The organism is Burkholderia stagnalis (assembly GCF_039848545.1).
Lineage (GTDB): Bacteria > Pseudomonadota > Gammaproteobacteria > Burkholderiales > Burkholderiaceae > Burkholderia > Burkholderia stagnalis.
In genome coordinates this window covers 1,803,870-1,917,840 of the sequence record NZ_CP156685.1, presented here as the reverse complement: position 1 = coordinate 1,917,840, position 113,971 = coordinate 1,803,870, and the positions used below count along the sequence as shown (strand labels likewise).

Below are 113,971 nucleotides of genomic sequence, written 5' to 3'. Positions count from 1 at the left end.
TCAGCTTCAAGATCGACGACGACGACTACTGGGTCGCGCTCGACCGCGACCAGCTCGACACCGTCACGGGCCTGCAATGGGCCGGCTGGGGCCTGTTCGCGCTCGCGCTGTCGCTGTTCGGCTCCGCGTTCATCACGAGCCTCGTGAATCGGCCGTTCACGCGGCTCGCGCTCGCCGCGCGCCAGGTCGGTTCGGGCCAGGCGCCCGAGCCGCTGCCCGAGCGCGGCATGGGCGTGGCCGCGGACACCAACCGCAGCTTCAACCAGATGGTGCGCGACCTCGAGCAGCTCGAGGCCGACCGTGCACTGATGCTCGCGGGCATCTCGCACGACCTGCGCACGCCGCTCGCGCGGCTGCGCCTCGAAACCGAGATGAGCCCGTCCGACCAGGCGACCAAGGATGCGATGGTCGACGACATCGAGCAGATGGACCGCATCATCGCCGCGTTCATCGACTACGCGCGCCCGACCCAGCGCAAGCCCGAGCCGGTCGACCTGTCGACGATCGTGCAGGAAGTCGCCGCGCGCATCGCGGGCGAGGACGGCGTGCAGATCCAGACGCGGCTCGCGCCCACCGCCGTCATCGAGGCCGACGAAACCGACATGCGCCGGGTGATCGGCAACCTCGTCGAGAACGCCCGCAAGTACGGGCAGAGCCGGCAGGACGGCGTCGCGCGCATCGTGCTCGAGACACGCGTGTCGCACACGCGCGTCGAGCTGTCGGTCAGCGACGAAGGCCCCGGTATCCCGGAAGACCAGCTGCCGCTCGTGATGCGGCCGTTCTACCGCGTCGATACCGCCCGCACCAAGGCGGACGGCACGGGCCTCGGGATGGCGATCGTGCAGCGCCTCGTCGGCCGCTATCGCGGCGCGTTGCGCCTGCGCAACCGCAGCCCGGAACCCGGGCTCGAAGTCACGCTCGAATTCCCCGGCGGCAAGGCGCGTGCGACGGCATGACGCGCCCGCATGCGTCGCATGCGCCCCACACTATCGAGGCGGTAGAAAAAATCTATGGCACTCGTTAGTCAAAATCTATTGAAGCACTTAATCAATAGTGTTATAGTCCGACCCATGCTGTCACATCACCGTTGCAGCACCGAGGTAGCTTGACTCAAGTCTTCTTCCCAACTCATACAGGAGTAACCGCATGAAAACCGTTGGCGATAAACTCGAAGCTTTCACCGTCGTGGCCGCGAAGCCGGGCTTCAACAACCACGAGGAAAACGGTCAGTCGGCATTCGAGACCGTCACCGAGGCGTCGTTCCCGGGCAAGTGGAAGATCATCTACTTCTACCCGAAGGACTTCACGTTCGTCTGCCCGACGGAAATCGTCGAGTTCGCGAAGCTGACGAAGCAGTTCGAAGAGCGCGATGCCGTCCTGCTGGGCGGCAGCTCGGACAACGAATTCGTCAAGCTCGCATGGCGCCGTGAGCACAAGGACCTCGACAAGCTGAACCACTACTCGTTCGGCGACGTCAAGGGCGAGCTGATCGACCAGCTCGGCGTGCGCGACAAGGAAGCCGGCGTGGCCCTGCGCGCAACGTTCATCGTCGATCCGGACAACACGATCCAGCACGTTTCGGTGAACAACCTGAACGTCGGCCGCAGCCCGGCAGAAGTCCTGCGTATTCTGGACGGCCTGCAAACGGACGAACTGTGCCCGTGCAACCGTGCAGTCGGCGGCGCAACGCTGTAAGCGCATCGATGCACGAAGCCCGCAGCGCACTTGCTGCCTGCGGGCTTTTTTAACGGCCAACCCATAGGAGATATCAATGGAATTCATCGACTCGATTAAGGCACGTATCCCCGACTACGCGAAGGACATTCGCCTGAACCTCGACGGCACGATCTCGCGCTCGTCGCTCGAAGGCAACGACGCGGTCGGCGTCGCGCTCGCGGCGGCAGTGGCAGCGAAGAGCACGGTGCTCGTGAAGACGATCCGCGAGGCCGGTGTGCTGTCGCCCGAAGAGACGAACGCCGCGCTGACGGCGGCCGCGCTGATGGGGATGAACAATACCTGGTATCCGTATGTCGAGATGGCCGACGACGCCGACCTGAAGACGCAGCGCGCCGAGCTGCGGATGGGGGCATACGCGTCGCACGGCGGCGTCGACAAGCGCCGCTTCGAGATGTACGCGCTCGCCGCGTCGATCGTCGGCAAGTGCCACTTCTGCGTGAAGTCGCACTATGCGCTGCTGAAGAACGAGCAAGGCATGACCGTCACGCAGCTGCGCGACGTCGGCCGCATCGCGTCGGTGATCAACGCCGCCGCGCAGGTGATCGCCGCCGAAGGCGAATAAGCGGCTGCCGGCCCTCGATCCGGCCACCCGCCCAAGAAAAATGCCACGCAACCGCGTGGCATTTTTTCGTTTCGGCGGGGCGCGCCACTTGCCGCGAACGCGTCCCGCGACGGCGCGGCGTCAGCCGGCCTGCTTCACCAGCAGCGCGGCAGCCTGCGCCTCGATGCCTTCGCCGCGGCCGAGGTAGCCGAGCTTCTCGTTGGTCTTCGCCTTCACGTTCACGCGGTCGAGCGGCAGGCCGAGATCCTCGGCGATGTGCGCGCGCATGCCTTCGATGTGCGGCGCGAGCTTCGGCGCCTGTGCGATCACGGTGCTGTCGACGTTCTGGATCACGAAGCCCGCGGCCTTCACGCGCGCCGCGCATTCGCGCAGCAGCACGCGGCTGTCCGCGCCCTTGAAGGCGGCGTCGGTGTCGGAGAAATGGCGGCCGATGTCGCCGAGCGCCGCCGCGCCGAACAGCGCGTCGGTGACCGCGTGCAGCAGCACGTCCGCGTCCGAGTGGCCGAGCAGGCCGCGCTCGTACGGAATCGTCACGCCGCCGATGATGAGGGGCCGCCCGGGGACGAGCTGGTGCACGTCGTAGCCTTGTCCGATTCTGAAGTCCATGCGTGTTCCGATTGAGATTGAGTGGGGGTCAGTTGGATTGGGGGCCGCGCGCGAGGATCGCCTCCGCGAGCGCGAAATCTTCCGGGTACGTGACCTTGAAGTTGCGCAGGCTGCCCTGCACGACGCGCGGCGTGTGGCCGGCCCATTCGATCGCGCTCGCCTCGTCGGTCAGGTCGTGCCCTTCCCGCTGCGCGCTCAGGATCGCGTCGCGCAGCATGCCGATGCGGAACATCTGCGGCGTCTGCGCCTGCCACAGCGCGTCGCGCGACTCCGTGCGGGCGATCGCGTCGCCGCCGGCCGGCACGCGCTTCAGCGTATCCGCGACCGGCAGCGCGACGATGCCGCCCACCGGGTCGTCCTTCAGCGCCGCGACCAGCGTGCGGATCAGCTCCGGCGTGATGCCCGGGCGCGCGGCGTCGTGCACGAGCACCCAGTCCTGGTCGGTCGCGCCGAATTCGGTCAGCGCCAGCAGGCCATTGAGCACCGACGCCTGGCGCGACGCGCCGCCGCAGCGGCGCACCGCGAAGCGCAGGCCGGCGAAGCGGCGGGCGTCGAAATGGGTGTCGTCCGGCGCGAGGACGACGAGCGTCTGCGCGAATTCGCTGCACGCGTCGAACGCGGCGAGCGTGTAATGCAGGAGCGCGCGCCCGGCGAGCGTGCGGTATTGCTTCGGCACGGCCGAGCCGGAACGGCTGCCCGTGCCGGCGCAGGGAATCAGGGCGAAGAGTCGGGGAGTCACGAAATGAAACGCCGGAAAGGTGAAATCGAGAAGCGGATTTTATAATAGGTCTTTCGATCCGACCGGCGCACCGCGATGCGCCTGCGCACGCCACTCCTGCCGTCCCTATGCCAGACAACGCTTCCAACCCGCCCGCCTCGCCCGTCGCGCGCGTCAAGCCCGGCCAGCGCTTCGCCTTCGACGGCGCGCACGGCTGCGCCGATGCGCTCGCCATCGCCCGCTACCTTGCCGACAACCGCCACGACGTGCCGCTGCTCGCGGTGATCTGCGCGAACGCAGTCGACGCGCAGCGCCTCGCGCAGGAAATCGGCTATTTCTCCCCCGACGCGCGCGTGCGCCTGCTGCCGGACTGGGAAACGCTGCCGTACGACACGTTCTCGCCGCACCAGGACCTCGTGTCAGAGCGTCTCGCGACGCTGCACGACCTCGGCGAGGGCCGCTGCGACATCCTGCTCGTGCCCGCGACCACCGCGCTGTACCGGATGCCGCCCGCGTCCTTCATGGCCGCCTACACGTTCGCGTTCGCGCAGGGCGAGCGGCTCGACGAGGCGAAGCTGAAGGCGCAGCTGACGCTCGCCGGCTACGAGCACGTGAGCCAGGTCGTGCGGCCCGGCGAATACTGCGTGCGCGGCTCGCTGATCGACCTGTTCCCGATGGGCTCGCCGCTGCCGTACCGGATCGACCTGTTCGACGACCAGGTCGACTCGATCCGCGCGTTCGACCCGGACACGCAGCGCAGCCTGTACCCGGTGCGCGACGTGCGCCTGCTGCCGGGCCGCGAATTCCCGTTCGACGAGGCCGCGCGCACCGCGTTCCGCAGCCGCTGGCGCGAGACCTTCGAGGGCGACCCGAGCCGCGCGCCGATCTACAAGGACATCGGCAACGGCGTGCCGTCGGCCGGCATCGAGTATTACCTGCCGCTGTTCTTCGACGAGACGGCCACGCTGTTCCACTACCTGCCGCAGGATGCGCACCTCGTGTTCGCGGGCGACCTCGACACGTCGATCCGCCGCTTCACCGCCGACACGAAGCAGCGCCACGCGTTCCTGTCGCACGACCGCGAACGGCCGATCCTCGAGCCGCAGCGGCTGTTCCTGTCCGACGAGGATTTCTTCGCGTTCGCGAAGCCGTTCGCGCGCGTCGTGCTGCCCGCGCAGCCGGCGGGCGGCTGGGCGACCGGCCTGCCCGAACTCACCGTCGACCGCCACGCCGACGATCCGCTCGCCGCGCTGCGCACGTTCGTCGAGACGTCGGGCAAGCGCGTGCTGCTGACCGTCGAATCGGCGGGCCGCCGCGAGACGATCCTGCAACTGCTCGCCGAGCATCACCTGCGGCCCGCGTCGAACGATCACTTCGCCGGCTGGCTCGCGAGCGACGAGCGCTTCGCGCTCGGCGTCGCGCCGCTGTCCAGCGGCTTCGCGGTGCCCGGCGAAGGCTACGCGATCGTCACCGAGACCGAACTGTACGGCGCGCTCGGCCGCCGCGCGGGGCGCCGCCGCCAGGAACAGGCGAGCAACGTCGACGCGATGGTGCGCGACCTGTCGGAGCTGAAGGTCGGCGATCCGGTGGTGCACGCGCAGCACGGCATCGGCCGCTACATGGGCCTCGTGTCGATGGACCTCGGCGAAGGCGAGACGGAATTCCTGCATCTCGAATACGCGGGCGAGAGCAAGCTCTACGTGCCGGTCGCGCAGCTGCACGTGATCTCGCGCTACAGCGGCGCCGATCCGGACAGCGCGCCGCTGCATGCGCTCGGCTCGGGCCAGTGGGAGCGCGCGAAGCGCAAGGCCGCGCAGCAGATCCGCGACACGGCCGCCGAGCTGCTGAACCTGTACGCGCGGCGCGCGGCCCGCGAGGGCCACGCGTTCGCGCTCGAGCCGCGCGACTACGTGAAGTTCGCGGAAAGCTTCGGCTTCGAGGAAACGCCCGACCAGGCCGCCGCGATCGCGGCCGTGATCGGCGACATGACGAGCGGCAAGCCGATGGACCGCCTCGTGTGCGGCGACGTCGGTTTCGGCAAGACCGAGGTCGCGCTGCGCGCGGCCTTCATCGCGGTGATGGGCGGCAAGCAGGTCGCGCTGCTGTCGCCGACCACGCTGCTCGCCGAGCAGCACACGCAGACCTTCGCGGACCGCTTCGCCGACTGGCCGGTGCGGATCGTCGAGCTGTCGCGCTTCAAGACGGCCAAGGAAGTGAACACGGCGATCGCGCAGATCAACGAAGGCAGCGTCGACATCGTGATCGGCACGCACAAGCTGCTGTCGTCGGACGTGCAGTTCAAGCGGCTCGGCCTCGTGATCATCGACGAGGAGCACCGCTTCGGCGTGCGCCAGAAGGAAGCGCTGAAGGCGCTGCGCGCGGAGGTCGACGTGCTGACGCTGACCGCGACGCCGATCCCCCGCACGCTCGGGATGGCGCTCGAGGGCCTGCGCGACTTCTCGGTGATCGCGACCGCGCCGCAGAAGCGGCTCGCGATCAAGACCTTCGTGCGCCGCGAGGAGGAAAGCGTGATTCGCGAGGCGATGCTGCGCGAGCTGAAGCGCGGCGGCCAGGTGTACTTCCTGCACAACGAGGTCGAGACGATCGAGAACCGCAAGGCGATGCTCGAGGAACTGGTGCCCGAGGCGCGCATCGCAATCGCGCACGGCCAGATGCACGAGCGCGAGCTCGAGCGCGTGATGCGCGATTTCGTCGCGCAGCGCGCGAACGTGCTGCTGTGCACGACGATCATCGAGACCGGCATCGACGTGCCGAGCGCGAACACGATCATCATGCATCGCTCCGACAAGTTCGGCCTTGCGCAGCTCCACCAGCTGCGCGGCCGCGTCGGCCGTTCGCACCACCAGGCTTACGCGTACCTGCTCGTGCACGATCCGCAGGCGCTGACCAAGCAGGCGCAGCGCCGGCTCGAAGCGATCCAGCAGATGGAGGAACTCGGCTCGGGCTTCTATCTCGCGATGCACGACCTCGAGATCCGCGGCACCGGCGAGGTGCTCGGCGACAAGCAGTCGGGCGAGATCCACGAGATCGGCTTCCAGCTCTATACGGACATGCTGAACGACGCGGTGAAGGCGCTGAAGAACGGCAAGGAGCCCGACCTCACCGCCCCGCTCGCCGCGACGACCGAAATCAACCTGCATGCGCCCGCGATCCTGCCGGCCGACTACTGCGCGGACGTGCAGGAGCGGCTGTCGCTGTACAAGCGGCTCGCGAACTGCGAACACGGCGATGCGATCGACGGTATCCAGGAGGAACTGATCGACCGCTTCGGCAAGATGCCGCCGCAGGCGCACGCGCTGGTCGAGACGCACCGCCTGCGCCTCGCCGCGAAACCGCTCGGCATCGTGAAGATCGATGCGAGCGAGGTTGCCATCGGGCTGCAGTTCGAGCCGAACCCGCCGATCGATCCGATGCGGATCATCGAGATGGTGCAGAAGCATCGCCACATCAAGCTCGCCGGGCAGGACCGCCTGCGCATAGAGACGCGCTCGCCGGATCTCGCGATCCGCGTGTCGACGATCAAGGAGACGCTGCGCGCGCTCGGCCACTCGCCGCGGCAAGGCGCGGCCGCGGCGTCGCGTTGACGGAACCGGCGCTGCTGCGCAGGGCACGGCGCGATGCTGCACCGCATCGCGCCCCGCGAAGGCGGGCCGGGGCGTTTTTGAGTATGATTTTCCCATTCATCAGACGGAGTTGAGCCATGTCCACTCTCGACGCGACGGCGCTCGCCGCCGCCGACCAAGGCGACGCAGCGCTGGTCAGCCTGCCCTGGATCCAGCAGCTGGTGTCGATGGACACGACGAGCCGCGTGCCGAACCTCGGCCTGATCGAAACCGTGCGTGACGCGCTCGCCGCGCAAGGCATCGCGTCCGTGATCACGCACGACCCGCGCGACGGCTGGGCGAACCTGTTCGCCACCGTGCCCGCGCACGACGGCTCGACCGATGGCGGCATCGTGCTGTCCGGGCACACCGACGTCGTGCCCGTCGACGGCCAGCAGTGGGACAGCGATCCGTTCCGGCCGGAGATTCGCGACGGCCGCCTGTACGGCCGCGGCACCTGCGACATGAAGGGCTTCATCGGCGCGGCGCTCGCGCTGTTGCCCGAGATGCAGGCCGCGAAGCTCGCGAAGCCGATCCATTTCGCGCTGTCCTACGACGAGGAAATCGGCTGCGCAGGCGCGCCGCTGATGATCGCCGACCTCGTCGCGCGCGGCGTGAAGCCGTCCGGCTGCATCGTCGGCGAACCCACCAGCATGCGGCCGATCATCGCGCACAAGGGCATCAACGCGTACCGCTGCTGCGTGCGCGGCCATGCGGCGCACTCGTCGCTGACGCCGAAGGGGCTGAACGCGATCGAATACGCGGCGCGCCTGATCTGCCACATCCGCGACATCGCCGACCGGTTCCGCGCGGAAGGCCCGTTCGACGCGCTCTACGACGTGCCGTTCACGACCGCGCAGACGAGCACGATCCAGGGCGGCAACGCGATCAACACGGTGCCGGCCGAGTGCCGTTTCGATTTCGAGTTCCGCAACCTGCCGACGCTCGACCCGGAGCAGATCTTCGCGCGCATCGAGGCGTATGCGCAGGACACGCTGCTGCCGCAGATGCGCCGCGAGCATCCGAACGCCGCGATCGAGTTCTCGAAGATCGCCGCGGCGCCCGGCCTCGACGCCACCGAGCAGGCAGCCATTACGCAGCTCGTGCGGGCGCTGACGGCCGACCAGGACAAGCGCAAGGTCGCGTACGGCACCGAGGCCGGCCTGTTCGAACGGGCGGGCATTCCGAGCGTCGTGTGCGGGCCCGGCAACATCGAGCAGGCGCACAAGCCGAACGAATACGTCGAACTCGCGCAACTGGCCGCCTGCGAGCAGTTCCTGCGCAAGTTCATCCGCAGCATGTCGGTCGACGCGCACTGACGGTTGCCCGCCACGCCGGCCCGCGCGTGCGGGCCGGGACACTCCCCACACGCCAGGCCATGTCGACTACCCAACCGGGCACCGCCCACACGATCGACGGCGAGCCGATTCCGACGCTCGACGAAATCGCCGCGCAGCACTTCGCGCTGTCGCCGTGGGTCGCGCGCACGCCGGTGTTCGAGCGCGGCGACCTGCCGTCGCTCGAAGGCACGCACGTGAACTTCAAGTTCGAGCTGCTGCAGGCGAGCGGCAGCTTCAAGGCGCGCGGCGCGTTCACGCACCTGCTCGCGCTCGACGAAGCGCGCAAGAGCGCCGGCGTCACCTGCGTGTCGGCCGGCAATCACGCGGCGGCGGTTGCGTATGCGGCGATGCGGCTCGGCAGCAGCGCGAAGGTCGTGATGTTCCACACTGCGAGCCCGTCGCGCATCGCGCAGTGCAAGCAGTACCGCGCGGAAGTCGTGCTGGCCGCGAGCGCGTCGCAGGCGTTCGACCTCGTGCGCCGCATCGAGGCCGAGGAAGGCCGCTTCTTCATCCATCCGTTCAACGGCTATCACACGATCCTCGGCACCGCGACGCTCGGCTACGAATGGGCGACGCAGACGCCCGACCTCGACGCGGTGATCGTGCCGATCGGCGGCGGCGGGCTCGCGGCCGGCGTGTCGACCGCGCTGCGGCTCGCGAACCCGCGCGTGCACGTGTACGGCGTCGAGCCGGAAGGCTCGGACGCGATGAGCCGCAGCTTCGCGGCCAACCACACGGTCAAGATGGCCGCGATGCACACGATCGCCGATTCGCTGATGGCGCCGCACACCGAGGAATACAGCTACCAGCTGTGCCGGCGCCACATCGACAGCATCGTCACCGTGTCCGACGACGCGCTGCGCACCGCGATGCTGTTCCTGTTCTCGCACCTGAAGATCGCCGTCGAGCCGGCGTGCGCGGCGGCGATGGCCGCCCTGCTCGGCCCGCTGCGCGAAACGCTGCAGGGCAAGCGGGTCGGCGTGCTGCTGTCGGGCACCAACACCGATCCGGTCACGCTCGGCATGCACCTCGCGCACGCGAAGCTGCTGCGCTGAGCGGCACGGGCGTCGGCGCGGCGGTTATCCCCAGATCGTGTTGAAGAGCCTGTGGACAAGCTTCTGAAAGGCTTCCTAAGCTGTTGATGCACCGGTGATTTCGGCCGGCGCTGCAAAACGCGTCGCGGGCCGGCGCGTCGCGGCGCGATCGAGGCGGCGCACGGTTATGCACAGATTGTGTTGACAGCCTTGTTGATAACCGGCCGGAGAACCGCGCAAGTCATTGAGCGCGCAACGTTTTATGAGGTTGCCGCACCATGCATCCAACGCGTGCACCCAACGGAGGAACCGCCATGCGCGCCCTGTCGACCAGTCTCGTGTTCGCCATCGCCCTGCTCTCCGGCTGCGCGGCCACGCAGTTGCCGGCCGCGGCGGACCCGACGTCTTGCGCGCAGGCCGGCGGCAGCCGTCAATTGCAGGCCGACCTGCTGTTCGGTCGCGACATCGCAGGGCGCGGCCCCGTCACCGATGCCGAACGCGCGGCCTTCCTCGCCGACGTCGTCACGCCCCGCTTCCCCGACGGCTTCACGTTCTGGGATACCCACGGCCAATGGCGCGACCGCACGAGCGGCCGCGTCACGCGGGAAGACAGCTTCGTCATCCGTATCATTGCCGGCGACACACGCGATACGCTCGAGCGCCTGACGGCCATCCGTCGCGCGTATGCGGAACGGTTCAGGCAGGAGTCGGTCGGCGTGACGCTCGCGCCGGTCTGCGCGTCGTTCTGACGGCGTGCGGCGCAGCCACGCGCGCGAGCAAAAAAAAACGGGCGCCCGCAGGCGCCCGTCGATTGGCCGAACCGCAGCCGCGTTACGGCTTGTTGCTCTCGAACATGTCCATGATCTGCTGCTTCTCCTGCGAGCTCACCGGCGGCGGCGTCAGGCCCGCCGCGCCGGCCGAGCCGAGCGCGTCGTTCGCGCTGATCGCATTGGCCGCCGGGTTGATGTCGACGCTCGCGACGAAGCCGGCGCCCGGCGTGCGATCCGCGTAGTACAGCTCGCCGTCAAGCGTCGTCAGCCCGTCGGGCATCGGCATCGGCTGCTCGGGCACGCCGTTCAGCGCGGTGCGCATGTAGTTCACCCAGATCGGCAGCGCGAGCTGCGCGCCGAACTCGCGGCTGCCGAGGCTCTTCGGCTGGTCGAAGCCCATCCACGCGACCGCGACGAGCGACTGCTGGTAGCCGGCGAACCAGCCGTCCTTCGCATCGTTCGTCGTACCCGTCTTGCCCTGCAGGTCGCCGCGGCCGAGCACGTTGGAACCCGCACCCGTGCCGGCCGTCGCGACCGTGTGCAGCAGGCTGTTCATCACGTACGCGTTGCGGCCTTCGATCGTGCGCGGCGCGGTATTGCCCGCGATCACCGGCTGCGCCTTCTGCAGCGCCTGGCCGCGTGCGTCGTCGACCTCGGCGATCAGGTACGGATCGACCTTGTAGCCGCCGTTCGCGAACACCGCATAGCCGGTCGCGAGCTGCAGCGGCGTGACGAGCCCTGCGCCGAGCGCCATCGGCAGGTACGGCGGCGTCTTCGCCGGATCGAAGCCGAAGCGCTGCGTCACGTACTCCTGCGCATACTGCGTGCCGATCGATGCCAGGATGCGGATCGACACGAGGTTCTTCGAACGCTGCAGGCCGGTGCGCATCGACATCGGGCCGTCGGGCTGGTCGTCGTCCTTCGGTTCCCACGCGGTGCCGCCCGGCACGCTCGGCGGGAAGTACAGCGGCGCGTCGTTGATGATCGTCGCCGGCCCGAGGCCCTTGTCGAGCGAGGCCGAATAGATGAACGGCTTGAACGACGAGCCCGGCTGGCGCCACGCCTGCGTCACGTGGTTGAACTTGCTCTTGTTGAAGTCGAAGCCGCCGACGAGCGAGCGGATCGCGCCGTCCTGCGGCGCGATCGCGACGAGCGCGCCTTCGACCTGCGGCAGCTGCACGACCTGCCAGCCGGTCTTCGCGTCCTTCAGCACGCGCACGATCGAACCGGGCTTGATCTTCAGCGTGTTGTTCGCGCGCGGCCCCAGCGCGGCCGCGACGAAGCGCAGCCCGCCGGCGCCGATGGTCGTCTTCGCGCCGCCGACGAACTGCACCTCGACCGCGTTCGGCGCGGCCGACAGCACCACCGCCGACTGCAGGTCGCCGTTGTCCGGGTGATCGGCGAGCGCGTCGTCGATCGCCTCGTCGCGATCGTCGCCGGCCGCCGGCAGCGTGATAAAGCCTTCCGGCCCGCGATAGCCGTGACGGCGCTCGTAGTCGAGAATGCCGCGCCGCACCGCCTGGTACGCCGCTTCCTGGTCGGCCGCGTTGATCGTCGTCGTGACCGTCAGGCCGCGCGTATATGTCTCGTCCTTGTACTGCGCGTACATCATCTGCCGCACCATCTCGGCGACGTACTCGCCGTGCACCGCGTACTGGTTGCCCGGCGTGCGCACGTGGATCTCTTCCTTCAGCGCCTGCTCGTATTGCGGCTGCGTGATGTAGCCGACCTCGTACATCCGCTTCAGGATGTATTCCTGGCGCACCTTCGCGCGCTTCGGATTGACGACCGGGTTGTACGCGGACGGCGCTTTCGGCAGCCCGGCCAGCATTGCGGCCTCCGCGACCGTGATGTCCTTCAGGTCCTTGCCGAAGTACACGCGCGCCGCCGCGGCAAAGCCGTACGAGCGCTGGCCGAGGTAGATCTGGTTCATGTACAGCTCGAGGATCTGGTCCTTCGTCAGCGCCTTCTCGATCTTGTACGCGAGCAGCATTTCGTAGATCTTGCGCGTGTAGGTCTTCTCGCTCGACAGGAAGAAGTTGCGCGCGACCTGCATGGTGATCGTGCTCGCGCCCTGGCGCGCGCCGCCGTGCATCAGGTCGGCGACGCCCGCGCGCAGGATGCCGAGGAAGTCCACGCCGCCGTGCTCGTAGAAGCGGTAGTCCTCGATCGCGAGCACCGCCTTCTTCATCACGTCGGGAATGTCCTGGAAGCGCACGAGGCTGCGGCGCTCCTCGCCGAACTCGCCGATCAGCACGTGATCGGCCGTCATCACGCGCAGCGGCACTTTCGGCTGGTAGTTGGTCAGCGCGTCGAGCGACGGCAGCTGCGGGGCCATCACGACGAGCGCGTAGCCGACGATCAGCGCGCCGACGATGGCCAGCGTGATGAACAGGCCGACGAACCACAGCGCGACGCGCGAGCCGAACGAACGGCGGCGACGGCCCCCGCTGTCGCCATCGCCATTGCGTGGCGCGCGGTGCGCATCGCGGTCGTCGTCATCGGTGTAATAGGCTCCGGCAGGCGAACGGCGCAGCGTGTAGTGGGGTTCGTTCCTGGCCGAAGAAGAAGGCGGTCGTTTGATAATTGGCATGTCGGAATGGCGGGCGCGCATGGCGCCCTCGGACGCATGCGGTATGCAAGCGGATGAATCGAGAGAGAGTGCATCGTGACAATCGTCACGTCGACAGACCCCGCCGCGCGGCGATCCGTTCCCGCGACGTGACAGCGCATTTTAATGAAATCAATCGATTAGCTTCGCGATTTTTTGTAAAAATTCCCGCATAACCCCGTTTTCAGCGCGTTTTTGCCTGGCCGCGCGGCCTATCATGGACACGGAACGCATTGTAGATGCCGGCCGAGCTTTCAATTCGGAAAGCTTGGCCGGCATGTCGCGCGGTGTGGCGCCCGCCTGGTCGCGCGGCTTGAACTCGCGCGTTTAAGCCGTATTTAAGTGTGCCGGTGGTCTAATGTCTGCCGGCACGGGCGGGCCGCAACCGGCACCGTCGCGGGCCACGCCGCAGCGATGCGGCGCCTTTCACACTCGGAGGATTTCATGTCGCTTTTCGACTCTGTTTCGCGCACGATCAAGGGCCTGTTGAACGATGCGGCCGACTCGGTGCAGGACCCGTCGCGCGACGCACGCCAGATCGTGCGGGAGCTCGACGACAGCATCGGCCGCGCCGAGAATTCGCTGATCGAGATCGAGGCGCAGGTCGCGACCCAGCGCAGCAAGCGCGATGCAGCCGACGACAAGGCGAAGAAGTACGAAGACGGCGCGAAGCGCGCGCTGCAGGCGGGCGACGAGTCGCTCGCGCGCGAGGCGCTCGGCGCGCAGGCGAACGCCGAGGCGGAGCGCGACGCGCTCGCGAAGGAACTCGCGACGCTCGAGCCGTCGGTCGACAAGCTCAAGGGGCAGATCGCCGACATGCGCCAGCGCCGCAACGACCTGAACGCGCGCTCGAACATCCTGCAGGCGAAACAGGAAATCGCGCAGGCGAAGGACGTCGCTGCCACCGCGCTCGGCGGCATCGGCGGCAAGAACCTGTCGGAGGATTTCCAGAAGCTCGAGGACAAGGTCGCGCTGGAGAACGCGCGTTCCGACGCACGCCTCAATTCGGCCGACACGTCGAGCGGCAAGGCGCTCGACGACAAGCTCGCCGCGCTGAACAAGGGCCCGTCGGTCGAGGATCGCCTCGCCGCCCTGAAGAAGCAGCTCGACACGCCCGCGCAGTAACCGGCTGCGCGCCGCCCGCCGGATTCCGGCGCGGCGCGCATCGATCGCAAGGAGACGGGCGCCCGCGCCCGGTTCGATCATGAAGAAACCCCTCGCCGCTTTCGGCTTCGCGCTGCTGATGCTGTCGTCCGCCGCGTTTGCGGTGCCGTCGCTGCAGCAGGTCGAGCAGTCGATCGCGCAGCGCGACTGGCAGCGCGCCGATACGCAGCTGTCGCAAGTCATCGACGCGCATCCGAACAACGCGCACGCGCGCTATCTCTATGCGCAGGTGCTCGACCGCGAAGGCCGCGCGTCGGACGCGCTCGCGCAGCTGCAGCGCGCGAAGACGCTCGATCCGCAGCTGCGCTTCGCCGACCCTGCGCGCTTCGCGCAGACGGAAGCGCGCATCCGCGCCGACGCAGGGCGCGTCGCCGCCACGCCGCCGCGCGCCGATGCCGGCACGCTGCAGTCGTCGCTCGCGCCCGCCGTGCCGCCCGCCGAAAAACACGGGCCGTCCACCGGCATGTGGATCGGCCTCGGCCTGATCGTCGCGGTGATCGCGCTGGTGCTGCGCTGGACGCTGCGGCGCGCGCGCTCGACCGACGATCGCCGCGCCGACGACGAGCGCCGCGCGCAGTTGAAGCGCGCGACCGACGTGCTCAACGACATCCGGCCGCTGAAGCTCGACGCGCGGCTGTCGACGGCGCCCGGCGCGGCCGCGCTGACGAGCGAGCTGGAGGGCATCGAGACCGACGCGCGCGAGCTCGTCGAAGCGCTGTCGAACGGCAGGAATCCGGTGCCGCCGTACCGCGTCGACGAACTCGAGCAGCGCCACGCGAGCGTGAAGGCGCGCGTCGAGGGCCGGCCCGATCCGGCCGCGCAGGCTGCCCCGCCGCCGGCCGCCGGCAGCGGTTCGGTGTTCGCGCAGGAAGCGGACCGCGTGACCGGCGCGCAGGGCCAGCCGTATCCCTCACAATATCCGCCGCAGCCGCAGTATCCGCAGCAACAGCAACCGCCCGTCGTGATCCAGCAAGGCGGCGGCTTCGGCGGCGGGATGGGCGGGCTGCTGACCGGCGTGCTGCTCGGCCAGGCGATGTCGGGCGGCCGTGACCGCGTGGTCGAACGCGACGTGATCGTCGACGACGAGCGCCGCCGGCACGATGCCGACCCCGGCTTCGACCTCGGCCGCGGCGACAGTACGAACTGGGACAACGGCAACGGTGGCGGCAGCGACGGCGGCGTCGATCTCGGCAGCAACGACGACGGCTGGACCGACACCTGATCGCCGCGCGTCGGGAGCAGCCGCATCGCGCGCCCGCTCCCCCGGCGGGTGCGCTGCGCGCCTTGCGGCGCGCGCCTGCCGCGCCGATTTGTCAATCATTCAAAGATGGGCTATCGGCATTGGGGCACGTTCGCTATCATGCGGCCATCGGCGTGCCACCGACCCTGAATTCGACACGATGCGTCGCGGCGCGCCTCCATTTGCCCTAAAAAGGAGAAACCCGCTCATGAGCATCATCAAGGAATTCAAGGAGTTCGCCGTCAAGGGCAACGTGATGGATCTCGCCGTCGGCGTGATCATCGGCGGCGCATTCTCGAAGATCGTCGACTCGATCGTGAAGGACCTGATCATGCCGGTCATCGGTGTCCTGACGGGCGGCCTGGATTTCTCGAACAAGTTCGTACTGCTCGGCACGATCCCGCCGTCGTTCAAGGGTAATCCCGATTCGTTCAAGGATCTGCAGGCCGCCGGCGTCGCGGCGTTCGGCTACGGTTCGTTCATCACAGTGCTGATCAACTTCATCATCCTCGCATTCATCATTTTCCTGATGGTGAAATTCATCAACAAGCTGCGCAAGCCGGCGGAAGTCGCGCCGGCCGCAACGCCGGAAGACATCGTGCTGCTGCGCGAAATCCGCGATTCACTCAAGCAGCGCTGAGCGTTCGCGCACGACCGTCAGCCAGGCCCGCCGCGTGCGGGCCTTTTTATTGCCCGCGCCGCGCGGCACGCGATGCGCGGGCCTCGCATTTTTTTGTGACGAGCGGATGCACGCGCCGGGAAAGCGGGTCTATCATGGAGACTGAACCGACAGTGCAGGCGCCAGGCGCCGACTGTGTCGATCGTGGCGAGCGGGTCGACGGGAGACATCGATCGTCGCACCGCACGAGCGCAGCATGTTCGTGTGCTATAAAGGATCGGCATGCGGCGTACATAGCCGGGAGTGGGTCGCATGAAAGTGCCGCATTTCTTGCAATTGTTTTTGAGGCGAGTGTTTATGTCCTTCCCGAAAAAACGTCGACGCGCGCAGCAGGATGGCCAGGAGTCGTTCCTCGCGGTATTGCGCCATTCGAAACCGTTCGCCCAGCTCGACACCAAGATCGCACGCGCCCGCGCGCAGGACGAACCTGTGCTGTACGCGCATGTGCTGCCCGGCCTGGACGTGCTTCTGTGCAGCGTGCGCGGTGCGCAGCCGCCGTATCCGGCGATCGCCGAATTGCGAAAGCGCTGCATCGAGTCGATCGCCAACGCGCTCGAACAGCCGCTCGACGGCCTCGAGAACGGTGGTTACTGGTACGAATCGAATGGCTTCGGCTTCCTCGTCTTCGCGAGCCGCGCCCGCGCGCGCATCCTGCCCGAATTTGGTGCAGGCACGAAAGCGAGCCTGCGCAGCGGGCTCGGGCGACAGAACGCCGGGGACACGACGCCCCGTTCGCTCGGCTGATTCCACGCCATGTTCCGATGGGCCGCCTCCGGGCGGCCCATCTGCCATGCGCGCCATTCGCGCATTACGCGGAGATCACGCCTGCCCGCGCCCGTTCCCCGGCCTGACGATATCGATGAACGCGGCGAAATCCGCATCGGCGAGCCCCATTGCCGCGCCGAGCCGCAGCACCTGCTGCACGGTGGCCGACACCGGCATCACCGCACCCGTATCGCGCGCCGCATCGGCGATCGTGTCGACATCCTTCTGAAACGTGCTGAGCGCGCCGATCGGCGGATGCCCGCCCGACGTCATGCGCGGCACGAACGTCTGCAGCAGCACCGAATCGGCCCAGCCGCCGGCGAGCGCCTGCGCGAGACGCGCGGCGTCGATGCCGCTCGCCTGCGCGAGGCCGACCGCCTCGGCGATCGCCGTGACGGTCGCGGTGACGATCGCCTGGTTGCACAGCTTCGCGGTCTGGCCCGCGCCGGCGTCGCCCATGTGCGTGATGCGCGCCGCGTACGTATCGATCAGCGGCCGCGCCGCGTCGAGATCCGCCGCGCGGCCGCCGGCCATGACGGCCAGCGTGCCGGCCTGCGCGCCGGGCACGCCGCCCGACACCGGCGCGTCGACCCAGCCGATGCCCAGCTCCGCCGCGCGCCGCGCGTAGTCGCGCGTCACGCCGGGTGGAATGCTCGAGTGATCGACGATGCGCCGCAACTTGCGCGCGGTGGTATCGCCGGACAACAGGCCGTCTGGACCGAACACGACGTCGCCGACCGCGCGCGCGTCGAGCACGCACATCAGCACCGTCTCGACCTGCTCCGCCAGCGCGCGCGGCGTATCGGCCACGCGCGCGCCGTCGGCCACGAGCGCGTCCGACTTCGCACGCGTGCGGTTCCATACGCCGACCTGGTGGCCCGCCGCCAGCAAATGCCGAATCATCGGCGCGCCCATCAATCCCGGTCCGCAAAATCCGACTTCCACGATGCGCCTCGTCTCCAATATGGGTTGAACTTGCCGCCCATCATACCTATCACTCAAGAAGCCGGACGCATTCCGTACCCGTTTGCGCTTGTGCCTAGCGCCTGCGCGCTGCGCCCGTGGCAGAACCCGGCACGACAGGGAGCGCATCATGAGCGACCACGTCTACAAGCTGATCGAACTGACCGGTTCGTCGCGGGAATCGAGCGACGACGCGATCCGCAATGCGATCGCGAAAGCCGCCGCGACGCTGCACAACCTCCACTGGTTCCAGGTGACCGAGACGCGCGGACACATCGAAGGCAACCAGGTCGTCCACTGGCAAGTGACGCTGAAAGTCGGCCTGCGCATCGACGACTGACGCGCCAGCCGCGCGCTTCACGCGCACCGTTCCGGCCGCGGCCACCGCCGCGCCGGCGGATGCGTGCGGGTATCCATCCCTTGACGCTGGTTTTCGTTCATATTAAAAATCATATACCCCATCCCCCACTCGATCAGCCCGGACATATAAACGGAGAAATCATGAGTCAGCAACGCGAGGCGATCGACACGTACCTCTTGCGCGTCTTGCACACCCTGTTGATGGAGCGCAGCGTCACGCGCGCGGCCGTCAAACTGAACCAGTCGCAGCCGGCGATCAGCGCCGCGCTGCGGCGCCTGCGCGACATCACCGGCGATCCGCTGCTGGTGCGCGGCAAGTCCGGCATGGTGCCGACCGAATACGGGCTGCGCCTGCTCGAGCCCGTGCAGAACGCGCTTCGCGAAATCGAGCGCATCAAGTTCCAGCAGCACAGCTTCGACCCGGCCACGTCGATCCGCTGCTACCGGATCGGCTGCCCCGACTACCTGAACGTGCTGTTCGTGCCGACCGTCGTCGAACGCTTCCGCCAGGCCGCGCCGAATGCGACGCTCGAATTCCATTCGCTCGGCCCCGCGTTCGACTACGAGCTCGCGCTCGAGGACGGCAAGCTCGACATCGTGGTCGGCAACTGGCCGGAGCCGCCCGAGCAGCTGCACCTGTCGAACCTGTTCGTCGACGAGATCGTCTGCCTGATGAGCAACACGCATCCGTTCGCGAAACGCGGCGGCCTCACGCTCGACCAGTACCTGAACGCGCCGCACCTCGCGCCGACGCCGTACTCGGTCGGCCAGCGCGGCGCGATCGACGTGCACCTTGCGCGCGAGCGGCTGAAGCGCCACGTCGTCGTCACGCTGCCGTACTTCAACCTCGCGCCGTACGTGCTCGTGAAATCCGACCTGATCTTCACGACGACGCGCCTGTTCGCCGACCACTACGCGAAGTTCCTGCCGCTGTCGGTCGTGCCCGCGCCGCTCGACTTCCCGCCGATGCAGTACTACCAGCTGTGGCACGAGCGCTGCCATTACTCCGACGAAGTGCGCTGGCTGCGCAGCCTCGTCGCCGAGGCCACCCGTACGCTGATCGAGGCGTAACGGCGCGCGATGGCGCGCAAAGGCATGCAATAGGCCGGCCGCCGCCGTGCATCGTCACGGCGGGCGGCCGGTGCGCCGCGTCAGCGCGACGCTTCGACGAGCGCCTGCGCGAGCGCGTTGTGACGCGCGATGACGGGCGGCAGGTCGAGCGTCGCCAACTGCCCTTCCCGCACCACGACCTTCCCGTTCACCACCGTGTACGCCGCCTGCGACGGCGCGCAGAACACCAGCGCCGCGACCGGATCGTGCAGCGCGCCCGCGAACAGCGGCTGGCGCAGGTCGAACGCGGCGAAGTCGGCGGCCATGCCGGGCTTCAACGCGCCGATGTCGTCGCGGTTCAGCACCTTCGCGCCGCCGAGCGTCGCGATCTCGAGCGCCTCGCGCGCAGTCATCGCGTCGGGCCCGAAGCCGACGCGCTGCAGCAGCAGCGCCTGCCGCACTTCCGCGACCATCTGCGCGCCGTCGTTCGACGCCGAGCCGTCGACGCCGAGCCCGACCGGCACGCCGGCGAGCCGCATCTTCTTCACCGGCGCGATGCCCGACGCGAGCCGCATGTTCGAGCACGGGCAATGCGCGACGCCCGTGCCGGTGCGCGCGAACAGGCCGATGCCGGCGTCGTCGAGCTGCACGCAATGCGCATGCCAGACGTCGTGCCCGACCCAGCCGAGATCTTCCGCGTATTCGGCCGGCGTCATCCCGAACTTCTCGCGGCTGTACGCGATGTCGTTGACGTTTTCCGCGAGGTGGGTGTGCAGCGACACGCGGTATTCGCGCGCGAGCCGCGCAGCGTCGCGCATCAGCTCGCGGCTCACCGAAAACGGCGAGCACGGCGCGACGACGACCCGCAGCATCGCGTAGCGTCCTTCGTCGTGATAGGTCTCGATCAGCCGTTGCGCATCGCGCAGGATGTCGGGCTCGCGCTCGACGACCGAATCGGGCGGCAGCCCGCCGTCGCGCTGGCCGACGCTCATCGCGCCGCGGCTCGCGTGAAAGCGCATGCCGATCCGCTGCGCGGCGCCGATGCTGTCGTCGAGCCGGCTGCCGTTCGGATAGATGTACAGATGATCGCTCGACGTCGTGCAGCCCGACTGCAGCAGCTCGGCCATCGCGGTGAGCGTCGACACCTCGATCATCTCGGGCGTCAGGTGCGCCCAGATCCGGTACAGGTTCGTGAGCCAGCCGAACAGCTCGGCGTTCTGCGCGGCCGGCACCGCGCGCGTGAGGCTCTGGTACATGTGATGGTGCGTGTTCACGAGCCCCGGGATCACGAGGTGCCCGCGCAGGTCGAGCACTTCGTCGGCGGTATCGGGCAGCTCGGCGCTCGGGCCGACCGCGACGATCCGGTTGTCTTCGATGTAGAGCCCCGCGTCGCGCAGCTCGCGGCGCGCGTCGTCCATGGTCACGAGCACGTCGGCGTGCTTGACCAGCAAGGTCTTCGGGCGGGATGGGGATACGTGCGGCGCGCGTGCCTGCGCGCCGGAGTGCTGCTCGGGATTCATGCGTTCTCCGCGTCGGTCAGCCCTTTCGGGCGGTCGCAAAGCCGTTCGAACGCAGATTCGCGGCACGCCCCGGTGCCTGCGTCCGTTCGAACGCCCTGGCCCGGTTACCCGGCGTGCTCGCCGTCTTCGGGGTGCGCGCCGGCCTCGGGCCGACGCGCACGGCGGGAGGATCGCCGATGCGCGCGCGACGCACAATGCGCCACGCCGAATACTGCGCTTCACGGTTTCGATATGGTACGCGCGAGGGCCGTTCAACAGCCCGCCGAGCGCGGCACGGCGGGGTTTTTGCCCGCCGTCGACAGCGGCTCATGCGCGGCGCATTATCTTTGATATCGCGCCCGTATTTGCATCGGGAACGTTCTTACAATGCCTGCACGGCGCTCGCTTCAATCTCGCCGACGGGTATGTAGCCACGTGACGTGGAGCCTCGATCCGCCGCACAGTCCATGGATCGAGCCGCCGCCGAACCTCGCATTCACACAAGGAAAACTGCGAATGGGAAAGCTCACTACCCACGTCCTCGATACGGCGCACGGCCGCCCCGGCGCCGCGCTCAAGGTGGACCTCTACGCGCTGGACGGCGAATCGCGCCGCGCGATCAAGACCGTGCTGACCAATAGCGACGGCCGCTGCGACGAACCCCTGCTGGAAGGCGCCGCGCTCAGCGCCGGCGAATACGAACTCGTGTTCCATGCCGGCGACTACTTCGCGTCGCTCGGCGTGAAGGTGCCCGAACCCCGCTTCGTCGATCGCGTCGTGCTGCGCTTCGGCATCGCCGACGCCGGCTCGCACTACCACGTGCCGCTGCTCGTGTCGCCGTGGTCGTACAGCACGTATCGCGGCAGCTGACACACGTATCGGCTGCCCGCATCAAAGACAACGATCTGAGTCTGGAGGAGTTTCATGGAAGGCTTCATCACCGACTGGCTGAACCTCGCGCTGCGATGGCTGCACGTCATCGTCGCCATTGCGTGGATCGGCGAGTCGTTCTATTTCGTCGCGCTCGACAACAGCCTGAAACCGCCGACCGACCCGAACCAGCGCAAGCGCGGCGTGTTCGGCGAGCTGTGGCACGTCCACGGCGGCGGCTTCTACAACATGCAGAAGTACACGGTCGCCCCGCCGGAAATGCCGGATGACCTGCACTGGTCGAAGTGGCCGTCGTACACCACCTGGCTGTCGGGCTTCTCGCTGTTCTTCGTGCTGTACCTGCTCGCGCCGAACACGTACCTGATCGACAAGAACGTGCTCGACATGGGCCCGGTGGTCGCCGTCGCGTCCGCGCTCGGCTTCCTCGCGGCCGGCTGGATCGTCTACGACTCGCTGTGCCGCATCCTCGGCACCAACGACCGCCTGCTCGGCATCTGCGTCGGCATCTACGTCGTCGTCGCCGCGTACCTCGCGTGCCACATCTTCGCAGGCCGTGCCGCCTACCTGATCGTCGGCGCGATGCTCGCGACGATCATGTCGGCGAACGTGTTCTTCGTGATCATTCCCGGCCAGCGCAAGATGGTCGACAAGATGCTCAAGGGCGAGGAGCCGAACCCGATCTACGGCAAGCGCGGCAAGCAGCGCTCGGTGCACAACACGTACTTCACGCTGCCCGTCGTGTTCGCGATGCTGTCGAACCACTACGCGATGACGTACACGAACAAGTTCAACTGGGTCGTGCTCGTGCTGATCATGCTGGCCGGCGCGCTGATCCGCCAGTTCTTCGTGATGCGCCACCGCGGCAAGCAGCTGTGGTACCTGCCGATCGGCGGCGTCGCGCTGCTGGCCGGCGCGCTGGTGTGGACGACGCCGAAGCCGGTCGCACCGGAAGCGCAGGCCGCGAACGCGCCGAAGGTCGTGATCAACGACATCATGCCGATCCTGCAGCAGCGCTGCGTCCAGTGCCACTCGGCCAAGCCGACGCTGATGGGCAGCGCGCCCGCCGGCGTGATGTTCGATACGTCGGACGAAGTGTCGAAGAACGCGCAGCGGATCTACGAACAGGCCGTGCGACTGAAGGCGATGCCGATCGGCAACGTCACGCACATGACGGACGACGAGCGCATCAAGCTCGCCGCGTGGTTCGAGGGCGGCGCGACGAAGTAAGCTGCCGCGTGCCGGTGCGCCGGCGCCCCCCTCTCCCTTTGCGGGCCCGGAAGCGGGCCCGTTTTTTGTTCCAGCGAGGATTACCGGGGTATGCGGCCCGGCTCGCTAGCCGCGCGCTGCATCGCGTTGCAGCGCGACCAGTGCGTCGAGCGCCCGGGCGCCTTCGTCGAACGGCACGAAGATGTGGTCGTGGTACGCAGCCGCCATCACGTTGCAACTGATGCCGGCCGCGCCGAGCGCCCGGGCGAACGCGGCCGTGAGCCCGACCGCCTGCAGGTCGGAGTGCACGGTCAGCGTGATCCATGCGGCGCGGAACAGCACCGGCCAGCCGTGGCGGGCCGCCGTTTCCTCGCTGACGACGACCGTCAGTCCCTCCGCTTCATGGAAGGTCGCAATCGTTTCGGATAACGATACGTGGGAATCGTGCGGCAGCGACACGAATGCGTACGCGCCCGGGTGCAGCTCGGGCTGCATCGTGCGCAACAGGATCGCGAGGTCGGTTTCGGGTTGGCTCATCGTGAGATCGGCGTCCGGGCGAGACGCGATGTGGTGACGATGCGCGCACGATACCACGCGCGATAGTCGCGATCGCGGGCGGTCACGCGGGCATCGACGCGATCTCGCCCGCGAGCCAGCCGCGCAGCGCGACGATGCGCGGATCGTCGCGCGTGCGTTCCGGGTACACGACGTGGTACGCGACAGTCGGCGCGACCTCGACGCGCACGTCGAACAGGCGCACGATGCGCCCTTCCGCAAGGTCGCGCGCGATCAGCTCCGGCTCCGCAAGCCCGATCGCCGTGCCGTCCATCACGGCCTGCACGACATGGCTCGCGTCCGGAAACGCGACGCAACGACCGTCGTCGAAGCCGTCGACGCCGGCCGCCGCCATCCACGCCGACCAGCCGGGCCACGCCACGCCGTCGACCTCGCACGCCACGTGGCAGAGCGTATGGCGCAGCAGGTCGTGCGGCGCACGCAAAGCCGGCCCGGCCGCCAGCAGCGCCGGGCTGCAGACCGCGACGACCGACGTGCCGAACAGGCGCTCCGCGCACGCATCGCGATAGCGCCCGGCGCCGAAGCGGATCGCGACGTCCACGTCGTCGGCGTCGAAATCGCGCAGCCGGTCGGTGATGTCGAACGTCAGGTCGAGCGCAGGATGCGCGGCCCGCCAGCGCGGCAGGCGCGGCAACAGCCAGTGCGTCGCGAAGCGCGCGCCGACCGACACGCGCAGTTCGGTCTGTTCGCGCGCCATGCGCCGCGCCCGCGCGGTCGCGCGCCGCAGCCCCGCGAGCGCATCGGCGGCGGCTTCGGCCAGCACGGCGCCGGCGGGCGTCAGCCGGATGCTGCGGCTCGTGCGGACGAACAGCGCGACGCCAAGCTGTTCCTCGATTTCCTTGACCTGGTGACTGACGGCGGCGGGCGTCAGCCCGACCTCGTCCGCCGCCCGCGTGAAATTCAGGTGCCGCGCCGCCGCATCGAACGTCCTCAGCGCGCGCGTACCGGGCCACATGCGTTCCATCGATCTTCAAGAGAAATTTGATGACCGTTCGAAAACTACTCGTTTTTCAGCACGCCATCAATCGGCAAACAATACATCTTCTTGAAGATCACGCGGGCCGCGCACTGCCCGCGACCGAACCCGGAGATCCATCGATGACCGTCACCTCGTTTCCATCCGTCGCCCAGCTCAACGGCATGGCCGCCACGCAGGACGCGCTCGCCCCGCTCGCGTTCGCGGGCCACGCGCACTTCACCGCGATGCAGGTGCGCGACGGCCGCATACGCGGCCTCGACCTGCATCTCGCGCGGCTGCGCGACGCATCACACGCATTGTTCGGGCAGGCACTGCCGGACGAGCGGATGCGCGCGTTCCTGCGCGCCGCGCTCGCGCATGCACCGTCGGCGCTTTCGCTGACCGCGACCGTGCACGCAACGACCGGCGAATTCGCCGCCGCGCGCGACGACGAGGCACTTGACGTGCTGGTCCGCACCGCGCCGCCGTCGTCGGGCCCCGCCGGCCCGCTCGATCTCGCGCTGTTCGACTACGAGCGCGTGCTGCCGGGCATCAAGCACGTCGGCGAAGTCGCCAAGACGCACTTCCTGCGCCGCGCGGTCGCACAAGGTTTCGACGACGCGGCATTCGTCGATCGTCGCGGGCACATCAGCGAAGGCTCGATCTGGAACCTCGCATTCCGGGACGGCGACGCAGTTGTTTGGCCCGCGGCCGACCGGCTCGACGGCGTCACGATGCAGATCGTGCGCCGGCAGCTGGCACGGCTCGGCGTGCCGCAACACGATCGCGCGCTGACGCCTGCCGATGTTCCCGCGATGACGGGCGCCGTCGTCATGAACTCGTGGACGCCGGGCATCGCGGTGCGCCGGTTCGGCGCGGCAACGCTGCCCGACGCGGCGTCGTTCGTCGCGCTGCTGCATCGTGCGTATGACGCGGAGCCGCTCGTCGCGCCTTGACGCTTCGCGCCGTCGACCGTCGACACCCTCATGCGGTCCCGCGATCACCTCGATCCCGAACCGCAAACCGCCTGAGCGCATCGCGCACGCATAAAAAAACCCGCGCAAAATGCGCGGGTTTCGTCAGGCTGATGCCGTGACGTCGGCAGAAAGCTCAGGCCGCCGGCGCGAGCAGCGCCTCCTCGGTCAGCCACAGCGATTGCGGCAGATCCTGTTCGTTGAGGTTCAGCCCGTCCCCGCCACGATCGACGACGATGAAATCGCTGACGTCGCCGAGCGCAATCAGCGGGTGATGCCACACGCCCTTCGCATAGTTGACGCCCTGCCAGCCGCTCGTCACGAACGCGCGGATCTTCGCCGGATCGAGCTCGCCCGCGGGCGCGACCACGACGAGATACGGCTTGTCGTTCAGCGGCACGAATGCCTGGCTGCCGAGCGGATGCCGCTCGAGCATCTTCACCTCGAACGGCAGCGTGCGCGGCTGGCCGCGGAACAGGTTGACGAGCGTGCGGCCGCCTTGCTCTTCGACGTCGACCTTGGCGAGATCGTGAAAGCGGATCGTCGTGCCGAGGTTGATCGGAATCTGCTTCGCGCCGTCCGTCTCGATCACGTCGCCGAACGGCGCGAATGCTTCCCGGGTCAGCGGTTCGATGATGAGCGTGTTCATTTGTCGAGCGTCCCGATGAGACGCAGGCGCGACACGCCGCCGTCCGGAATGATGTTCAGGCGCACGTGCGTGACGGGGCCGAGCGAGGCGAGCTCGCGCTCGAAGTAGTGCTGCTTGTCCATCTGCAGCTTCTGCTCGCCGAGCAGCGCCGGCCAGAACATCGACTGCGTGATCAGCGAGCTGTCGGTGCCGCCCGTCACGTACGCGGCCTGGATCGAGCAGCGGTCCGGATAGTTGCCCTTGAAGAACGCGGTGTCGACTTCGATCTTGCGGATCACGCCCGGCTGCGCCAGCGCGATGATCGCCCAGTCGTTGCCCGGCTCGCGGCGGCGGCGGGTTTCCCAGCCGTCGCCCATGTTCACGCCGCGCCCCGGCAGCAGCAGGTTAGACGCAACGCCGAAGTGCTGGTTGTTCGCGGCGACCACGTAGCCGCCGTTTTCCATCGCGGCGAGATCGAACAGCTCGCTCGCGCTCGCGCCCGCCCAGTCGAGCTGCGGCTGGCCGTACACGCGCAGGCGCGCGATGCCGCCGTCCGGGTAGATGTTCACGCGCAGGTGCGTGAACGCGCGCGCATCGCTCGCCTCGACGTAGTGGTGGCTGTTGCCCTGCAGCGTCGTCGACGGCACGATCTCGACCCACTCGGTCGCATGCGTCGGCGCGCCGTCGGCCACGAACGCGGCCTCGACCGACGCGGCCGGCGGGAAGTTGCCGGTGAAGTGGCTCGTATCGATGTCGAAGCCCTTGATCACGCCCGGGCGCGCGAGCTTGACGATGCACCAGTCGTAGCCGGTCGTGCGCTTGCGGCGCGTTTCCCAGCCGTCCATCCACTTGCCGTGGTCGTCGTACTTGCCGGGGATGAAGACGGCCGGCTCGGGGTTCAGCATGCGCTCCTTCGGCGCGAAGAAATCGTCGCTGGCCTCGAGCGCCTGCGCACCGAGACGCGGGTCGGCGAGGTTCACGTAGCGCCGCGTGAAATCAGGTGCGTTGGGGTCGAGAAGCGGGATGGCCATGGTGTGTTCCTTGTCTGTGTTGCTTGCTGTATTGCGTGGTCGCCGCCGCGACGCGGCAGGCGACGCAGCGGGTTCAGGCGTCGATCAGGTCGTCGAGCCGGAAACGCGCGATCCGGTAGATCTGGTCGAGGCTCGCGCGCAGCTCCTCGGTGCGCGTGTGGTTCACGCGCGACTCGAAGTTCGCGATGATGCCGTGCCGGTCGTAGCCGCGCACCGCTAGGATGAACGGGAACCCGAACTTCTCGCGATAGGTGCGGTTCAGCGTCTGCAGCCTGTCGAACTCTTCCTGCGTGCACTGCGCGAGGCCCGCGCCGCTCTGCTCGCGCGTCGATTCCTCCGTCAGTTCGCCACGCACCGCGGCCTTGCCCGCGAGCTCCGGGTGCGCGTTGATCAGCGCGAGCTGGCGCACTTCGCCGGCCGTCTCCACGGCGCCCGACATCGTCTGGTGCAGCGCGTCGATGCTCGCGTACGGCCGTGCGCCCGCGGCCGCCTCGGCAACCCACGGCGAGTGTTCGAAGATCCCGGACAGCGCCGCGACGAATGCGCCCGGCGCCATCGTGTTCAGTTGCTCCAACGTGTAACGCATCGCCTTCATGCTTTCCCTTGGTTCCGAAGATTGGGCTGATACGGATGATGTTCGCGCCAGTGACGCGCGATATCGACACGCCGCGTCACCCATACGCGATCGTGCTGCTCGATGTGGTCGAGGAACTTCTGCAGCGCGCGGAACCGGCCCGGCCGGCCGAGCAGCCGGCAGTGCATGCCGATCGACAGCATCTTCGGCGCTTCGTCGCCCTCCTCGTACAGCACGTCGAACGCGTCGCGCAGGTAGTGGAAGAAGTGATCCGCGGTGTTGAAGCCCTGCGGCGTCGCGAAGCGCATGTCGTTGGTGTCGAGCGTATACGGCACGATCAGCTGCGGCGTCGTGCCGCCGCCCGACACTTCGACGTCCATCCAGAACGGCAGGTCGTCGCCGTAGTTGTCGGAGTCGTACAGGAAGCCGCCGTATTCAGCGACGAGCCGGTGCGTGTTCGGGCTGTCGCGCCCGGTGTACCAGCCGAGCGGCCGCTCGCCCGTCACGCGCTCGATCGCTTCCATGCCGAGCCGCATGTGCTCGGCCTCGAGCTCCGGCGTCATGGCCTGGTAGTGGATCCAGCGCCAGCCGTGGCACGCGATTTCATGGCCCAGCTCGACGAACGCGCGCGCGAGCTCCGGATGCCGCTCGATCGCCATGCCGACGCCGAACACGGTGAGCGGCAGCCCGCGCTTCTCGAACTCGCGCAGGATGCGCCACACGCCGGCCCGCGACCCGTATTCGTAGATCGACTCCATGCTCATGTGGCGATCCGGATACGCGGCCGCGCCGACGATTTCCGACAGGAACTGCTCGGAACCGGGGTCGCCGTGCAGCACGCAGTTCTCGCCGCCCTCTTCGTAGTTCAGCACGAACTGCACGGCGACGCGCGCCCGCCCGGGCCAGTTCGCCTGCACCGGATGGCGGCCGTAGCCGATCAGATCGCGTGGATAGTTGGAATCGAGTGACATGGTTCGATGTGCGACGAATACCTGCTGAATTATTGGGTATCGATCGGCCCCGCCGAGGGGCCGCCGCGCTCGCACCGGCCTTGCGGCGCCCCCGCCGGAGCCGATGCGATTGACGGCCCAGTGTAGCGAAAACGCCCATACGCGCCCATACAGCGGCGCAGATAGTGCGTGTCAGACGGTGTGTATGTGCGGGTGCGGCAAGCCGGCCGCGGCGGCCTGCGGCGCGTCTGCGCCCGGCCGGCCGTGCGCCGGGCCCGGTGCGGCCGCGTCGGGGCTGAAACGCGCGAATTCGCCGTCGTAGCGCTTCGGCAGCGGCCGCGCATAGTCGCCGCGCTTCGCGGTCGCGAGCCGCAGCGCGACGAGCGCCTCCGCCCATTTGAGCGCCGCGGTCACGCCCTCGACCACCGGCGCGCCGATCTCCCGCTCGATCTCGTGCGCGAATTCGGCCATCCCTGCACAGCCGAGCACGATCGCGTCGGCGCCGTCCTCGTCGAGCGCGCGCCGGCATTCGTCGACGATGATCCGGCGCGCGGCCGAGCCCGGGCGGTCGAGCTCGAGCACCGCGACGTCGGTCGCGCGCACGTTGCGGCAGAATCGCTTCATCCCGTAGCGCTCGGCGAGGTGCCACGCCATCCCGCAGGTGCGCGCGAGCGTCGTGACGACCGAGAAGCCGGGCGCGAGCACGCTCGCCGCATGCATCGCCGCCTCGGCGATGCCGATCACGGGCCCGCGCGCGAGCTCGCGCGCCGCATACAGCCCCGGATCGCCGAAGCACGCGATCACGTACGCATCGAAGCCGTCGCGCTCGCCCTGCGCGATCTCGGCGAGCAGCCCGGGCGTCGCGAGCGCCTCGTCGTAATGGCCCTCGATCGACGGCGGGCCCATCGGCGGGCTGACCGCCACCACCGTGGTGCCGCCGGCCGCGACCTCGCGCGCGCAGCGGCCCATCGCGTCGGTCATCCGCTGCGTCGTGTTCGGATTGATCAGCTTGATCTTCATCGCGCGCGCCTCAGGCCTTCGGTTGCGCGAGCAGCCGGTAGAACACGAAGCCGAGCGCCGCGCCGATGAACCACGAGAAGTTCGCGACGCCCTGCCAGCCCGGCATCATCACGCAGACGATCGCGATCACCGCGGCCGGCAGCAGCGCGGCGAGCGCGCGGCGGTTCACGCCGCCCGTGTACCAGTACGCGCCGCGCTCGGACATCGTGTACAGGTCGTCGCGCACGAGCCTGCCGCGCTTGACGAGATAGAAGTCGGCGATCAGCACGCCGTAAAGCGGGCCGATGAACGCGCCGAGCACGTCGAGCGTGTAATGGATCACGGCCGGGTTGTTGAACAGGTTCCACGGCGTGATGAAGATCGACGCGACCGCCGCGAGCATCCCGCCCGCGCGCCAGCTGATGAGCCGCGGCGCGACGTTCGAGAAGTCGAACGCGGGCGACACGAAGTTCGCGACGATGTTGATGCCGATCGTCGCGATCGTGAAGGTCAGCGCACCGAGGATCACCGCGGTCGGATGGTCGATGCGGCCGACCGTCTCGACCGGGTCGGTGATCAGCTCGCCGAACACCGGCAGCGTCGCGGCGGTCGTGATCACCGTGACGAGCGAGAACGCGAGGAAGTTGACCGGCAGGCCCCAGAAGTTGCCGCGCTTCACGTCGCCGAAGCTGCGGCAATAACGCGAGAAGTCGCCGAAGTTCAGCATCGGCCCCGAGAAGTACGACACGACGAGCGAAATGGCCGTGATCATCACCGGGATCACTTCGGCGCCGTGATACTTGACGCCGCCGAGGTTGATGCCGATGTTGCGCCAGCCCGCGCGCCACACCATGTAGCCCGCGAGGATGAACATCACGACATAGACGGCCGGGCCCGCGAAGTCGATGAATTTCTTGATCGTCTCCATCCCGTTCCAGAATACGAACGCCTGCAGCACCCACAGCAGCATGAAGCCCACCCAGCCGACGGCCGACAGGCCGAGCAAGCCGTAGCGGTGCACGTCCGCGTACGGCAGCCATTGCGGGAAGAACTTCAGCACGACGATCACCAGCGCGCTCGACGCGAGATAGGTCTGGATGCCGTACCACGCGATCGCGATCAGCCCGCGGATCACGGCCGGCACGTTCGCGCCGAGCACGCCGAAGGTCGCGCGGCACGCGACCGGATACGGCACGCCGATCTGCTGGCTCGGCCGCGCGATCAGGTTGCACAGCGCGTTGACGAGGCCGATGCCGACGATCAGCGCGATCAGCACCTGCCAGCTCGTCAGCCCGAGCGCGAACAGGCTGCCCGCGAACACGTAGCCGCCGACGCTGTGCACGTCCGACATCCAGAACGCGAAGATGTTGTACGCGCCCCAGGTCTGATTCTTCAGGGGTGCCAAATCTTCGTTGTACAGACGCTCGCTGAACCCGCCCGGCAACGGCGGATCACTGCCCTCGCCGCCGCTTTCCGCCGGATATGCGCTGTCGTGCGCGACACTGAACTGAGCCATGACTTCTCCTTGACCGCGGCCGGGCGGCCGCTCCATCGTCATCGAAATCGCCCCGGGGTCGTCGTCCGGGGTCGGACCTGCGGCCGCGGCGTGGGCCGCGGCCGGCATTGCTTCAGCTCAGGTGGCGCGCAAGCAGGGTTCCGTCGCCGCTTACGCGGCGCCGCCGAACACTTCGCGCAAATCGACCGCCCCGGTTGCGGGCCGGTCCAGCATTCTCAATTCGACGTGCTGCAGGTGGTGCGCCATCAGCTCGGCCGCGCGCTTCGCGTCCCCCGCTTCCAGCGCGACCAGGATCTCGCCGTGGTCGTCGAACGAACACGGGCTGCGCCCGTGCGACTCGTACAGCGCCGACATCAGCGTCGAGCGCGCGACGAGGCCGTCCAGACACGCACAGAGCGTCGCGTTGCCCATCAGCGCGGCAAGCGCCGTATGGAACTCGCCCGACAGGCGGATCCACGCGGGGAAATCGCGCCGCTCGAACGCCTTGCGCTCCTTGTCGATCAGCGCCGCGACGCCCTTCAGGCGTTTCGCGCCCGGCCCCGTCGCCAGCCGCTCGACGACGGCCAGCTCGATGATCCTGCGCATCTCGAACACCTCGTGCACGTCCTGCAGCGTGGGGCTCGCGACGAACGCGCCGCGGTTCGGCTCGAGATCGACCAGCCGGTCGGTCGCGAGCAGCGCGAGCGCCTGCCGGATCGTCCCGCGCTTGACGCCGAATACTTCGCACAACTGCGCCTCGGTCAGCTTCGCGCCGGGCGCGAGCCGATGCTCGAGGATCGCCGTCCGGATCCTCTCGGCGATCGCTTCGGGTCCGGGCGCGCCGGACGGGGCGGATTCGGGTTCGTTCATGATCTGCATCGCGTGATGGTCCTCATCGTAGGACGGACATAAAGATTGTCAACAATTCATTTCGAAGATTCCGCACAATCGGTGCGCATCGCGGCGACCTGATCTGGTGCATCATGCGCGAAATCCATGCACGGCAAGCCTCTTCCGCCCACCAGAGGCCGATCTCTAGGCATACCCTTCTGGTTATTTTGTTGACAAAAATGGTGCGAACCGAGGCAACGATCTTGTTGAGGCCGACGAAAATTTTCGACCGTTAGTTGCGCATTTACTTAAAGAAAAAGGCGGAAACCCGCCTTTTCGATCGTGTGCACCGCCTTCAACCGAGATGCGGATAGTCCGACAGCGTGAGCCGGAAGCCGTGCGCATTCGCGACGAGCTGCGCGTGCGCGCCGAACGGCAGCGTCACCAGGTCCGGCACATGGCCGAACTGCAGCCCCGTGACGACCGGAATGCCGATCACCGCGCGCACCTGGTCGATCATCGCCTGCATGTCGTAGCCGTTGTCGTATTCGAACGACCGCGCGCCGGTCAGCTGGCCGATCACGAGCGCCTGCTGGCGCGCGAGCAGCCCGGACAGGTGCAGCTGGTAGATCATCCGCTCGATCCGGAACGGCTGCTCGTTGACGTCCTCGATGAACAGGATGCCGCCTTCGATGTCCGGCATGTAGGGTGTGCCGACCAGCGACGTAAGAATCGCGAGGTTGCCGCCCCACAGCGTGCCGGACACGTCGACGCTCTGCACCTGCGGCGCTTCCGCGACGATCGTCGTGGACGGCTGCGCGATCGTCCGCCAGAAGTGGCTCATCGTGAATTCGCTGGGCGTCTCCGCGCCGAAGTCGGCCGACAGCATCGGGCCGCCGAAGGTCTTGATGCGCGCCTTCGCATAGAGCGCGAGCTGGATCGCGGTGAAGTCGCTGTGGCCCACCAGCGCGATCGGCTGGTCGCGCAGCCGGCGCTCGAGCCCGCGATAGTCGAGCCCGTGCAGGATGCGCGCGGCGCCGTAGCCGCCGCGCACCGCGAGCCCGATGTCGGGCAGCGGCCGCGCGGGATCCGCGAGCCGGTTCAGGTCCCCTGCCCGCTCGCCGTCAGTGCCGCCGAAACGCTGGTAGCGGCGCTGCGTCGCCTCGATGTTGTCGATGCGGTGCCGCGCGCCGCTCAGCCGCTCGAGCGCCCGATTGATCGCATCGGGGTCGTGCGGATAGCCGGAAGGCGCCAGCAGGCGGATGGAATAGGACGCGGCGGACGGGAGGGACATGGGCGGAACGTGTCGGTGATCAAACCAGCTTAGAGGGTCCGAACCGCCCGCGGTTCACCGGCGGGCCGAACGGCTTCGGGTGCGCCGCATCCCGCGTGTCACGTGCCGGACGCCGGGTCGCGGGCGAGACGGGCCTCGCGCAGCGCGCGGCGGCGCTCGGCGAAGAACGACTTCAGCGCGGCGCCGCACTCGTCGGCCAGCACGCCGCCGAGTACCTCGGTGTGATGATTGAGCTGAGGATTCGCGAACGCGTCGATCACGCTGCCGCACGCGCCCGTCTTCGGATCGGTGGCGCCGAATACGACGCGTGCGATCCGCGCATGCATGATCGCGCCGGCGCACATCAGGCACGGCTCGAGCGTCACGTACAGCTCGCAGCCGGGCATCCGGTAATTCTGCAGTTGCTGGGCCGCCATGCGCAGCGCGGCCATTTCGGCATGGGCGGACGGGTCGTGCCCGCCGATCGGGTGATTGAAGCCGCGCGCGATCACCTCGTCGCCGCGCACCAGCACCGCGCCCACCGGCACTTCGCCGGCAGCGCGCGCCTCTTCGGCGGCAGCCTGCGCGAGACGCATGAAATGCGCGTCGCGCGCCGACACCGGCGCGGCGGCTGGTACGGGATTATCGGTCGTGGATTCGGCAGGCGCGCCCGGCAGCACGTCGGACGTCACATCGGCCCCGCTTCGGCGGGCCCGTCGTCGAGCCCGCGCTCGCACAGGCGTTCGGCGATGCGGCGGCAATATTCGCGGGGCACGGTCATCGGGCCGCCGCGCAGCGATTCGAGCGCCATGTCGAGCGCCAGCATCTTCGCCTGCAGCCGGCAGCGCGTGGCGCGGTCGCTGACCGCGCGCAGCTCGTCCTGCAGGTTGCGCAGCGCGCGCAGTTGCTCGACGGCCGGGGGCACGAAGCCCGCATTCTTCAGGATACGGTTGGCCACCCGCACCTCCTCGGGCACGAGCAGGTCGTCGTCCAGCGTTTGCGGCGCGCCGGTACCCGGCAATTCGTCGAACTCGCCCCGCGCGGCGGCGGCGGCAATACGTTGTTCGACCAGGGCGTCAAGCAATCTCATCGGGTCAATCGAAACAATGCGGCAGCCGAATTCTAGCAGGGTGACGCGCATATGACAGGCACTTCGAACGAATGCTCGACATTCCCGTGAAGGCAGAATGACGGCGCAATCGATTGCGCACTGTTCGCCCCCCGTTTTATGACGGCGCGGGACACGCGGCAACGCTTGATCGCGCCACATCGGGACGCGTTGCCGGGCCGGGCTCCCGACAAGCGGCGTGGCGACCGGTGCCTCTCCGGTCGCCACGCCGTGCACGGGCCGCCGGTCAGTTGCCTCCGCCGTAGAACCGGTTGAGCCGCTCGAACTCACCCGACTTCTGCGCGCGCCAGAGTTCCTGCCTGACCTGCGCACGCGTGAGCCCGGCCGGCCCGCCCGACTGCGTTCCGGCAGCGGGCATGCCGCCCACGGCCGTCGCGCCGATCGCGGCGTCGGACGGCGTCATCGACGACGCCGGTGCACTTCCCTCCTGTGCGAGCGCGGTCCCCACCGCACCCAGCATGCAGACAGCGCCGAGCGCCGCCTTGTACGTGGTCTTCATCGTGGCACCTCACATGAAGCAGCACTGCGATACATTCGACGCGGGCGGCACGGTTGCCCCACCGCCCGTTCGCCTCGACGCGTGTTCCGTGCGCTGCGTACGGGCACGTTGCCTGCGCCGCCAGCCCGACCACGCGGGCGCGGGCCCGACACACCGGCCGTCGGCCGGCTCGCACGCCGGAGGCCGCATCGATCAGCCGTGGCATTTCCCCTATGAATTCCCCCGGGCCTGCGCATCGTCATGCGCGACATCGCACTGCGGCCGTATCGCACGTTGGCTCTCGTTTCGTTCGTGCATCGCGCCGCATCGCGAATCCGATACGCCCGCCGCACGCACGACCGGCGGACGGCGGGAATGCGGCCATGATAGAGATCGCCCGCCCGTTTGACGCCCCCTTGAAAGGGGGTAACTGCGCGATTTGTCATGTTGTCCGCCTAAGCTCAACAGATCGCGCGAAACGCGCGAACGGCCCGCGTCGCGATGCAGTCGCGCGCGAATCCGTCGCACGCCCGGGGGACGTCGTCATGTCTGACAAGCACGTCGCGCTCGCAGGTCACATTCGGCGGCTGTGTTCGCTGGGCGTCGATCCGCGCCTCGTCATTCCTCATGTGATTGAAGCGGCACGGCAGATCGTCGGCGCCGACTGGGGCATGTTCCTCTTTGCAGACGAGCACCACGCGCTGAGCGACGTGTACAGCCAGAACGACACGGTCTACTCGGTGCTGCCCGCGTACTTCTCGAACGCCCGCGACACGGCGCAGCAGGACGTGCTCGGCGTCACGTTCTCCGACGCGATGCGGCGCGGGCGCGGCTTCGGCAACAGCGCGCACTACGACGATGCGCTGCTCGCGAGCGCGATGTATGCGGACCTGTGGCAGCCGGTGTCGATGCGCCACTGCCTCGAGCTGACCGCGACCGACGGCGCGCGCGGCTGGGGCAGCCTGCAGTTGTCCCGCGCGCCGGGCAGTCGTCCGTTCTCCGAAAAGAATCACCGGGATCTCGAGCCGTTCGCGCGGCATCTCGCGCATGCGTTGTCGCGCCCCGTGCGGCCGCCGCTGCACGAGGCGGAAAGCAGCCTGTCCGCGATCGTGGTCGTCGACGACGCCGGCCGGTTCCTGTTGCACAACACCGACAGCGTCCGGATGCTGGCGCTCGCGGCCGACCAGCCGCTCGCGTTCGCCCGGCAAGACCGGCTGCAGGACTGGCTCGCACCGCTGCTGTCGAACGTCGACCGGATCTGGCGCGGCCACCCCGCGCCGCCCGCCATGCTCGAACGCCGCACCGCCGCGGGCCGCTTCCGCTTCAAGGCCTATCGCTTCGCCAATGCCGACGCGATGCAGCGCGAGTTCGCGATCGTGATCTACATCGAGCACTTTCCGCCGCTCGAACTCGAGATCGAGCGGCTCGGCTTCCGGCTCGGCCTCACCGAACGCCAGCGCGAGCTGTGCACGCAGCTCGTGCTCGGCCGCTCGCACAGCGAAATCGCCCGCGGTCTCGCGCTGCGCGACAGCACGGTCGTCGATCACGTCCGCAAGATCTATCGCAAGCTCGACGTCCACAATCACGACGAGCTGCGCAATCTTTTTCGAGCCGGCACGCAGGGGTAGCGTAATGCGGCGTGCCGCGCCGTTTCCGCGTTCGCGCGAAGTCGCGAAATTAGGTATGTATTCCTGATGAGGCTTTCGACGACGACGCACGCTCGTCACGCCGCCGCCGGCATCGACCGGTCGCGAGGAAACGGCCGGAAGGTCAGCGCAATCAGGAACGCGCCGACACCGATGGCGAAGGAGCCGACATACAGCCACCCATAGCTGCCGAGCGCGTCGAAGATCAGGCCGCCCGCAACCGGCCCCGCCGCCATGCCGAGGCTGCCGGCCATCGCGCTGCCGCCGATCACCGTGCCCATCATCCGCAGCGGAAAGTTCTCGCGCGCGATGACCGAATACAGCGGCATCACGCCCGCATAGACGAAACCGAACAGCGTCGCGACCGCATAGAAGCCGCCGAGGCCGCGCACGAAGCAATACGCGAACGCGCCGAGCGCCTGGATCAGCAGGCCCGCGACCAGCATGCGCTTTGCGCCGATGCGATCGCCGAGCACGCCGAACACGACGCGGCCGCCCATGCCGGCCAGCCCTTCGACGCTGTAGATCGAGACCGCCGCGAGCAGCGGTATGCCGCAGCTCACCGCATAGCTGACCGTGTGGAAGATCGGCCCCGAATGCGTCGCACAACAGAAGAAGTTGGTCAGCACGAGGATCGCGAACTGCGGCGAGCGCAGCGCCTGCCCGACCGACATCGTGGCCTGCGGCGCGCTCGCCTGCAATGCGGCGCCCTGCCCGCCGTCGAGTGCCGGCGCGCGGCGGATCAGGAACGCCGCCGGGATCATCGACATCGCCGCGAGCGCGGCGATGATCAGCATCGACGTTCGCCAGTCGTGCGTCGACACGAGCCACGCGGCGAGCGGCGACATGGTCATCGGCGCGATGCCCATGCCGGCCGATACGAGCGACACGGCAAGGCTGCGGTGCGTGTCGAACCAGCCCGTCACGCACGCCATCACCGGCGCGAAAATGGCCGCCGCCCCGCTGCCGGCGAGCACGCCGAAGATCAGCTGGAACGCGGCCAGAGACGTCGCGCGGCTGGCGAGCGCGAGACTCGCGGCCAGCAGCACCGCGCCCGACACGACGACGCGGCGCGGCCCCACGCGGTCCGACAGGCTGCCCCACGCGATGCTCGCGAATGCCAGCGCGAGGAAGCCGATCGTCATCGCACCCGAGATGCCGGTCACCGACCATCCGGTGTCGCGCGCGATCGGGCGCAGGAACACGGGCAGCGAGAACATCGCGCCGATCGCGATGCAGCCCAGCAGGCCGCCCGCGGCGACGATCACCCAACGGTAACGGGAATCTGGCATGGATGCCTCCTTGTCTCCGTAATCGGACCCGGTCCTCAAAGATGTTCGGACGCGCCGGCTTGCGTCGATACCACTACGACGGGCGGCACGGTCGTCAATCGACAGGCGTCGTGGCTTTATTTTCCGCCGCCGACGGAAGATGTCGCAGGAACGTTTCCAGACAGAATCCTCAATCGGGATTCGCTAGAATGCCCGGTTCGACGAATCGCGCACCCAGAGGATCTCGCGTTGAAACTCCCGTACGAATGGCAGGTCGGCTTGCGCTATACCCGCGCCGGCAAGCGCTCGACCGGCAACGGCTTCATCTCGTTCATCGCGGCCGTGTCGATGGCCGGCATCGCGCTCGGCGTGGCCGCGCTGATCATCGTGCTGTCCGTGATGAATGGCTTTCGCAGCGAAGTGCGCGACCGCATGCTGTCGGTGCTCGCGCACGTCGAGATCTTCTCGCCGACCGGCACCATGCCCGACTGGGCGCGCACCGCCGAGGAAGCGCTGCGCAACCCGTCGGTCAAGGCTGCGGCGCCCTACGTCGAGGCCCAGGCGCTGCTCACGAACAGCGGCAAGGTCACCGGCGTCGCGCTGCGCGGCATCGATCCGCGGCTCGAGCCGCGCGTCTCCGACATCGCGAAGGACATGAAGAGCGGGCGCCTCGACGCGCTCGTGCCGGGCGAGCTCGGGATCGTGCTCGGCTCCGCGCTCGCCGCGAACCTTCAGGTGCAGGTGGGCGACCGGCTGACGTTCTTCGCCCCCGGCGGCTCGGCGCAGATGCGCAACCTGCTGCCGCAGTTCAAGCAGTTCAAGGTGGTCGGCACCTTCGAATCCGGGCATTACCAGTACGACAGCGCACTCGCGTTCATCCACATCGGCGACGCGCAGACGCTGTTCCATTTCGCCGCGCCGACCGGCGTACGGCTGCGGGTCGACGACATGGAGCGCGCGCCCGAGATCGCGCTGCAGCTGTCGCGCTCGCTGTCCGGCGATCTCTATATCCGCGACTGGACCCAGCAGAACAAGACGTGGTTCATTGCCGAGCAGCTGCAAAAGCGGATGCTGTTCGTGATCCTGCTGCTGATCATCGCGGTGGCGGCGTTCAATCTCGTGTCGTCGCTGGTGATGACGGTGACCAACAAGCAGGCCGACATCGCGATCCTGCGCACGCTCGGCGCACAGCCTGGCTCGATCACGAAGATCTTCATGATCCAGGGCATGACGATCGGCCTCGTCGGCACGTTGTCGGGCGTCGCGCTCGGCTGTGCGGTCGCGTGGAGCATCCCGTGGCTGCTGCCCGCGATCGAGCACACGCTCGGCATCCAGTTCCTGACGCCGTCGGTCTACTTCCTCAGCGAGCTGCCGTCGAAGCTCATGCTGGCCGACGTGATCGAAGTCGGCGTGGTGGCGTTCCTGATGTCGTCGCTCGCGACGCTTTATCCGAGCTGGCGCGGCGCGCGGGTGCGGCCGGCGGAGGCGTTGCGCTACGAGTGAGGGGCGCGGGGGCGCGCCTGCTCGATTGTCAATCACCCATTGGGGCCTTGGGCGGACGGCGGCTGCGCTCGGTCAAGCGGCGCGTATAAGCCCTTGACAATACCCAGCCATCGTGTCATCCGAAAGGAAACCGTGGTCGCGCAGATGGTCATCGACATTGGAGACCCGTACATTGAAGGCCGCGCGACGATACCGTTGCACAGCATCGGCTCGCGCCTTCGCCCATGTTGTGTCAGTGCGCCAACCCGTTCAGGATAACGGCCGCCCGGATTATTTCGAAAATTGCAAAGACTGGGCATCTCGAGACGACTTGTGTAAGTGCCATACCGTCAGTAGCGCGAACCCGGCAAAGTCGGTGTAACAGTTGCGGTAGGATGAACACCTTTCGAGCCACGGCCGTCGATCTCGCCCAGGATTCACACCCCGTCATCTCACACCGATGCCCCTCGACTACCCGACCCTCGATTCGCTGCGCACGCGCCATCCCGCCTGGCGCCTGTTACGCTCGGATCACGCGCCACTTATTGTCAGCTTCCTGCACCGCGTGTTCGTCGCACCGAACATGCGCGTGGTAGCGGCGCCGCTTCTTGCCGAAGCACTCGACGACGAACTTTACGCGTTACGCGAACAACTCGGCGACGGGGCCTTCCCGAAGCCTGCGCTCGAGTATCTGAACGATTGGGCCGGCCCTGAAAAGGGATGGTTGCGCAAGTTCTATCGCCAAGATTCTGATGAACCGCAGTTCGACCTGACACCCGCCGCGGAGAAAGCGATCGCCTGGCTCGGCACACTGACGGAACGCAGCTTTGTCGGCACGGAGTCGCGGCTCCTGACACTTTTCGAGCTGCTGCGGCAGATGGGCGAAGGTAGCGAGGCAAACCCGGAAAAGCGTCTCGCCGAGCTCCACGCGCGGCGCAGCCAGATCGACGCAGAAATCGCGCGCGTCGAGGCCGGTGACGTTCGGCTGCTCGACGATGCCGCGCTCAAGGACCGCTTTCAGCAATTCATGCAGATGGCGCGCGACCTGCTCGCGGATTTCCGTGAAGTCGAGCAAAACTTTCGGCTGCTGGACCGGCACGTACGCGAGCGGATCGCGCTTTGGGAAGGATCGAAGGGCGCACTCATCGAGGAAATCATGGGCGAGCGCGACGCGATCGCCGATTCGGACCAGGGCAGCAGCTTCAGGGCTTTTTGGGACTTCCTGATGTCGAGCCGCCGTCAAGAGGAACTCTCGGAACGGCTCGAGCGCGTCCTGGCGCTGCCGGCGATCTCCGAAATGAGGCCCGACGCGCGCATGCGGCGTGTTCATTACGACTGGCTGGAAGCGGGCGAGCATACGCAACGCACGATCGCTCAGCTTTCGCAGCAGCTTCGACGGTTCCTCGACGATCAAGCGTGGCTAGAAAACCGCCGTATCATGGACATCCTGCACGGCATCGAAACAAAGGCGCTTGCGCTGCGCGAAGCGCCCCCGCCAAGCGCCGTCATGGAGATCGAGACCGCGTCCGCTGACACCGAGCTGCCGATGGAACGCCCGCTTTACGTGCCGGCGCTGCGCCCTGTCATCGCCAACGTCGCCATCGAGACCGGCGAGGCGGACCTCGATGCCTCGCCGCTCTACACGCAGATCGTCGTCGATCGCGCGCGCCTCGCAGGCCACATCCGCCGATGCCTCCAGGATCGACCGCAAGTGACGCTTGTCGAACTGGCGGCCTCGCAGCCGCTCACGCATGGGCTCGCCGAGCTCGTCGCCTATTTGCAGTTGAGCGCCGAAGCCGGATCATTTCGCGCGACCGTCGATGAGACCATCACCGACACGATCGCGTGGCAGACGAACGACGCCGACGGAACCACGAGTGCCAAACGCGCGACGATGCCACGCGTGATTTTCACAAGGCAAAGATGACGCAAGAACAGCAAGCCTCGTCGCTTGGTCGAGGTAATTTGTCGACGGTTGCCATCGCGCTGCTCAAGGGCGTGATCTATCGCGATGAAAACGAGCGCCTCTGGGCCGCATTGCTCGAATTGCAGACGCATGTACGCGACTACGTCTCCGTGCTCGGCCTCGAGCTCGTCGTGGACGAGGCGGAAGGCTACGCCTTTGCGAAGAGCCGCGCCGAGCATGACACTGAACTCGATGCGGACCAGGCTAAGCTACCTCGGCTCGTCGCCCGGCGGCCACTCTCGTTCCCCGTGAGCCTGCTGCTCGCGCTGCTGCGAAAGAAGCTGGCGGAATGGGATGCTGGCGGCGGCGACACGCGGCTCGTCCTTTCGCGACAGGAAATCGTCGAGCTCGTACGCGTATTCCTTCCCGCGAGCACTAACGAGGCGCGCTTGGTCGATCAGATCGATACACACGTGAACAAGATCGTCGAGCTCGGCTTCCTACGCCGGATGAAGACCACGAGCGGGCCGCCCACATTCGAGGTGCGGCGTATTCTCAAGGCGTTCGTCGATGCACAATGGCTGCTCGATTTCGACGCGCGGCTGGCGAGCTATCGGATGCACCTTCAAGATCCGACGGTTTCGAACCGACAGGAGAATCGCGATGAATGAGCCGCGCACGCTCGGCCTCGATTTTGCCGCCGACGATACCCTGACCGGCTTTCGCCTCGAGCGGCTCGAGGTCTTCAACTGGGGGACCTTCGACGAACGGGTCTGGGTGCTGCGGGTCGATGGCCGCAACGGCCTGCTGACGGGAGACATCGGTTCCGGCAAGTCGACGCTCGTCGACGCCATCACGACCCTCCTCGTGCCTGCGCAGCGCATCGCCTACAACAAGGCGGCAGGCGCGGACAGCAAGGAACGGACGCTACGTTCGTATGTGCTCGGCTACTACAAGTCGGAGCGCAACGAGGTCACGGGGACGGCCAGGCCTGTGAGCTTGCGCGGCCATAACAGCTATTCAGTGATTTTGGGGGTGTTTCGTAACGCCGGGTACGATGCCACTGTCACACTCGCGCAAGTGTTCTGGATGAAGGACGCGCAGGCTCAACCCGCACGCTTCTTCGTCAATGCCGAACGCGATCTCTCGATCGCAGCCGACTTTTCGCGCTTCGGCACAGACATCGCGCAGCTACGCAAAAAGCTGCGTGGGCTGGGTGCCGAAATCGAAGATACGTTTCCAAAATACAGCGCCTGGTTCCGGCGACGCTTCGGGATCGAAAACGAGCAAGCGCTCGAACTCTTTCATCAAACGGTATCGATGAAATCGGTGGGCAATCTTACCGACTTCGTACGCAGCCACATGCTCGAGCCGTTCGACATCGCACCGCGCGTAGACGCGCTGATCACGCACTTCGACGATCTCAATCGTGCTCACGAGGCTGTACTGAAAGCCAAGCGCCAGGTGGAACTGCTGACACCGCTCGTCGATGACTGCAATCGCCACAGCGAACAAGGACACGTTCTCGAAGGCTGGCGAGCGTGCCGTGAAGCACTGAAGCCCTACTTCGCCGGGCTCAAGCTCAGCCTCATCGAGCGCCGCGTCCAATTGCTCGATGAAGATCATGCGCGTACGACCTCGCGAAAGGCGCGGCACGAAGAAGCGCGCGATCAGGCGCGCCAGCGCGTGGACGACTTGCGCCGCGCCGTGGCCGAACAAGGCGGCGATCGCATCGCACAGCTCGAGGTGGAAATCCGCGAGCACGAGCGAGAAAGCGCGCGTCGCCGCGAACGCACGCAACGCTATGTCGCCATCGTTACACTGCTCGGTGAAACCGAGGCCACGGATGAGGCCGCATTCGTTTCCCAGCGCCAACGTCTGGCCGCCCGGCGCAGTTCGCTCGTCGACGACGAAGCGCAACAGCAAAACGAGATTACCGAATGGAGCATGGCTTTTCGCGAAGGGAAAGCGCGGCGCGATCTGCTGGAGGACGAAATTGCGAGTCTGAAGGCTCGACGCAACAACATCCCGAAGGATCAAGTCGCGATGCGCTTGAACCTTTGCTCGGCGCTCGATCTGGAGGAGGACGCCCTGCCGTTTGCGGGCGAACTCATTCAGGTGCGCGAGACTGCGCGCGATTGGGAAGGCGCCGCCGAGCGCGTCCTGCGCAACTTCGGCCTGTCGCTGCTCGTGCCCGACGAGCACTATGCGAACGTCGCGGCGTGGGTGGATCGCACTCATCTCCGCGGGCGGCTCGTCTACTTTCGCGTGCGTTCTGAACGCGCCGCGCGAGCAGCCGAGACCATCGAGCTACACCGCCACTCTTTCGCACACAAGCTCGCGATCAAATCCGATTCGCTGTTCTATGGCTGGCTCGAGCGCGAAATCGGCCGCCGTTTCGACTATGCTTGCTGCGATACGCAGGAACAGTTCCGGCGCGAGACGCGCGCGATCACGCGCGCGGGCCAAGCGAAAGCGCCTGGAGAGCGTCACGAAAAAGACGACCGCCACGCGCTTGACGATCGCAGCCGCTACGTGCTCGGTTGGAGCAACACGGCCAAAATTGCCGCCCTCGAAGCACAACGGCGAGCGCTCGAAGTTCGACTGGGTGAGATCGGGCAAAGGCTCGGAGAAGCCCAAAACGAGCACGCCAAGGTGCGACAGCAACTTGAAGCACTCGCGCGTGCCGGCGAGTTCGTCGATTTTCGCGAAATCGATTGGTCCAACTGCGCAGCCGCGATCGCTCGTCTTGCGGACGAAAAGGCACGACTCGAATCGGCAAGCGACGCTCTCGCGGAGCTAACCGCTCAATTGGACTCGGCGCACGCGACGTTGAAAGAGCGCGAAGCAGCGATCTCGGAAACCGACTCGGAACTAGGCGGCATCCTGGCCAAGCGGGAGGCAGCGCAAGCGTTGCGCGACGAGACGCACGCGCTCGTTGCGGAAGTTCATGCCGAACTTGCCGAACGGATCGAGGCCCTGCGAGCGGAGATCCTCGGCGAACATCAGCTTTCCGTCGAGTCGTGCGACAACCGCGAGCGGGACGTGCGCGAGGCGTTGACAACCCGTATCGACAACGAAACGAAGTCGCTCGGCCGCCTTGCCGAGCGAGTCGTCAAGGCCATGGCCGCCTTCAAGGATGCCTACAAACTCGAAACTGCCGACTTCGATGCAAGCCTCGACGCGAGCTCGGAATACCGTGACATGCTCGCGCGGCTGCAAGCGGACGACTTGCCGCGCTTCGAAGCGCGTTTCAAGGAGTTGCTCAATGTCAATACGATCAACGAGATTGCCAACTTCCACGCCCAGCTCGCGCGCGAACGGGAGACGATCAAGGAGCGCATCGAACGCATCAACGAATCGTTGCGACAAATCGACTATAACCCGGGCCGATACATCGTCCTTGAAAGTCAGCCCAGCCCCGACGCGGAGATCCGCGAATTCCAGAGCGACTTGCGCGTCTGTACCGAGGGCGAACTCACGGGGTCGGACGATAGCCAATACTCGGAAGCCAAGTTCCTGCAAGTCAAACGCATCATCGATCGCTTCCGCGGCCGCGAAGGGTTGACCGAGCAGGATCGGCGCTGGCGCGCCAAAGTGACCGACGTGCGCAGCTGGTTTCTGTTCGCCGCCAGCGAGCGTTGGCGCGAGGACGACAGTGAATACGAGCACTACTCCGACTCCGGCGGTAAATCCGGTGGCCAAAAGGAGAAGCTCGCCTATACGATCCTTGCCGCGAGCCTCGCTTATCAGTTCGGCCTCGAATGGGGTGCCGCGCGTTCTCGATCGTTCCGCTTCGTCGTCATCGACGAAGCGTTTGGCCGAGGCTCCGACGAGTCGGCGCAGTACGGTCTCACATTGTTTCAAAAACTGAACCTGCAACTGCTGATCGTCACGCCGCTGCAGAAGATTCACATCATCGAGCCGTTCGTTTCGAGCGTCGGATTCGTTCAGAACGACGGGGGACGCGCCTCGAAGCTGCGCAATCTGTCGATCGAGGAGTACCACGCGCGCAAGGCGGAGTTCGGGCAATGAATTGGACAACGACCGCCGAGCTGTGCGTCCGCCTCCAGCGCCAATGGGAGCGCGGCGAATGGCTGCGAAGCCTCGTAGATGACACCGATGGGCTGTTCCCGCTACGTCTGTCGATAAAGGGCCCGAGTTCGTCCGAATTGGCCGAGCGCTTCGACGCAGTGCGCGCATGGATCGCGGAAATTGCCGCGACACCGCGCGTACGCATCGAATGGAGAGAAATCAATCATCGAATTCTCGGCCTGCAGCGTTTACCGCAAGCAGTCTGGATCGACAGCCTGGACGATGCGCTCGCTGTCGCCGGCAAGCGCCGCGACGCCGCGCGGTTCGAGCGGCTGCTCGAAATCACGCGCTCGCGCCAGCCGAAGCTCACCACGTGGCTTGCGCAGCGCCCGTTGCAAGCGCTCGAATTCGCCGACGATTGGGAACGAATGCTGGCAGTCGTCGATTGGCTGCAAGCCCATCCGCAGCCGGGCGTATATCTGCGGCAGGCCGAAATCGCCAGTGTCGACACGAAATTCATCGAAGCGCGGCGCGGCGTCCTCGCCCAATGGCTCGATCTCGTGCTGCCGTCCGAGGCAATCGACAGCAGCCGGACAGGCGCCGTCCAGTTCGCTGCTCGCTACGGGTTCCGAGAGAAGCCGCCTCGGATTCGATTTCGCGTGCTCGATGAGAGGCTCGCCGTTCTGCCCGGTTTGGGTCGGCCGGACATCGCACTCGATGCCGACAGCTTCGCGCGCCTCACATTGCCGTGCCGCCACGTGTTCATTACCGAAAACGAGATAAATTTCTTGGCATTTCCCGACGTTCCGCAGTCGATCGTGCTCTTCGGCGCGGGCTACGGTTGGGACGCTCTGGAGCCGGCGCGATGGCTGACAGACTGTGCGCTCCACTACTGGGGCGACATCGACACGCACGGCTTTGCCATTCTCGATCAATTGCGTTGCCGATTCCGGCACGTCGGCTCTTTCTTGATGGACCGCGCAACACTGATGGCGCATGAAGCATTCTGGGGAGACGAAGGCGATCAAGTCATACGCGATCTGCCGCGACTCACAGCACAAGAGCGCGAACTCTTTGACGACTTGCGTGACAACCGGATTCGCCATGGATTGCGGCTCGAACAGGAGCGCATCGGGTTCGGATGGGTCAGAGCTGCGTTGGAGGAGCGGACTTTCGTTTAGCCCGCCGCGTCTCGCATCACCCACCACTGCGAATGCAATGACCGCTCCGCCCCTACTCTTCGAGCTGCTTGAGTTGCTTTACCGCATCCGGGGCGTACTCGACGGAAAACGCGGCCATCAATCAGGCTTTGGTTTCGCGCATCTTGCGCTTCCCGGCTAACCGTTGGAGGGCCCGGTATCCCGTCAGCGCAAACGATGGACCGGCCCTCAAAGCATCGTACACGGGCGCAACCGTATTTCTGAGCCAAGACTCAACGGCCCGATGGCGGGCTGCCAGCGTCCGCAGACCGTCACGGATGACTTCGCTATCAGTAGCGCACTCTCCGCTCGCAACCTTTGAGCGAACCAGCTCGGCCAGTTCCGTGGGCAATGTGACGCTGAATTGCCGTGTCGAACGCACGATAGGCGTCCATGGTTGCGTAGGGTTAATCCTCCATCACGTACGCGAGGGGAGACCCCCGGCGGACTGTATCGCCGCCAGTTGAACAAGCACCGACGGCGATGGCTGTGCTATGTGATGTGCCGGTCGCGGTAACCGCGCGACAGCCCAGATCGGCGGGCGAGCGCGACCTGCTCACCGACCCGGCCCATTGACTTGGAAAAGGAAACCTTCCCAAATCTCACTCCCACTCGATCGTCGCCGGCGGCTTCCCAGAGATGTCGTACACGGCCCGGTTGATGCCGCGCACTTCGTTGATGATCCGGTTCGACACACGGCCGAGCAGCGCATACGGCAGGTGCGCCCAGTGCGCGGTCATGAAGTCGGTCGTCTGCACCGCGCGCAGCGCGGTCACGTAGTCGTAGGTGCGGCCGTCGCCCATCACGCCGACCGACTTCACCGGCAGGAACACCGCGAACGCCTGGCTCGTGAGGTCGTACCAGCTCTTGCCGACGTCGGCCTCGCCGCACAAGCCCGCTGCCGCATCCTGCGCGGTCGCGATGGTGTTGCGCAGTTCCTCGATGAAAATCGCATCGGCGCGGCGCAGCAGGTCTGCATACTCGCGCTTCACTTCGCCGAGAATCCGCACGCCGAGGCCCGGGCCCGGGAACGGATGGCGGTATACCATCTCCGGCGGCAGGCCGAGCGCGACGCCCAGTTCGCGCACTTCGTCCTTGAACAGGTCGCGCAGCGGCTCGAGCAGCTTCAGGCCAAGCGTTTCCGGCAGGCCGCCGACGTTGTGGTGGCTCTTGATCGTCGTCGCCTTCTTCGTCTTCGTGCCGCCCGATTCGACCACGTCCGGATAGATCGTGCCCTGCGCGAGCCACTTCGCGTTCGTGAGCTTCTTCGCCTCGGCCTGGAACACCTCGACGAACTCGCGGCCGATGATCTTGCGCTTCTGCTCCGGATCCGTCACGCCGGCCAGGTGGCCGAGGAACTGCTCCGACGCATCGACGTGCACGACCTTCGCGTGCAGGCGGCCCTCGAACATGTCGAGCACCATCTTGCCTTCGTTCAGGCGCAGCAGGCCGTGGTCGACGAACACGCAGGTCAGCTGATCGCCGATCGCGCGGTGGATCAGCGCGGCCGCGACGCTCGAATCGACGCCGCCCGACAGGCCGAGGATCACTTCCTCATCGCCCACCTGCTCGCGAATGCGCGCCACGGCTTCCTCGATGTGGTTGCGCATGATCCAGTCCGGCTTCGCGCCGGCGATGTCGTGCACGAAGCGCTCGAGCAGTTGGCGGCCCTTCACGGTGTGCGTGACTTCCGGGTGGAACTGCACCGCGTAGTAGCCGCGCGCCTCGTCGGCCATGCCGGCGATCGGGCAGCTCGGCGTCGACGCCATCAGCTTGAAGCCCGGCGGCAGCTCGGTGACCTTGTCGCCGTGGCTCATCCAGACCTTCAGCATGCCGTGGCCTTCGGCCGTCTTGAAATCCTCGATGCCGTCGAGCAGGCGCGTGTGACCGTGCGCGCGCATTTCCGCGTAACCGAACTCGCGTTGGTCGCTCCACTCGACCTTGCCGCCGAGCTGCACGGCCATCGTCTGCATGCCGTAGCAGATGCCGAGCACCGGCACGCCGAGATCCCACACCGCCTGCGGCGCGCGCAGCTGGTGGTCTTCGTAGGTGCTGGCATGGCTGCCCGACAGGATCACGGCCTTCGGCGCGAACTCGCGGACGAATTCGTCGGACACGTCGTTCGGGTGGATTTCGCAGTAGACGTGCGCTTCGCGCACGCGCCGCGCGATCAGTTGGGTGACTTGCGAACCGAAGTCGAGAATCAGGATTTTGTCGTGCATGGCTGCGGACGGGAAGAAGAACAAACGGATAAGAAAAGCAGCGCATCGCGCGCTGCGTCAAAAGCATGGACAGCGGCGTCGGGCGGGGATGGCGCGCGACGCATGGCGGTCAATCCTGCATCGGCGGACGTTCGTCCAGCGCGACGTCGCTCGACGCGTTGCCGGATGCGGCCGGCGCGGAAGCCGCGGGCGTCGCCGCCGGCACCGCGACCTGGCCGATGACCGGCTCGGCGCGCCGCGGCGCAACCGCCACCGGCTCGGCCGGCCGCTTCGCCGCGCGGGCGTCGGGCGCTGGCGCGGCCTGCGCCACCTGCGCCTTTTCGCGCCGCCGCACCGCCGCGGCAAGCCGGACGCCGCCGAGGCCGAGCACGAACAGCACCGCGCCCGCCACCGCCGACAGCAACTGGCCGGCCGCCGCGAGCGCCGGGCCGTGCGAGCCGATCGCCCACACCAGCGTCAGCACGCCGATCAGCCAGTTCACGTGGCCGACCGCGCGCGCGACGGGCGCCGTCAGGTCGCCATTGACCGCCGCATGCGCGGCGAGCCACGCAAGGCCCAGCAGCGCGATGCCGAACGCCTGGCCGAGCATCGCCGGCTCGACGTTCGCCAGTTGCAGCGCGCTGAACAGCGCGCGCCACGGGGTCAGCACGAACAGCACGCCGAACCCGAGCATCAACAGCGCATCGACGACGAGCACGGCTCGCAGCAGCGGTTTCATCGGCGCTCAGTCCACGTGGTAGTTCGGCGCTTCCTTCGTGATCTGCACGTCGTGCACGTGCGACTCGCGCATGCCCGCTGCGGTGATCTGGACGAATTCCGCCTTGTCGTGCAGCTCGTCGATCGTCCGGCAGCCGCAGTAGCCCATGCTCGCGCGCACGCCGCCGACCAGCTGGAACAGGATCGCGTTGACCGAACCCTTGTACGCGACGCGGCCTTCGATGCCTTCCGGCACGAGCTTGTCGATGTTCGCGGAGTTGTCCTGGAAGTAGCGGTCTGCCGCGCCGTCCTTCATCGCGCCGACCGAACCCATGCCGCGGTACGACTTGTACTGGCGGCCCTGGTACAGGAACACGTCGCCCGGCGCCTCTTCGGTGCCCGCGAACATGCTACCCATCATCACCGCGTTCGCGCCGGCCGCGAGGGCCTTCGACACGTCGCCCGAGAAGCGCACGCCGCCGTCGGCGATGCACGGCACGCCCGTGCCCTTCAGCGCTTCGGCGACGTTCGCGATCGCGCTGATCTGCGGCACGCCAACGCCCGCGACGATCCGCGTCGTGCAGATCGAGCCGGGGCCGATGCCGACCTTCACCGCGTCCGCGCCGTATTCGACCAGCGCCTTCGCGGCCGCGGCCGTCGCGATGTTGCCGCCGATCACCTCGACGTGCGGGAAGTTCTGCTTGACCCAGCGCACGCGCTCCAGCACGCCCTTGCTGTGGCCGTGCGCGGTATCGACGACGATCACGTCGACGCCCGCCTGCACCAGCAGCTCGACGCGCTCTTCGTTGTCCGGGCCGACGCCGACCGCCGCGCCCGCGCGCAGCTTGCCGTGCTCGTCCTTGCAAGCGTCGGGGTGCTCGGTCTGCTTGGTGATGTCCTTGACGGTCATCAGGCCGCGCAGCTCGAATGCGTCGTTGACCACCAGCACGCGCTCGAGGCGGTGGCTGTGCATCAGCGCCTTCGCTTCGGCGAGCGGGGTGCCTTCCTTGACCGTCACGAGGCGATCGCGCGGCGTCATGATCGATTTGACGGGTTCGTCGAGGCGGGTTTCGAAACGCAGGTCGCGGTTCGTGACGATGCCGACGAGCTGCGGGCCTTCGACGACCGGGAAGCCCGAGATGCCGTGCTGGCGCGACAGCGCGATCACGTCGCGCACCTTCATTTGCGGCGGCACCGTGATCGGGTCGCGCACGACGCCCGATTCGAAACGCTTGACCTTCGCGACTTCGCGGGCCTGTTCGGCCGGCGTGAGGTTCTTGTGGACGATGCCGACGCCACCCTGCTGCGCCATCGCGATCGCGAGGCGACCTTCGGTGACCGTATCCATCGCGGCGGACACGAGCGGCATGTTCAGGGAGATGTTGCGGGTCAGCTTGGTCTTGAGGCTGGTGTCGCGCGGCAGAACGTCGGAGAAGGCCGGGACGAGGAGCACATCATCGAAAGTGAGTGCTTTTTGGATCAGACGCATGGCAAATCCTATGGGCGCAAAAGCGAATTATACGCGATGTGCCGTTGAATTTCACAACACGAACAAAGGCTTAGGCGGTTTTCTGGTGGTTGGAGGGCCGAATCGTTCGGATCGCCGTTCGGGTCGTTTTCGATCCGGTTTCGTTTTGGGTGGCGGCATGTCCGTTCGCGCCGGCGCCGGTTCCGGCCGATTTTGGCCGATTGCGGGCGATTGCGGCCGGGCCCGCGGCGTCACGCGAGCCCGGCCGCACGCGCAACCAGCCACGCACCCGCCCCGAGCGCACCGCCCCCGACGAGCCGCGCGGCCCGCGCGCCGTCCGGCGCGAGGCGCTCGGCGGCGATGGCGGCCGTCGCGACGGCCATCACGCGCGGGTCCATCACGCCCGCCGCGAGCGCGGCCGCCATCAGGTTCGCGCAGCACCCGCCGCAGTGGAGGCCGAGCCGCAGGCCGTGCCGCCATGCGGCCCACGCGTCCGGCGACGCCGGGCGCACGTGCGCGGGCGCGCCCCGGCAGCACGCAAGGCGACGCGCCTTCCAGCGCGTGAACTGCACCGCGCCCGCGCCCAGCACCGCGGCGCCCGCCGCGAACGGCACGGCCTGCGCGAACGCGGGCAGCCGGATCGCGGCCGCCGCCAGCGCGGTGCCGGCCGCGAACACGGCCACGCCAGCCAGCGCCCACACGGCAAAATACCCGGCGCCCGCAAGCGCAGTCAGCCACGCGGCGCGCGCGGTGCCGGCCACCGCTGCGATCGCCTGCCGGTAGCGCCACAGCATCGGCGCCAGCGCAGGCAGCATCATCGCCGCCGTCATCGCGCCCCACATGCCGAGAAACGCCGCGGCGGCCCTCGTCCAGGCAAGGCCGCACGGTCGCGCCCACGCCATCGACATCGTCCAGCCGCCGGGCATCGGCACGCCGCCCATCGCGGCCATCGACACGCACTGCGCGACCGTCACCACACCCACGCCCGCGAACAGCACGGCCAGCACGCCGAAGCAGGCCGTGCGTCGCCGGCAAGCGGGCCCGGCCACCGTCGACAGCCACATCGCACCCTCCCGCCATTCACCCGACCCCGGCTCAACGCCGTTCGTATTCGTCGTGCCGACGCCACCAGACGCCCTGTTCGTTGCGCCCCTTCGGCGCGCGGTCGAGCCACTGGTACATGCCCCACAGGCCGTCGAGGCCGCGCGCATAGGTCGAATAGGTGTGATAGACCACGCCATCCTCGAGCACGAACGCGCTCATGCCGGGCCGGTCAAGCGAATACGTGGCGGCGTCGGTGCCGCAGGTCGCCGCGAAGCGGGCCACGGGCTCGGGCGGCGGCGTCAGGTCCATCGCATGGCCGGCTCGCCGGTAGTTGTATTCGAGCTCGCCCGTGCGCTGCTGCGCGGCGGTGAACGACACGTTGAAGTCGAAGTTGAAGTCGCTGTCGACCGACGACGCCCACGGAAACGTCCAGCCCATGCGCTGCCGGTAGGCCAGCAGCTTCGCGAGCGGCGCGCGCGACACCGCGGTCAGCGTGACGTCGTGGTTCGCCAGATGGACCGCGAAGCCGTCGAAGCCATCGGCGAGCGCCGAGCACGACGGGCACCCGGCCGTGTAGTCGGGCCCGAACATGAAGTGATAGACCAGCAATTGCGAGCGACCGCCGAACAGGTCCGCGAGCGTCGCCGGGCCGCCTTCGGTGTCGAACCGGTAGGTCTTGTCGACCCGCACCCACGGCAGCGCCTGGCGTTGCCGCGCCAGTTCGTCGCCCTGTCGCGTCAGCGCCTTTTCCGCGTCGAGCAGCGTGCGCCGCGCCGCCAGCCATTCGTCGCGGGTTCCGGTGAGATGCGTCGTCATCGTTCGTCCCTCCTGTCGGTGTCCTGCATTGCAAGCCCCGCGGCCGGCACGGCGTGCCGCGCGGGGTTCGTGGTGCTAGATTAGTGCCGGGCTACGAACGACGGGAGTGACAAGTGTGGCGGGATTCGGATGGATGCGCTGATTACCGCCGCGGCCCGCGCACTCGCCGCCGGTGATCCGCTCGGCGCGCTGAACCGGGTCGCATTGCGCGACGATGCGCCCGCGCTCGCGCTACGCGGCATCGCGATGGCGCAGCTCGGTGACTTCGCACGCGCGAAGGCGCTCGTGCGCAGCGCCGCGCGCGCGTTCGGCCCGAAGGAGGCCGTGGCGCGTGCGCGCTGCGTCGTCGCGGAAGCCGAGATCGCGTTCGCGTCGCGCGATCTCCACTGGCCGGCCAAGGCGCTCGACGCAGCCCGCGCGACGCTCGACGCGCATGGCGATCGCGTCAATGCCGCGCACGCGCGCTATCTCGATGTGCGCCGCCTGCTGCTGCTCGGGCGTCTCGACGACGCCGAGCGCGTGCTGGCCGGCATCGACCCCGCGCCGCTGCCTGCGGCCTCGCGCGCCGCGCACGCGCTCGTCGCCGCGGGCATCGCGATGCGGCGCATCCGCGCCCAGGCGGCACGCGCGGCGCTTGCCCGCGCGCGGCAAGCCGCGCACGACGCCGGCATCGCCGCGCTGACGGCCGAGGTCGACGGCGCCCGCCGCATCCTCGACGCACCGGCCGCACGGCTGATCGCGCGCGGCGACGCGCGGCCCTTGCTGCTCGACGAAGTGGAGGCGCTGCTGGCGTCGAACGCCGTCGTCGTGGACGCATGCCGCCATGCCGTGCGCGACGCGGGCATGACGATCCCGCTCGCGCGGCGGCCGGTGCTGTTCGTGCTCGCCCGCGCGCTCGGCGAGGCATGGCCGGCGGACGTGCCGAGGGATGCGCTCGTCGCCGCCGCGTTTCGCGCGAAACACGCGGACGAATCGCATCGCGCGCGCCTGCGCGTGGAGATCGGCCGGCTTCGCGCGCTGCTCCGTCCGCTCGCGAACGTCACCGCGACGCCGCGCGGATTCGCGCTCGCGCCGCACGGTGCACGCGAGGTGGTCGTCCTCGCGCGCCCGGTCGACGAGCAGCATGCGACGGTGCTCGCCCTCCTCGCCGATGGCGAATCGTGGTCGAGTTCCGCGCTGGCGCTCGCGCTCGACGCCAGCCAGCGCACGGTGCAGCGCGCACTCGACGCGCTCGCGCAGGCCGGCAAGGTGCAGGCGCTCGGCCGCGGGCGGGCGCGCCGCTGGACGACGCCGCCCGTCCCCGCATTCGCGACGACCTTGTTACTCCCTGCCCCGCTGCCCGGCGACTAGGATGTCGTTACCCAACGACGAGGATGCCGACATGAAACACACCCCCGCAGACATCATCCGCGAATACGGCCCGTTCCCGGGCGTCGACGGCGTGCACGGCGTCACGTTCGACGGCCGCAACGTGTGGTTCGCGTCCGGCGACCGGCTGAACGCGCTCGACCCCGACAGCGGCCGGACGGTGCGCTCGCTCGACGTTGCCGCGCATGCGGGCACGGCGTTCGACGGCCGGCACCTGTTCCAGATCGTCGAGAACCGCATCGAGAAGATCGATCCGCAGACCGGCCAAGTGCTCGCGACGATCCCCGCGCCGGGCAACGGCGGCGACTCGGGGCTCGCGTGGGCCGAAGGGGCGCTGTGGGTCGGCGAGTATCGCGCACGCAAGATTCATCAGATCGATCCGCAGACGGGCGCGCTGCTGCGCACCATCGAATCGAACCGTTTCGTGACGGGCGTGACCTGGGTCGACGGCGAGCTGTGGCACGGCACCTGGGAGAACGATGCGAGCGAGCTGCGGCGCATCGACCCGCAGTCGGGACAGGTGCTCGAACGCGTCGAGATGCCGCCGGGCGTCGGCGTATCGGGGCTCGAATCCGACGGCGGCGACCGGTTCTTCTGCGGCGGCGGCAGCAGCGGCAAGGTGCGGGCCGTGCGCCGCCCCGCTCGCGGAGTGCAGGAATGAACAAGACGATACCCGGCCAGCCCCGCTAAGATGCGCGCTCATCAGCAATTCAGCCGGAGAAGTCGATGCAGCGCGGTGTGGTGTATGGGGTATTGGCGGGGGCCCTGTGGGGCATGGTGTTCCTGGTCCCGAGACTGTTGACCGACTTCTCGCCGCTGCTGCTGAGCGCCGGGCGCTACGCGATGTACGGCCTCGTGTCGGTCGCGGCCGCGCTGCCGGCCGCGCGCTCGCTGCTCGCGCGCCTCACCCGCGAGGATTTCGTCGCGCTCGTGAAGCTCGCGCTGATCGGCAACGTCGCGTACTACATGCTGCTGTCCGGCGCGGTGCACCTGATCGGCATCGCGCCGAGCTCGCTGATCGTCGGCGTGCTGCCCGTGACGGTCACGCTCGCCGGCCTCGGCGACCACGGCGCGGTGCCGCTCAAGCGGCTCGCCGGCCCGCTCGCGCTGGTCGTCGCGGGCATCGCCTGCATCAACGTCGATCTGTTCACGTCCGAGGCCGCGCAGGCGACGACGCTCGCGCAGAAGCTCGCGGGCATCGCGTGCGCGGCGGGCGCACTCGCAAGCTGGACCTGGTACGCGGTGGCGAACGCACGCTACCTGCAGCGCCACCACCATTTCGACGGCAACGATTGGTCGGTGCTGTGGGGCGTCGTGACCGGGCTGATCGGCGGGCTGTGCTGGCTCGCGATCCTCGCGCTGCCGGCCGGCACGGTGCAGCAGGCGCTGCCGGCGTCGCGCTGGCAGCTGTTCTGGCTGCTGAACCTCGGCCTCGCGATCGGCGCGTCGTGGCTCGGCAACGGCTTGTGGAACGCCGCGTCGAAACGGCTGCCGCTCACGCTGTCGGGCCAGCTGATCGTGTTCGAGACCGTCTTCGCGCTGCTGTACGCGTTCGTCTACGACCATCGCCTGCCGCGCGTGCTCGAGATCGCGGCGCTCGTGCTGCTGCTCGCGGGCGTCTACGGCTCGGTGCGCCAGCACAGCAACACGCACTCCGACGACGATCCGCTGAACGCGAACCTCACCGCGCACTGAGCGCGGCGGGTTTCATCGGATGAATGGCGAGCGAATCGCGGGCTTCAGCGCGACGCGATTCGCGGCAGCGGGCTACAGGTGACGTGTCAGCGCGAATCCTTGTGCTGCCACTTGCGGCCCTCGACGGAGCCCGCGCGGCGGGTTTTCTCGACGCGGCGCTGGCGCGCGACCTTCGGGTCGACGATCAGCGGCCGGTAGATCTCGACCCGATCGTGGTCGGCAAGCGGCGCGTCGAGCGGCGCGAGCTTGCCGAATACGCCGGTCTTCGCGTGGTCAAGATCGATCTCCGGATGCAGCGCGAGCACGCCGCTCGCGTCGATCGCATCGCGGACGGTCGCGCCGTCCGGCAGCGTCACCGGGATCAGCGACTGGCGCTCCGGCAGCGCGTAGCAGACTTCGATCGACAGCATCGCGTCACCCCTTCCCGTAGCGCTGGTCGGCGCGCTTGACGAACGAGTCGACGAACGTGTTCGCGATATGGTTGAACACCGGCCCGATGATCTTCTCGAGCAGGATGTTCGAGAACTCGTAATGCAGCGAAAACTCGATCTTGCATGCGTCGGCGCGCAGCGGCGTGAAGCGCCACGAGCCGGTGAACTTCTTGAACGGGCCGTCCGCGAACTCCATGTCGATCCGCGTCGGGCGCTGCTGCGAGTTGCGGGTCGCGAAATGCTGCCGGATGCCCTTGAAGTTGATGTCGATGCGCGCCTCCATCCCGTTCTCGTCCTGGCGGCGAATCTCGATACCGCCGCACCAGGGCAGGAAATTGGGGTAGTCGGCCACGTCGGTGACGAGGTCGAACATCTGTTCCGCCGAGTGACGGATCAATACGGTTTTCTGGACATCTGCCATAAATCGCGCGGCATCGCAAAGGTGAGAACGCAAGCCGGGCGATTCCCGCCCCGCTTTGCTAAAATCGTGATTTTAAACGAGTTGGCCCGATCCTTTCATGAGCATCATCGACAACAGGAAAGCGCACTTCGATTACCACATCGAGGAACGCTACGAGGCGGGGCTCGTGCTCGAGGGCTGGGAGGTCAAGGCGTTGCGCGCCGGCCGCGGCCAGATCAAGGAAGGCTACGTGGTCGTGAAGAACGCCGAGATCTTCCTGATCGGCACCCACATCAGCCCGCTGCCCGAAGCCTCGACGCACATCAAGCCCGACCCGGTGCGCACCCGCAAGCTGCTGCTGCATGCCGAGGAGATCAAGAAACTGATCGGCAAGGTCGAGCAGCGCGGCTACACGCTCGTGCCGCTGAACTTCCACTACAAGGGCGGCCGCGTAAAATGCGACATCGGCCTCGCGAAAGGCAAGAAGCTGCACGACAAGCGCGAAACCGAGAAGAAGCGCGACTGGGAGCGCGAGAAGGCGCGCATCATGCGCGCCGGCACCTGACGCGCACCGCCACGACCACACATGCAACGGCCCGCTCGAAGCGGGCCGTTGTCGTTTCATTCGGCGGATAGCGAAAACCGGAGGCGAATACGAATGCCTGCGCCTGATCAGGCGGCAATTCGCCGCACCCTCGCGGCCCCGGGCGCCGCCGCCGCGATCCCGCCGATCAAGCCTTGCCGGCCGGCGCACCGGAGGCCGCCGGCGTCGCGCGCTTGACGATCGACAGCGCCGACGCGATCGCGGTGCCGAGATCCGACAGGTTCGACGGCACGATCAGCGTGTTGCCCTGCTTCGCGAGATTCGAGAACGCGCCGACGTACTGCTCGGCGACCTTCAGGTTCACCGCGTCCATCCCGCCCTGCGACTGGATCGCGTTGGCGATCTTCTGAATCGCCTGCGCATTCGCCTCCGCCACCGCGAGAATCGCGGCCGCCTCGCCCTGCGCCTGGTTGATCGCCGCCTGCCGCTCGCCTTCGGATTTCTGGATCGCCGCCTCGCGCGCGCCGGATGCGAGGTTGATCTGCTCCTGCTTGCGGCCTTCCGATGCGGCGATCAGCGCGCGCTTTTCCCGCTCCGCGGTGATCTGCGCCTGCATCGCGTGCAGGATTTCCTTCGGCGGCGTGAGATCCTTGATCTCGTAGCGCAGCACCTTCACGCCCCAGTTCGCCGCGGCCTGGTCCAGCGCCGACACGATATTGTGGTTGATGAAATCGCGCTCCTCGAACGTCTTGTCGAGCTCGAGCTTGCCGACCACCGAACGCAATGTCGTCTGCGCGAGCTGCGTGATCGCGAGCACGAAGTTGCTCGACCCGTACGACGCCTTCATCGGATCGGTCACCTGGAAATACAGCACGCCGTCGACCTGCAGCTGCGTGTTGTCGCGCGTGATGCAGACCTGGCTCGGCACGTCGAGCGGAATTTCCTTCAGCACGTGCCGGTACGCGATGCGGTCGACGAACGGCAGCACGATGTTCAGGCCCGGCGACAGCGTCGCGTGATAGCGCCCGAAGCGTTCGAGCACCCACGCGTGCTGCTGCGGCACGATCTTCACCGTCTTGGAGACGATCACGACGGCAATGACGAGCAGGACGACCCAGATGATCAGCGAGTCCATGAAGCGTTCCCTCCTTGTTGTCAGCGGACGATCAGACCGCGGGTTTCGCTACGACCACGAGACAGTTGCCGCGCACGGCGCTCACCTGGTAGAGGCGCGCGTCGTCGCGTTCGCCGTCGGCCAGCTCGACATCCCATTCGGCGCCGCGATACTGCACGCGCGCGCGGCGATCGCGCCAGGCGTCGACCGTGACCGTCGCGCCGATATCGAGATTGATGTCCGGATTGGCCGATGCGTCGCGCTTCTGCCTGCGCCCGAGCCCCGAGCGGCGCAGCACGATCATCGCGGCGATCGCCACCCCGGCGGCGGCCGCGAACTGCAGGTGCGGCGGGAAGCCGGCCACCTGCAGCAGGCCGCCGGCGAGGAAGCCGAGCGCGATCATCAACAGATTGAACGTGCCGGTCAGCAGCTCGCCGACAACCAGCACGCCCACCCCGATCCACCAGAACAGTTGCCCTGACATTGTGTGGTCTCCTACAAGCAAAAACACCCCGGTGCTTACCGGGGTGTTTATAGCATGAACCTTGCGGTTTGCCTTCAGCGGGCGGGCGCATGCGCCGCCCGCCGGAGAACCGTTGCCGACCTTACTTGCGGTTGGCGAGCGCCTGCCACGTATCGATGATCGTGTCCGGGTTCAGCGAGATCGACACGATGCCTTCGTCGGTCAGCCATTGCGCGAAGTCCGGGTGATCGGACGGGCCCTGGCCGCAGATGCCGACGTACTTGCCCATCTTGCGGCAGGTGTCGATCGCACGCTTCAGCAGGAACTTGACCGCCGGGTCGCGCTCGTCGAAGTCGACTGCGAGCAGTTCCATGCCCGAATCGCGATCGAGGCCGAGCGTGAGCTGCGTGAGGTCGTTCGAGCCGATCGAGAAACCGTCGAAGTGTTGCAGGAACTCTTCGGCGAGGATCGCGTTGGTCGGCACTTCGCACATCATGATGAGGCGCAGGCCGTTTTCGCCGCGCTTCAGGCCGTACTTCGCGAGCAGGTTCACGACGCGCTCCGCCTGCTTCACGGTCCGCACGAACGGCACCATGATCTCGACGTTGCTCAGGCCCATCTCGTCACGCACGCGCTTGAGCGCGAGGCACTCCATCTCGAACGCCTGCGCGAAGTCGTCGGCGATGTAGCGCGACGCGCCGCGGAAGCCCAGCATCGGGTTTTCCTCGTCCGGCTCGTAGCGCGAACCGCCGATCAGCTTCTTGTACTCGTTCGACTTGAAGTCGGACATGCGCACGATCACGGGCTTCGGGTAGAACGCCGCGGCGATCGTCGCGATGCCTTCCGTCAGCTTGTCGACGTAGAACGCACGCGGCGACGCATGACCGCGCGCGACGCTCTCGACCGCCTTCTTCAGATCCTGGTCGATGTTCGGGTACTCGAGGATCGCCTTCGGGTGCACGCCGATGTTGTTGTTGATGATGAACTCGAGACGCGCGAGGCCGACACCGGCGTTCGGCAGCTGCGAGAAGTCGAACGCGAGCTGCGGGTTGCCGACGTTCATCATGATCTTCACCGGGATTTCCGGCAGTTCGCCGCGCTGCACTTCGGTGACTTCCGTCTCGAGCAGCCCGTCGTAGATCTTGCCTTCGTCGCCTTCCGCGCACGACACGGTGACGAGCGCGCCGTCCTTCAGCACGTCGGTCGCGTCGCCGCAGCCGACCACCGCCGGCACGCCGAGCTCACGCGCGATGATCGCCGCGTGGCAGGTCCGGCCGCCGCGGTTCGTGACGATCGCGGCCGCGCGCTTCATCACCGGCTCCCAGTTCGGGTCGGTCATGTCGGCCACCAGCACGTCGCCCGGCTGCACGCGTTCCATTTCCGACGGATCCTGGATCACGCGCACGGGGCCCGCGCCGATCTTCTGGCCGATCGCGCGGCCCGTCGCCAGCACCTGCGACTGGCCCTTCAGCTTGAAGCGCTGCTCGGCCTTGCCGCTCGCCTGGCTCTTCACCGTTTCCGGGCGCGCCTGCAGGATGAAGATCTTGCCGTCGCGGCCGTCCTTGCCCCACTCGATGTCCATCGGGCGCTGGTAGTGCTTCTCGATGATCACCGCGTACTTCGCCAGCTCGATCACGTCAGCGTCGGTGATCGAATAGCGGTTGCGCTGCTCGTGCGGCACGTCGACCGTCTTCACGCGGCCCGGCTCGCCCGGCTGCGTGAACTCCATCTTGATCAGCTTCGAGCCGATCGAGCGGCGGATGATCGGGTACTTGTCCTCCGCGAGCGTGGTCTTGAACACATAGAACTCGTCCGGGTTCACCGCGCCCTGCACGACGGTTTCGCCCAGGCCATAGCTCGACGTGATGAACACGGCGTCCTTGAAGCCCGATTCGGTGTCGATCGTGAACATCACGCCGGCCGCGCCAACGTCCGAGCGCACCATGCGCTGCACGCCGGCCGACAGAGCAACCTCGGCATGCGTGAAGCCCTTGTGGACGCGGTACGAGATCGCGCGGTCGTTGTAGAGCGACGCGAACACGTGCTTCATGCGGTCGAGCACGTCCTCGATGCCGACGACGTTCAGGTACGACTCCTGCTGGCCCGCGAACGATGCGTCGGGCAGGTCTTCCGCGGTCGCGGACGAACGCACGGCGAACGACAGCTCTTCCGGCGAGCTGGCCTTCAGGATCTCGAACTGGGCACGGATTTCCTCTTCCAGGCGCGGCTGCATCGGCGCGTCGACGATCCACTTGCGGATCTCGGCGCCGGCTTCGGCGAGCGCCTTCACGTCGTCGATGTCGAGCGACTCGAGACGTTTCGCGATGCGGTCGGTGAGGTCGTTGTGCGTGAGGAAATCGCGAAAGGCGAGCGCGGTCGTGGCAAAACCGGTGGGAACGCGCACGCCTGCCTCGGCAAGCTGGCTGATCATCTCGCCGAGCGACGCATTCTTGCCGCCGACGATCTCCACATCGGTCATCCGCAACTGCTCGAACGGAATTACATACGCCTGGTCCTTTGCGACGTTTGCTGCGTTAGTCATACAAGCCCCTAAGTGTGAAAAAAATACTCGATCGCGCAAGTGGGCTTGAACGCGGGCGCTTGCAAAAAGGCGCGGCGCGTCTTGTGCAACCTGTTAGATAAACAATCGCGGATGCGGAAATCTTTCGACCCGAATTACAAAAATCCCGGCAGAAGGGCGAAATTTGAAGACAGATCGCCGAACTTGCCGGGAATTTTTGGTCGGTCGCGGCAGGCTCGCCGCGCGTGTCGCGCGCCGCCCCCGCAATTGCTTATCCAACAGGTTGCCGCTATTCTACCGTGCCGGCTGCCGGATGTGGCGCGACCTTGTCATTGCGTCTGGAATGCGGCCTCCAGCCCGCGCAACCGCCCTTCACGTTCGACGTCCAGATTCATGCTGCCTACCGTTTTCATCGTCTCCGACGGCACCGGGATCACTGCCGAGACCTTCGCGCATTCGATCCTCTCCCAGTTCGACCAGAAATTTCGCCTCGTGCGCGTGCCGTTCGTCGACTCGCTCGACAAGGCCTATGCGACCGTCGAGAAAATCAACGAAGCCGCCGTGCACGACGGCCGCCGCTCGATCGTGTTCACGACGCTCGTCGACAGCGAGTCGAACGAGATCGTCAAGCGCTCGAACGCGCTCGTGCTCGACATGTTCCAGCGCTTCGTCGAGCCGCTCGAGCAGGAACTGCAGCTGAAGTCGAGCCACGCGATGGGCCGCGGCCACCAGAACGCGGACACCGAGGAATACAAGACGCGGATCGAGGCGATCAACTTCTCGCTCGCGCACGACGACGGCCAGTCGAACCGCAACCTGTCGGAAGCCGACGTGATTCTCGTCGGCGTGTCGCGCAGCGGCAAGACGCCGACCAGCCTGTACCTCGCGATGCAGTACGGCGTGAAGGCAGCGAACTATCCGCTGATTCCGGAAGATTTCGAGCGCGGCAAGCTGCCGTCGGCGCTGTCCACGCACCGCGAAAAGCTGTTCGGGCTGTCGATCGATCCGCAGCGCCTGTCGGAGATCCGCAACGAGCGCCGCCCGGGCAGCAAGTACGCAGCGCCCGAGAACTGCCGCTACGAGATCAACGAAGCCGAGGCGATGATGCGCCGCGAAGGCATCAAGTGGCTGTCGTCGACGCACAAGTCGATCGAGGAGATCGCCACGACGATCCTGCAGGAAATCCGCCTCGACCGGCAGTCGTACTGATCGCGCGCGGCCCCGCGGGGCTGCCGCCGGAATGAGCAAAGGCCGCGTTCGACGCGGCCTTTTTCATGTCGGGAAAACGGGGGAGCGATGCCGGCGCGTCACGCGCCCCGCTGCTGCCGGCACTGCTCGAACAGGCAGACGGCCGCCGCCGCCGCGACGTTGAGCGACTCCATCCCGCCCGGCTGCGGAATCGTCACGCGATGGGTGGCCGCGTCGCGCCAGAATGCCGACACGCCGGCGCCCTCGTTGCCGAACACCCAGACGACCGGCCGTGCGAGGTCGCAGTCGTAGATCGCCTGCGCGCCATGCGAATCGGTCAGCGCGACCGGCACGCCGATCCGCTCGGCGAGCGCGCCCGCTTCGACGTCCTCATGGATCGACAGCAGGAAATGCGCGCCCATGCCCGAGCGCAGCACCTTCGACGACCATGCATACGCGGTGCCCGGCGCGCAGAACACGTGTTTCACGCCTGCCGCCGCCGCGCTGCGCAGGATCGAGCCGACGTTGCCGGCGTCCTGCACGCCGTCGAGCACGACGGAGGTCTCGGTCACGCGCGCGGGCAGCGCATGGGACGGCCGGTCGACGAGCAGCAGGAAGCCGACGCCGTTGACCACGTTCGACAGTTGTCCGAACAGCGCATCGGGCAGCGTGACGAGCCGGTGCGCGTCGATGCGCGCGACGATCGCCTGCGCTTCCGCGTGGCCCAACGCGCCTTCGGTCGCGACGCACAGTTCGGGCGTCGCACCCGTATCGAGATACGCGCTCGCGAGATGGAAACCTTCGAGCAGCGCCTGGCCGCTGCGGCGCTGATGCGGCGTCGACCCGGCAAGCGCCTTCAGGCGCTTGTACAGCGGGTTGTCGCGGGAGGTGATGACTTTCATTGACTCAGGTGAAGCGTCGCGCGCACCGGCGCGAACGAGCGTCGATGCGCTTCGCACGGGCCGTGCTCGCGCAATGCGGCAAGGTGTTTCGCGGTGCCGTAGCCCGCATGCACGTTGAAGCCGTAGACGGGGAAGCGTTCGTGCAGGTCGACCAGCATCCGGTCGCGCGTGACCTTCGCGAGAATCGACGCGGCCGAGATGCTCGGCACCAGCGCGTCGCCGCTGACGATCGCCTCGGCGCGCACCGACAGCGTCGGGCAGCGGTTGCCGTCGATCTGCGCGAGCGTCGGCACGACCGCGAGCCCTTCGACCGCGCGCTTCATCGCGAGCATCGTCGCGTGCAGGATGTTCAGCGTGTCGATTTCCTCGACGCTCGCCGACGCGATGCAATAGGCGTGCGAACGCGCGACGATCAGCTCGTACAGCGCGTCGCGCTTCTTCGCGGAGAGCGCCTTCGAATCGTCGAGCCCATCGATCGGCTGCGCGGGATCGAGGATCACCGCAGCGGCCACGACCGGGCCCGCAAGCGGGCCGCGCCCGGCCTCGTCGACGCCGCAGACGATCTCATCGGGCCGGCTGAAGTCGAAGCCGCCCTGCGCGTCGGCCGGCGCGCGGCGACGCGGTGTGCGTGCTGCCGTCATGCGCGCCCCTTGCGCTGTTCGAGCACGCGGACCACCGCCTCGGCGGCTTTCGCGGCCGTGTTCTGCCGCAGCGAATGATGCATTTCGGTGAAGATCTCGGTGAGCGTGCGGCGGTTCGCGTCGTCGCGCAACTGCGTAAGCGTCGCATCGGCGAGCGCCTCGGGCGTCGCGAAATGCTGCAGCAGCTCCGGCACGACGAAGCGCCCGGCCAGGATGTTCGGCAGGCCGACGTATGGCAGGTAGCCCTGGCGGCGCATGATCTGGCCGGTCAGCCAGGGCACCTTGTACGAGATCACCATCGGCTTCTTCAGCAGCGCGGCTTCCAGCGTCACGGTGCCGCTCTTCACGAGGATCGCATCGGCCGCGGTCATCGCGACCTGCGAGCGGCCTTCGGTGATCGTCAGCGCCAGTTGCGGATGCGCGTCGACCAGCGGCTGCAGCAGCTCGCGCAATGCCGGCGTCGCCGCCGGCATCACGAAGCGCACGCCCGGCTCGCGCTGCTGCATCAGCGCCATCGCCGCGAAGAAGGTCGGGCCGATCAGCGCGATTTCCGAGCGCCGGCTGCCGGGCAGCACGGCGATCACCGGGCCGTCGGCCGGCAGCCCGAGCGCAATGCGCGCGCCGTGCGTATCGGGTTCGATCGGGATCTCGTCGGCGAGCGGATGGCCGACGTAGGTCGACGCGATGCCCGCCTTGTCGAGAATCGCCGGCTCGAACGGGAACAGGCACAGCATGTGGTCGACCGACTTGACGATCTTCTTGATCCGGCCGCCGCGCCAGGCCCAGATCGACGGGCACACGAAGTGGATCGACGGGATGCCCGCATCGCGGGCGGCCTGCTCGACGTTGAAGTTGAAGTCCGGCGCATCGACGCCGATGAACGCGTCGGGCCGCTCGGCGAGCAGCTGGCGCTTCAGTTCGCCGCGAATGCGCAGGATGTCCGGAATCTGGCCCAGCGCCTCGACGTAGCCGCGCACCGTCAGCTTGTCCATCTGCCAGTGCGAGTCGAAGCCCTGCGCGATCATCCGCTGGCCGCCGATCCCGTAATACCGGGCCGACGCCGGCAGCCGCTCGCGCAGCCCGCCGAGGAGCGACGCCGCGAGCAGGTCGCCCGACGGCTCGCCCGCCACCATCGCGAGCCGGAGCTGATTGGTCGGGAGCGGCATCGCTTAGCGGATGATGCCGCGCTGGGACGCGTCGATGAACGTGACGAGCGCCTTGACCGGCGCGTCGCCGTCGCCGCCGGCTTCCGCCAGCTCGCGCAACTGCACCTTCGCCTCCTCGAGCGACAGGCCGTTCTTGTACAGCAGCCGGTACGCGCTGCGCAGCGCCGAGATCGCATCGGCCGAGAAGCCGCGGCGGCGCAGCCCTTCGACGTTGATGCCGTGCGGCTCCGCCTTGTTGCCGGCCGCGATCACGAACGGCGGCACGTCCTGCACGAGCGCCGACGCGCCGCCGAGCATCGAGTGCGCGCCGATGCGCACGAACTGGTGCACGCCGGACATGCCGCCGACGATCGCCCAGTCGCCGATCTCGACGTGCCCGGCCATCTGCGCGTTGCTCGACAGGATCACGTGGTTGCCGACGCGGCAATCGTGACCGATGTGCACGTACGCCATGATCCAGTTGTCGTCGCCGAGCGTCGTCACGCCGGCGTCCTGCACCGTGCCGGTGTGGATCGTCGTGAATTCGCGGATCGTGTTGCGGTTGCCGATCACGAGCCGGGTCGGCTCGTCCTTGTACTTCATGTCCTGCGGGCGGCCACCGACCGACGCGTAATGGCCGATGCGGTTGTCCTCGCCGATCGTCGTGTGACCTTCGATCACGCTGTGCGAACCGACCGTGGTGCGCGCGCCGATCGTGACGTGCGGACCGACGATCGCGTACGGGCCGATCTCGACCGATTCGTCGATTTGCGCACCCGGCTCGACGATTGCGGTGGGATGAATCCTGGTCATGCGCCGTTGCCTCTCAATGTGATGTGTCGCGTTGCGTTGCGTGCGGCGACGCTCAGGGCGCCGCGTCGGTCGTCTTGACCGTGCACATCAGCTCGGCTTCCGCCGCGACCTTGCCGTCCACTTCCGCCACCGCCTTGAACTTCCAGATGCCGCGGATATAGCGTTCGAACGTCACGTTCAGGATCAGCTGGTCGCCCGGCTCGACGACGCGCTTGAAGCGTGCGCCATCGATGCCGACGAAGTAGTACAGCGTGTTCTCCGGATCCTTCGGCTGTTCTTCGGCGAAGGTCAGGAGCGCGGCAGCCTGCGCGAGCGCCTCGAGAATCAGCACACCCGGCATCACCGGCCGCTTCGGGAAATGCCCCTGGAAGAACGGCTCGTTGATCGACACGTTCTTCAGCGCCTTGATGCCTTTGTGCGGTTCGAGTTCGAGCACGCGGTCGACGAGCAGAATCGGGTAGCGATGCGGCAGCAGCGTGAGGATCTTGTGGATGTCGAGATTGATTTTTTCAGTGCTCATGATGGTTCGTCTCACGCAGAGGCTGCGCGGTGGTGAAGCAGATGCTGATGCGGGCCGTCGCCCGGCCCTGTCGGTTGAACCGGGCGACCTGCGCTGTCCGTGCCCGGTTCATGATGTCGCATGATATGGGTTACGCGTCCGCGCCGCCGCTCTGGGCGGCCAGTGCGGTCTCGAGCGCCTTGATGCGGTCTCGCAGCTTGTCGAGATTGCGCACGAGCGCAGCGCTCTTGTTCCAGTCGCCGTGCTCGACGGCCGGGAACGCGCTCGTGTAGATGCCGGCCTTCGGCAGCGACTTCGACACGCCGGACTTCGCGGTGACGATCACGTAGTCGCCGAGCGTCACGTGCCCGGCGACGCCGACCGCGCCGCCGATCATGCAGTGGCGGCCGATCGTCGTGCTGCCCGCGATCCCGGCGCAGCCGGCGATCACCGTGTACGCGCCGATCCGGCAGTTGTGACCGATCTGGACCTGGTTGTCGATCTTCACGCACTCTTCGATGACGGTGTCCGCCATCGCGCCGCGGTCGATCGTCGTGTTCGCGCCGATTTCGACGTCCGGCCCGATCGACACGCCGCCGACCTGCGGAATCTTGACCCAACTGCCCGTGCGCGCGTCGCCTTCGCCGACGAAATCCGGCGCGAAGCCGAAGCCGTCGGAGCCGATCACCGCGCCCGCGTGGACGATCGCGCGCGGGCCGATCCGGCAGCCGTGGTAGACCGACACGTTCGGATACAGGTGCGACGCGGCGCCGATCCGCGTGCCGCGGCCGACGAACACGTTCGCGTCGAGCTGCACGCCGTCCTCGATCACCGCGCCCGCCTCGATCACCACATGCGGGCCGATCACCGCGGTCGCGGCAACCTGCGCGGCCGGATCGATCGTCGCGCTCGAATGCACACCCGCCGCACGCGGCGGTGCGGCCAGATCGATGAACATCTGCGCGACGCGCGCGAAGTACGCGTACGGATTCGGCGTCACGATGAACGTGCGGCCGGTAGCGGCCGCGCCCAGCTTCTCCAGATCCTTCGGCGCAATCAGCACCGCGCCTGCGCGGGTCGTCTCGACCTGCGACAGGTACTTCGGATTCGCGAGGAACGCGAGTTGCTGGGGGCCGGCCTGATCGAGCGGCGCGAGGCCCGCGACCTGACACTGGCGGTCGCCGACGATCTCGCCGCCGAACCGCTTTACGAGTTCCTCAAGCGTCAATGCCATTCGTCGTCCGCTCCGTTCAATTCGCCGAACCGGACAGCGCCTTGAGCACCTTGTCGGTGATGTCGATGCGCGGGCTGACGTATACGGCTTCCTGCACGATCAGATCGTAGTTCTGCTGCTCGGCAATCTGCTTGATGACCTTGTTCGCGCGCTCGAGCACCGCCGCGAGCTCCTCGTTGCGACGCTGGTTGAGATCCTCGCGGAACTCGCGCTGCTTGCGCTGGAAATCGGTGTCGAGCTGGGCGAGATCGCGCTGCTTCTGCGCGCGATCGCCCGCCGACAGCGATGCGCCGCTCTTGTCGAGCGAATCGGACATCGACTTCAGGCGTGCCGCCAGGTCCTGCAGATCCTTGTCGCGTTTCGCGAACTCGGCTTCGAGCTTCGTCTGCGCCGCCTTGGCGGGCGCGGACTCGCGCAGGATCCGATCCGAATTGACCGCCGCGATGCGGGCGACGTCCTGTGCATGCGCCGTCGCCGCGCCCAAGGCCAGCGCAACGGTCAGCGCACACATCACTCGTTTCGAAAACTTACCGGTTAGCAAAATTACCCTCTCGTTGCTGTTGTCATGTGCGTTCGATCAGAACGCCGTCCCGATCTGGAACTGGAATTTCTGGTACTTGTCGCCTTCGTTCTTCTGGATCGGGAAGCCGAGGCTCAGCTTGAGCGGCCCGATCGGCGAGATCCACGCGAGACCGACGCCGTAGCCGTAGCGCAGGCCGTTCGCGCCCGTGCTGGTGCCACCCGGCGCGTTGCCCCAGACGTTGCCGCCGTCGACGAACGTGAACACGCGCAGCGTGCGGTCGTAGCCGGTGCCCGGCAGCGGGAACGTCAGCTCGATGTTGCCGACGACCATCTTCGAGCCGCCGATCGGGTCGTTCGTCTTCGAGTCGCGCGGGCCCAGCGAGCTCGGCTCGTAGCCACGCACGGAGCCGATACCGCCCGCGTAGTAGTTCTTGAAGATCGGGTACGGGTTGCCGATGCCGTTACCGTAGCCGCCCTGGATGTTCATGCCCAGGATGAAGCCGCGCGAGAACGAATAGTAGTACTGCGCCTGCAGGTCGGCCTTGTAGTACTGGATCTTGCCGACCGGCACGCCGTACTCGATGTTCGCCTGCGTGAAGTAGCCGCGGCTCGGGATCAGCGCGCTGTCACGCGCGTCGCGCGACCACGCGACCGTCAGCGGCACCGTGTTCGACACGCGGCCGAATTCGTTGACATAGGCCTGGTAGCTCTGCGGCGTGTTCGAATCGACGTCGAGGCGGTTCTGCTCGAAGCCCGCGCCGAAGTAGATGGTATCGACTTCCGAGAACGGGATGCCGAACTTCATGTTGCCGCCCGCGCTGACGATCTTGAAGCTCGAGTTCGTCGAATAGTAGAGCGGCTGGTACGTGCGGTAGTAGACGTCGGTGATCCGCTTGATGCCGTCGACCGTGAAGTACGGGTCGACCTGCGTGACCGTCAGCGTACGGTAGCTCTTCGCGGTGTTGACGTTCACCGCGAGACTCGTGCCCGAGCCGAACACGTTGTCCTGCGACACGCCGGCCGACAGCACGACCTTGTCGGTCGACGAGAAGCCCGCGCCCAGCGTGATCGCGCCGGTCGGCTTTTCCGCGACCTTCACGTTCACGTCGACCTGGTCGTTCGTGCCTTCGACCGGCACCGTCGCCACGTCGACGTCGGTGAAGTAGCCGAGGCGGTTCACGCGGTCCTTCGACAGCGCGAGGCGGCCCGAATCGAACCACGAGCTTTCGAGCTGGCGCATTTCGCGGCGCACGACCTCATCGCGCGTACGCGTGTTGCCGACGATGTTGATGCGGCGCACATACACGCGGCGGCTCGGATCGACGACCAGCGTCAGGTTCACCTTGTGGTTCGCCTGGTCGATGTCCGGCTGTGCATTGACGGTCGCGAACGCATAGCCGTACTGGCCGAGCTTGTCGACGATCGCCTTCGTCGTCTGCTGCAGCTTCTCGGCCGAGAAACGGTCGCCCGCCTTGATCTTGATGAGCTTGTTCAGCTCGGCCTCGCGGTCGAGCAGGTTGCCCGCGAGCTTGATGCCGGACACGGTGTACGGTTCGCCTTCATGCAGCGTGACCGTCATGTACATGTCTTTCTTGTCCGGCGAGATCGACACCTGGGTCGACTCGATGTTGAACTCGAGATAGCCGCGGTTCAGGTAGTACGAGCGCACCGCCTCGAGGTCGCCCGTGAGCTTCTCCTTCGAGTAGAGGTCGTTCTTCGTGTACCAGGAGAACCAGTTCGGCGTCGACAGCTGCATCTCGTCGCGCAGCGTGCTCGTCTTGAACGCCTTGTTGCCGATGAAGTTGATCTGGCGGATCTTCGCGCTCGGCCCTTCGGCGACCGCGAACAGGATCGACACGCGGTTCGCGTCGACCGGCGTGACCGTGGTCTTCACCTCGGCCGCGTAGAAGCCGCGCGTCAGGTACTGGCGCTTCAGTTCCTGCTCGGCCTTGTCGACGAGCGCCTTGTCGTAGTAGCGGCCGTCCGCGAGGCCGACTGCGCGCAGCGCCTTCGTCAGGTTGTCCTTGTCGAATTCCTTCGTGCCGGTGAAGTCGATCGACGCGATGGCCGGACGCTCCTGAACCTGCACGATCACGACGCTGCCCTGGGTGGCGATGCGCACGTCGTTGAAAAAGCCCGTCGCGTACAGCGCGCGGATTGCTTCGGATGCCTTGTCGTCGGTAAAGGTGTCGCCTTGCTTGATCGGCAGGTAGGCAAACACGGAACCCGGTTCGACGCGCTGCAAGCCCTCGATCTTGATGTCTTGCACCACGAACGGCGCGGCTGCATGCGCCGCGAGTCCGTGCGCGGCGAGCGCCGCCGCTGCAACTGTCTTAGGTACAAAGCGATGAGGTTTGAACAACATGCATCCCCAATATTTAGCTGCATCAAATCAGGCGGCTGCCCGGCGGGCGCCACCTGACGCTTCAAAAATGGATTAACCGAGCCAGATCGTTGAACAGCGCGATCGCCGACAATGCGACGATGCAGATCAACCCGGCTCTTTGCAGAATCAGTTGCCAGCGCTCCGAAACGGCTTTCCCGGTCGCGGCTTCAACCAGATAATATAACAGATGACCCCCGTCCAAAACGGGAATCGGCAACAAGTTCAGTACGCCAAGGCTAATGCTGACAAGGGCGAGGAACGACAGGAACGCCGACGGGCCGAGCCGGGCGCTCTTGCCCGCATAGTCGGCGATCGTCACGGGGCCGGACAGGTTCTTCAGCGACGCATCGCCGGTGATCATCCGCCCGAACATCCGCAGCGAGTACACCGCGATGTCCCACGTCCGGTGCGCGCCGAGCTTCAGGCTGTCGATCGGGCCATAACGCACGTCGACGCCCGGCGTATGCATCGACAGCGCCGCGCCGATGCGGCCGACCTGCTGCCCGGTCTCCTCGTCGCGCTGCGCCTGCGGCACGATCGTGACCGTCTGCGCGGCGCCGCCGCGCTCGATCTTCAGCGCGAGCGGCTTGCCTGCATGGTGCTTGACCGCGTCGATGAAGCGCGACGCGCCGCCGACCCGCTCGCCGTCGATCGCCAGCAGCTTGTCGCCGGGCTTCAGGCCCGCCTGCTGCGCCGCGCTGCCGGGCTGGACCGATGCGACCGACAGCGTGCCGCCGCCCGTCTCGAAACCCAGCCGCGCCATGAAATCGTCGTCGATCGCGCCTTCGTCGATCTGCCGCAGGTCGACGCGGAAATCGTAGGTCGAGCCGCCGTCGCGCGCGCCGAGCACGACCTCCCGGTGATCGAACGCCGCCGCGAGGAGCTTCCAGCGCAGATCCGACCAGGACCGCACGGCCTGCGCGTCGCCGCCCTGCGCGTCGCGGATCGACACGATCGTTTCGTTGCCGTCGAAGCCGGCCCGGGCCGCGACGGTGCCGGCCGCCGGCGGCGCGATGATCGCTGCGGGCTCGGTCACGCCGGTCGCAAAAACCGCGGCGAACAGCACGATTGCCAACAGGAAGTTGGCAATCGGCCCGGCCGCGACGATCGCGATGCGCTTGCCGACCGACTGTCGATTGAACGCCTGCCCGAGCTCCTCCGGCTTCACGCCGGGGCCCGGCTCGCGCTCGTCGAGCATCTTCACGTAGCCGCCGAGCGGCAGCGCGGCCAGCGTCCACTCGGTCCCGGTCTTCTTGCTGACCCAGCGCGCGATCGGCTGGCCGAAGCCGATCGAGAACCGCAGCACCTTCACGCCGCACCAGCGCGCGACGCGGTAATGACCGTACTCATGCACGACGACCAGCACGCCGATCGCCACCGCAAACGCGATCAGTTCGACCAGCACGTTCATGAGCACCTCATTCAGGCAGTGCGCTCCACGCTCGGCGCAGGCGCTTTCGAAATGAACGCGGCGGCGAGGCGGCGCGCCTCGGCATCCGCCGCGATGACGTCATCGAGCCCGTCGGGCGTGCGGTTCGGCAGTGCGTTGAGCACCGCGTCGACCGTGGCCGCGATCGCCATGAAGCCGATCCGGCGCTCGAGAAACGCTTCGACCGCGACTTCGTTGGCCGCGTTCAACGCGGCGCTCGCGATGCCGCCTTCGGCCAGCGCCTTGACCGCCAGCGCGAGGCACGGAAAGCGCGCGTAATCGGGCTTCTCGAACGACAGCTGCGCGATCTGCACGAGGTCGAGCTGCTCGACGCCCGCATCGACGCGATCCGGATACGCGAGCGCGTGCGCGATCGGCGTGCGCATGTCGGGATTGCCGAGCTGCGCGAGCACCGAGCCGTCACGGTACGACACGAGCGAATGGATCACGCTCTGCGGATGGATCAGCACGTCGATCCGGTCGCCCGGCAGCCCGAAGATCCAGTGCGCCTCGATCACCTCGAGGCCCTTGTTCATCATGGTCGCGGAATCGACCGAGATCTTGCGCCCCATCACCCAGTTCGGATGCTTGCACGCCTCGTCCGGCGTCACGTCGACGAGCGTCGCCGGCTCGCGGGTGCGGAACGGGCCGCCCGACGCGGTCAGGATGATCTTCGCGATCCCGCCGTGCTCGGCCGCGTCGCGCGGCATGCACTGGAAGATCGCGTTGTGCTCGCTGTCGACCGGCAGCAGGATCGCGCCGTGGTCGCGCACCGCGTCCATGAAGATCGCGCCCGACATCACGAGCGATTCCTTGTTCGCGAGCAGGATGCGCTTGCCGGCGCGCGCGGCCGCGAGGCTCGGCGCGAGGCCGGCCGCGCCGACGATCGCCGCGACGACGGTGTCGCAGCGGTCGCTCTTCGACACGTCGACGAGCGCCTGCGGCCCGTAGGCCACCTCGGTCTTGCTGCCGGCCGCGCGCAACTGCGCCTCGACCTGCGCGGCCGTTTGCGCGTCGCCGACCACCGCGATCTCGGGCGCGAAGCGCAGGCACTGGGCGACCAGCTTGTCGCCATTGCGGTGCGCGGTCAGCGCGTAGACCGAAAAGCGGTCGGGATGGCGCGCGACCACGTCGAGCGTACTGTCTCCGATCGAGCCCGTCGAACCGAGCAATGTCAGGCGTTTTTGCATAACAGAAGTGTAGGTATTAACCGTGAAACAGCAGCATCGCGAGCGGCAGCACGGGCAGGAGCGCGTCGACGCGGTCGAGCACGCCGCCGTGCCCCGGCAGCAGTCCGCTCGAATCCTTCACGCCGGCCTGGCGCTTCAGCAGCGATTCGAACAGGTCGCCGATCACGCTGTACGCGACGAGCAGCGTCAACGCCGCCCAGGCGCCCGGTCCGCCGAACTGCGCGGCAAAGGCAGAAAAAAGGGTCGGCTCGAACAGGTGCGCGGCCATCGCGACGCTCGCGACGACCATCACGGCAAGCCAGCCGCCCGCGGCCCCTTCCCAGGTCTTCCCGGGGCTGATCGAGAGCGCCAGTTTACGCTTGCCGAAGGCCTTGCCCGCAAAGTATGCGCCGATATCGGCCAGCCAGACCACGAGCAGCAGCGACAGCACGAACGGCACGCCCTGCGCGCGCGCGGCCACCAGCGCGTGCCAGCAGGCGGCGAAGATCACCAGGCCGGCCGCCAGCAGGAACGGCCGCCACACGCCGCCGGCGAGCACGGGCTTGCGCCACAGCACGAACGGGCCGACCAGCAGCCAGAACACGCCGGCCGCGGCAAAAAGGGGGCGGGATGAGGTTTCGCCGATGCCGAGCCGCGTGGTCGCGAGCAGCGCCAGTGCCGCGACGATCGCATAGACGACCGGGCCGGCGCCGCCGAGCTTCAGCAGGCGCGCCCATTCCCAGGCGGCAAATACCAGCACGACGCCGATCAGCGCGCCGAACGCGCCCAACGGCGCGAACAGCGTGACCGGCAGCAGCACCGCCAGCAACACCACCGCCGTGATCACACGGGTTTTCAGCATGAAAGGGAATCGGCGTTCTGGGACTGCGGTTCGAGTTGCGCGCTCGTGCGCCCGAAGCGGCGCTCGCGATCGGTGTACGACGCCAGCGCGGCGGCCAGCGCCGCGCCGTCGAAGTCCGGCCAGAAGGTATCGGTGAAATAGAATTCGGTGTAGGCGAGCTGCCACAGCAGGAAGTTGCTGATCCGCTGTTCGCCGCCGGTGCGGATGAAGAGATCGGGTTCCGGCGCGTAGGCCATCGCCAGATGGGGCGCGAAGCTGTCCTCGCTGACCTCCACCTCGCGGCCCTCGCGCGCAGCCTGCTCGACGAGCTTGCGGGTCGCCTGCAGGATGTCCCACCGGCCGCCGTAGTTCGCGGCGATGGTGAGCGTGAGGCGCGTGTTGCGCGCCGTCTTGGTTTCCGCGCGGCGGATCAACGCCTGGATGCGCGGTTCGAAACGGTCGAGATCGCCGACGACGCGCAGGCGGATCCCGTTGGCATGCAGCTTGCCGACCTCGCGCTCGAGCGCGGTGATGAACAGCCGCATCAGGAACGACACTTCGTCGTTCGGCCGCCGCCAGTTCTCCGAGCTGAACGCGAACAGCGTCAGGTATTCGACGCCGGCGCGCGCGCAGCCTTCGACCACCGCGCGCACCGCGTCGACGCCGCGGGTGTGCCCCGCCACGCGAGGCAAGCGGCGTTCGGTCGCCCAACGGCCATTGCCGTCCATGATGATCGCGATATGACGCGGCACGACGCCGACGTCAGGCACGCGAACGGTAGAGCTGGTATAGGTCATGGCCGTTGAGACAGGAATGCGGAAACAGAAGGCGGCACGCGAGAACGACGGTCGTCAGACCGTCATGATCTCCGCTTCCTTGCTCTGCACGAGCTTGTCGACTTCAGCCACGTGCTTGTCGGTCAGCTTCTGCACGTCGTCGCCTGCACGGCGCTCGTCGTCTTCCGAGATTTCCTTGTCCTTCACGAGCTTCTTCAACTGCTCGTTCGCGTCGCGGCGCAGGTTGCGGATCGCGACCTTGGCCGTTTCGCCTTCGCTCTTGACGACCTTCGTCAGCTCGCGGCGGCGCTCTTCCGTCAGCGCCGGCATCGGCACGCGGATCAGGTCGCCGGCGGTTGCCGGGTTCAGGCCGAGGTCGGCTTCGCGGATCGCCTTCTCGACCTTCGCGACCATGTTCTTTTCCCACGGCTGCACGCCGATCGTGCGCGCGTCGACGAGCGTCAGGTTGGCCACCTGCGAGATCGGCACCATCGAGCCGTAGTAGTCGACCTGCACGTGATCGAGCAGGCCCGTGTGCGCACGGCCCGTGCGGATCTTCGCCAGATCGTTCTTGAACGCTTCGATCGAGCGCTGCATCTTCTGCTCTACGCCCTTCTTGACATCAGCGACACTCATTTCAACCTCCGAACCTTCAAACCTTCAATGAACGCGGGCGCTGCACCTGCGCAGCGGCGCCGCGCCGACACCCGCAATCGGTCGCCCGCATCCGCGGGAGTTTACACGTGGACGAGCGTCCCCTCGTCCTCACCCAGCACGATGCGCTTGAGCGCACCCGGCTTGTTGATCGAAAACACGCGAATCGGCAGCTTCTGGTCGCGGCACAGCGCGAACGCGGTCGCGTCCATCACCTGCAGGTTGCGGCTGATCGCCTCGTCGAACGTGATCGTCGTGTAGCGCGTGGCGGACGGATCCTTCTTCGGGTCGGCCGAATACACGCCGTCGACCTTCGTCGCCTTCAGCACCACCTCCGCGCCCACTTCGGAGCCGCGCAGCGCGGCGGCCGTATCCGTCGTGAAGAACGGGTTGCCGGTGCCGGCCGCGAAGATCACCACGCGGCCTTCCTCGAGCTGGCGGATCGCGCGGGGGCGGATGTACGGCTCGACGACCTGATCCATCCGCAGCGCGGACTGCACGCGCGCCTCGATGCCGGCGTGGCGCATCGCATCCTGCAGCGCCAGCGCGTTCATCATCGTCGCCAGCATCCCCATGTAGTCGGCCGTCGCGCGGTCCATGCCCGCCGCGCCACCCGCGACACCGCGGAAAATATTGCCGCCGCCGATCACCACCGCGAGCTGCGTGCCGAGACGCACGACTTCGGCGATATCGGCCACCATCCGTTCGATCGTCGCGCGATTGATGCCGAAGGCATCGTCGCCCATCAGCGCTTCGCCGGAGAGTTTGAGGAGGACGCGTTTATAGGCATTGGGCATAGGGGCTTCCGAGCGACGAGAGGATGACAACCACGAACTGTAGGGGCGAAATACTGATTCGGGCAAGCGCCGCCGGCCTGGCCGGGGTTCCGGCCGGCCGGCGGCGGCGCCGGCCGCGGCGGGAGCGGACGCCCGCCGCGGATGCTGCTGGACTGCTTACTGCTGCTTTGCTGCTGCGACTTGCGCGGCCACTTCGGCGGCGAAGTCGTCCTGACGCTTCTCGATGCCTTCGCCGACGACGAACAGCGCGAACTTCTGCACTGCAGCATTCGCCGCCTTCAGCATCTGCTCGATCGTCTGCTTGTCGTTCTTCACGAACGTCTGGTTCAGCAGCGACACTTCCTTCAGGTACTTCTGGACGCTGCCGTCGACCATCTTCGCGACGATCTCGGCCGGCTTGCCCGATTCCGCAGCCTTCTGCTCGGCCACGCGGCGTTCCGTTTCGATCAGTTCCGCCGGCACGTCAGCCGACGACAGCGCGACCGGCTTCATTGCCGCGATGTGCATCGCGACGTCCTTGCCGACCTGCTCTTCCGCACCCGTGTACTCGACGATCACGCCGATGCGCGCGCCGTGCAGGTACGTTGCGATCTTGTTCGCGGTTTCGAAGCGGACGAAACGGCGGATCGAAACGTTCTCGCCGATCTTGCCGATCAGTGCCAGACGCACTGCGTCGACCGTCGAGCCGTCGAGCGGCAGCGCCGACAGCGCGGCCACGTCGGCCGGGTTCTGCGTCGCGACGAGTTCGGCGACGGTCTTCGAGAATGCGAGGAAGTCGTCGTTCTTCGCGACGAAGTCGGTTTCGCAGTTCAGTTCGACGAGCGCGCCAGCGTTGCCGCCGACGAACGATGCGACGACGCCTTCGGCCGTCACGCGCGATGCCGCCTTGCTCGCCTTGTTGCCGAGCTTGACGCGCAGCAGCTCTTCAGCCTTGGCCAGGTCGCCGTCGGCTTCCGTCAGCGCCTTCTTGCACTCCATCATCGGTGCGTCGGTCTTTGCGCGCAGTTCTGCCACCATGCTTGCGGTAATTGCCGCCATCATTCGCTCCTTGAGTCTGTATTCACAACGCCGCCCGCTTGGACGCGAACGGCCGAGATTCGTTTCCGGACCCGCGCCAACGCGGCGCGATCAGGTCCGGCGCACAAGCTTAAAAAAAGGGGGCCTGTTGAGAGCCCCCTTCTTGCGCCGGCTCGGGGCCAGTTACGCGTTTTCCTCGACGTACTCGTCGTCGCCGCCACGCACTGCCTGGACCACTTCGTTGACCGCGTTCGCACGGCCTTCCAGGATCGCGTCGGCCACGCCTTCCGCGTACAGCGCGACGGCCTTGCTCGAGTCGTCGTTACCCGGGATCACGTAGTCCACACCTTCCGGCGAGTGGTTCGTATCGACCACTGCGATGACCGGCACGCCCAGCTTGTTCGCTTCCGTGACGGCGATCTTGTGGTAGCCGACGTCGACGACGAAAATTGCGTCCGGAATGCCGCCCATGTCCTTCACGCCGCCGATCGACTTCTGCAGCTTCGCGATTTCGCGTTCGAACAGCAGCGCTTCCTTCTTGCTCATCTTCTCGAGCTCACCCGCCTCGACCGCCGCTTCCATGTCCTTCAGGCGCTTGATCGAAACCTTCAGCGTCTTGAAGTTGGTCATCATGCCGCCGAGCCAGCGTGCGTTGACGTACGGCATGCCCGCGCGCTGCGCTTCCTGGGCGATCGTGTCGCGCGACTGGCGCTTCGTGCCGACGAACAGGATGGTGCCGCGGTTCGCTGCCAGCTGACGCACGTACTTCTGTGCGTCCGTGAACATCGGCAGCGTCTTTTCGAGGTTGATGATGTGAATCTTGTTGCGGTGACCGAAAATGAACGGTGCCATCTTCGGGTTCCAGAAACGGGTCTGGTGACCGAAGTGGACACCCGCTTCCAGCATTTGGCGCATCGTAACTGCCATGTAAATTCTCCACGAGGGTTGGGTCTTAAGCCGGCCGCCGTACCGCCGCGCGAACGTGCCCCGAAAGGCTGCCGCTCCGCGCGGCCGGCACCCTGGTTGCGCCGGCTTGCGATTTGGCACGCGCGAAATGCCCGTGCCGCCAGCCGTCACCGCAAACACCGCCCCAGCTTGGGGCATGAATGGTATTTGAGTGCCGACTTAGCCAAAGAGTATAGCATGCGAAAGTGTCCGCCCTCAAGTCGCGCGGCACTTTGCCGGCGGGCCGGCGGCCCGTGCGGCAATCCGCAAAAACCCGCATCCGCGCAGGCGCCAGGGGCTGCGACGCCCGGCATAAGGTGCGATAATTCGTCAATTCACCGCTTTCCAGGCACACCTCGATGGCTATTACGCTCAAAAACGAACACGATATCGCGCAGATGCGCGTCGCCTGCCGTCTGGCGAGCGAAGTGCTCGACTACCTCACCCCGTACGTGGCCGCAGGCATCACGACGGCCGAACTCGATCGCCTCTGCCACGACTACATGGTCAACGTGCAGGGCACGGTTCCCGCGACGCTGAACTACCAGCCGCCCGGCTACCCGCCCTATCCGGCGTCGTGCTGCATTTCCGTCAACGACGTGATCTGCCACGGCATCCCGGGCGACAAGGTGCTCAAGAACGGCGACGCGCTCAATATCGACGTCACCGTGATCAAGGAAGGCTACTTCGGCGACACGAGCCGGATGTTCATCGTCGGCGAAGGGTCGATCCTCGCGAAGCGCCTCGTGCAGACCACCTACGAATGCATGTGGCTCGGCATCGACCAGGTCAAGCCGGGCGCGCATCTCGGCGACATCGGCTACGCGATCCAGAAGCACGCGGAAGCGCAGGGCTACAGCGTCGTGCGCGAATACTGCGGCCACGGCATCGGCACCGTGTTCCACGAGGATCCGCAGGTCGTCCACTACGGCCGCCCGGGCACCGGCGTCGAACTGAAGCCGGGCATGATCTTCACGATCGAGCCGATGATCAACGCCGGCAAGCGCGACATCCGCACGATGCCCGACCAGTGGACCGTCAAGACCCGCGACCGCAGCCTGTCCGCGCAGTGGGAACACACCGTGCTCGTCACCGATACCGGCTACGACGTGTTGACCGTGTCCGCGGGCTCCCCGGCCCGCCCGGTGTTCGCCCATCCGGCGCCGGCGGCCTGAGCGCCGTCGCGCCTGCCCGCCCCGCCCGCACCTGAGCCGCCGCCAATGAGCGCCCACGCCGCCCCCTCGACCGAAGCGCTCTCGCGGCGCGCCGAATTCAAGGCCGCCAAGGCCGACCTGCTCGCGCGCTTTCGCAGCGCGACCAACGTCGCGTCGCTGATGCACGCGCTGTCGAGGGCCACCGACGACGCGCTGCGGCTCATCTGGGACGACTGCAGGCTGCCCGCGACCCTCGCGCTGGTCGCCGTCGGCGGCTACGGGCGCGGCGAGCTCGCACCGTATTCCGACGTCGACATCCTCGTGCTGCTGCCCGACGGGCACGACGAAGCGCTCGATGCGCGCATCGAGCGCTTCATCGGCATGGCCTGGGATCTCGGCCTCGAGATCGGCAGCAGCGTGCGCACGGTCGAGCAATGCATCGAGGAGGCGTCGCAGGATGTCACAGTGCAGACGTCGCTGCTGGAAGCGCGCCGCATCGTCGGCAGCACGGCGCTGTTCGAGCGCTTCACGGTGCGCTACCACGAGGCGCTCGACGCCCGCGCATTCTTCACCGCGAAGGTGCTCGAGATGCGCCAGCGCCACGCGAAAAGCCAGGACACGCCGTACAGCCTCGAGCCGAACGTGAAGGAAAGCCCGGGCGGGCTGCGCGACCTGCAGACGATCCTGTGGATCGCCCGCGCGGCCGGCTTCGGCAGCAGCTGGCGCGAGCTCGACACGCGCGGCCTGATCACCGACCGCGAGGCGCGCGAGCTGCGCCGCAACGAGGGTTTCCTCAAGACGCTGCGCGCGCGGCTGCACGTGATCGCCGGGCGCCGCCAGGACATGCTCGTGTTCGACCTGCAGACCCAGGCGGCGGAAAGCTTCGGCTACCGGCCGACGCCGGCCAAGCGCGCGAGCGAGCAGCTGATGCGGCGCTATTACTGGGCCGCGAAAGCCGTTACGCAGCTCGCGACGATCCTGATCCAGAACATCGAGGCGCAGCTGTTCCCCGCGACGAGCGGCATCACCCGCGTGCTGTCGCCCGACCGCTTCGTCGAGAAACAGGGGATGCTCGAGATCGTCGACGACAACGTGTTCGAGCGGCATCCGGACGCGATCCTCGAGGCGTTCCTGCTCTACGAGACGACGCGCGGCGTGAAGGGCCTGTCGGCGCGCACGCTGCGGGCGCTGTACAACTCGCGCGAGGTCATGAACAACGTGTGGCGCCGCGATCCGCAGAACCGCCGCACGTTCATGCAGATCCTGCAGCAGCCCGAAGGCATCACGCACGCGTTCCGGCTGATGAACCAGACGAGCGTGCTGGGCCGCTACCTGCTGAACTTCCGCCGCATCGTCGGCCAGATGCAGCATGACCTGTACCACGTGTACACGGTCGACCAGCACATCCTGATGGTGCTGCGCAACATCCGCCGCTTCGCGGTGGCCGAGCATGCGCACGAATATCCGTTCTGCAGCCAGCTGATCGGCAACTTCGAGCGGCCGTGGGTGCTGTACGTTGCCGCGCTGTTCCACGACATCGCGAAAGGCCGCGGCGGCGACCACTCGACGCTCGGCATGGCCGACGCGCGGCGCTTCTGCCGCGAGCACGGCGTCGCCGGCGACGATGCGGCGCTGATCGTCTGGCTGGTCCAGCATCACCTGACTATGAGCCAGGTCGCTCAGAAGCAGGACACGAGCGACCCGGAAGTCATCAAGCGCTTCGCCGAGCTCGTCGGCAGCGAGCGCCGGCTGACGGCGCTCTACCTGCTGACGGTCGCCGACATCCGCGGCACCAGCCCGAAAGTCTGGAACACGTGGAAGGGCAAGCTGCTCGAGGATCTGTACCGCGCGACGCTCGCGGTGCTCGGCGGCGCGCAGCCCGATGCGCACTCCGAGCTGAAATCGCGCCAGGAGGAAGCGCTCGCGCTGCTGCGCCTCGAGACCGTGCCCACCGACGCGCACCGCGCGCTGTGGGATCAGCTCGACGTCGGCTTCTTCCTGCGCCACGACGCCGCCGACATCGCGTGGCAGACCCGCGTGCTGTACCGGCACGTGAACGCCGACACCGCGATCGTCCGTGCGCGGCCGTCGCCGGTCGGCGATGCGCTGCAGGTGCTCGTCTACGTGAAGGACCGCGCGGACCTGTTCGCAGGCATCTGCGCGTACTTCGACCGCAACGGGCTGTCGGTGCTCGACGCGCGCGTCAGCACGACGCGGCACGGCTATGCGCTCGACAACTTCATCGTCACGCAGACCGAGCGCGACGTGCAGTATCGCGACATCGCGAACCTCGTCGAGCAGCAGCTTGCGATGCGCCTCGCCGAGGCCGCGCCGCTGCCGGAGCCGTCCAAGGGCCGGCTGTCGCGGCTGTCGCGCACGTTCCCGATCACGCCGCGCGTCGACCTGCGGGCCGACGAGCGCGGCCAGTACTACATCCTGTCCGTGTCCGCCAACGACCGGCCGGGCCTTCTTTATTCGATCGCGCGCGTGCTGGCCGAGCACCGGGTCGGCGTCCATGCGGCGCGGATCAACACGCTCGGCGAGCGCGTCGAGGACATCTTCCTGCTCGATGGTGCCGGCCTGTCCGACAACCGTCTGCAGATCCAGGTGGAAACCGAGCTGCTGCGCGCGATCGCAGTCTGAAACAGTCTGAGTCCGAAAGTATCCCAGCGTTTATGCGCACCAAATTGACCGTCAAGAATCCGCGGCCGGCGTCGCCGACCCGCGCCCCCGTCCGTTCCGGCAGCCTCGTCGCCCGCAAGCCGGTGCGCGCCGCTGCACCGGATGCGGCCGCCAAGCCGGCCCGCCCGAAGAAGGCGCCTGCGCCGGCGGCCGCCGGCGAGCGTGCGTTCAAGCCGCGCGCCGCCAGTGGCGCGGATCGCCCGGGCGCGGATCGCGCGCCGGCGAAACGCCCGCCGCGCGACGGCAGCACTGAGCGGACCTATCGCGGCGGCGATGCGAAGCCCGTCGGCCGCACCGAACGTGGCGCGGGCCGCCCCGGTGAGGGTCGCCCGTATCGCAGCGCGGAAGGCAAGCCCGCCGCACGTGGCGAGCGCAGCGAATCGCGCCCGTACCGCGACAAGGATTCGAAGCCCGCAGGTCGCACCGAACGTGGCGAAGGCCGCCCGTATCGCAGCGCAGAGGGCAAGCCCGCCGCACGTGGCGAGCGCAGCGAATCGCGCCCGTACCGCGACAAGGATGCGAAGCCCGCAGGTCGCACCGAACGTGGCGAAGGCCGCCCGTATCGCAGCGCAGAGGGCAAGCCCGCCGCACGCGGCGAGCGCAGCGAATCGCGCCCGTACCGCGACAAGGATGCGAAGCCCGCAGGTCGCACCGAACGTGGCGAAGGCCGCCCGTATCGCAGCGCAGAGGGCAAGCCCGCCGCACGCGGCGAACGCAGCGAATCGCGCCCGTACCGCGACAAGGATGCGAAGCCCGCAGGTCGCACCGAACGTGGCGAAGGCCGCCCGTATCGCAGCGCGGAAGGCAAACCCGCCGCACGCGGCGAACGCAGCGAATCGCGCCCGTACCGCGACAAAGACGCGAAGCCCGCGGGTCGCACCGAACGTGGCGAAGGCCGTCCGTATCGCAGCGCTGAAGGCAAGCCCGCCGCACGCGGCGAACGCAGCGAATCGCGCCCGTACCGCAGCGCCGACGCGAAACCCGCCGGCGAGCGCCGTGGCGCCGACGGCAAGTTCAGCCGCGGCAACCCCGATGCACGCCCGGCACGCCGCGGCGACGACGATGTGCGGCCGCGCCGCGCGAGCGCCGGCGCCGAAGGCGGCAAGCGCCCGTCCTATCGCGACACGGCAGGCGGCGAAGGCACGAAACGCAGCTTCGGCGATCGCCGCACGTCGTCCGACCGGCCGGCCCGCGCGCCGCGCGACGGCGAACGCAGCGCGCGGCGCACGGATGCCCCCGCCAAGCCTCGCGGCGCCGAGCGGCCGTCGTCCGGCGCGGGCTTCAAGGCCGCGCAACCGGTGAAGCGCCGCGCGGCCGACGTCGATTACGGCGACGAGTCGGGCCTGGTGCGCCTGTCGAAGCGGATGTCGGAGCTGGGCCTGTGCTCACGCCGCGAAGCCGACGAATGGATCGAGAAGGGTTGGGTACTGGTCGACGGCGAGCGCATCGACACGCTCGGCACCAAGGTGCGCGCCGACCAGCGCATCGAGATCGACGAACGCGCGAGTGCCGCACAAGCGGCGCAGGTGACGATCCTGCTGCACAAGCCGGTCGGCTATGTGTCCGGCCAGGCGGAAGACGGCTACGAGCCCGCGGCCGTGCTGATCACGCGCGAGAATCACTGGAGCGGCGACCGCTCGGCGCAGCGCTTCTCGCCGCAGCATCTGCACTCGCTCGCGCCGGCGGGCCGGCTCGACATCGATTCGACCGGCCTGCTCGTGCTGACGCAGAACGGCCGGATCGCGAAGCAGCTGATCGGCGAGCAGTCGGACATCGACAAGGAGTATCTGGTGCGCGTGCGCTTCGGCGAGCACCTGCTCGACGTCGACCAGCACCTCCCGGCGGAATCGCTCGCGAAGCTGCGCCATGGCCTCGAGCTCGACGGCGTCGCGCTGAAGCCGGCGATGGTGAGCTGGCAGAACGGCGAGCAGCTGCGTTTCGTGCTGCGCGAAGGCAAGAAGCGCCAGATCCGCCGCATGTGCGAGCTGGTCGGCCTCGAGGTGATCGGCCTCAAGCGCGTGCGGATGGGCCGCGTGATGCTGGGCGCGCTGCCGCAGGGGCAGTGGCGCTACCTGTCGGCCGACGAGACGTTCTGATGGCGCGGCGGCCTGCGCCGCCCGCCCCGGCAGACGTGAAAAAGCCCGCTTGAATGAACTGACAGCGGGCTTTTCTCATTCCGGCGCGCATGCCGCGCGCCGCCGGCTCAGTCAGTCGTCCGCCGCATCGAGCCCCGGGAACAGCACCTCGGTGAAGCCGAAACGCGTGAAGTCGGTGATCCGCATCGGGTACAGCTTGCCGATCAGGTGGTCGTATTCATGCTGGACCACGCGCGCATGGAACCCTTCGGCGACGCGGTCGATCCGCTCGCCGAACTGGTCGAAGCCGCTGTAGCGGACCTTCGCGTAGCGGCTGACGACACCGCGCATGCCCGGCACCGACAGGCAGCCTTCCCAGCCCTCCTCCATGTCCGGCGGCAGGTACTCGAGCTTCGGGTTGATCAGCACCGTCTCCGGCACGGGCGGCGCTTCGGGGTAGCGATTGTTGTTGCCGAAGCCGAAGATGATGACCTGCAGCCCGACGCCGATCTGCGGCGCGGCCAGCCCGGCGCCGTTCGCGTGATGCATCGTCTCGAACATGTCCGCGACCAGCTCGTGCAGCGCCGGCGTGTCGAACTGTTCGACCGGCGCGGCAATTTCGAGCAGGCGCGGGTCGCCCATCTTCAGAATCTCGCGAATCATGGCGCGTGGCCCTCCAGGAGTTGGTGCAAACCGTCTTCGTCCAGCACGGGGATGCCGAGTTCCTCGGCCTTCGCGAGCTTGCTGCCCGCGTCCGCCCCCGCGACGACGTAATCCGTCTTCTTCGAAACCGAGCCCGCGACTTTCGCACCGGCCGCCTCGAGCATTTCCTTTGCAGCCTCGCGCGTGAGCGTCGGCAGCGTGCCGGTCAGCACGACCGTCTTGCCGGCGAGCACGCCCTGCGGCGCCTTCGGCGCGGGCGGCCCTTCGGCCCACGTGACCTTGCCGGGCGCACGCAGCTGCTCGATCACGGTGCGGTTGTGCTCTTCGGCAAAGAACTGGCGGAGCGATTCGGCGACCACCGGCCCGACGTCGTTGACTTCGAGCAGCGCCTCGAGCGACGCATCCATGATCGGATCCAGCGAGCCGAAGTGCTTCGCGAGATCCTTCGCGGTCGATTCGCCGACATGGCGGATGCCGAGCGCGTAGATGAAGCGCGCGAGCGTCGTGTGCTTGGCCTTCTCGAGCGAATCGAGCAGGTTCTGCGCGGACTTCTCGGCGAACCGGTCGAGTTCCGCGAGCGTCGCAAAGCCGAGGTTGAACAGGTCGGCCGGCGTGCGCACGAGGTTCTGCTCGACGAGCTGGTCGATGATCTTCTCGCCGAGGCCGTCGATGTCGAGCGCGCGCCGCTGCGCGAAATGCCACAGCGCCTGCTTGCGCTGCGCCGGACAGAACAGGCCGCCCGTGCAGCGCGCGATCGCCTCGTCCGGCAGCCGTTCGATGCGCGAGCCGCACACCGGGCATTCGGTCGGCATCACGAACTCGGGCGCGTGTTCGGGCCGCCGCTCGAGGATCGCGCCGACCACCTCGGGGATCACGTCGCCCGCGCGCCGCACGATCACGGTGTCGCCGATGCGGATGTCCTTGCGGCGGACCTCGTCTTCGTTGTGCAGCGTCGCATTGGTCACCGTCGCGCCGCCGACGAACACCGGCTCGAGCCGCGCGACCGGCGTGATCGCGCCGGTGCGCCCGACCTGCACGTCGATCGCGACGAGCGTCGTGAGCGCCTCCTGCGCGGGGAACTTGTGCGCCAGCGCGAAGCGCGGCGCGCGCGACACGTAGCCGAGCCGCTCCTGTTCGTCGCGGCGGTTCACCTTGTAGACGACGCCGTCGATGTCGTACGGCAGCGCGTCGCGCTTCTCGCCGACCTTGCGGAAGAATCCGAGCAGCCCTTCCGCGCCGCGCACGACCGCGCGCTCGCGGTTCACTGGCAGGCCGAGCTGTTCGTACCAGTCGAGCAGCGCGCTGTGGGTCTCGGGCATCGCCGCGCCTTCGAGCACGCCGATCCCGTATGCGAAGAACGACAGCGGGCGCTGCGCGGTGATCTTCGGGTCGAGCTGGCGCAGGCTGCCGGCCGCCGCGTTGCGCGGATTCGCGAACTCGCGCTGCTCCGCGGCGCGCTGGCGTTCGTTCAGGCGTGCGAAATCGCGCTTGAACATCAGCACCTCGCCGCGCACGTCGAGCACGGCAGGCAAGTGGCTGCCCTTCAGCTTCAGCGGAATCGAGCGGATCGTGCGGACGTTTTCCGTCACGTCCTCGCCGGTCGTGCCGTCGCCGCGCGTCGCCGCCTGCACGAACACGCCGTGCTCGTAGCGCAGCGAAATCGCGAGGCCGTCGAACTTGAGTTCGCACGCGTAATCGACCGGGTCGGTCACGGTGCCGGCGAGGTCGACGTCCTTGTCGAGCGCATCGGCGACGCGCTTGTCGAACGCGACGATGTCCTCGTCGGCGAAACCGTTGTTGAGCGACAGCATCGGCATCGCGTGGACGACCGGCGTGAAGCCGCTCGCGACTTCGCCGCCGACGCGCTGCGTCGGCGATTCGGGCGTCACGAGTTCGGGGTGATCCGCTTCGAGCTGCTGCAGCTCGAGGAACAGCCGGTCGTATTCGGCGTCGGGCAGTTCCGGCTGGTCGAGCACGTAATAGGCGTAGTTCGCCCGCTCGAGTTGATCGCGCAGCCACGCGGCGCGCGCGTCGGGCTGGCTGGCTGGCGGTTCGGCTTGGGTTCGGGCCATGCTGGCGGCGTTTATTTCTGAGACAGTCGGATGTCGAATTATCTCAGTTCGCCGGGGCTTCGGCACATGCTTTCACGGTGATCCGGTTGATCGTCGGAAAGCACTTCACTCGGCGGTCGACCGCGCACGATCCGTGCACGGATCGTGCGCAATTCATGCGCGTTACTGACTGAACAACCGCCGCGTCACCGGGGAGCCCGCCGGAATACCGGCCTCTTCGAGCTTCGCGTACAGCTTCATCAGCTGCTGCTCGATCGCGAGCAGCGTCGATTCCGGCAGCGGCCGGCGCGAATCGTCGACGACCCGCGCACCGATCCGCTCGGACAGCGACTTCGCGTAATCGCACATCAGCCGGAACGGCAGGATGTCCTCTTCCGCCACCGGCACGTCGAGCACCAGCGTGATCATGTTGCCGCCCTTGTAGGTCAGGTCGTCGCGCAGGAAGTTGGTGTCGCCGAACTGCAGCATGAACACCGGATTCTGCTTCGCGTCGAGCTTGACGAAGCGCGTGCCGTCGCGCGACAGCAGCAGGCCGTCCTGCGACGCAACCGCCTGCACGTAGTTGGCCGACCAGGGCGCGCCGTCCGACATCACGTTGATCGACAGTTGCGCATCGCATTGCGCGGCGAAGCCGTCGAGCTCGCGCGCCATCGACACCGTTTCCATCATGTCCGGGAATTCGGGCGCGCCGTCGATCGCATCGGCGAACTGCTGCACGCCCGTCACGAACTCCGAGAACTCCAGCTCGTTCAGCGGGCCGCCGCGGTTCGCGAGCTGCGCGGCCGCGCGCAGCTCCTCGTAGCGCACGCCGTTCTGCAGCAGCTCCCAGCCGCCGCCTTCCGGCTTGCCTTCGATGTGCACCGGCTTGCTGCCCGCGCGGCGCAGGCGCTGCGCGGCCGGCAGGACCTTGTCGCCCGGCAGCGGCGACGCGAGGCGGATCGGCACGATGCAGTCGATCCGGCGGTCGACGACCGCGGGCGGCGCCGCGGAAATCGTCGTCGCGGCCGGCAGCACCGGCTCGGCCGGCTCGCTCGCGCCGGTGGTCTCCTCGACCGCTTCCGCAGCCGGCAGGTCGGCCGAGGTCGCCTCGGCCTGCAGGTCCGCCGGCATGTCGGCCGGCGCCGCGCCGCCGAAGGTCGGCTCGACGCGCGCGGCCTCGGCCGACGCCGCGGAGCCCGCTGCGGCCTCGGGGGCCGGTGCCGCCGCCTCGCGGCGGGCCGGCTGACGCACCGGCTCGATGAACGGCAGCTCATCGTCGCGCTCGGGGCGGTTCATCGCATCCGCCGTTTCCTGCGGCATCGGACGCGGCATCTTGCGCCGCACCTTCGCGCCCTGCCACGCGTTGTAGACCACGACGCCGCCCACCACGACCGCGCCTGCGCCGATCAATCCGAGTGTCAACTCGTCCATGCACGCTCCATCAGCAATTCTTTTTCGTCGGAACCGCGAACGGGCGCCCATGCGCCGCGCGAACGCGGTCCGGTTTCTTCAAACGTCAATTCTGGGCAAAACCCGCGGCGGTTTCCATGTCCACCGCGACGATCCGCGACACGCCCTGCTCCTGCATCGTCACGCCGATCAGCTGCTGCGCCATCTCCATCGCGATCTTGTTGTGCGAGATGAACAGGAACTGCGTCTTGTCCGACATCGCGCGCACGAGATTCGCGAAACGCTCGGTGTTCGCGTCGTCGAGCGGCGCGTCGACCTCGTCCAGCAGGCAGAACGGCGCCGGGTTCAGCTGGAACATCGCGAACACCAGCGCGGTCGCGGTCAGCGCCTTCTCGCCGCCGGACAGCAGATGGATCGTCGCGTTCTTCTTGCCGGGCGGCTGCGCCATCACCTGCACGCCGGCGTCGAGAATCTCGTCGCCCGTCATGATCAGCTTCGCCTGGCCGCCGCCGAACAGGCGCGGGAACAGGTCGCTGAAGTGACGGTTGACCTCGTCGAAGGTTCCCTGCAGCAGCGTGCGGGTTTCCTGGTCGATCTTGTGGATCGCGTCCTCGAGCGTCGTGATCGCGTCGGTCAGGTCGGCCGATTGCGCGTCGAGGAACACCTTGCGCTCGCTCGCGGCCTTCAGCTCGTCGAGCGCCGCCATGTTCACGGGGCCGAGCGCATTGATCGCATTGTTGATCCGCGTGACCTCGCCCTGCAGGTACGACGGCTTCAGGTCCGGCGTCAGCTTCTCGCGCAGCGCGGCCTCGTCGACCTCGGCCGTCGCGAGCTGCTCGGCGAACTGCTCGACCGACAGGCGCGCGGCCTGCTCCTTGAGCTGCAACTCGGTGATGCGGTCGCGCAGCGGCTGCAGCGATCGCTCGGCCACCAGGCGCTGCTCGTCCGACGCGCGCAGCTTCGACGTCAGGTCGTCGAGCTCGATGCGCGCGGCCTGCAGCGCCTCTTCCTTCACCGCGCGGATCTCGAGCGCGTCCTGCAAACCCGTGTGCGCGGTCTGCTCGTTGATCGTCTCGAGCTCGGCGCGCGCGTCCTCCAGCGATGCGGCGACGCGTTCGCTCTGCTCGTGCGCGACCTGGATGCTGCGCTTGAGCTCGTCGATCCGGGTCGCCGCATTGCGCGCGGCGAAGCGCGCGTCGTTCGCGCCGCGCTCCAGGTCGCGCGCTTCCTGGCGCGCCTGCGACAGCGACTCGTCGAGCGCCTCGAACGCCAGCTGGTTGTCCTCGAAGCGCGCCTGCAACTCGGCGAGCTCGCCGTCGAAGCGCTCGAAATTCGCTTCCGACTCCGCGCGCAGCGCACGCTGCTCCTCGATCTGCGCGCCGATCTCCTCGAGTTCCTCGCGGATCTGCGTGCTGCGCTGCGTGTATCGCTCGTGCGCCTGCGCGAGCTTCAGCACGTCCATCTGAAGCGCGTGCACGCGCTGCGTCGCGCGCTCGGCCTGCGCGCGCACGTCGCCGAGCGCCTGCGTCGCCTGCGTGTGTGCGGCTTCGGCCCGCACGGCGGCCGTGCGCGCGTCGTCGGCGAGCAGCGCCTGTGCGCGCACCTGGCGCGTCAGGTTCTCGATTTCCTGCTGGCGGGCCAGCATCCCGGCCTGCTCCGAATCGGCCGCGTACAACTGCACGCCGACGCGCGTGACGATGTGGCCGGCCTTCACGACGAACGCGCCGCCGGCCGGCAGCTGCGTGCGGGTGGCGAGCGCCTGCGCGACGTCGTCCGCGACGTACACGTTGCCGAGCCAGTCGTTCAGCACCGCGCGGATGCCTGCGTCGTCGATGCGCACGAGCGACAGCACCGGGCGCAGCCCGGCCGCCGCCGCGGGCGGCTCGCCGGCCGCCGGCGGCGCGTAGAAAGCGAGCTTCGCGGGCGGCGCATCGGTCGCGAACGCCTTCACCCAGTCGAGATTCGACACTTCGAGCGCGGCGAGCCGCTCGCGCAGCACGGCCTCGAGCGCCGCTTCCCAGCCCGGCTCGACGTGCAGCTTCTTCCACAGGCGCGGCAGCGCGCCGAGCTCGTGCTTGTCGAGCCACGGCTGCACCTTGCCCTCGGTCTGCACGTTCTCCTGCAACTGCTTGAGCGCCGCGAGGCGCGCCTCGAGCTGGTGGATCTGCGCGCTTTCGGCCTGCACGCGCTCGTGCGCGGCGCGGCGCTCGGCGTCGAGCCGCGGCACCGTCTCCTGCGCATCCGCGAGGCGCGCCTGCGCCTCGGCGAGGATTTCCTCCTGCTCGGCCAGCTGCATGCGCAGCTCCTCGAGCTGCGCTTCGTCCGGCACGTCGAGGCCGCCGGCCTCCGCCTTCAGCCGCTCGTGACGCTGCTGCAGCTGCTGGAGCTGCTGGTCGGCGTTGCGCTGGTGCGCGGCTTCGAGCTTCAGCGACTGCTCGGTTTGCGCGATCCGCGCGCGCTCGTCGTTGAGCTGCGCCTGCCCATCGCGCCATTTCGCCTCGAGCGCCGGCAGCGCATCGTGCTTCGACGCGGCGGCGTCCTCGGCGAGCGCGGCCTTCTCGTCGGCCATCGCGCGCGCCTCTTCGGCTTCCTCGAGCTCGTCCTGCGCCTTCTCGGCCTGCGCGCGCCACTGCTCGCGCTGCGCGTTGAGCGCGGCGATCTGCGCCTGCACGCGGTTGCGCGATTCGACGATGAACTTGATCTCGGCTTCCAGCCGGCTGACTTCGGCGTTCGCCTCGTAGAGCGAGCCCTGCGCGCCTTGCATCGCGTCACTCGCCGCGTAGTGCGCGACGCGCAGCGTCTCGAGCTGCGACTCGACCTCGCGCAGCCGGGCCGTCTGCGCTTCCAGGTCGATCTGCGCCTGCTCGATCGCGCGCTGCTGCTTCTGCTGTTCGCCGGCGGCCTCGTTCTTGCGCAGCAGCCACAGCAGGCGCTGCTTCTCCTCGCCGTCGGCGACGAGTTCCTTGTACCGGGTCGCGACGACCGCCTGCCCCTCGAGCTTCTCGAGGTTCGACGACAGCTCGCGGATGATGTCCTCGACGCGGGTCAGGTTCTCGCGCGTGTCGTGCAGCCGGTTCTCGGTCTCGCGGCGGCGCTCCTTGTACTTCGACACGCCCGCGGCTTCCTCGAGGAACACGCGCAGCTCCTCGGGCTTGGCCTCGATGATCCGCGCGATCATGCCCTGCCCGATGATCGCGTATGCACGCGGCCCGAGGCCGGTGCCGAGGAAGATGTCCTGGATGTCGCGGCGGCGCGCCGGCAGGTTGTTGATGTAGTAGCTCGACGTGCCGTCGCGCGTCAGCACGCGCTTCACGGCGATCTCGCCGTACTGGCCCCACTGGCCGGCCGCGCGGCCGTCGGAGTTGTCGAAGATCAGTTCGACGCTTGCCCGGCTGCCGGGCTTGCGGGCGGTCGAGCCGTTGAAGATCACGTCCTGCATCGATTCGCCGCGCAGCTCGGAGGCACGCGACTCGCCGAGCACCCAGCGCACGGCGTCGATGATGTTGGATTTGCCGCAACCGTTCGGGCCCACGACGCCGACGAGCTGGCCCGGAACCTGGAAATGCGTGGGATCGACGAAGGATTTGAAGCCAGCGAGTTTGATCGAGCTCAGACGCACGGCGGTATCGGATGTGAAGAATGGGTGAAACGGACGACGACACGCCGCGCCGGACCAGCCGGCCCATGCGCGCGGCGCGCCTCGGAATTCAAAAGCGGGGCCGCGCGCATCAGCGTTGGGCCCCGCAAACGGCACCCATCATACCATCGCGCGTGCGCCGTCCCGACCGTCGCCCAGTTTGCCGGGTGCCGGCGCCGAGCGATGGACCCGGCTCGACAGCAGCGTCGCGAGCACGATGCACGCGCCGCCCGCCCATTCGCGCGCGCTCGGCAATTCGTTCGCGAACACCCACGCGGACAGCGCGGTGATCACGATCTCGAACAGCATGATGATCGACGCGCGGTTCGCGGGCACGCGGGCGAGCCCGTACTGGACGAGCAGGTTGTTCGACGCCACCGTCACGCCGATCGCGACGACGATCAGCGCGACGACGCCGAGACTGCCGCTCGCCGGCACGGCCGGGAGCCCCTCGAACAGCGCGGCGATCGCGCCGAACACCGCCGCGCCGCCGAACAGCGTCGCCGTGCGCATCTCGGCGCGCATGTCGGGCAGCTCGCGGCTCGCCTTGATCACCAGCACGTTGCTCATCGCGAAGCTGAGCCCCGCGGCGAGCCCCGCCCACTCGGCCGGATTGGCCGGCAGCGGCACGCCGAGCCGGGGCGACCACAGCATCAGCATCGCGCCGCCGATCGACAGCGCCGCCAGGCCCGCGCCCGCCCAGGTGAGGCGCTCGCGCAGCAGAAAGTGCGCGTAGACGGCGGTCCACGCCGGGGTCAGATAGAACAGCAGCATCACGCGCAGCACCTCGCCGTGGATCGTGCCCCAGACGAAGCCGAGGTTCGTCACGCCGGCCGTCACCGCGATGCCCGGCAGCACCCAGTGCCAGCGCAGGGTCGCGATCGTGCTGCGCCGCGCGACGATCACGAACAGGAACGCGACGGCGCTCGTCAGCGCGCTCGCCGCGGTGCCCGTCATGCCGAGCGACGCCAGGATCCGCAGCGGATACCAGATCAGGCCCCATACCGATGCGCCGATCAGGATCGCCAGCGTCGGCAGGCTGCCGCGTACTGCATTGTTCATCGTGTTCGATACCCTTATCTTTCGTTGCCCGGCCGGCGTTTCGGCCCGCCGTGACTGCATTCCGTCACGCTATAATCGTCGGCTGCGAAACGCGTTGCCGCTCCCGGCGGCGCCGCTTCGCCGCCGCGCGGCGCGCCCGCCGCCCCTTTCGCTCCAACCGGCCGCGATGGCCGCTTCGCCCGTGAATCCTCGACTCGACTCGCTCCAGCCCTATCCCTTCGAAAAGCTGCGCGCCCTGTTCAAGGACGTGACGCCTGCCGCCGGCCTGAAACCGATCAGCTTCGGCATCGGCGAGCCCAAGCACCCGACCCCGGCGCTGATCCGCGACGCTGCGGTGGCCGCGCTCGACGGCCTCGCCGCCTACCCGGCCACGGCCGGCTCGGACGCGCTGCGCACGTCGATCGCGCGCTGGCTCGAGCGCCGCTACGGGCTGCCGGCGATCGATCCGGCCACGCAGGTGCTGCCCGCGTCCGGTTCGCGCGAGGCGCTGTTCTCGCTCGCGCAGACGGTGATCGACGCGAACCGCGCCGACCGCGGCGAGAAGGCGATCGTACTCTGTCCGAATCCGTTCTATCAAATTTACGAAGGCGCGGCGCTGCTGGCGGGCGCCGAGCCGTACTTCGCGAACAGCGACCCGGCCCGCAACTACGCGTGCGACTACGCAGCCGTGCCGGACGACGTATGGGCGCGCACCCAGCTGCTGTTCGTCTGCTCGCCCGGCAATCCGACCGGCGCGGTGCTCACGCTCGACGACTGGCGCGAGCTGTTCGCGCTGTCGGACCGCCACGGCTTCGTGATCGCGTCCGACGAATGCTACTCGGAGATCTACTTCGACGAGGCCAACCCGCCGCTCGGCGGCCTCGAGGCCGCGCACCGCCTCGGCCGCGGCTTCGAGCGGCTCGTGATGCTGTCGAGCCTGTCGAAGCGCTCGAACGTGCCCGGCATGCGCTCGGGCTTCGTCGCAGGCGATGCGGCGCTGCTCAAGCAGTTCCTGCTGTACCGCACCTACCACGGCGCGGCGCTGTCGCCCGTGTGGCAGCACGCGAGCATCGCCGCGTGGAACGACGAGGCGCACGTGCGCGAGAACCGCGCGCTGTACCTGCAGAAATTCAACACCGTGACGCCGATGCTCGCCGACGTGATCGACGTGAAGCTGCCGGACGCCGCGTTCTACCTGTGGGCCAACGTGGCGCGCACCGGCCTGTCGGACACCGAGTTCGCCCGCCGCCTGTACGCCGACTATAATGTGACGGTTCTGCCCGGCTCGTACCTGGCGCGCGACGCGCACGGCACCAACCCGGGCCGCGATTTCATCCGGATCGCGCTCGTCGCGGGCACCCCCGAATGCGTCGAGGGCGCGCAACGCATCGTCGATTTCTGCCGCAACCTCGCGCGGTAATCGTCCATCCCGATCAATTCCATCTTTCCTGCGAAAACGAACATGTCGCAACAACTTCAGCAAATCATCGATACCGCCTGGGAAAACCGCGCCGAGCTGTCGCCGAAGGCCGCGCCCGCCGAAGTCCGCGAAGCCGTCGCGCACGCGATCGAGCAGCTCGACAAGGGTGCCCTGCGCGTCGCCGAGAAGATCGACGGTGACTGGACCGTGCACCAGTGGCTGAAGAAGGCCGTGCTGCTGTCGTTCCGCCTGGAAGACAACGCACCGATGCCGGCCGGCGGCTACTCGCAGTTCTACGACAAGGTGCCGTCGAAGTTCGCCAACTACACGGCCGAAGATTTCGCCGCGGGCGGCTTCCGCGTCGTGCCGCCGGCCATCGCGCGCCGCGGCTCGTTCATCGCGAAGAACGTCGTGCTGATGCCGTCGTACACGAACATCGGCGCGTATGTCGACGAAGGCACGATGGTCGACACGTGGGCCACGGTCGGCTCGTGCGCGCAGATCGGCAAGAACGTGCACCTGTCGGGCGGCGTCGGCATCGGCGGCGTGCTCGAGCCGCTGCAGGCGAACCCGGTCATCATCGAAGACAACTGCTTCATCGGCGCGCGCTCGGAAGTCGTCGAAGGCGTGATCGTCGAGGAAAATTCGGTGATCTCGATGGGCGTGTACCTCGGCCAGAGCACCAAGATCTACGATCGCGAAACCGGCGAAATCAGCTACGGCCGCATCCCGGCCGGCTCGGTCGTCGTCGCGGGCAACCTGCCGTCGAAGGACGGCTCGCACAGCCTGTACTGCGCGGTGATCGTCAAGAAGGTCGACGCGAAGACCCGCGCGAAGGTCGGCCTGAACGAGCTGCTGCGAGGCGACTGATGGCAAAGCCGCCCACCGTGGTCGTGTACGGCATCCCGAACTGCGACACCGTGAAGAAGGCCCGCGTGTGGCTGGACGATCACGGCGTCGAATTCGAGTTTCACGACTTCAAGAAGGCCGGCGTCAGCGCGCCGCTGGTCGAAGACTGGCTGAAGGACGTGTCGCTCGACGCGCTCGTGAACAAGCGCGGCACCACGTGGCGCGGCCTGGACGACGCCATGAAGGCCGCCGCCGATACGCAGGCCGGCGCGATCGCGCTGATGATCCACAAGCCGTCGGTCATCAAGCGCCCCGTGCTCGTCGTCAACGGCCGCGTAAAATCGCTCGGCTTCGCGGCCGACCAGTACGCGGCGCTGTTCGCCGCCTAGGGCGCGCCCCGCGCTGCACGGCGCCCGAAGTCATCGCTGCCGGCCACCGCGCCGGCATTTTTTATCGAAAGTGGTCCGAACCATGTCCGCCACCCTAGCCCTTACCGAACAGCTGATCGCCCGCGCGTCCGTCACGCCCGACGACCAGCACTGCCAGCAGATCATGACCGAGCGCCTCGCCGCGCTCGGCTTCGAATGCGAGACCATCGCGTCGCACGGCGTGACCAACCTGTGGGCCGTCAAGCGCGGCGCCGACGGCCGCGACGGCAAGCTGCTCGCGTTCGCCGGCCATACCGACGTCGTGCCGACCGGCCCGCTCGAGCAGTGGACGTCGCCGCCGTTCGTGCCCGCGCACCGCGACGGCAAGCTGTACGGCCGCGGCGCGGCCGACATGAAGACCTCGCTCGCCGGCTTCGTCGTCGCGGCCGAGGAATTCGTCGCCGCGCACCCCGGCCACCGCGGCTCGATCGCGATGCTGATCACGAGCGACGAGGAAGGCCCGGCGACCGACGGCACCGTCAAGGTCGTCGAGCTGCTCGAAGCGCGCGGCGAGCGCCTCGACTACTGCATCGTCGGCGAGCCGACGTCCACCGCCGAGCTCGGCGACGTCGTCAAGAACGGCCGCCGCGGCTCGATGTCGGGCACGCTGATCGTCAAGGGCGTGCAGGGCCACATCGCGTACCCGCACCTCGCGAAGAACCCGATCCACCTGCTCGCGCCGGCGCTCGCCGAGCTCGCCGCCGAGCAGTGGGACGAAGGCAACGAATACTTCCCGCCGACCACCTGGCAGGTGTCGAACCTGCACTCGGGCACCGGGGCGACCAACGTGATCCCCGGCCACGCGGACCTGATGTTCAACTTCCGCTTCTCGACGGCGAGCACCGTCGACGGCCTGCAGGCGCGCGTGCATGCGATCCTCGACAAGCACGGGCTCGACTACACGCTGAACTGGTCGGTGAGCGGCCTGCCGTTCCTGACGCCGCGCGGCGAGCTGTCGAACGCGCTGGAGAACGCGATCCGCGCGGAGACGGGCCTCACGACCGAACTGTCGACGACCGGCGGCACGTCGGACGGCCGCTTCATCGCGCGCATCTGCCCGCAGGTGATCGAGTTCGGCCCGCCGAACGGCAGCATCCACAAGATCGACGAGCACATCGAAGTCCGCTTCATCGATCCGCTGAAGAACGTGTACCGACGCGTACTCGAACAACTGATCGCCTGACGGAGCCCCGCATGACGACACCTTTTGCAACAGTCCGCGACCTTCTGCGCTTCGCAGTCTCGCGCTTCTCGAAGGCGAAGCTCGCATTCGGCCACGGCTCGGACAACGCGTACGACGAAGCGGCCTACCTCGTGCTGCGCACGCTCGACCTGCCGCTCGACACGCTCGAGCCGTTCCTCGACGCGCGCCTGCTGCCGGATGAAATCGACGCCGTGCTCGCCGTGATCGAGCGGCGCGCGACCGACCGCGTGCCGGCCGCCTACCTCACGCACGAAGCGTGGATGCACGGCCACCGCTTCTATGTCGACGAGCGCGTGATCGTGCCGCGCTCGTTCATCGGCGAGCTGCTCGACGACGGCCTGCAGCCGTACGTCGCCGACCCCGAACAGGTCGGCGCCGTGCTCGAGCTGTGCACCGGCTCCGGCTGCCTCGCGATCCTCGCGGCAAGCGCGTTCCCGAATGCCGAGATCGACGCGGTCGACCTGTCGGACAAGGCGCTCGAAGTCGCGGAGATCAACGTGCGCGACTACGGCCTCGAGGACCGCATCGCGCTGCACCGCGGCGACCTCTACGCGCCGCTGCCGGCGTTCCGCTCGACCGACCCGGGCGCACGCTACGACGTGATCCTGACGAACCCGCCGTACGTGAACGCCGCGTCGATGGCCGCGCTGCCGCCGGAATACCGGCACGAGCCCGAGATGGCGCTCGCGGGCGGCGAGGACGGCATGGACATCGTCCGCCGCATCATCGGCGAGGCGCGCAACTGGCTGCACGACGACGGTGTGCTCGTCGTCGAGATCGGCAACGAGCGCGAGCATGTCGAGGCGGCGTTCGGCGGCCTCGAACTGACGTGGCTGCCGACCAGCGCCGGCGACGACAGCGTGTTCCTGATCCAGGCGTCGGACCTCCCGAAAAAAGCCTGACGACCTTGCCAGCCCGAACCGTGCGGCGCCCCGCTGCGCCGCGCGGTTCGGTAAGATGCGCGTAATGCGGCCGCCGCGCCGCGCGACTTCAGGAGTCCGTCACGCGCCCATGACCCTCGACTGGCTACACCTTGGCACCCTCATCCTTGCCATCCACGTGCTCGGCGTCGTTGCGGCAGGCCATGCGATCCTGAACACCCGCACGTCGCAAGGCGCGATCGCATGGGCGGTGTCGCTCGCGGCGATGCCCTACCTGACGCTGATCCCGTATCTGTTCCTCGGACGCAGCAAGTTCTCCGGCTACGTCGACGCGCGGCGCCACGAGACCGCGGCGCTGCGCACGCATACGCCCCCCGTGCCGTGGCACGACAGCGATTCGACCGAGGGCCCGCCCGCGGACGCGCTCGGGCGCTCCGCGGTGCTCGCGCTCACCCGCCTCGGCGGCATGCCGTTCCTCGCCGGCAACGCGGTGCGCACGCTCGTCAACGGCGAGGCGACGTTCGCGGCGATCCTGTCGGCGATCGACGCGGCGCGCGATTACGTGATCGTCCAGTTCTTCATCATCCACGACGACGCGCTCGGCCAGATGCTGCGCGACACGCTGATCGCGCGCGCGGCCGCGGGCGTGCGCTGCTACGTGCTGTACGACAGCATCGGCAGCTTCGACCTGCCGCACAGCTTCGTCGACGACCTGCGCGCCGGCGGCGTCGAAGTCCATCCGTTCGCGACCAAGCGCCAGTTCGTGAACCGCTTCCAGCTCAATTTCCGCAACCACCGCAAGATCGTCGTGGTCGACGGCCATCGCGCGTTCGTCGGCGGACACAACGTCGGCGTCGAATACCTCGGCGCGAAGCCGCGGCTGTCGCCGTGGCGCGACACGCACATCGAGGTGTGCGGCCCGGCCGTCGCGAGCATCCAGTACGTGTTCGCGGAAGACTGGCACTGGGCGACGCAGAAGCTGCCGCCGCTCGCGCCGCCGCCCGCCGCGCTGCCCGACGCCGACATGCACTGCCTCGCGGTGCCGATGGGGCCGGCCGACAAACAGGAAACCGGCTCGCTGTTCTTCGTCGAGACGATCAATGCGGCGCGCGAGCGGATCTGGATCACCACGCCGTATCTCGTGCCCGACGAAGCCGTGATCGCCGCGCTCAAGCTCGCGGTGATGCGCGGGGTCGACGTGCGCATCCTGATCCCGAGCCGGCGCGACCACTATGTCGTGTTCGAAGCGTCAAAGCTCTATGCGCGCGACCTGGCCGATGCCGGCGTCAAGGTGTTCCGCTACCGGCCGGGGTTCCTGCACCAGAAGGTGGTGCTGATCGACCGCAGCGCCGCCGCGATCGGCAGCGCGAATCTCGACAACCGCTCGTTCCGCCTCAACTTCGAGATCATGGTGCTGACCGTCGACCGGGCATTCGCCGACGAAGTCGAAGCGATGCTCACGGCCGATTTCGCGCTCGCGTACCAGGTCGACGCAAGCGAATACCGCCGCTCGCCGGCATGGCGGCAGGTCGCGATGCACATCGCGCGGCTGTTCGCGCCGATCCTCTAGGCGGGCCGCGGCGTCACCGGCGCACGCCGCGTCACAGCAGCTTTTCGATGTCGGCGGCGATCTCGTCGGGTTTGGTCGACGGTGCGTAGCGCTTGACGATCCGGCCGTCGCGCGCGACGAGAAACTTCGTGAAGTTCCACTTGATCGCCTTGAGCCCGAGGATGCCCGGCGCTTCGTCGGTCAGGTAGCGGTACAGCGGATGCGCGCCGTCGCCCTTCACGTCGATCTTCGCGAACATCGGGAACGTCACGCCGTAGTTGCGCTCGCAGAACGCGCCGATCTGCGCGGCGTCGCCCGGCTCCTGCTTGCCGAACTGGTTGCACGGGAAGCCGAGCACGAAGAAGCCGCGCGCCGCGTACTGGTCGTACAGCTTCTGCAGGCCCGCATACTGCGGCGTGAACCCGCACTCGCTCGCGGTATTGACGATCAGCAGCACCTTGCCGCGATACGCGTCGAGCGACGCCGGCGCGCCGGCGAGCGTCTCTGCGCTGAATGAATACAGTGTGGACATCGTGCCCCCTTCTTTCGCAATCGGATCGACCCGGAGTATAGGGCCTGCCTGCGCCGAAACGGTATCTACCGGACGGCCGATGCCCGGTGTGCGGCGCGCAGTCTAGAATAGCGGTTTTGGCCAGTCATTTCCGCCGTGATCCGTTTCAATCAGTTCAGCCTAGCGCGCGGCACCAAGCCGCTGTTCGACGCGGCCTCGTTCGTGCTCAATCCCGGCGAGAAAGCCGGCCTGATCGGCGCGAACGGCGCCGGCAAGTCGACGCTGTTCGCGGTCCTGCGCGGCGAGCTGCACGCCGACGCCGGCGATTTCTCGATGCCGCCGTCGTGGCGGATCGCCCACGTGTCGCAGGAAACCCCGGCCGTCGACCGCACGGCGCTCGACTACACGCTCGACGGCGACGCCGCGCTGCGCGACATCGAGGCGCACATAGCCGCCGCGTCCGCCGCGCATGACGGTTCGGCCGAAGCGGAAGCGCACGCGGCGTTCGCCGACGCCGACGGCTACACCGCGCCGGCGCGCGCCGAGGCGCTGCTGCTCGGCCTCGGCTTCACGCTCGCGCAGACGCGCGAGCCGGTCGCGAGCTTCTCGGGCGGCTGGCGCATGCGCCTGAACCTCGCGCAGGCGCTGATGTGCCGCTCCGACCTGCTGCTGCTCGACGAACCGACCAACCACCTCGACCTCGACGCGATCGTCTGGCTCGAAGACTGGCTGCACCGCTATCCCGGCACGCTCGTCGTGATCTCGCACGACCGCGAATTCCTCGATTCGATCTGCAACGTCACGCTGCATCTCGAAAACCGGCAGGTAAAGCGCTACGGCGGCAACTACTCGCAGTTCGAAGTGCTGCGCGCGCAGCAGCTCGCACTGCAGCAGAGCGCATACGAGAAGCAGCAGAAGACGGTCGCCCATCTGCAGAGCTTCATCGACCGCTTCAAGGCCAAGGCCACCAAGGCCCGGCAGGCGCAGAGCCGGATGAAGGCGCTCGAGAAGATGGAGCTGATCGCGCCGGCGCACGTCGCGTCGCCGTTCACGTTCGAATTCCGCACGCCGGACGCGGCGCCGAACCCGATGATGGTGATGGAAGACGTCCGCTGCGGCTATCACGCCGACGACGGCGGCGAGATCCCGATCGTCGAGCGCGTGTCGCTGTCGATCCAGAACGGCCAGCGCATCGGCCTGCTCGGCGCGAACGGCCAGGGCAAGTCGACGCTGATCAAGACGCTCGCAGCAACGCTCGAACCGCTGTCCGGGCACGTACGCGAAGGCAAGGGCCTGACGATCGGCTATTTCGCGCAGCACCAGCTCGAAACGCTGCGCGAGGACGATTCGCCGCTCGCGCACCTCGCGCGGCTCGCGCCCGACACCCGTGAACAGGAACTGCGCGATTTCCTCGGCGGCTTCAATTTCTCGGGCGACATGGCGACGAGCCCGGTCGGCCCGTTCTCCGGCGGCGAGAAGGCTCGCCTCGCGCTTGCGCTGATCATCTGGCAGAAGCCGAACCTGCTGCTGCTCGACGAACCGACCAACCACCTCGACCTCGAAACCCGCCACGCGCTGACGATGGCGCTCGCACAATTCGAGGGCACGCTGATCCTGGTATCGCACGACCGGCACCTGCTGCGCGCAACGACCGACCAGTTCATGCTCGTCGCAAAGCATCGGCTGCAGCCGTTCGACGGCGATCTCGACGACTACCGCGACTGGCTGCTGCAGCACGCGGCCGAGCAGCGCGCCGCCGCGAAAGCCGACAGCACCGCGGCGCAGGACGCCGGCCCGGCCGTCAATCGCAAGGATCAGAAGCGCCAGGAGGCCGAGGCGCGGCAGCGGCTGTCGCATCTGAAAAGGCCGCTGCAGACGCGCATCACGAAGCTGGAAAAGGAAATGGACGCGCTGCACACGGAGAAGGCTCGCCTCGACGCGTTCGTCGCCGATCCGGCCAGCTACGAAGCCGCGCGCAAGGTGGAGCTCACCGACGCGATCCGCAAGCTGGGCGATGTCAACGCGCGGCTCGAAACCATCGAGGCGGATTGGCTCGCGGCACAGGAAGAACTCGAGCAGATCGGCTGAATGCCACACCGCGCAGTGCCAACGCATGCGCCACTTGCGACAAGGCCGGGCGTAACGGCCCGGCCTGGGTGCGCATCGTCCGCTGCATGTGGCCCGGCGCCTCGGCAGCGCGACGAATCAGCGCCGCGGCAGCGTGTCCCGCGGCATCTGCTCGTCGTCGCCCATCAGGTGGCGACGCCCCTGCGTCGGCCGGCGCATCGCCGCGACGACTTCCGCCTCCGTCACGTCCTCGGCGACGACCCGGCGAGCGATGCGCCCTTCGTCGTCGATCCATTCGACGATCCGGCACCCGCCGCCCCACGGCTGGCGGATCGGCTCCGATACGCGGCAGCCGCGCAGGTTGTAAAGGCGTCCGCCGGGCGCCTGCCCATATTGTTTGAACATAGGTCCCTTTCGCATTGCGCGGTTCGACAGTCCGCCCAAGGATAGGGAAAAGCGATGTCCGCCGGGTTACACAACCCTACGGATTGTTTACATCGAATTACGTGACAGATCGCCGGAGGCATCGCCTCCGGCGTGCGGGAATGCTCATTCGAGCCCGCGGACGCGGTCGATTGCCTGCTCGATCCGGTCGACCGCCATCACCTCGAGCCCGTCGATCGGCTGCTTCGGCGCGTTCGCCTTCGGGATCAGCGCGAGCGTAAAGCCGAGCTTCGCGGCCTCGCGCAGGCGCTCCTGGCCGCGCGGGCACGGCCGGATCTCGCCGGCCAGGCCCACTTCACCGAACACGATCAGGCCCTTCGGCAGCGGCTTGTTGCGCATCGACGAATGGATCGCGAGCAGCACCGCGAGGTCGGCGGCGGGCTCGGTGATCTTCACGCCGCCCACCGCGTTGAGGAACACGTCCTGGTCGAAGCACGCGATGCCCGCGTGGCGGTGCAGCACCGCGAGCAGCATCGCGAGCCGGTTCTGCTCGAGGCCGACCGCGAGACGGCGCGGGTTCGGCACATGCGCGGTGTCGACGAGCGCCTGGATCTCGACGAGCAGCGGGCGCGTGCCCTCCTGCGTGACGAGCACGCACGAGCCGGGCACGACCTGCTCGTGCTGCGACAGGAACAGCGCGGACGGGTTGGCGACGCCGCGCAGCCCGCGCTCGGTCATCGCGAACACGCCCAGCTCGTTCACGGCGCCGAAGCGGTTCTTGAACGCGCGCACGAGGCGGAACGACGAATGCGTGTCGCCTTCGAAGTACAGCACCGTGTCGACGATGTGCTCGAGCACGCGCGGGCCCGCCAGGTTGCCCTCCTTCGTCACGTGCCCGACCATGATGATCGAGGTGCCGGACTGCTTCGCGATGCGCGTGAGCTGCGCCGCGCACTCGCGCACCTGCGCGACCGAGCCCGGCGCCGACGTGAGCGCCTCCGAATAGACGGTCTGGATCGAGTCGACGACCGCGACGTCCGGCCGCTCCGCATCGACCGCCGCCTGGATCTTCTCGAGCTGGATCTCCGCGAGCAGCTTCAGCTCGGCGGCCGGCGTGCCGCCGTCGAGCAGCGACAGCCGTTGCGCGCGCAACGCGATCTGCGCGGCCGATTCCTCGCCGCTGATATAGAGCGCGCGGCGCTCGCTCGCGATGCCCGCGAGCGACTGCAGCAGCAGCGTCGACTTGCCGATGCCCGGATCGCCGCCGATCAGCACCACGCCGCCCGCGACCAGGCCGCCGCCGAGCACGCGGTCGAATTCGCCGATGCCGGTCGAGAAGCGCGGCACGTCGGCCGCCTCGATGTCGACGAGGCGCTGCACCGGCGCGCGTTTCGCGAGCGACTGGAAGCGGTGCGCCGACGGCGATTCAGCGACCGATTCGACGAGCGTGTTCCAGGCCTGACACGACGGGCACTGCCCCTGCCACTTCGGGGACTGGCCGCCGCACTCGCTGCAGACGTAGAGCGTTTTCAGTTTGGCCACGCGGTGCGCCCTTATTCCGCGCGCACCGGTACGCGGGCGGCCACCGCGCACATCAGTTCATAGCCGATCGTCCCGCAGTGCCGCGCCACGTCGTCGATCGGCAGATCGTTGCCCCACAGTTCGACGCGTGCGCCGACACCGGCCTGCGGGCACGGCGTCAGGTCGACGGTGATCATGTCCATCGACACGCGGCCGACGATCCGCGTGCGGATGCCGTCGACGATCACCGGCGTGCCCTCGGGCGCGACGCGCGAATAGCCGTCCGCGTAGCCGCACGCGACGACGCCGATCCGCATCTGCGCCGGCGCCGAGAACGTCGAGCCGTAGCCGATCGACTGCCCTTTCGCGATCGTCTGCACCGCGATCAGCTCGGACGCGAGCGTCATCGCCGGCTTCAGGCCCGTATCGGCGATGTCGGCGGAGCGCCCGGACGGCGACGCGCCGTACAGCACGATCCCCGGGCGCACCCAGTCGAAATGGGTTTGCGGATGCCAGAGCACCGCCGCCGAATTCGCGAGGCTGCGCGCGCCGGCAATGCTTTGCGCGCCGCGCTCGAACGCGGCCAACTGCTCGGCGACGCCGCGCTCGCTGTCCGCGTCCGAAAAATGAGTCATCAACGTGATCTGGCCGATGCCGTGGCAGGCACGCGCCCGTTCCCACGCGGCGCGATACTTCTCGGGCGAGTAGCCGAGGCGGTTCATCCCGCTGTTCATCTTCAGCTGCACGTTGACGGGCTTCGACAGCCGGGCCGTTTCCAGCATCCGCATCTGCTCGTCGTTGTGGACGGTCGTGGTCAGGCTGTAGCGGTCGATCACGTCGATGTCGGTCGAGCGGAAGAATCCTTCCAGCAGCAGGATCGGGCCGGCCCAGCCGAGTTCGCGCAGCTTGACGGCCTCGTCGAGGTCGAGCAGGCCGAAGCCGTCGGTGCCGCGCAGGCCGGGAAACACGCGCGCGAGGCCGTGACCGTAGGCGTTCGCCTTGACGACCGCCCAGACCTTGGACTGGCCGGCGTAGCGGCGGACGACGGAAAGATTGTTCGCGAGAGCGGCGGTGTGGATGGTGGCGGAGATCGGGCGCGGCATGGGAAATTTACGTAAAGACGCTTGCGAATCATCAGCTTACCGTGCCTTTTGAGCACCGAAGCCGACAACTTGCGGAACGATCGGGGAATCTTGCTAGTCCGAATTGCTGTATTTTCGTGTTATAAAGCCGTGCGCACAACCCATTTCGAACGGAATAAGCCGATCGCATACCTGGCGGCCTACGCGGCCGGGCCGCAGCGACGAACGCATCGCATCAGATGAAAAAAGGTTTTTACACCATCATGGCCGCGCAGTTTTTCTCGTCGCTGGCCGACAATGCGCTCCTCATCGCCGCCATCGCCCTGCTGAAAGACCTTCACGCCCCGAACTGGATGACACCGCTGCTGAAGCTGTTCTTCGTGTTGTCCTATGTCGTGCTCGCGGCGTTCGTCGGCGCCTTCGCGGATTCCCGCCCGAAGGGCCGCGTGATGTTCATCACCAACTCGATCAAGGTCGTCGGCTGCCTGATCATGCTGTTCGGCGCCCATCCGCTGGTTGCGTACGGGATCGTCGGCTTCGGCGCGGCGGCCTACTCGCCCGCCAAATACGGCATTCTCACCGAGCTCCTGCCGGCCGACCGGCTCGTCGCGGCGAACGGCTGGATCGAAGGCACGACCGTCAGCTCGATCATCCTCGGCACCGTGCTCGGCGGCGCGCTGATCAGCCCGCACATCGCATCGCACGTGATCGCGCACACGCCGTCGTGGATCAACACGCCGGCCGAATCCGCGATGGCGATCATCATGGCGATCTATGTCGTCGCCGCGCTGTTCAACCTGCGCATTCCCGATACCGGCGCACGCTACCCGCGCCAGCAGCACGGCCCGATCAGGCTCGTCACCGACTTCGCCGACTGCTTCATGGCGCTCTGGCGCGACAAGCTCGGCCAGATCTCGCTGGCCGTCACGACGCTGTTCTGGGGCGCCGGCGCGACGCTGCAGTTCATCGTGCTGAAATGGGCCGAGGTGTCGCTCGGCATGTCGCTGTCCGAAGGCGCGCTGCTGCAGGCGGTCGTCGCGGTCGGCGTCGCGGCCGGCGCGATTGCCGCCGCGGGCCGGATCCCGCTGAAGAAGTCGCTGACGGTGCTGCCCGTCGGCATCATCATGGGCGTCGCCGTGATGCTGATGGCGTTCTACACGCGCGACATGATCCCGTCGAACTGGGTCCTCCATCTCGGCCACATCCGCATGCCGATCTACCTGCTCATCGCGTACATCTTCCTGATGTGCGTCGGTGCGCTGTCCGGCTACTTTGTCGTGCCGATGAACGCGCTGCTGCAGCATCGCGGCCACGTGCTGCTGTCGGCCGGCCACTCGATCGCGGTGCAGAACTTCAACGAGAACCTGTCGGTGCTCGTGATGCTGTGCCTGTACGCGGTGCTCGTGTGGCTCGACGTGCCGGTCGGCGTCGTGATCGTGCTGTTCGGCACCTTCGTCTGCCTGACGATGTGGCTCGTGATGCGCCGCCACCAGGCGAACCAGCGCCAGTTCGATTCGGTCGCGCTGATCGGCGAATCGAAGCACTGACGCTACACTTCCCGTTTCCGCATGCCCGCGCCGGTTGCCGAACCGGCGCCTTGCCATCATGACGCACCCGATTCCCAACGTCCTGACGATCGCCGGCTCCGACTCCGGCGGCGGCGCAGGCATCCAGGCCGACCTGAAGACGTTCTCCGCGCTCGGCGCGTACGGCGCGAGCGTGATCACCGCGCTGACCGCGCAGAACACGCGCGGCGTAACCGGCGTGCATGCGCCCGACGCCGCGTTCGTGACCGCGCAGCTCGACGCCGTGTTCGACGACATCCGCATCGACGCGGTGAAGATCGGCATGCTCGCCAACGCGTCGATCGTGCATGCGGTCGCCGACGCGCTGCGGCGCTACGCGCCCCGCTACGTCGTGCTCGACACGGTGATGATCTCGAAGAGTGCGCACGCGCTGCTCGCGCCGGACGCGGTCGATGCGCTGCGCGGCGCGCTGCTGCCGCTTGCGACCGTCGTCACGCCGAACCTGCCCGAAGCGGCGGCGCTGCTCGGCGACGCGCATGCGACGACCGAAGACGAGATGGTCCGGCAAGGGCAGGCGCTGGTGAACATGGGCGCGCACGCGGTGCTGATGAAGGGCGGCCATCTGCCGGATGCCGACGCGAGCCCCGACTGGCTCGTCGACGCGACGCACGCCGTGCGGCTCGACGGCCCGCGCGTGCCTGTCGCCAATACGCACGGCACCGGCTGCACGCTGGCATCCGCGATCGCCGCGCTGCTGCCGCGGCATCCCGACCTGGAAAGCGCCGTGCGCGACGCGAAGGCCTACCTGACCGGCGCGATCGCCGCGAGCGGCCGTCTCGACGTCGGTCACGGCGTCGGGCCCGTGCATCACTTCCACCGCTGGTGGTAAGCGGCGGCCCGCGCAGCGTCAGTCCGCCTTTGCAGCAAACGCCCGCGCCTGCTCCGGCCAGTCGTCCGGCACGATGAACCCGCGGGCCGTCTCACGCCACGCGGCGTCGACGTCCGGCCGATAGACCCCGATCAATGCCGGCGCCTCGCGCGCCGACAGGACGGCCGGCAGCGCCTGTGCCGCCGCAAGCGGCTCGGGCGCGCCGGCACCGTTTGCGATGCGCCGCGGCGCGAGCCACGCAAGGCGCGGCAGCACCGCCCACGCGGCATCCTCCGGCAGCGCGGCGGCCCACGCCGCCCACTGCGCGCGGGTCAGCCAGAAGCCGCGCGGATGGTCCGGCGCGACTTCCTCGCGCACATCCGGCAACGGCGCGCCATGCGGGTAGAACAGCCATCCCTTGATGAACATCTGCGCATCGGACGGCTTGCCGTAGCCGAGCAGCGCGAAACCGTCGCGCCCGCTCAGGCGCAGCTGGTGATCGATCAGCCGGCGGCGCTTGCGATCGAAGCGGTCGACGAGATTCGGTCCGACGAAGTCGGCCAGCGATGCCGTGCCTTGCACGGGCGCGCACAGATAGCACTTCACCGCGAGTTCCCAGTGCAGGCGCCGCCCGCCGGGCGTGTCGACGAGGAAATCCACCTCGCCGAGCGTCTGGCGGTTGCTGCGCAGCGCAAGATTGGCCGCGACGAGCCGCAGCGACGGCCCGTGCGTCAGGAAGTATTCGAGCAGGCATTCGGCGTAGCGGCCGAGCCGGACCGGCCGCAGCCCCTCGAGCGCGCGATGCAGCGGCTCGGGCGCCGCGTCGAGCGCGGCCAGCCATGCCTCGGCCGCCGCCCGCTCCGCGGCATCGGCCCACGGCCGCGCGAGCGGCGCGCCGGGCGCCGCGGCGAGCAGGTCCGGGCTCGACAGCAGCCATGCCAGATCGCGGACCGCGGCATCGCGCAGCGTTTCGACGAACGACGACGCCGCGCCGGCCGTCATGGCGCGGACCGCTCGCCGTTCGCCTCGCCGGAGGCCGCCCCACGGATGGCCGCCCCACGGAACGTATCGCGCGCGAGGCACAGGTCGGCCCATGCCTTCGCCTTGTCCTGCAGGCTGCGCAGCAGATAGGCGGGGTGGTAGGTGACGATCACCGGCACGCCTTCGTACGTGTGCACGCGGCCGCGCAGCGACGCGATGCTGGCGTCCGTCTTCAGCAGCGTCTGCGCGGCGAAACGCCCGAGCGCGACGATCAGCTTCGGCTTCACGAGCGCGACCTGGCGCTGCAGGTACGGCTCGCAGCGCGCGACCTCGTCCGGCTCCGGGTTGCGGTTGCCGGGCGGGCGGCACTTGATCACGTTGGCGATGTAGACGTTGTCGCCGCGTTCGAGCGACAGCGACCGCAGCATGTTGTCGAGCAGCTTGCCGGCCTGGCCGACGAACGGCTCGCCCTGTTTGTCCTCGTTCTCACCCGGCGCCTCGCCGATCAGCATCCAGTCCGCCTCGCGATCGCCGACGCCGAACACGGTGTTGGTCCGCTTCTCGCAGAGGCCGCAGCGCGTGCAGTCGGCCACGCGCGCCGCGAGCGCGTCCCAGTCGAGTTCCGCGACCGGTGTTTCGGCTGGGCGCAGGTCCGCGGCGGGTGCAAGGTCCGCCGGCGGGGCTGCGTCGAACCACGCGAAATCGTCGTCGGCGGGCGGCGGTGCGTCGGCAGGCGGTGCGAAATCGTCGCCGCGCGCGGCGGATGCGGGTTGCGCGGGCATCGCGCGGCGGCCGGCTGCGGGATCCGCATCTGCATAAGCTTGCGGCGCGGGCGACGCGGCAGGCAATCGCGCGCCGCCCTCGTCACGCACCGCTGCCGCTCCGCCCGCTTCGGCGAAAACGCGCGCCGGTCGCGGCGGCGCGTCGGCCGGCCGCGCGGCCGTCTGCGTGGCCGCCGCGGCCGGGATCTCTCCTGCAGCGACGCCGACGGGCGTTTCCACCTGCTCTCCCGCCGCCTGCGTCACGGCCTCCTGCCCGGGTGCCGCCGGCACCTCGCCTGCGTTCAGCCCGCGCCGCACCCAGCGGTGCGTCAGCCCCATCTCCTCGAGTGCCGCTTCAGCCCACGCCATGCGCGCCTCCGTCCCTGTTCAGCGTCAGACGCATCACGATCGCGTCCTCCCGGCTGCGATGCCGCGCCGGATAGTAGTTCTTGCGCCGCCCGATCGTCACGAAGCCGAAGCGCTCGTACAGATGGATCGCGCGCGGATTCGACGGCCGCACCTCGAGCAGCACCCCTTCGAGCCCCTCCGCCTGCGCGATGCGCACCGCCTCGCGCAGCAGCGCGAGCCCGGCGCCCGAGCATTGCGCGGCCGGCGCGACGCACAGGTTCAGCAGGTGCATCTCGTCGATCACGGGCATCAGCACGCAATAGCCGACGAGTGCGCCCGTCACGTGACGCAGGCACACGCCGAAGTAGCCGTTGCGCAGCGAGTCTTCGAAGTTGCCGCGGCTCCACGGGAATTCGTAGGCGGCGCGCTCGATCTCGACGACCTCGTCGAGATCGGCGTCCGTCATCGGCGACAGATACCGGTCGCTCAGCAGCACGCCGGTCATCCCTGCGCTCCTCCCGGCCGGGCCGCGCGCGCCGCCATCCGTTCGGCGGTGGTCTGCGCGACCTTGTCGCGCACGTACTCGGGCGCGGCCTGGTCGGCCGGCACCGTGCGCCCGGCGCGAAACGCGCGCAGCGCGACGTGCGCGACCGCCAGCGCATGCGGCAACGCGTCGCCGTCGGCCGCCGCGGCGCGCGCGAGCGCCGGCAGCTGCGCGCCGAACGCAGCGGCCGCGTTGCCCGCGAGCGTGAACGGCACGTCGGGCACGCCCACCGCGCCGGGCGCATCGAGCGCGGCCGGGTGCAGCGTGCGCCAGTCGCCGGCGGCTTCGTCCCATGCGAAATCGGCCCAGTAGACCTCGTCCATCCGCGCATCGAGCGCGGCCAGCACGCGCGCCGTACCCGGCGCGCGCAGCCGCGCGTGCTCGGCACACGCGAGCAGCGTGCCGACCGGCACGACCGGCAGCCCGCGGCCGAACGCGAGGCCCTGCGTGATGCCGGTCGCGGTGCGCAAGCCCGTGAACGAGCCGGGGCCCGCGCCGAACGCGATCGCGTCGCAGTCGGCGAGCGTCAGCCCCGATTCGGCGAAGAGTTCCTGGATCGCCGGCAGCACGCGCGTGCTCGAGACGGCGCCCGTCAGTTCGTGGCGGACCCAGCTTTGTGGGGCGGAAGCGGCGGATTCGGCCGTGGCCGAGCGCAGCAATGCGACCGAGCAGTATTCGGTCGACGTATCGATGGCGAGGAGCACTGTTTGCATCATGGCCGACATTGTAATGCGGCGCCCCGCTCCCACGGGCGATCGCCGCGGCCCATGATGCCGGCCCGGCGCACGCGCCGGTTTGGAAGGATCGCTCGACCCGCCGCGGCGGCGCGCTTGTTAAGATCGCCCGACTTGAAACCTCCACGGAGACACCCGATGAGCGATATCACCGCCCAGTTCAACCAGGCCCAGGAAGACGTGAAACAACTGTCCGAGCGCCCGGGCAACCTCACGCTGCTGCGCCTCTATGCGCTCTTCAAGCAAGCGACGGACGGCGACGCGCACGGCGACAAGCCGGGCTTCACCGATATCGTCGGCAAGTACAAGTACGACGCATGGGACGCGCTGAAAGGCACGTCGCAGGATGCCGCAAAGCAGCAATACGTCGAGCTCGTCGAATCGCTGAAGAACGGCACCGCGTCCTGATTGCATTCAGCCGCAACACAATGGTGGCGCAGCGCAGCAAAAATCACTATAATGCTCGCTGCGTCGCATCCGCGCTCGGCCCATCGGCCGTCCGGCCAGACGCCTCGCTGCGTTAAGCTCCAATCCGGTTTAGAACCTGTCCCCTTCCTGCTTCGGCTCTCGCGGCCGTCACTTATCAGGCTGGCGGCAACGCTGTCATAGCACGCCGCACCCAAAACAGCTTCTAGCCTCATCCGCCACGTGACTGGCGGATTGCACCCGTTTTCCGATTTGCTCGTTGAATCCGACAACTTGGGCATGCGCGATTGGCGCCGACGTTTCACCCACTGTGTTTCAAGGATTGTTATGACTTCGAGCATTTCCACCAGCCCCCTCAACGCGACCGCCGACAAGGCACTCGGTCTCGACGACGCCGCGCAGGCTGCAGCCGCGCCGGCCGCCGACGAGCCGACCTTCGCGTCGCTCGGGCTGTCGCCGGAGATCGTCTCCGCGCTGGAGGCCGCCGGCTACGTGAAGCCGACGCCGGTGCAGCAGCGCGCGATTCCGGCCGGCATCGCCGGCCGCGACCTGCTGGTGTCGAGCCCGACGGGTTCGGGCAAGACCGCAGCCTTCATGCTGCCCGCGATCGAGCGTTTCGCGCAGCTCCAGAAGGCGCAGGCGCAGCAGCCGCGCGCGCCGCGCGAACCGAACAACGGCGATCGCCGTGTCCGCCGTCCGCAGCCGGTCGCACGCCCCGGCCTCCTCGTGCTGACGCCGACCCGCGAACTCGCGATGCAGGTCACGACGGCCGCATCGACGTACGGCAAGCACCTGAAGCGCCTGCGCACGGTCAGCATCCTCGGCGGTGTCGCCTATGGCCAGCAGTTGATGCTGCTCGCGAAGAACCCTGAAATCCTCGTCGCGACCCCGGGCCGCCTGCTCGACCACCTCGAGCGCGGCCGCATCGACCTGTCCGAACTGAAGATGCTCGTGCTCGACGAAGCTGACCGCATGCTCGACATGGGCTTCATCGAAGACATCGAGACGATCGTCGACGCCACGCCCGAATCGCGCCAGACGATGCTGTTCTCGGCCACGCTCGACGGCAAGATCGGCTCGCTGACGAGCCGCCTGCTGAAGGATCCGGAGCGCATCGAGATCCAGCAGCGCCTCGAGTCGCGCGCGAACATCGCGCAGACCGTGCACTACGTGGACGACCGCGACCACAAGGATCGCCTGCTCGATCACCTGCTGCGCGACAACGCGCTCGACCAGGCGATCATCTTCACGGCAACCAAGATCGACGCCGACCAGCTCGCCGGCCGCCTCGCGGACGCGGGCTTCGAATCGGCCGCGCTGCACGGCGACCTGCCGCAGGGCGCACGCAACCGCACGATCCGCGCCCTGCGCGAGCGCCGCGTGCGCGTGCTCGTCGCGACCGACGTCGCGGCGCGCGGCATCGACATTCCCGGCATCACGCACGTGTTCAACTACGACCTGCCGAAGTTCGCGGAAGACTACGTGCACCGCATCGGCCGTACCGGCCGCGCGGGCCGCTCGGGCATCGCGGTGAGCCTCGTGCATCACGCCGAACAAGGCGCGCTGAAGCGCATCGAGCGCTTCGTGCGCTCGCCGCTGCCGGTCAACGTGATCGAAGGCTTCGAGCCGCGCAAGGCGCCCCCGCGCAACGATCGCGGCAACGGCGGCCGCGGCCGTCCGGGTGGCGGCAACGGTGGCGGCCGTCGCTTCGGCGGCAAGCCGGGCGGCGGTTACGGCAACGGCAACGGTAGCGGCCGCAGCTACGGCGGCGGCGGCGGCAATGGCGGCTGGAGCGGCAAGCCGGGCGGCAGCCGCGACGGCGGCAACCGCCGCAGCGACGGCCAGCGCGGCGGCCCGCGACGCAGCAATTCGGCGTCGTGACGGCATGCGGACGGCCTCGTCGGCCGTCCGTCGATCGCCCCGCAACACGCAACCGGCGCACCCGCGCCGGTTTTTTTTCGCCTCGGCCAACATTTCACGATGCGAAAAATTTTTTTGTGTCGTAAAAAATCATGCTGCGTGGCACAACCCACGATATTGCGGGATGGGAAAGTCCATTTCTCATCACGAAATGCCTGATTCAAGATACTGAATTATAACGATTTAAATTTTCAAGACTTCCTGAAAAAGCCCCTGTTTCGCGACTCCCTGTTTGCCTAGACTCTTATACAAGACTTCACGAAACGGAACGCCACGCTCTCCGCCTCGTGAAAAGCGTCTCCGTCTTCGGATTCATCCGATTCAGGCAACACCATGTCAAGGAGCACATCATGTCGCGTCAGCAACAGGCACAGGAACTGCAAAAGCAATGGGAAACCGATCCGCGCTGGAAAGGCATCAAGCGCAGCTACTCGGCTGAGGACGTGGTCCGCCTGCGCGGCTCGATCCAGGTCGAGCACACGCTGGCCAAGCGCGGCGCGGAAAAGCTGTGGGGCCTCATCAGCAACGAACCGTTCGTCAACGCGCTCGGCGCGCTGACCGGCAACCAGGCCATGCAGCAGGTGAAGGCCGGCCTCAAGGCGATCTACCTGTCGGGCTGGCAAGTCGCGGGCGACGCGAACCTCGCGGGCGAAATGTACCCGGACCAGTCGCTGTACCCGGCGAACTCGGTGCCGCAGGTCGTCAAGCGCATCAACAACACGCTGACGCGCGCCGACCAGATCCAGTGGTCGGAAGGCAAGAACCCGAGCGACGAGGGCTACGTCGATTTCTTCGCGCCGATCGTGGCTGACGCGGAAGCCGGCTTCGGCGGCGTGCTGAACGCGTTCGAACTGATGAAGGCGATGATCGAAGCCGGCGCATCGGGCGTCCACTTCGAAGACCAGCTCGCATCGGTGAAGAAGTGCGGCCACATGGGCGGCAAGGTGCTGGTGCCGACCCGCGAAGCGGTCGCGAAGCTCTCGGCGGCACGTCTCGCAGCGGACGTGATGGGCACGCCGACCGTGCTGGTCGCCCGTACCGACGCGGAAGCCGCGGATCTGATCACCTCCGACATCGACGACAACGACAAGCCGTTCCTGACGGGCGAGCGCACGGTCGAAGGCTTCTTCCGCACGAAGCCGGGCCTCGAACAGGCGATCTCGCGCGGCCTCGCGTATGCGCCGTACGCCGACCTGATCTGGTGCGAAACCGGCAAGCCGGATCTCGAGTACGCGAAGAAGTTCGCGGAAGCGATCCACAA

At 67.8% G+C, this 113,971-nt stretch carries 100 protein-coding genes (2 of these 100 only partly in view); 42 read left to right on the top strand and 58 right to left on the bottom strand.

What is annotated here, in order from left to right; all coding sequences use genetic code 11:
• The 3 genes from ABFO07_RS09020 to ABFO07_RS09010 all read left to right on the top strand — a co-directional run.
• Positions 1-956: the 3' portion of an ATP-binding protein gene (locus ABFO07_RS09020; RefSeq protein WP_059565535.1), read on the top strand. It extends 403 nt beyond the left edge of the window; only the last 956 of its 1,359 coding nucleotides appear in the window; its start codon lies beyond the left edge, outside the window; its stop codon occupies positions 954-956.
• A gap of 190 nt (positions 957-1,146) precedes the next feature.
• Positions 1,147-1,695, top strand: coding sequence for a peroxiredoxin (locus ABFO07_RS09015; RefSeq protein ID WP_059565537.1), 549 nt, complete (start codon positions 1,147-1,149; stop codon positions 1,693-1,695).
• Positions 1,696-1,771: 76 nt separating this feature from the next.
• Positions 1,772-2,299, top strand: a complete 528-nt coding sequence (locus ABFO07_RS09010) for a carboxymuconolactone decarboxylase family protein (RefSeq protein WP_006764102.1) — start codon at positions 1,772-1,774, stop codon at positions 2,297-2,299.
• A 120-nt stretch (positions 2,300-2,419) separates the two neighbouring features.
• On the opposite strand, the gene ispF is transcribed toward ABFO07_RS09010, so the two are convergent.
• Positions 2,420-2,905 carry a 2-C-methyl-D-erythritol 2,4-cyclodiphosphate synthase gene (ispF, locus tag ABFO07_RS09005; protein WP_059885127.1) on the bottom strand — a complete coding sequence of 162 codons (486 nt, stop codon included), beginning with the start codon at positions 2,903-2,905 and terminating at the stop codon, positions 2,420-2,422.
• 28 nt (positions 2,906-2,933) lie between these two features.
• Entirely contained in the window at positions 2,934-3,644 is a 711-nt protein-coding gene (ispD, locus tag ABFO07_RS09000) for a 2-C-methyl-D-erythritol 4-phosphate cytidylyltransferase (protein ID WP_059565541.1), read from the bottom strand.
• 107 nt (positions 3,645-3,751) lie between these two features.
• Between ispD and mfd the strand changes: the two genes are divergently transcribed.
• The 4 genes from mfd (at position 3,752) to ABFO07_RS08980 (ending at position 10,369) form a co-directional block, all read left to right on the top strand.
• Positions 3,752-7,228 (top strand): transcription-repair coupling factor, encoded by a 3,477-nt coding sequence (gene mfd / locus ABFO07_RS08995; RefSeq protein ID WP_060149913.1) that lies wholly within the window; start codon positions 3,752-3,754, stop codon positions 7,226-7,228.
• A gap of 116 nt (positions 7,229-7,344) precedes the next feature.
• Positions 7,345-8,565, top strand: coding sequence for an acetylornithine deacetylase (argE, locus tag ABFO07_RS08990; protein WP_059890569.1), 1,221 nt, complete (start codon positions 7,345-7,347; stop codon positions 8,563-8,565).
• Between the two features lie 59 nt (positions 8,566-8,624).
• The gene (locus tag ABFO07_RS08985) at positions 8,625-9,641 is read left to right on the top strand and encodes a threonine/serine dehydratase (protein WP_060288386.1); all 1,017 of its coding nucleotides are present in this window, start codon (positions 8,625-8,627) and stop codon (positions 9,639-9,641) included.
• Between the two features lie 293 nt (positions 9,642-9,934).
• On the top strand, positions 9,935-10,369 hold the full coding sequence (locus ABFO07_RS08980) for a DUF3574 domain-containing protein (protein ID WP_060017034.1): 435 nt from the start codon (positions 9,935-9,937) through the stop codon (positions 10,367-10,369).
• Positions 10,370-10,451: 82 nt separating this feature from the next.
• Here ABFO07_RS08980 and ABFO07_RS08975 read toward each other — a convergent pair whose 3' ends face one another.
• Positions 10,452-12,983, bottom strand: a complete 2,532-nt coding sequence (locus ABFO07_RS08975) for a penicillin-binding protein 1A (protein ID WP_059908701.1) — start codon at positions 12,981-12,983, stop codon at positions 10,452-10,454.
• Between the two features lie 462 nt (positions 12,984-13,445).
• Between ABFO07_RS08975 and ABFO07_RS08970 the strand changes: the two genes are divergently transcribed.
• The 4 genes from ABFO07_RS08970 to ABFO07_RS08955 all read left to right on the top strand — a co-directional run bounded on the left by ABFO07_RS08970 (position 13,446) and on the right by ABFO07_RS08955 (position 16,828).
• Positions 13,446-14,126, top strand: a complete 681-nt coding sequence (locus tag ABFO07_RS08970) for a PspA/IM30 family protein (protein ID WP_059565549.1) — start codon at positions 13,446-13,448, stop codon at positions 14,124-14,126.
• A 79-nt stretch (positions 14,127-14,205) separates the two neighbouring features.
• Positions 14,206-15,387, top strand: coding sequence for a tetratricopeptide repeat protein (locus tag ABFO07_RS08965; RefSeq protein ID WP_347466945.1), 1,182 nt, complete (start codon positions 14,206-14,208; stop codon positions 15,385-15,387).
• Positions 15,388-15,613: 226 nt separating this feature from the next.
• A complete protein-coding gene (gene mscL, locus ABFO07_RS08960) occupies positions 15,614-16,045 on the top strand; it encodes a large conductance mechanosensitive channel protein MscL (RefSeq protein ID WP_347466943.1) in 432 nt (143 codons plus the stop codon).
• Positions 16,046-16,381: 336 nt separating this feature from the next.
• Positions 16,382-16,828: a hypothetical protein gene (locus ABFO07_RS08955; RefSeq protein ID WP_017331909.1), complete on the top strand. Its 447-nt coding sequence runs from the start codon at positions 16,382-16,384 to the stop codon at positions 16,826-16,828.
• Between the two features lie 75 nt (positions 16,829-16,903).
• Here the strand turns inward: ABFO07_RS08955 and ABFO07_RS08950 are convergent, their stop codons facing one another.
• Positions 16,904-17,794 (bottom strand): NAD(P)-dependent oxidoreductase, encoded by an 891-nt coding sequence (locus ABFO07_RS08950; protein ID WP_347466941.1) that lies wholly within the window; start codon positions 17,792-17,794, stop codon positions 16,904-16,906.
• Positions 17,795-17,942: 148 nt separating this feature from the next.
• On the opposite strand from ABFO07_RS08950, the gene ABFO07_RS08945 reads away from it, so the two are divergent.
• Together ABFO07_RS08945 and ABFO07_RS08940 are read left to right on the top strand one after the other, a co-directional pair.
• Positions 17,943-18,152, top strand: coding sequence for a dodecin (locus ABFO07_RS08945; RefSeq protein ID WP_059565555.1), 210 nt, complete (start codon positions 17,943-17,945; stop codon positions 18,150-18,152).
• 161 nt (positions 18,153-18,313) lie between these two features.
• Positions 18,314-19,243: a LysR substrate-binding domain-containing protein gene (locus ABFO07_RS08940; RefSeq protein WP_011885102.1), complete on the top strand. Its 930-nt coding sequence runs from the start codon at positions 18,314-18,316 to the stop codon at positions 19,241-19,243.
• Positions 19,244-19,323: 80 nt separating this feature from the next.
• Here ABFO07_RS08940 and ABFO07_RS08935 read toward each other — a convergent pair whose 3' ends face one another.
• A complete protein-coding gene (locus ABFO07_RS08935) occupies positions 19,324-20,742 on the bottom strand; it encodes an 8-oxoguanine deaminase (protein WP_059565557.1) in 1,419 nt (472 codons plus the stop codon).
• Positions 20,743-21,237: 495 nt separating this feature from the next.
• Between ABFO07_RS08935 and uraH the strand changes: the two genes are divergently transcribed.
• Together uraH and ABFO07_RS08925 are read left to right on the top strand one after the other, a co-directional pair.
• Positions 21,238-21,591: a hydroxyisourate hydrolase gene (uraH, locus tag ABFO07_RS08930; protein WP_059565559.1), complete on the top strand. Its 354-nt coding sequence runs from the start codon at positions 21,238-21,240 to the stop codon at positions 21,589-21,591.
• Positions 21,592-21,645: 54 nt separating this feature from the next.
• The gene (locus ABFO07_RS08925; RefSeq protein WP_347466938.1) at positions 21,646-22,839 is read left to right on the top strand and encodes a urate hydroxylase PuuD; all 1,194 of its coding nucleotides are present in this window, start codon (positions 21,646-21,648) and stop codon (positions 22,837-22,839) included.
• Between the two features lie 105 nt (positions 22,840-22,944).
• Here ABFO07_RS08925 and ABFO07_RS08920 read toward each other — a convergent pair whose 3' ends face one another.
• Together ABFO07_RS08920 and ABFO07_RS08915 are read right to left on the bottom strand one after the other, a co-directional pair.
• Positions 22,945-23,355, bottom strand: coding sequence for an ACT domain-containing protein (locus tag ABFO07_RS08920; protein WP_347466936.1), 411 nt, complete (start codon positions 23,353-23,355; stop codon positions 22,945-22,947).
• Between the two features lie 82 nt (positions 23,356-23,437).
• Positions 23,438-24,358, bottom strand: a complete 921-nt coding sequence (locus ABFO07_RS08915; protein WP_059885144.1) for a LysR substrate-binding domain-containing protein — start codon at positions 24,356-24,358, stop codon at positions 23,438-23,440.
• Between the two features lie 134 nt (positions 24,359-24,492).
• Between ABFO07_RS08915 and ABFO07_RS08910 the strand changes: the two genes are divergently transcribed.
• Positions 24,493-25,308, top strand: coding sequence for an aminotransferase class IV family protein (locus ABFO07_RS08910; protein WP_060017024.1), 816 nt, complete (start codon positions 24,493-24,495; stop codon positions 25,306-25,308).
• Positions 25,309-25,462: 154 nt separating this feature from the next.
• Here ABFO07_RS08910 and ABFO07_RS08905 read toward each other — a convergent pair whose 3' ends face one another.
• From ABFO07_RS08905 to ABFO07_RS08855, 11 genes are all read right to left on the bottom strand, one after another.
• Positions 25,463-25,975, bottom strand: a complete 513-nt coding sequence (locus ABFO07_RS08905) for an ureidoglycolate lyase (protein WP_347466934.1) — start codon at positions 25,973-25,975, stop codon at positions 25,463-25,465.
• Positions 25,972-26,985, bottom strand: a complete 1,014-nt coding sequence (gene alc / locus ABFO07_RS08900; protein ID WP_059885150.1) for an allantoicase — start codon at positions 26,983-26,985, stop codon at positions 25,972-25,974. The genes ABFO07_RS08905 and alc overlap by 4 nt, the downstream gene beginning before the upstream one ends.
• 73 nt (positions 26,986-27,058) lie before the next feature.
• On the bottom strand, positions 27,059-27,580 hold the full coding sequence (gene uraD / locus ABFO07_RS08895; RefSeq protein ID WP_059565576.1) for a 2-oxo-4-hydroxy-4-carboxy-5-ureidoimidazoline decarboxylase: 522 nt from the start codon (positions 27,578-27,580) through the stop codon (positions 27,059-27,061).
• Positions 27,577-28,530 (bottom strand): allantoinase PuuE, encoded by a 954-nt coding sequence (gene puuE, locus ABFO07_RS08890; protein ID WP_059565577.1) that lies wholly within the window; start codon positions 28,528-28,530, stop codon positions 27,577-27,579. Before puuE ends, uraD begins: the two co-directional genes overlap by 4 nt.
• Before the next feature lie 171 nt (positions 28,531-28,701).
• Positions 28,702-29,529 carry an aspartate/glutamate racemase family protein gene (locus ABFO07_RS08885; RefSeq protein WP_124480116.1) on the bottom strand — a complete coding sequence of 276 codons (828 nt, stop codon included), beginning with the start codon at positions 29,527-29,529 and terminating at the stop codon, positions 28,702-28,704.
• A gap of 10 nt (positions 29,530-29,539) precedes the next feature.
• Positions 29,540-31,024: an NCS1 family nucleobase:cation symporter-1 gene (locus ABFO07_RS08880; protein ID WP_347466931.1), complete on the bottom strand. Its 1,485-nt coding sequence runs from the start codon at positions 31,022-31,024 to the stop codon at positions 29,540-29,542.
• 150 nt (positions 31,025-31,174) lie between these two features.
• Complete coding sequence (locus ABFO07_RS08875; RefSeq protein ID WP_059565581.1) at positions 31,175-31,882, bottom strand: GntR family transcriptional regulator; 708 nt, start codon at positions 31,880-31,882, stop codon at positions 31,175-31,177.
• A gap of 307 nt (positions 31,883-32,189) precedes the next feature.
• Complete coding sequence (gene ldcA, locus ABFO07_RS08870; protein ID WP_059885156.1) at positions 32,190-33,128, bottom strand: muramoyltetrapeptide carboxypeptidase; 939 nt, start codon at positions 33,126-33,128, stop codon at positions 32,190-32,192.
• A gap of 98 nt (positions 33,129-33,226) precedes the next feature.
• The gene (tadA, locus tag ABFO07_RS08865; RefSeq protein WP_059809576.1) at positions 33,227-33,799 is read right to left on the bottom strand and encodes a tRNA adenosine(34) deaminase TadA; all 573 of its coding nucleotides are present in this window, start codon (positions 33,797-33,799) and stop codon (positions 33,227-33,229) included.
• Positions 33,796-34,197: a DnaJ family domain-containing protein gene (locus ABFO07_RS08860; RefSeq protein WP_026044634.1), complete on the bottom strand. Its 402-nt coding sequence runs from the start codon at positions 34,195-34,197 to the stop codon at positions 33,796-33,798. Before ABFO07_RS08860 ends, tadA begins: the two co-directional genes overlap by 4 nt.
• A 265-nt stretch (positions 34,198-34,462) precedes the next feature.
• Entirely contained in the window at positions 34,463-34,735 is a 273-nt protein-coding gene (locus ABFO07_RS08855) for a DUF4148 domain-containing protein (protein WP_059809578.1), read from the bottom strand.
• A gap of 524 nt (positions 34,736-35,259) precedes the next feature.
• Here ABFO07_RS08855 and ABFO07_RS08850 point away from each other — a divergent pair.
• Positions 35,260-36,342, top strand: coding sequence for a helix-turn-helix transcriptional regulator (locus ABFO07_RS08850; protein WP_059809580.1), 1,083 nt, complete (start codon positions 35,260-35,262; stop codon positions 36,340-36,342).
• A gap of 95 nt (positions 36,343-36,437) precedes the next feature.
• Here ABFO07_RS08850 and ABFO07_RS08845 read toward each other — a convergent pair whose 3' ends face one another.
• Positions 36,438-37,652 carry an MFS transporter gene (locus ABFO07_RS08845; RefSeq protein WP_347466927.1) on the bottom strand — a complete coding sequence of 405 codons (1,215 nt, stop codon included), beginning with the start codon at positions 37,650-37,652 and terminating at the stop codon, positions 36,438-36,440.
• Between the two features lie 228 nt (positions 37,653-37,880).
• Between ABFO07_RS08845 and ABFO07_RS08840 the strand changes: the two genes are divergently transcribed.
• From ABFO07_RS08840 to ABFO07_RS08820, 5 genes are all read left to right on the top strand, one after another.
• Positions 37,881-39,134: a lipoprotein-releasing ABC transporter permease subunit gene (locus ABFO07_RS08840; RefSeq protein ID WP_059565587.1), complete on the top strand. Its 1,254-nt coding sequence runs from the start codon at positions 37,881-37,883 to the stop codon at positions 39,132-39,134.
• A gap of 439 nt (positions 39,135-39,573) precedes the next feature.
• On the top strand, positions 39,574-41,040 hold the full coding sequence (locus ABFO07_RS08835; RefSeq protein ID WP_347466925.1) for a DUF3375 domain-containing protein: 1,467 nt from the start codon (positions 39,574-39,576) through the stop codon (positions 41,038-41,040).
• Entirely contained in the window at positions 41,037-41,690 is a 654-nt protein-coding gene (locus tag ABFO07_RS08830; protein ID WP_060017015.1) for a DUF4194 domain-containing protein, read from the top strand. Before ABFO07_RS08835 ends, ABFO07_RS08830 begins: the two co-directional genes overlap by 4 nt.
• Positions 41,683-45,054, top strand: coding sequence for an ATP-binding protein (locus ABFO07_RS08825; RefSeq protein ID WP_060017013.1), 3,372 nt, complete (start codon positions 41,683-41,685; stop codon positions 45,052-45,054). The genes ABFO07_RS08830 and ABFO07_RS08825 overlap by 8 nt, the downstream gene beginning before the upstream one ends.
• On the top strand, positions 45,051-46,235 hold the full coding sequence (locus ABFO07_RS08820; protein ID WP_060017011.1) for a Wadjet anti-phage system protein JetD domain-containing protein: 1,185 nt from the start codon (positions 45,051-45,053) through the stop codon (positions 46,233-46,235). The genes ABFO07_RS08825 and ABFO07_RS08820 overlap by 4 nt, the downstream gene beginning before the upstream one ends.
• Before the next feature lie 620 nt (positions 46,236-46,855).
• On the opposite strand, the gene guaA is transcribed toward ABFO07_RS08820, so the two are convergent.
• The 5 genes from guaA to ABFO07_RS08790 form a co-directional block, all read right to left on the bottom strand.
• Positions 46,856-48,475 carry a glutamine-hydrolyzing GMP synthase gene (gene guaA, locus ABFO07_RS08810; RefSeq protein ID WP_059809586.1) on the bottom strand — a complete coding sequence of 540 codons (1,620 nt, stop codon included), beginning with the start codon at positions 48,473-48,475 and terminating at the stop codon, positions 46,856-46,858.
• Positions 48,476-48,584: 109 nt separating this feature from the next.
• On the bottom strand, positions 48,585-49,193 hold the full coding sequence (locus ABFO07_RS08805) for a hypothetical protein (protein WP_322231004.1): 609 nt from the start codon (positions 49,191-49,193) through the stop codon (positions 48,585-48,587).
• A 6-nt stretch (positions 49,194-49,199) separates the two neighbouring features.
• Entirely contained in the window at positions 49,200-50,660 is a 1,461-nt protein-coding gene (gene guaB / locus ABFO07_RS08800) for an IMP dehydrogenase (protein WP_059563450.1), read from the bottom strand.
• A gap of 230 nt (positions 50,661-50,890) precedes the next feature.
• Positions 50,891-51,703: a DUF2182 domain-containing protein gene (locus ABFO07_RS08795; protein WP_060028417.1), complete on the bottom strand. Its 813-nt coding sequence runs from the start codon at positions 51,701-51,703 to the stop codon at positions 50,891-50,893.
• 31 nt (positions 51,704-51,734) lie between these two features.
• Positions 51,735-52,499: a DUF899 domain-containing protein gene (locus tag ABFO07_RS08790; RefSeq protein WP_347466921.1), complete on the bottom strand. Its 765-nt coding sequence runs from the start codon at positions 52,497-52,499 to the stop codon at positions 51,735-51,737.
• 129 nt (positions 52,500-52,628) lie between these two features.
• Between ABFO07_RS08790 and ABFO07_RS08785 the strand changes: the two genes are divergently transcribed.
• The 3 genes from ABFO07_RS08785 to ABFO07_RS08775 all read left to right on the top strand — a co-directional run bounded on the left by ABFO07_RS08785 (position 52,629) and on the right by ABFO07_RS08775 (position 55,562).
• A complete protein-coding gene (locus ABFO07_RS08785; RefSeq protein ID WP_059885164.1) occupies positions 52,629-53,849 on the top strand; it encodes a hypothetical protein in 1,221 nt (406 codons plus the stop codon).
• A 31-nt stretch (positions 53,850-53,880) separates the two neighbouring features.
• Positions 53,881-54,528, top strand: a complete 648-nt coding sequence (locus tag ABFO07_RS08780) for a Vgb family protein (RefSeq protein WP_059809840.1) — start codon at positions 53,881-53,883, stop codon at positions 54,526-54,528.
• A gap of 65 nt (positions 54,529-54,593) precedes the next feature.
• Positions 54,594-55,562, top strand: coding sequence for a DMT family transporter (locus ABFO07_RS08775; RefSeq protein WP_059563454.1), 969 nt, complete (start codon positions 54,594-54,596; stop codon positions 55,560-55,562).
• A gap of 86 nt (positions 55,563-55,648) precedes the next feature.
• Here the strand turns inward: ABFO07_RS08775 and ABFO07_RS08770 are convergent, their stop codons facing one another.
• Together ABFO07_RS08770 and ABFO07_RS08765 are read right to left on the bottom strand one after the other, a co-directional pair.
• The gene (locus ABFO07_RS08770) at positions 55,649-55,972 is read right to left on the bottom strand and encodes an RnfH family protein (RefSeq protein WP_059563455.1); all 324 of its coding nucleotides are present in this window, start codon (positions 55,970-55,972) and stop codon (positions 55,649-55,651) included.
• 4 nt (positions 55,973-55,976) lie between these two features.
• Positions 55,977-56,414, bottom strand: coding sequence for a type II toxin-antitoxin system RatA family toxin (locus ABFO07_RS08765; protein ID WP_059563456.1), 438 nt, complete (start codon positions 56,412-56,414; stop codon positions 55,977-55,979).
• A 97-nt stretch (positions 56,415-56,511) separates the two neighbouring features.
• On the opposite strand from ABFO07_RS08765, the gene smpB reads away from it, so the two are divergent.
• Positions 56,512-56,958, top strand: coding sequence for an SsrA-binding protein SmpB (gene smpB / locus ABFO07_RS08760; RefSeq protein ID WP_017331942.1), 447 nt, complete (start codon positions 56,512-56,514; stop codon positions 56,956-56,958).
• A gap of 166 nt (positions 56,959-57,124) precedes the next feature.
• Here smpB and ABFO07_RS08755 read toward each other — a convergent pair whose 3' ends face one another.
• From ABFO07_RS08755 to ppsA, 3 genes are all read right to left on the bottom strand, one after another.
• Positions 57,125-58,072 (bottom strand): SPFH domain-containing protein, encoded by a 948-nt coding sequence (locus ABFO07_RS08755; protein WP_059563457.1) that lies wholly within the window; start codon positions 58,070-58,072, stop codon positions 57,125-57,127.
• Between the two features lie 31 nt (positions 58,073-58,103).
• On the bottom strand, positions 58,104-58,535 hold the full coding sequence (locus ABFO07_RS08750; RefSeq protein ID WP_059563458.1) for an NfeD family protein: 432 nt from the start codon (positions 58,533-58,535) through the stop codon (positions 58,104-58,106).
• Positions 58,536-58,656: 121 nt separating this feature from the next.
• Positions 58,657-61,056, bottom strand: a complete 2,400-nt coding sequence (gene ppsA / locus ABFO07_RS08745; protein ID WP_060017003.1) for a phosphoenolpyruvate synthase — start codon at positions 61,054-61,056, stop codon at positions 58,657-58,659.
• 372 nt (positions 61,057-61,428) lie between these two features.
• On the opposite strand from ppsA, the gene ppsR reads away from it, so the two are divergent.
• Positions 61,429-62,244 carry a posphoenolpyruvate synthetase regulatory kinase/phosphorylase PpsR gene (gene ppsR / locus ABFO07_RS08740; protein WP_017331946.1) on the top strand — a complete coding sequence of 272 codons (816 nt, stop codon included), beginning with the start codon at positions 61,429-61,431 and terminating at the stop codon, positions 62,242-62,244.
• A 98-nt stretch (positions 62,245-62,342) separates the two neighbouring features.
• Here ppsR and ABFO07_RS08735 read toward each other — a convergent pair whose 3' ends face one another.
• From ABFO07_RS08735 to rpsB, 16 genes are all read right to left on the bottom strand, one after another.
• Positions 62,343-63,125 (bottom strand): TrmH family RNA methyltransferase, encoded by a 783-nt coding sequence (locus ABFO07_RS08735; protein ID WP_017331947.1) that lies wholly within the window; start codon positions 63,123-63,125, stop codon positions 62,343-62,345.
• On the bottom strand, positions 63,122-63,766 hold the full coding sequence (rnhB, locus tag ABFO07_RS08730; RefSeq protein ID WP_059563460.1) for a ribonuclease HII: 645 nt from the start codon (positions 63,764-63,766) through the stop codon (positions 63,122-63,124). Before rnhB ends, ABFO07_RS08735 begins: the two co-directional genes overlap by 4 nt.
• Entirely contained in the window at positions 63,763-64,932 is a 1,170-nt protein-coding gene (gene lpxB / locus ABFO07_RS08725) for a lipid-A-disaccharide synthase (RefSeq protein WP_059563461.1), read from the bottom strand. Before lpxB ends, rnhB begins: the two co-directional genes overlap by 4 nt.
• Before the next feature lie 3 nt (positions 64,933-64,935).
• Positions 64,936-65,724: an acyl-ACP--UDP-N-acetylglucosamine O-acyltransferase gene (lpxA, locus tag ABFO07_RS08720; protein WP_059563462.1), complete on the bottom strand. Its 789-nt coding sequence runs from the start codon at positions 65,722-65,724 to the stop codon at positions 64,936-64,938.
• Between the two features lie 52 nt (positions 65,725-65,776).
• A complete protein-coding gene (fabZ, locus tag ABFO07_RS08715; protein ID WP_017331951.1) occupies positions 65,777-66,244 on the bottom strand; it encodes a 3-hydroxyacyl-ACP dehydratase FabZ in 468 nt (155 codons plus the stop codon).
• Positions 66,245-66,374: 130 nt separating this feature from the next.
• Positions 66,375-67,457 (bottom strand): UDP-3-O-(3-hydroxymyristoyl)glucosamine N-acyltransferase, encoded by a 1,083-nt coding sequence (gene lpxD / locus ABFO07_RS08710; RefSeq protein ID WP_059885168.1) that lies wholly within the window; start codon positions 67,455-67,457, stop codon positions 66,375-66,377.
• 16 nt (positions 67,458-67,473) lie between these two features.
• On the bottom strand, positions 67,474-67,968 hold the full coding sequence (locus ABFO07_RS08705; protein WP_059563464.1) for an OmpH family outer membrane protein: 495 nt from the start codon (positions 67,966-67,968) through the stop codon (positions 67,474-67,476).
• Between the two features lie 66 nt (positions 67,969-68,034).
• Positions 68,035-70,344: an outer membrane protein assembly factor BamA gene (gene bamA / locus ABFO07_RS08700; RefSeq protein WP_059908571.1), complete on the bottom strand. Its 2,310-nt coding sequence runs from the start codon at positions 70,342-70,344 to the stop codon at positions 68,035-68,037.
• Positions 70,345-70,405: 61 nt separating this feature from the next.
• Complete coding sequence (gene rseP / locus ABFO07_RS08695) at positions 70,406-71,776, bottom strand: RIP metalloprotease RseP (RefSeq protein WP_059885170.1); 1,371 nt, start codon at positions 71,774-71,776, stop codon at positions 70,406-70,408.
• A gap of 11 nt (positions 71,777-71,787) precedes the next feature.
• Positions 71,788-72,984, bottom strand: coding sequence for a 1-deoxy-D-xylulose-5-phosphate reductoisomerase (locus ABFO07_RS08690; RefSeq protein ID WP_059890609.1), 1,197 nt, complete (start codon positions 72,982-72,984; stop codon positions 71,788-71,790).
• A gap of 16 nt (positions 72,985-73,000) precedes the next feature.
• Positions 73,001-73,825 (bottom strand): phosphatidate cytidylyltransferase, encoded by an 825-nt coding sequence (locus ABFO07_RS08685; protein WP_059809604.1) that lies wholly within the window; start codon positions 73,823-73,825, stop codon positions 73,001-73,003.
• Positions 73,819-74,601, bottom strand: a complete 783-nt coding sequence (gene uppS / locus ABFO07_RS08680) for a polyprenyl diphosphate synthase (protein WP_026044642.1) — start codon at positions 74,599-74,601, stop codon at positions 73,819-73,821. The genes ABFO07_RS08685 and uppS overlap by 7 nt, the downstream gene beginning before the upstream one ends.
• A gap of 54 nt (positions 74,602-74,655) precedes the next feature.
• Positions 74,656-75,216, bottom strand: a complete 561-nt coding sequence (frr, locus tag ABFO07_RS08675; RefSeq protein ID WP_059563469.1) for a ribosome recycling factor — start codon at positions 75,214-75,216, stop codon at positions 74,656-74,658.
• Positions 75,217-75,317: 101 nt separating this feature from the next.
• Entirely contained in the window at positions 75,318-76,031 is a 714-nt protein-coding gene (gene pyrH / locus ABFO07_RS08670) for a UMP kinase (protein WP_026044643.1), read from the bottom strand.
• Between the two features lie 156 nt (positions 76,032-76,187).
• Positions 76,188-77,069 carry a translation elongation factor Ts gene (gene tsf, locus ABFO07_RS08665; RefSeq protein WP_034188848.1) on the bottom strand — a complete coding sequence of 294 codons (882 nt, stop codon included), beginning with the start codon at positions 77,067-77,069 and terminating at the stop codon, positions 76,188-76,190.
• A 162-nt stretch (positions 77,070-77,231) separates the two neighbouring features.
• Positions 77,232-77,975, bottom strand: a complete 744-nt coding sequence (gene rpsB / locus ABFO07_RS08660; protein ID WP_059809605.1) for a 30S ribosomal protein S2 — start codon at positions 77,973-77,975, stop codon at positions 77,232-77,234.
• Between the two features lie 377 nt (positions 77,976-78,352).
• Here rpsB and map point away from each other — a divergent pair, with 377 nt between their 5' ends.
• Genes map through ABFO07_RS08645 form a run of 3 tightly spaced genes read left to right on the top strand, consistent with a single transcriptional unit; the run spans position 78,353 to position 83,925 of the window.
• Positions 78,353-79,168, top strand: a complete 816-nt coding sequence (gene map / locus ABFO07_RS08655) for a type I methionyl aminopeptidase (protein WP_059563471.1) — start codon at positions 78,353-78,355, stop codon at positions 79,166-79,168.
• Positions 79,169-79,213: 45 nt separating this feature from the next.
• Positions 79,214-81,790 carry a [protein-PII] uridylyltransferase gene (locus tag ABFO07_RS08650; RefSeq protein ID WP_060017001.1) on the top strand — a complete coding sequence of 859 codons (2,577 nt, stop codon included), beginning with the start codon at positions 79,214-79,216 and terminating at the stop codon, positions 81,788-81,790.
• Positions 81,791-81,822: 32 nt separating this feature from the next.
• Positions 81,823-83,925 carry a pseudouridine synthase gene (locus tag ABFO07_RS08645; protein WP_347466910.1) on the top strand — a complete coding sequence of 701 codons (2,103 nt, stop codon included), beginning with the start codon at positions 81,823-81,825 and terminating at the stop codon, positions 83,923-83,925.
• A gap of 111 nt (positions 83,926-84,036) precedes the next feature.
• Here the strand turns inward: ABFO07_RS08645 and def are convergent, their stop codons facing one another.
• The 5 genes from def to ABFO07_RS08620 form a co-directional block, all read right to left on the bottom strand.
• Positions 84,037-84,567, bottom strand: a complete 531-nt coding sequence (gene def, locus ABFO07_RS08640; RefSeq protein ID WP_059563473.1) for a peptide deformylase — start codon at positions 84,565-84,567, stop codon at positions 84,037-84,039.
• The gene (ligA, locus tag ABFO07_RS08635) at positions 84,564-86,639 is read right to left on the bottom strand and encodes an NAD-dependent DNA ligase LigA (protein WP_347468635.1); all 2,076 of its coding nucleotides are present in this window, start codon (positions 86,637-86,639) and stop codon (positions 84,564-84,566) included. Before ligA ends, def begins: the two co-directional genes overlap by 4 nt.
• Positions 86,640-86,801: 162 nt before the next feature.
• On the bottom strand, positions 86,802-88,049 hold the full coding sequence (locus ABFO07_RS08630; protein ID WP_347468634.1) for a cell division protein ZipA C-terminal FtsZ-binding domain-containing protein: 1,248 nt from the start codon (positions 88,047-88,049) through the stop codon (positions 86,802-86,804).
• 85 nt (positions 88,050-88,134) lie between these two features.
• Complete coding sequence (gene smc, locus ABFO07_RS08625) at positions 88,135-91,647, bottom strand: chromosome segregation protein SMC (RefSeq protein WP_059984711.1); 3,513 nt, start codon at positions 91,645-91,647, stop codon at positions 88,135-88,137.
• A 138-nt stretch (positions 91,648-91,785) separates the two neighbouring features.
• The gene (locus ABFO07_RS08620) at positions 91,786-92,727 is read right to left on the bottom strand and encodes a DMT family transporter (protein ID WP_347468633.1); all 942 of its coding nucleotides are present in this window, start codon (positions 92,725-92,727) and stop codon (positions 91,786-91,788) included.
• Positions 92,728-92,893: 166 nt separating this feature from the next.
• Between ABFO07_RS08620 and dapC the strand changes: the two genes are divergently transcribed.
• The 6 genes from dapC (at position 92,894) to cls (ending at position 99,058) form a co-directional block, all read left to right on the top strand.
• On the top strand, positions 92,894-94,126 hold the full coding sequence (gene dapC, locus ABFO07_RS08615; RefSeq protein WP_059809616.1) for a succinyldiaminopimelate transaminase: 1,233 nt from the start codon (positions 92,894-92,896) through the stop codon (positions 94,124-94,126).
• Positions 94,127-94,168: 42 nt separating this feature from the next.
• Positions 94,169-94,996, top strand: coding sequence for a 2,3,4,5-tetrahydropyridine-2,6-dicarboxylate N-succinyltransferase (dapD, locus tag ABFO07_RS08610; RefSeq protein WP_059563479.1), 828 nt, complete (start codon positions 94,169-94,171; stop codon positions 94,994-94,996).
• Positions 94,996-95,364, top strand: a complete 369-nt coding sequence (locus tag ABFO07_RS08605; protein WP_017331714.1) for an ArsC family reductase — start codon at positions 94,996-94,998, stop codon at positions 95,362-95,364. The genes dapD and ABFO07_RS08605 overlap by 1 nt, the downstream gene beginning before the upstream one ends.
• Before the next feature lie 82 nt (positions 95,365-95,446).
• Positions 95,447-96,586, top strand: coding sequence for a succinyl-diaminopimelate desuccinylase (dapE, locus tag ABFO07_RS08600; protein ID WP_059809618.1), 1,140 nt, complete (start codon positions 95,447-95,449; stop codon positions 96,584-96,586).
• Positions 96,587-96,597: 11 nt separating this feature from the next.
• Complete coding sequence (gene prmB, locus ABFO07_RS08595) at positions 96,598-97,509, top strand: 50S ribosomal protein L3 N(5)-glutamine methyltransferase (protein WP_059563482.1); 912 nt, start codon at positions 96,598-96,600, stop codon at positions 97,507-97,509.
• 109 nt (positions 97,510-97,618) lie between these two features.
• The gene (cls, locus tag ABFO07_RS08590; RefSeq protein ID WP_059885182.1) at positions 97,619-99,058 is read left to right on the top strand and encodes a cardiolipin synthase; all 1,440 of its coding nucleotides are present in this window, start codon (positions 97,619-97,621) and stop codon (positions 99,056-99,058) included.
• Between the two features lie 31 nt (positions 99,059-99,089).
• Here cls and ABFO07_RS08585 read toward each other — a convergent pair whose 3' ends face one another.
• Positions 99,090-99,569 (bottom strand): glutathione peroxidase, encoded by a 480-nt coding sequence (locus ABFO07_RS08585; RefSeq protein ID WP_059921515.1) that lies wholly within the window; start codon positions 99,567-99,569, stop codon positions 99,090-99,092.
• 135 nt (positions 99,570-99,704) lie between these two features.
• Here ABFO07_RS08585 and ABFO07_RS08580 point away from each other — a divergent pair, with 135 nt between their 5' ends.
• Entirely contained in the window at positions 99,705-101,636 is a 1,932-nt protein-coding gene (locus ABFO07_RS08580) for an ATP-binding cassette domain-containing protein (protein ID WP_347468632.1), read from the top strand.
• A 117-nt stretch (positions 101,637-101,753) separates the two neighbouring features.
• Here the strand turns inward: ABFO07_RS08580 and ABFO07_RS08575 are convergent, their stop codons facing one another.
• The 3 genes from ABFO07_RS08575 to alr form a co-directional block, all read right to left on the bottom strand.
• The gene (locus ABFO07_RS08575; protein WP_059563486.1) at positions 101,754-102,020 is read right to left on the bottom strand and encodes a DUF2866 domain-containing protein; all 267 of its coding nucleotides are present in this window, start codon (positions 102,018-102,020) and stop codon (positions 101,754-101,756) included.
• Positions 102,021-102,164: 144 nt separating this feature from the next.
• A complete protein-coding gene (gene radA / locus ABFO07_RS08570) occupies positions 102,165-103,541 on the bottom strand; it encodes a DNA repair protein RadA (RefSeq protein ID WP_347468631.1) in 1,377 nt (458 codons plus the stop codon).
• An 11-nt stretch (positions 103,542-103,552) separates the two neighbouring features.
• A complete protein-coding gene (gene alr / locus ABFO07_RS08565) occupies positions 103,553-104,623 on the bottom strand; it encodes an alanine racemase (RefSeq protein ID WP_059885189.1) in 1,071 nt (356 codons plus the stop codon).
• 218 nt (positions 104,624-104,841) lie between these two features.
• On the opposite strand from alr, the gene lplT reads away from it, so the two are divergent.
• Both lplT and thiD read left to right on the top strand, forming a co-directional pair.
• A complete protein-coding gene (gene lplT / locus ABFO07_RS08560; RefSeq protein WP_059809626.1) occupies positions 104,842-106,149 on the top strand; it encodes a lysophospholipid transporter LplT in 1,308 nt (435 codons plus the stop codon).
• Positions 106,150-106,207: 58 nt separating this feature from the next.
• Positions 106,208-107,017, top strand: coding sequence for a bifunctional hydroxymethylpyrimidine kinase/phosphomethylpyrimidine kinase (thiD, locus tag ABFO07_RS08555; RefSeq protein ID WP_347468630.1), 810 nt, complete (start codon positions 106,208-106,210; stop codon positions 107,015-107,017).
• Between the two features lie 18 nt (positions 107,018-107,035).
• Here thiD and ABFO07_RS08550 read toward each other — a convergent pair whose 3' ends face one another.
• The 4 genes from ABFO07_RS08550 to tsaB are packed head-to-tail and all read right to left on the bottom strand — an operon-like array spanning position 107,036 to position 110,355.
• The gene (locus tag ABFO07_RS08550) at positions 107,036-107,998 is read right to left on the bottom strand and encodes a DUF1853 family protein (protein WP_060270042.1); all 963 of its coding nucleotides are present in this window, start codon (positions 107,996-107,998) and stop codon (positions 107,036-107,038) included.
• Positions 107,995-109,107 (bottom strand): uracil-DNA glycosylase, encoded by a 1,113-nt coding sequence (locus ABFO07_RS08545; RefSeq protein WP_347468629.1) that lies wholly within the window; start codon positions 109,105-109,107, stop codon positions 107,995-107,997. The genes ABFO07_RS08550 and ABFO07_RS08545 overlap by 4 nt, the downstream gene beginning before the upstream one ends.
• Positions 109,094-109,591, bottom strand: coding sequence for a ribosomal protein S18-alanine N-acetyltransferase (rimI, locus tag ABFO07_RS08540; RefSeq protein ID WP_059809633.1), 498 nt, complete (start codon positions 109,589-109,591; stop codon positions 109,094-109,096). Before rimI ends, ABFO07_RS08545 begins: the two co-directional genes overlap by 14 nt.
• Complete coding sequence (gene tsaB / locus ABFO07_RS08535; protein WP_059809634.1) at positions 109,588-110,355, bottom strand: tRNA (adenosine(37)-N6)-threonylcarbamoyltransferase complex dimerization subunit type 1 TsaB; 768 nt, start codon at positions 110,353-110,355, stop codon at positions 109,588-109,590. The genes rimI and tsaB overlap by 4 nt, the downstream gene beginning before the upstream one ends.
• A gap of 147 nt (positions 110,356-110,502) precedes the next feature.
• Between tsaB and ABFO07_RS08530 the strand changes: the two genes are divergently transcribed.
• The 3 genes from ABFO07_RS08530 to aceA all read left to right on the top strand — a co-directional run.
• Positions 110,503-110,772: an acyl-CoA-binding protein gene (locus ABFO07_RS08530; protein ID WP_059563494.1), complete on the top strand. Its 270-nt coding sequence runs from the start codon at positions 110,503-110,505 to the stop codon at positions 110,770-110,772.
• Positions 110,773-111,117: 345 nt separating this feature from the next.
• Positions 111,118-112,671 (top strand): DEAD/DEAH box helicase, encoded by a 1,554-nt coding sequence (locus tag ABFO07_RS08525; protein ID WP_059885195.1) that lies wholly within the window; start codon positions 111,118-111,120, stop codon positions 112,669-112,671.
• A gap of 389 nt (positions 112,672-113,060) precedes the next feature.
• A protein-coding gene (gene aceA, locus ABFO07_RS08520; protein WP_347468628.1) for an isocitrate lyase crosses the window boundary here: on the top strand, positions 113,061-113,971 show its 5' portion. 397 nt of this gene lie beyond the right edge of the window; the window shows 911 of its 1,308 coding nt (coding positions 1-911); it begins with the start codon at positions 113,061-113,063; its stop codon lies off the right edge, out of view.

What these genes read in the sequence shown, in the direction of transcription:
- ABFO07_RS09015 (WP_059565537.1), top strand. Translation starts at nt 1,147, where the DNA reads ATGAAAACCGTTGGCGATAAACTCGAAGCTTTCACCGTCGTGGCCGCG.
- ABFO07_RS09010 (WP_006764102.1), top strand. Translation starts at nt 1,772, where the DNA reads ATGGAATTCATCGACTCGATTAAGGCACGTATCCCCGACTACGCGAAG.
- ispF (WP_059885127.1), bottom strand. Translation starts at nt 2,905, where the DNA reads ATGGACTTCAGAATCGGACAAGGCTACGACGTGCACCAGCTCGTCCCC.
- mfd (WP_060149913.1), top strand. Translation starts at nt 3,752, where the DNA reads ATGCCAGACAACGCTTCCAACCCGCCCGCCTCGCCCGTCGCGCGCGTC.
- argE (WP_059890569.1), top strand. Translation starts at nt 7,345, where the DNA reads ATGTCCACTCTCGACGCGACGGCGCTCGCCGCCGCCGACCAAGGCGAC.
- ABFO07_RS08985 (WP_060288386.1), top strand. Translation starts at nt 8,625, where the DNA reads ATGTCGACTACCCAACCGGGCACCGCCCACACGATCGACGGCGAGCCG.
- ABFO07_RS08980 (WP_060017034.1), top strand. Translation starts at nt 9,935, where the DNA reads ATGCGCGCCCTGTCGACCAGTCTCGTGTTCGCCATCGCCCTGCTCTCC.
- ABFO07_RS08975 (WP_059908701.1), bottom strand. Translation starts at nt 12,983, where the DNA reads ATGCCAATTATCAAACGACCGCCTTCTTCTTCGGCCAGGAACGAACCC.
- ABFO07_RS08970 (WP_059565549.1), top strand. Translation starts at nt 13,446, where the DNA reads ATGTCGCTTTTCGACTCTGTTTCGCGCACGATCAAGGGCCTGTTGAAC.
- ABFO07_RS08965 (WP_347466945.1), top strand. Translation starts at nt 14,206, where the DNA reads ATGAAGAAACCCCTCGCCGCTTTCGGCTTCGCGCTGCTGATGCTGTCG.
- mscL (WP_347466943.1), top strand. Translation starts at nt 15,614, where the DNA reads ATGAGCATCATCAAGGAATTCAAGGAGTTCGCCGTCAAGGGCAACGTG.
- ABFO07_RS08955 (WP_017331909.1), top strand. Translation starts at nt 16,382, where the DNA reads ATGTCCTTCCCGAAAAAACGTCGACGCGCGCAGCAGGATGGCCAGGAG.
- ABFO07_RS08945 (WP_059565555.1), top strand. Translation starts at nt 17,943, where the DNA reads ATGAGCGACCACGTCTACAAGCTGATCGAACTGACCGGTTCGTCGCGG.
- ABFO07_RS08940 (WP_011885102.1), top strand. Translation starts at nt 18,314, where the DNA reads ATGAGTCAGCAACGCGAGGCGATCGACACGTACCTCTTGCGCGTCTTG.
- ABFO07_RS08935 (WP_059565557.1), bottom strand. Translation starts at nt 20,742, where the DNA reads ATGAATCCCGAGCAGCACTCCGGCGCGCAGGCACGCGCGCCGCACGTA.
- uraH (WP_059565559.1), top strand. Translation starts at nt 21,238, where the DNA reads ATGGGAAAGCTCACTACCCACGTCCTCGATACGGCGCACGGCCGCCCC.
- ABFO07_RS08925 (WP_347466938.1), top strand. Translation starts at nt 21,646, where the DNA reads ATGGAAGGCTTCATCACCGACTGGCTGAACCTCGCGCTGCGATGGCTG.
- ABFO07_RS08920 (WP_347466936.1), bottom strand. Translation starts at nt 23,355, where the DNA reads ATGAGCCAACCCGAAACCGACCTCGCGATCCTGTTGCGCACGATGCAG.
- ABFO07_RS08915 (WP_059885144.1), bottom strand. Translation starts at nt 24,358, where the DNA reads ATGGAACGCATGTGGCCCGGTACGCGCGCGCTGAGGACGTTCGATGCG.
- ABFO07_RS08910 (WP_060017024.1), top strand. Translation starts at nt 24,493, where the DNA reads ATGACCGTCACCTCGTTTCCATCCGTCGCCCAGCTCAACGGCATGGCC.
- ABFO07_RS08905 (WP_347466934.1), bottom strand. Translation starts at nt 25,975, where the DNA reads ATGAACACGCTCATCATCGAACCGCTGACCCGGGAAGCATTCGCGCCG.
- alc (WP_059885150.1), bottom strand. Translation starts at nt 26,985, where the DNA reads ATGGCCATCCCGCTTCTCGACCCCAACGCACCTGATTTCACGCGGCGC.
- uraD (WP_059565576.1), bottom strand. Translation starts at nt 27,580, where the DNA reads ATGAAGGCGATGCGTTACACGTTGGAGCAACTGAACACGATGGCGCCG.
- puuE (WP_059565577.1), bottom strand. Translation starts at nt 28,530, where the DNA reads ATGTCACTCGATTCCAACTATCCACGCGATCTGATCGGCTACGGCCGC.
- ABFO07_RS08885 (WP_124480116.1), bottom strand. Translation starts at nt 29,529, where the DNA reads ATGAAGATCAAGCTGATCAATCCGAACACGACGCAGCGGATGACCGAC.
- ABFO07_RS08880 (WP_347466931.1), bottom strand. Translation starts at nt 31,024, where the DNA reads ATGGCTCAGTTCAGTGTCGCGCACGACAGCGCATATCCGGCGGAAAGC.
- ABFO07_RS08875 (WP_059565581.1), bottom strand. Translation starts at nt 31,882, where the DNA reads ATGCAGATCATGAACGAACCCGAATCCGCCCCGTCCGGCGCGCCCGGA.
- ldcA (WP_059885156.1), bottom strand. Translation starts at nt 33,128, where the DNA reads ATGTCCCTCCCGTCCGCCGCGTCCTATTCCATCCGCCTGCTGGCGCCT.
- ABFO07_RS08860 (WP_026044634.1), bottom strand. Translation starts at nt 34,197, where the DNA reads ATGAGATTGCTTGACGCCCTGGTCGAACAACGTATTGCCGCCGCCGCC.
- ABFO07_RS08855 (WP_059809578.1), bottom strand. Translation starts at nt 34,735, where the DNA reads ATGAAGACCACGTACAAGGCGGCGCTCGGCGCTGTCTGCATGCTGGGT.
- ABFO07_RS08850 (WP_059809580.1), top strand. Translation starts at nt 35,260, where the DNA reads ATGTCTGACAAGCACGTCGCGCTCGCAGGTCACATTCGGCGGCTGTGT.
- ABFO07_RS08845 (WP_347466927.1), bottom strand. Translation starts at nt 37,652, where the DNA reads ATGCCAGATTCCCGTTACCGTTGGGTGATCGTCGCCGCGGGCGGCCTG.
- ABFO07_RS08835 (WP_347466925.1), top strand. Translation starts at nt 39,574, where the DNA reads ATGCCCCTCGACTACCCGACCCTCGATTCGCTGCGCACGCGCCATCCC.
- ABFO07_RS08830 (WP_060017015.1), top strand. Translation starts at nt 41,037, where the DNA reads ATGACGCAAGAACAGCAAGCCTCGTCGCTTGGTCGAGGTAATTTGTCG.
- ABFO07_RS08825 (WP_060017013.1), top strand. Translation starts at nt 41,683, where the DNA reads ATGAATGAGCCGCGCACGCTCGGCCTCGATTTTGCCGCCGACGATACC.
- ABFO07_RS08820 (WP_060017011.1), top strand. Translation starts at nt 45,051, where the DNA reads ATGAATTGGACAACGACCGCCGAGCTGTGCGTCCGCCTCCAGCGCCAA.
- guaA (WP_059809586.1), bottom strand. Translation starts at nt 48,475, where the DNA reads ATGCACGACAAAATCCTGATTCTCGACTTCGGTTCGCAAGTCACCCAA.
- ABFO07_RS08805 (WP_322231004.1), bottom strand. Translation starts at nt 49,193, where the DNA reads ATGAAACCGCTGCTGCGAGCCGTGCTCGTCGTCGATGCGCTGTTGATG.
- guaB (WP_059563450.1), bottom strand. Translation starts at nt 50,660, where the DNA reads ATGCGTCTGATCCAAAAAGCACTCACTTTCGATGATGTGCTCCTCGTC.
- ABFO07_RS08795 (WP_060028417.1), bottom strand. Translation starts at nt 51,703, where the DNA reads ATGTGGCTGTCGACGGTGGCCGGGCCCGCTTGCCGGCGACGCACGGCC.
- ABFO07_RS08790 (WP_347466921.1), bottom strand. Translation starts at nt 52,499, where the DNA reads ATGACGACGCATCTCACCGGAACCCGCGACGAATGGCTGGCGGCGCGG.
- ABFO07_RS08785 (WP_059885164.1), top strand. Translation starts at nt 52,629, where the DNA reads ATGGATGCGCTGATTACCGCCGCGGCCCGCGCACTCGCCGCCGGTGAT.
- ABFO07_RS08780 (WP_059809840.1), top strand. Translation starts at nt 53,881, where the DNA reads ATGAAACACACCCCCGCAGACATCATCCGCGAATACGGCCCGTTCCCG.
- ABFO07_RS08775 (WP_059563454.1), top strand. Translation starts at nt 54,594, where the DNA reads ATGCAGCGCGGTGTGGTGTATGGGGTATTGGCGGGGGCCCTGTGGGGC.
- ABFO07_RS08770 (WP_059563455.1), bottom strand. Translation starts at nt 55,972, where the DNA reads ATGCTGTCGATCGAAGTCTGCTACGCGCTGCCGGAGCGCCAGTCGCTG.
- ABFO07_RS08765 (WP_059563456.1), bottom strand. Translation starts at nt 56,414, where the DNA reads ATGGCAGATGTCCAGAAAACCGTATTGATCCGTCACTCGGCGGAACAG.
- smpB (WP_017331942.1), top strand. Translation starts at nt 56,512, where the DNA reads ATGAGCATCATCGACAACAGGAAAGCGCACTTCGATTACCACATCGAG.
- ABFO07_RS08755 (WP_059563457.1), bottom strand. Translation starts at nt 58,072, where the DNA reads ATGGACTCGCTGATCATCTGGGTCGTCCTGCTCGTCATTGCCGTCGTG.
- ABFO07_RS08750 (WP_059563458.1), bottom strand. Translation starts at nt 58,535, where the DNA reads ATGTCAGGGCAACTGTTCTGGTGGATCGGGGTGGGCGTGCTGGTTGTC.
- ppsA (WP_060017003.1), bottom strand. Translation starts at nt 61,056, where the DNA reads ATGACTAACGCAGCAAACGTCGCAAAGGACCAGGCGTATGTAATTCCG.
- ppsR (WP_017331946.1), top strand. Translation starts at nt 61,429, where the DNA reads ATGCTGCCTACCGTTTTCATCGTCTCCGACGGCACCGGGATCACTGCC.
- ABFO07_RS08735 (WP_017331947.1), bottom strand. Translation starts at nt 63,125, where the DNA reads ATGAAAGTCATCACCTCCCGCGACAACCCGCTGTACAAGCGCCTGAAG.
- rnhB (WP_059563460.1), bottom strand. Translation starts at nt 63,766, where the DNA reads ATGACGGCAGCACGCACACCGCGTCGCCGCGCGCCGGCCGACGCGCAG.
- lpxB (WP_059563461.1), bottom strand. Translation starts at nt 64,932, where the DNA reads ATGCCGCTCCCGACCAATCAGCTCCGGCTCGCGATGGTGGCGGGCGAG.
- lpxA (WP_059563462.1), bottom strand. Translation starts at nt 65,724, where the DNA reads ATGACCAGGATTCATCCCACCGCAATCGTCGAGCCGGGTGCGCAAATC.
- fabZ (WP_017331951.1), bottom strand. Translation starts at nt 66,244, where the DNA reads ATGAGCACTGAAAAAATCAATCTCGACATCCACAAGATCCTCACGCTG.
- lpxD (WP_059885168.1), bottom strand. Translation starts at nt 67,457, where the DNA reads ATGGCATTGACGCTTGAGGAACTCGTAAAGCGGTTCGGCGGCGAGATC.
- ABFO07_RS08705 (WP_059563464.1), bottom strand. Translation starts at nt 67,968, where the DNA reads ATGTGTGCGCTGACCGTTGCGCTGGCCTTGGGCGCGGCGACGGCGCAT.
- bamA (WP_059908571.1), bottom strand. Translation starts at nt 70,344, where the DNA reads ATGTTGTTCAAACCTCATCGCTTTGTACCTAAGACAGTTGCAGCGGCG.
- rseP (WP_059885170.1), bottom strand. Translation starts at nt 71,776, where the DNA reads ATGAACGTGCTGGTCGAACTGATCGCGTTTGCGGTGGCGATCGGCGTG.
- ABFO07_RS08690 (WP_059890609.1), bottom strand. Translation starts at nt 72,984, where the DNA reads ATGCAAAAACGCCTGACATTGCTCGGTTCGACGGGCTCGATCGGAGAC.
- ABFO07_RS08685 (WP_059809604.1), bottom strand. Translation starts at nt 73,825, where the DNA reads ATGCTGAAAACCCGTGTGATCACGGCGGTGGTGTTGCTGGCGGTGCTG.
- uppS (WP_026044642.1), bottom strand. Translation starts at nt 74,601, where the DNA reads ATGACCTATACCAGCTCTACCGTTCGCGTGCCTGACGTCGGCGTCGTG.
- frr (WP_059563469.1), bottom strand. Translation starts at nt 75,216, where the DNA reads ATGAGTGTCGCTGATGTCAAGAAGGGCGTAGAGCAGAAGATGCAGCGC.
- pyrH (WP_026044643.1), bottom strand. Translation starts at nt 76,031, where the DNA reads ATGCCCAATGCCTATAAACGCGTCCTCCTCAAACTCTCCGGCGAAGCG.
- tsf (WP_034188848.1), bottom strand. Translation starts at nt 77,069, where the DNA reads ATGGCGGCAATTACCGCAAGCATGGTGGCAGAACTGCGCGCAAAGACC.
- rpsB (WP_059809605.1), bottom strand. Translation starts at nt 77,975, where the DNA reads ATGGCAGTTACGATGCGCCAAATGCTGGAAGCGGGTGTCCACTTCGGT.
- map (WP_059563471.1), top strand. Translation starts at nt 78,353, where the DNA reads ATGGCTATTACGCTCAAAAACGAACACGATATCGCGCAGATGCGCGTC.
- ABFO07_RS08650 (WP_060017001.1), top strand. Translation starts at nt 79,214, where the DNA reads ATGAGCGCCCACGCCGCCCCCTCGACCGAAGCGCTCTCGCGGCGCGCC.
- ABFO07_RS08645 (WP_347466910.1), top strand. Translation starts at nt 81,823, where the DNA reads ATGCGCACCAAATTGACCGTCAAGAATCCGCGGCCGGCGTCGCCGACC.
- def (WP_059563473.1), bottom strand. Translation starts at nt 84,567, where the DNA reads ATGATTCGCGAGATTCTGAAGATGGGCGACCCGCGCCTGCTCGAAATT.
- ligA (WP_347468635.1), bottom strand. Translation starts at nt 86,639, where the DNA reads ATGGCCCGAACCCAAGCCGAACCGCCAGCCAGCCAGCCCGACGCGCGC.
- ABFO07_RS08630 (WP_347468634.1), bottom strand. Translation starts at nt 88,049, where the DNA reads ATGGACGAGTTGACACTCGGATTGATCGGCGCAGGCGCGGTCGTGGTG.
- ABFO07_RS08620 (WP_347468633.1), bottom strand. Translation starts at nt 92,727, where the DNA reads ATGAACAATGCAGTACGCGGCAGCCTGCCGACGCTGGCGATCCTGATC.
- dapC (WP_059809616.1), top strand. Translation starts at nt 92,894, where the DNA reads ATGGCCGCTTCGCCCGTGAATCCTCGACTCGACTCGCTCCAGCCCTAT.
- dapD (WP_059563479.1), top strand. Translation starts at nt 94,169, where the DNA reads ATGTCGCAACAACTTCAGCAAATCATCGATACCGCCTGGGAAAACCGC.
- ABFO07_RS08605 (WP_017331714.1), top strand. Translation starts at nt 94,996, where the DNA reads ATGGCAAAGCCGCCCACCGTGGTCGTGTACGGCATCCCGAACTGCGAC.
- dapE (WP_059809618.1), top strand. Translation starts at nt 95,447, where the DNA reads ATGTCCGCCACCCTAGCCCTTACCGAACAGCTGATCGCCCGCGCGTCC.
- prmB (WP_059563482.1), top strand. Translation starts at nt 96,598, where the DNA reads ATGACGACACCTTTTGCAACAGTCCGCGACCTTCTGCGCTTCGCAGTC.
- cls (WP_059885182.1), top strand. Translation starts at nt 97,619, where the DNA reads ATGACCCTCGACTGGCTACACCTTGGCACCCTCATCCTTGCCATCCAC.
- ABFO07_RS08585 (WP_059921515.1), bottom strand. Translation starts at nt 99,569, where the DNA reads ATGTCCACACTGTATTCATTCAGCGCAGAGACGCTCGCCGGCGCGCCG.
- ABFO07_RS08575 (WP_059563486.1), bottom strand. Translation starts at nt 102,020, where the DNA reads ATGTTCAAACAATATGGGCAGGCGCCCGGCGGACGCCTTTACAACCTG.
- alr (WP_059885189.1), bottom strand. Translation starts at nt 104,623, where the DNA reads ATGCCGCGCCCGATCTCCGCCACCATCCACACCGCCGCTCTCGCGAAC.
- lplT (WP_059809626.1), top strand. Translation starts at nt 104,842, where the DNA reads ATGAAAAAAGGTTTTTACACCATCATGGCCGCGCAGTTTTTCTCGTCG.
- thiD (WP_347468630.1), top strand. Translation starts at nt 106,208, where the DNA reads ATGACGCACCCGATTCCCAACGTCCTGACGATCGCCGGCTCCGACTCC.
- ABFO07_RS08550 (WP_060270042.1), bottom strand. Translation starts at nt 107,998, where the DNA reads ATGACGGCCGGCGCGGCGTCGTCGTTCGTCGAAACGCTGCGCGATGCC.
- ABFO07_RS08545 (WP_347468629.1), bottom strand. Translation starts at nt 109,107, where the DNA reads ATGGCGTGGGCTGAAGCGGCACTCGAGGAGATGGGGCTGACGCACCGC.
- rimI (WP_059809633.1), bottom strand. Translation starts at nt 109,591, where the DNA reads ATGACCGGCGTGCTGCTGAGCGACCGGTATCTGTCGCCGATGACGGAC.
- tsaB (WP_059809634.1), bottom strand. Translation starts at nt 110,355, where the DNA reads ATGTCGGCCATGATGCAAACAGTGCTCCTCGCCATCGATACGTCGACC.
- ABFO07_RS08530 (WP_059563494.1), top strand. Translation starts at nt 110,503, where the DNA reads ATGAGCGATATCACCGCCCAGTTCAACCAGGCCCAGGAAGACGTGAAA.
- ABFO07_RS08525 (WP_059885195.1), top strand. Translation starts at nt 111,118, where the DNA reads ATGACTTCGAGCATTTCCACCAGCCCCCTCAACGCGACCGCCGACAAG.